This window comes from Salinimicrobium sediminilitoris, assembly GCF_020866905.1.
Taxonomy (GTDB): domain Bacteria; phylum Bacteroidota; class Bacteroidia; order Flavobacteriales; family Flavobacteriaceae; genus Salinimicrobium; species Salinimicrobium sediminilitoris.
In genome coordinates this window covers 29,148-144,490 of the sequence record NZ_JAIVCC010000001.1, presented here as the reverse complement: position 1 = coordinate 144,490, position 115,343 = coordinate 29,148, and the positions used below count along the sequence as shown (strand labels likewise).

The 115,343-nt window shown below is 39.9% G+C and carries 96 protein-coding genes and 1 tRNA gene (2 of these 97 cut by a window edge); 33 read left to right on the top strand and 64 right to left on the bottom strand.

What is annotated here, in order from left to right; all coding sequences use genetic code 11:
* The 12 genes from LA313_RS00575 to LA313_RS00520 all read right to left on the bottom strand — a co-directional run.
* Positions 1-1,602: the 5' portion of a DNA primase family protein gene (locus LA313_RS00575; RefSeq protein WP_228912663.1), read on the bottom strand. Its footprint begins 84 nt before the window's first position; only the first 1,602 of its 1,686 coding nucleotides appear in the window; it begins with the start codon at positions 1,600-1,602; its stop codon lies off the left edge, out of view.
* Between the two features lie 67 nt (positions 1,603-1,669).
* The gene (locus tag LA313_RS00570; RefSeq protein ID WP_228912662.1) at positions 1,670-1,966 is read right to left on the bottom strand and encodes a helix-turn-helix domain-containing protein; all 297 of its coding nucleotides are present in this window, start codon (positions 1,964-1,966) and stop codon (positions 1,670-1,672) included.
* A gap of 124 nt (positions 1,967-2,090) precedes the next feature.
* Positions 2,091-3,050 carry a hypothetical protein gene (locus LA313_RS00565; RefSeq protein WP_228912661.1) on the bottom strand — a complete coding sequence of 320 codons (960 nt, stop codon included), beginning with the start codon at positions 3,048-3,050 and terminating at the stop codon, positions 2,091-2,093.
* Between the two features lie 121 nt (positions 3,051-3,171).
* Positions 3,172-3,747: a hypothetical protein gene (locus LA313_RS00560; protein WP_228912660.1), complete on the bottom strand. Its 576-nt coding sequence runs from the start codon at positions 3,745-3,747 to the stop codon at positions 3,172-3,174.
* A 66-nt stretch (positions 3,748-3,813) separates the two neighbouring features.
* Complete coding sequence (locus LA313_RS00555; protein WP_228912659.1) at positions 3,814-6,816, bottom strand: type I restriction endonuclease subunit R; 3,003 nt, start codon at positions 6,814-6,816, stop codon at positions 3,814-3,816.
* Positions 6,813-8,069, bottom strand: a complete 1,257-nt coding sequence (locus tag LA313_RS00550) for a restriction endonuclease subunit S (protein ID WP_228912658.1) — start codon at positions 8,067-8,069, stop codon at positions 6,813-6,815. The genes LA313_RS00555 and LA313_RS00550 overlap by 4 nt, the downstream gene beginning before the upstream one ends.
* Positions 8,070-8,208: 139 nt before the next feature.
* Positions 8,209-12,618 (bottom strand): AVAST type 2 anti-phage system protein Avs2, encoded by a 4,410-nt coding sequence (avs2, locus tag LA313_RS00545; RefSeq protein ID WP_228912657.1) that lies wholly within the window; start codon positions 12,616-12,618, stop codon positions 8,209-8,211.
* 319 nt (positions 12,619-12,937) lie between these two features.
* A complete protein-coding gene (locus LA313_RS00540) occupies positions 12,938-13,786 on the bottom strand; it encodes a hypothetical protein (protein WP_228912656.1) in 849 nt (282 codons plus the stop codon).
* Positions 13,761-14,768 (bottom strand): type IV toxin-antitoxin system AbiEi family antitoxin, encoded by a 1,008-nt coding sequence (locus tag LA313_RS00535; protein ID WP_228912655.1) that lies wholly within the window; start codon positions 14,766-14,768, stop codon positions 13,761-13,763. The genes LA313_RS00540 and LA313_RS00535 overlap by 26 nt, the downstream gene beginning before the upstream one ends.
* A gap of 61 nt (positions 14,769-14,829) precedes the next feature.
* Positions 14,830-16,422, bottom strand: a complete 1,593-nt coding sequence (locus LA313_RS00530) for a type I restriction-modification system subunit M (RefSeq protein ID WP_228912654.1) — start codon at positions 16,420-16,422, stop codon at positions 14,830-14,832.
* 664 nt (positions 16,423-17,086) lie between these two features.
* Positions 17,087-17,866, bottom strand: a complete 780-nt coding sequence (locus tag LA313_RS00525) for an endonuclease/exonuclease/phosphatase family protein (protein WP_228912653.1) — start codon at positions 17,864-17,866, stop codon at positions 17,087-17,089.
* Complete coding sequence (locus LA313_RS00520) at positions 17,866-18,333, bottom strand: hypothetical protein (protein ID WP_228912652.1); 468 nt, start codon at positions 18,331-18,333, stop codon at positions 17,866-17,868. The genes LA313_RS00525 and LA313_RS00520 overlap by 1 nt, the downstream gene beginning before the upstream one ends.
* A gap of 377 nt (positions 18,334-18,710) precedes the next feature.
* On the opposite strand from LA313_RS00520, the gene LA313_RS00515 reads away from it, so the two are divergent.
* Together LA313_RS00515 and LA313_RS00510 are read left to right on the top strand one after the other, a co-directional pair.
* Positions 18,711-22,448, top strand: a complete 3,738-nt coding sequence (locus tag LA313_RS00515) for a lamin tail domain-containing protein (RefSeq protein WP_228912651.1) — start codon at positions 18,711-18,713, stop codon at positions 22,446-22,448.
* A gap of 1 nt (position 22,449) precedes the next feature.
* The gene (locus LA313_RS00510; protein WP_228912650.1) at positions 22,450-24,399 is read left to right on the top strand and encodes an OmpA family protein; all 1,950 of its coding nucleotides are present in this window, start codon (positions 22,450-22,452) and stop codon (positions 24,397-24,399) included.
* Between the two features lie 170 nt (positions 24,400-24,569).
* On the opposite strand, the gene LA313_RS00505 is transcribed toward LA313_RS00510, so the two are convergent.
* Complete coding sequence (locus LA313_RS00505; protein ID WP_228912649.1) at positions 24,570-25,835, bottom strand: site-specific integrase; 1,266 nt, start codon at positions 25,833-25,835, stop codon at positions 24,570-24,572.
* 407 nt (positions 25,836-26,242) lie between these two features.
* Between LA313_RS00505 and LA313_RS00500 the strand changes: the two genes are divergently transcribed.
* Both LA313_RS00500 and LA313_RS00495 read left to right on the top strand, forming a co-directional pair.
* Positions 26,243-27,481 (top strand): site-specific integrase, encoded by a 1,239-nt coding sequence (locus LA313_RS00500; protein ID WP_228912648.1) that lies wholly within the window; start codon positions 26,243-26,245, stop codon positions 27,479-27,481.
* A 296-nt stretch (positions 27,482-27,777) separates the two neighbouring features.
* The gene (locus LA313_RS00495) at positions 27,778-28,521 is read left to right on the top strand and encodes a hypothetical protein (RefSeq protein WP_228912647.1); all 744 of its coding nucleotides are present in this window, start codon (positions 27,778-27,780) and stop codon (positions 28,519-28,521) included.
* A gap of 1,275 nt (positions 28,522-29,796) precedes the next feature.
* Here LA313_RS00495 and moaCB read toward each other — a convergent pair.
* The 16 genes from moaCB to LA313_RS00415 form a co-directional block, all read right to left on the bottom strand.
* Positions 29,797-30,711 (bottom strand): bifunctional molybdenum cofactor biosynthesis protein MoaC/MoaB, encoded by a 915-nt coding sequence (moaCB, locus tag LA313_RS00490; RefSeq protein ID WP_228912646.1) that lies wholly within the window; start codon positions 30,709-30,711, stop codon positions 29,797-29,799.
* 11 nt (positions 30,712-30,722) lie between these two features.
* Positions 30,723-31,163 (bottom strand): molybdenum cofactor biosynthesis protein MoaE, encoded by a 441-nt coding sequence (locus LA313_RS00485; RefSeq protein ID WP_228912645.1) that lies wholly within the window; start codon positions 31,161-31,163, stop codon positions 30,723-30,725.
* Complete coding sequence (locus LA313_RS00480; protein WP_228912644.1) at positions 31,160-32,254, bottom strand: ThiF family adenylyltransferase; 1,095 nt, start codon at positions 32,252-32,254, stop codon at positions 31,160-31,162. The genes LA313_RS00485 and LA313_RS00480 overlap by 4 nt, the downstream gene beginning before the upstream one ends.
* On the bottom strand, positions 32,251-32,487 hold the full coding sequence (locus tag LA313_RS00475) for a MoaD/ThiS family protein (protein ID WP_228912643.1): 237 nt from the start codon (positions 32,485-32,487) through the stop codon (positions 32,251-32,253). Before LA313_RS00475 ends, LA313_RS00480 begins: the two co-directional genes overlap by 4 nt.
* Positions 32,469-33,059 carry a molybdenum cofactor guanylyltransferase gene (gene mobA, locus LA313_RS00470; RefSeq protein ID WP_228912642.1) on the bottom strand — a complete coding sequence of 197 codons (591 nt, stop codon included), beginning with the start codon at positions 33,057-33,059 and terminating at the stop codon, positions 32,469-32,471. Before mobA ends, LA313_RS00475 begins: the two co-directional genes overlap by 19 nt.
* The gene (locus tag LA313_RS00465; protein ID WP_228912641.1) at positions 33,056-33,793 is read right to left on the bottom strand and encodes a sulfite exporter TauE/SafE family protein; all 738 of its coding nucleotides are present in this window, start codon (positions 33,791-33,793) and stop codon (positions 33,056-33,058) included. The genes mobA and LA313_RS00465 overlap by 4 nt, the downstream gene beginning before the upstream one ends.
* A gap of 28 nt (positions 33,794-33,821) precedes the next feature.
* The gene (locus tag LA313_RS00460) at positions 33,822-34,997 is read right to left on the bottom strand and encodes a molybdopterin molybdotransferase MoeA (RefSeq protein WP_228912640.1); all 1,176 of its coding nucleotides are present in this window, start codon (positions 34,995-34,997) and stop codon (positions 33,822-33,824) included.
* A gap of 31 nt (positions 34,998-35,028) precedes the next feature.
* Complete coding sequence (locus LA313_RS00455) at positions 35,029-35,739, bottom strand: hypothetical protein (protein ID WP_228912639.1); 711 nt, start codon at positions 35,737-35,739, stop codon at positions 35,029-35,031.
* A 79-nt stretch (positions 35,740-35,818) separates the two neighbouring features.
* A complete protein-coding gene (gene moaA, locus LA313_RS00450; protein ID WP_228912638.1) occupies positions 35,819-36,799 on the bottom strand; it encodes a GTP 3',8-cyclase MoaA in 981 nt (326 codons plus the stop codon).
* 157 nt (positions 36,800-36,956) lie between these two features.
* The gene (locus LA313_RS00445) at positions 36,957-37,247 is read right to left on the bottom strand and encodes a DUF6755 family protein (protein WP_228912637.1); all 291 of its coding nucleotides are present in this window, start codon (positions 37,245-37,247) and stop codon (positions 36,957-36,959) included.
* A 2-nt stretch (positions 37,248-37,249) separates the two neighbouring features.
* Positions 37,250-37,765 carry a QcrA and Rieske domain-containing protein gene (locus tag LA313_RS00440; RefSeq protein WP_228912636.1) on the bottom strand — a complete coding sequence of 172 codons (516 nt, stop codon included), beginning with the start codon at positions 37,763-37,765 and terminating at the stop codon, positions 37,250-37,252.
* Between the two features lie 13 nt (positions 37,766-37,778).
* Positions 37,779-38,348, bottom strand: a complete 570-nt coding sequence (locus LA313_RS00435; protein WP_228912635.1) for a 4Fe-4S dicluster domain-containing protein — start codon at positions 38,346-38,348, stop codon at positions 37,779-37,781.
* A gap of 49 nt (positions 38,349-38,397) precedes the next feature.
* Complete coding sequence (locus LA313_RS00430; protein WP_228912634.1) at positions 38,398-40,656, bottom strand: molybdopterin oxidoreductase family protein; 2,259 nt, start codon at positions 40,654-40,656, stop codon at positions 38,398-38,400.
* A 21-nt stretch (positions 40,657-40,677) separates the two neighbouring features.
* Positions 40,678-41,733, bottom strand: a complete 1,056-nt coding sequence (locus LA313_RS00425) for an MFS transporter (RefSeq protein WP_228912633.1) — start codon at positions 41,731-41,733, stop codon at positions 40,678-40,680.
* Positions 41,734-42,120: 387 nt separating this feature from the next.
* Positions 42,121-43,716 carry an MFS transporter gene (locus LA313_RS00420; protein WP_228912632.1) on the bottom strand — a complete coding sequence of 532 codons (1,596 nt, stop codon included), beginning with the start codon at positions 43,714-43,716 and terminating at the stop codon, positions 42,121-42,123.
* 20 nt (positions 43,717-43,736) lie between these two features.
* Positions 43,737-45,230, bottom strand: a complete 1,494-nt coding sequence (locus LA313_RS00415; RefSeq protein ID WP_228912631.1) for an MFS transporter — start codon at positions 45,228-45,230, stop codon at positions 43,737-43,739.
* A 421-nt stretch (positions 45,231-45,651) separates the two neighbouring features.
* Between LA313_RS00415 and LA313_RS00410 the strand changes: the two genes are divergently transcribed.
* Both LA313_RS00410 and LA313_RS00405 read left to right on the top strand, forming a co-directional pair.
* Positions 45,652-46,935 (top strand): chloride channel protein, encoded by a 1,284-nt coding sequence (locus tag LA313_RS00410; RefSeq protein WP_228912630.1) that lies wholly within the window; start codon positions 45,652-45,654, stop codon positions 46,933-46,935.
* Between the two features lie 120 nt (positions 46,936-47,055).
* The gene (locus LA313_RS00405; protein ID WP_228912629.1) at positions 47,056-47,496 is read left to right on the top strand and encodes a universal stress protein; all 441 of its coding nucleotides are present in this window, start codon (positions 47,056-47,058) and stop codon (positions 47,494-47,496) included.
* 86 nt (positions 47,497-47,582) lie between these two features.
* On the opposite strand, the gene LA313_RS00400 is transcribed toward LA313_RS00405, so the two are convergent.
* The 13 genes from LA313_RS00400 to LA313_RS00340 form a co-directional block, all read right to left on the bottom strand.
* On the bottom strand, positions 47,583-48,563 hold the full coding sequence (locus tag LA313_RS00400) for an ABC transporter ATP-binding protein (RefSeq protein WP_228912628.1): 981 nt from the start codon (positions 48,561-48,563) through the stop codon (positions 47,583-47,585).
* Complete coding sequence (locus LA313_RS00395) at positions 48,563-50,137, bottom strand: ABC transporter permease (protein ID WP_333473536.1); 1,575 nt, start codon at positions 50,135-50,137, stop codon at positions 48,563-48,565. The genes LA313_RS00400 and LA313_RS00395 overlap by 1 nt, the downstream gene beginning before the upstream one ends.
* 70 nt (positions 50,138-50,207) lie before the next feature.
* Positions 50,208-51,257 carry a Fe(3+) ABC transporter substrate-binding protein gene (locus tag LA313_RS00390; protein WP_228912627.1) on the bottom strand — a complete coding sequence of 350 codons (1,050 nt, stop codon included), beginning with the start codon at positions 51,255-51,257 and terminating at the stop codon, positions 50,208-50,210.
* A gap of 232 nt (positions 51,258-51,489) precedes the next feature.
* Complete coding sequence (locus LA313_RS00385; protein ID WP_228912626.1) at positions 51,490-51,708, bottom strand: hypothetical protein; 219 nt, start codon at positions 51,706-51,708, stop codon at positions 51,490-51,492.
* Between the two features lie 87 nt (positions 51,709-51,795).
* Complete coding sequence (acnA, locus tag LA313_RS00380; RefSeq protein WP_228912625.1) at positions 51,796-54,528, bottom strand: aconitate hydratase AcnA; 2,733 nt, start codon at positions 54,526-54,528, stop codon at positions 51,796-51,798.
* Between the two features lie 65 nt (positions 54,529-54,593).
* On the bottom strand, positions 54,594-55,055 hold the full coding sequence (locus LA313_RS00375) for a hemerythrin domain-containing protein (protein WP_228912624.1): 462 nt from the start codon (positions 55,053-55,055) through the stop codon (positions 54,594-54,596).
* A 167-nt stretch (positions 55,056-55,222) separates the two neighbouring features.
* A complete protein-coding gene (gene azu / locus LA313_RS00370) occupies positions 55,223-55,699 on the bottom strand; it encodes an azurin (protein ID WP_228912623.1) in 477 nt (158 codons plus the stop codon).
* A 202-nt stretch (positions 55,700-55,901) separates the two neighbouring features.
* Complete coding sequence (locus LA313_RS00365; protein ID WP_228912622.1) at positions 55,902-56,237, bottom strand: hypothetical protein; 336 nt, start codon at positions 56,235-56,237, stop codon at positions 55,902-55,904.
* Positions 56,238-56,284: 47 nt separating this feature from the next.
* A complete protein-coding gene (locus LA313_RS00360; protein WP_228912621.1) occupies positions 56,285-57,598 on the bottom strand; it encodes an NAD(P)/FAD-dependent oxidoreductase in 1,314 nt (437 codons plus the stop codon).
* Positions 57,599-57,607: 9 nt separating this feature from the next.
* Positions 57,608-58,063 (bottom strand): carboxymuconolactone decarboxylase family protein, encoded by a 456-nt coding sequence (locus tag LA313_RS00355; RefSeq protein WP_228912620.1) that lies wholly within the window; start codon positions 58,061-58,063, stop codon positions 57,608-57,610.
* 55 nt (positions 58,064-58,118) lie between these two features.
* On the bottom strand, positions 58,119-58,730 hold the full coding sequence (locus LA313_RS00350) for a DUF6448 family protein (protein WP_228912619.1): 612 nt from the start codon (positions 58,728-58,730) through the stop codon (positions 58,119-58,121).
* A gap of 100 nt (positions 58,731-58,830) precedes the next feature.
* Positions 58,831-59,109: a hypothetical protein gene (locus LA313_RS00345; protein WP_228912618.1), complete on the bottom strand. Its 279-nt coding sequence runs from the start codon at positions 59,107-59,109 to the stop codon at positions 58,831-58,833.
* A 37-nt stretch (positions 59,110-59,146) separates the two neighbouring features.
* Positions 59,147-59,647: an RrF2 family transcriptional regulator gene (locus LA313_RS00340; RefSeq protein WP_228912617.1), complete on the bottom strand. Its 501-nt coding sequence runs from the start codon at positions 59,645-59,647 to the stop codon at positions 59,147-59,149.
* A 139-nt stretch (positions 59,648-59,786) separates the two neighbouring features.
* On the opposite strand from LA313_RS00340, the gene LA313_RS00335 reads away from it, so the two are divergent.
* On the top strand, positions 59,787-60,131 hold the full coding sequence (locus LA313_RS00335; RefSeq protein ID WP_228912616.1) for a cupin domain-containing protein: 345 nt from the start codon (positions 59,787-59,789) through the stop codon (positions 60,129-60,131).
* A gap of 20 nt (positions 60,132-60,151) precedes the next feature.
* Here the strand turns inward: LA313_RS00335 and LA313_RS00330 are convergent, their stop codons facing one another.
* Both LA313_RS00330 and LA313_RS00325 read right to left on the bottom strand, forming a co-directional pair.
* The gene (locus tag LA313_RS00330; protein WP_228912615.1) at positions 60,152-60,973 is read right to left on the bottom strand and encodes a universal stress protein; all 822 of its coding nucleotides are present in this window, start codon (positions 60,971-60,973) and stop codon (positions 60,152-60,154) included.
* A gap of 100 nt (positions 60,974-61,073) precedes the next feature.
* Positions 61,074-61,475 (bottom strand): hemerythrin domain-containing protein, encoded by a 402-nt coding sequence (locus LA313_RS00325; RefSeq protein WP_228912614.1) that lies wholly within the window; start codon positions 61,473-61,475, stop codon positions 61,074-61,076.
* A 1,518-nt stretch (positions 61,476-62,993) separates the two neighbouring features.
* Between LA313_RS00325 and LA313_RS00320 the strand changes: the two genes are divergently transcribed.
* Positions 62,994-63,170: a histone H1 gene (locus tag LA313_RS00320; RefSeq protein WP_228912613.1), complete on the top strand. Its 177-nt coding sequence runs from the start codon at positions 62,994-62,996 to the stop codon at positions 63,168-63,170.
* A 135-nt stretch (positions 63,171-63,305) separates the two neighbouring features.
* On the opposite strand, the gene LA313_RS00315 is transcribed toward LA313_RS00320, so the two are convergent.
* Complete coding sequence (locus LA313_RS00315; protein ID WP_228912612.1) at positions 63,306-64,994, bottom strand: FAD-dependent oxidoreductase; 1,689 nt, start codon at positions 64,992-64,994, stop codon at positions 63,306-63,308.
* A 433-nt stretch (positions 64,995-65,427) separates the two neighbouring features.
* Here LA313_RS00315 and LA313_RS00310 point away from each other — a divergent pair, with 433 nt between their 5' ends.
* From LA313_RS00310 to LA313_RS00290, 5 genes are all read left to right on the top strand, one after another.
* Entirely contained in the window at positions 65,428-66,174 is a 747-nt protein-coding gene (locus LA313_RS00310) for a LytR/AlgR family response regulator transcription factor (protein ID WP_228912611.1), read from the top strand.
* A gap of 119 nt (positions 66,175-66,293) precedes the next feature.
* Positions 66,294-67,064, top strand: a complete 771-nt coding sequence (locus tag LA313_RS00305) for a hypothetical protein (protein ID WP_228912610.1) — start codon at positions 66,294-66,296, stop codon at positions 67,062-67,064.
* Positions 67,065-67,155: 91 nt separating this feature from the next.
* Positions 67,156-67,581, top strand: coding sequence for a hypothetical protein (locus tag LA313_RS00300; RefSeq protein ID WP_228912609.1), 426 nt, complete (start codon positions 67,156-67,158; stop codon positions 67,579-67,581).
* 4 nt (positions 67,582-67,585) lie between these two features.
* Entirely contained in the window at positions 67,586-68,524 is a 939-nt protein-coding gene (locus LA313_RS00295; RefSeq protein WP_228912608.1) for an NAD-dependent epimerase/dehydratase family protein, read from the top strand.
* A 449-nt stretch (positions 68,525-68,973) separates the two neighbouring features.
* Positions 68,974-70,161: an ester cyclase gene (locus LA313_RS00290; RefSeq protein WP_228912607.1), complete on the top strand. Its 1,188-nt coding sequence runs from the start codon at positions 68,974-68,976 to the stop codon at positions 70,159-70,161.
* A gap of 79 nt (positions 70,162-70,240) precedes the next feature.
* Here the strand turns inward: LA313_RS00290 and LA313_RS00285 are convergent, their stop codons facing one another.
* The 3 genes from LA313_RS00285 to LA313_RS00275 form a co-directional block, all read right to left on the bottom strand.
* Complete coding sequence (locus LA313_RS00285) at positions 70,241-72,202, bottom strand: tetratricopeptide repeat-containing sensor histidine kinase (RefSeq protein WP_228912606.1); 1,962 nt, start codon at positions 72,200-72,202, stop codon at positions 70,241-70,243.
* Positions 72,203-72,403: 201 nt separating this feature from the next.
* Complete coding sequence (locus tag LA313_RS00280; RefSeq protein ID WP_228912605.1) at positions 72,404-73,168, bottom strand: carboxypeptidase-like regulatory domain-containing protein; 765 nt, start codon at positions 73,166-73,168, stop codon at positions 72,404-72,406.
* A 166-nt stretch (positions 73,169-73,334) separates the two neighbouring features.
* The gene (locus LA313_RS00275) at positions 73,335-74,123 is read right to left on the bottom strand and encodes a peptidase associated/transthyretin-like domain-containing protein (protein ID WP_228912604.1); all 789 of its coding nucleotides are present in this window, start codon (positions 74,121-74,123) and stop codon (positions 73,335-73,337) included.
* A 255-nt stretch (positions 74,124-74,378) separates the two neighbouring features.
* On the opposite strand from LA313_RS00275, the gene pepE reads away from it, so the two are divergent.
* Both pepE and LA313_RS00265 read left to right on the top strand, forming a co-directional pair.
* Complete coding sequence (gene pepE, locus LA313_RS00270; RefSeq protein ID WP_228912603.1) at positions 74,379-75,086, top strand: dipeptidase PepE; 708 nt, start codon at positions 74,379-74,381, stop codon at positions 75,084-75,086.
* On the top strand, positions 75,073-76,002 hold the full coding sequence (locus LA313_RS00265; protein WP_228912602.1) for a glutaminase: 930 nt from the start codon (positions 75,073-75,075) through the stop codon (positions 76,000-76,002). The genes pepE and LA313_RS00265 overlap by 14 nt, the downstream gene beginning before the upstream one ends.
* Here LA313_RS00265 and LA313_RS00260 read toward each other — a convergent pair.
* Entirely contained in the window at positions 75,992-76,588 is a 597-nt protein-coding gene (locus tag LA313_RS00260; protein ID WP_228912601.1) for an alpha-ketoglutarate-dependent dioxygenase AlkB family protein, read from the bottom strand. The two genes, LA313_RS00265 and LA313_RS00260, sit on opposite strands and share 11 nt — an antisense overlap.
* Before the next feature lie 92 nt (positions 76,589-76,680).
* Here LA313_RS00260 and LA313_RS00255 point away from each other — a divergent pair, with 92 nt between their 5' ends.
* Positions 76,681-78,018: a S41 family peptidase gene (locus LA313_RS00255; protein WP_228912600.1), complete on the top strand. Its 1,338-nt coding sequence runs from the start codon at positions 76,681-76,683 to the stop codon at positions 78,016-78,018.
* The gene (locus tag LA313_RS00250) at positions 78,015-78,776 is read left to right on the top strand and encodes a hypothetical protein (RefSeq protein ID WP_228912599.1); all 762 of its coding nucleotides are present in this window, start codon (positions 78,015-78,017) and stop codon (positions 78,774-78,776) included. Before LA313_RS00255 ends, LA313_RS00250 begins: the two co-directional genes overlap by 4 nt.
* Here the strand turns inward: LA313_RS00250 and LA313_RS00245 are convergent.
* The 5 genes from LA313_RS00245 to LA313_RS00225 form a co-directional block, all read right to left on the bottom strand.
* Positions 78,757-79,425, bottom strand: coding sequence for a CPBP family intramembrane glutamic endopeptidase (locus LA313_RS00245; RefSeq protein ID WP_228912598.1), 669 nt, complete (start codon positions 79,423-79,425; stop codon positions 78,757-78,759). The two genes, LA313_RS00250 and LA313_RS00245, sit on opposite strands and share 20 nt — an antisense overlap.
* Positions 79,426-79,617: 192 nt before the next feature.
* Entirely contained in the window at positions 79,618-80,436 is an 819-nt protein-coding gene (locus tag LA313_RS00240) for a GNAT family N-acetyltransferase (protein ID WP_228912597.1), read from the bottom strand.
* 32 nt (positions 80,437-80,468) lie between these two features.
* Entirely contained in the window at positions 80,469-80,666 is a 198-nt protein-coding gene (locus tag LA313_RS00235) for a hypothetical protein (protein ID WP_228912596.1), read from the bottom strand.
* Positions 80,667-81,010: 344 nt separating this feature from the next.
* Positions 81,011-81,083, bottom strand: a tRNA-Gly gene (locus LA313_RS00230).
* A gap of 131 nt (positions 81,084-81,214) precedes the next feature.
* Positions 81,215-81,667 (bottom strand): GNAT family N-acetyltransferase, encoded by a 453-nt coding sequence (locus LA313_RS00225; RefSeq protein WP_228912595.1) that lies wholly within the window; start codon positions 81,665-81,667, stop codon positions 81,215-81,217.
* 30 nt (positions 81,668-81,697) lie between these two features.
* Between LA313_RS00225 and LA313_RS00220 the strand changes: the two genes are divergently transcribed.
* From LA313_RS00220 to LA313_RS00205, 4 genes are read left to right on the top strand one after another with little or no spacing between them, the layout of a single operon-like run.
* Entirely contained in the window at positions 81,698-82,258 is a 561-nt protein-coding gene (locus tag LA313_RS00220; RefSeq protein ID WP_228912594.1) for a ClpP family protease, read from the top strand.
* Positions 82,259-82,260: 2 nt separating this feature from the next.
* Entirely contained in the window at positions 82,261-82,557 is a 297-nt protein-coding gene (locus LA313_RS00215; protein ID WP_228912593.1) for a GNAT family N-acetyltransferase, read from the top strand.
* 9 nt (positions 82,558-82,566) lie between these two features.
* Positions 82,567-83,010 carry a GNAT family N-acetyltransferase gene (locus LA313_RS00210; protein ID WP_228912592.1) on the top strand — a complete coding sequence of 148 codons (444 nt, stop codon included), beginning with the start codon at positions 82,567-82,569 and terminating at the stop codon, positions 83,008-83,010.
* A complete protein-coding gene (locus LA313_RS00205) occupies positions 83,007-84,623 on the top strand; it encodes a L,D-transpeptidase family protein (RefSeq protein WP_228912591.1) in 1,617 nt (538 codons plus the stop codon). Before LA313_RS00210 ends, LA313_RS00205 begins: the two co-directional genes overlap by 4 nt.
* Position 84,624: 1 nt before the next feature.
* On the opposite strand, the gene LA313_RS00200 is transcribed toward LA313_RS00205, so the two are convergent.
* The gene (locus tag LA313_RS00200) at positions 84,625-85,380 is read right to left on the bottom strand and encodes a murein L,D-transpeptidase catalytic domain family protein (protein ID WP_228912590.1); all 756 of its coding nucleotides are present in this window, start codon (positions 85,378-85,380) and stop codon (positions 84,625-84,627) included.
* A gap of 268 nt (positions 85,381-85,648) precedes the next feature.
* On the opposite strand from LA313_RS00200, the gene gpmI reads away from it, so the two are divergent.
* The 6 genes from gpmI to LA313_RS00170 are packed head-to-tail and all read left to right on the top strand — an operon-like array spanning position 85,649 to position 90,321.
* Entirely contained in the window at positions 85,649-87,166 is a 1,518-nt protein-coding gene (gpmI, locus tag LA313_RS00195; protein WP_228912589.1) for a 2,3-bisphosphoglycerate-independent phosphoglycerate mutase, read from the top strand.
* 2 nt (positions 87,167-87,168) lie between these two features.
* Complete coding sequence (locus LA313_RS00190) at positions 87,169-87,726, top strand: TlpA family protein disulfide reductase (protein WP_228912588.1); 558 nt, start codon at positions 87,169-87,171, stop codon at positions 87,724-87,726.
* 34 nt (positions 87,727-87,760) lie between these two features.
* A complete protein-coding gene (locus tag LA313_RS00185; protein ID WP_228912587.1) occupies positions 87,761-88,177 on the top strand; it encodes a BT0820 family HAD-type phosphatase in 417 nt (138 codons plus the stop codon).
* Complete coding sequence (map, locus tag LA313_RS00180; RefSeq protein WP_228912586.1) at positions 88,177-89,001, top strand: type I methionyl aminopeptidase; 825 nt, start codon at positions 88,177-88,179, stop codon at positions 88,999-89,001. The genes LA313_RS00185 and map overlap by 1 nt, the downstream gene beginning before the upstream one ends.
* Positions 88,994-89,557, top strand: a complete 564-nt coding sequence (locus LA313_RS00175) for an HNH endonuclease (RefSeq protein ID WP_228912585.1) — start codon at positions 88,994-88,996, stop codon at positions 89,555-89,557. Before map ends, LA313_RS00175 begins: the two co-directional genes overlap by 8 nt.
* On the top strand, positions 89,554-90,321 hold the full coding sequence (locus tag LA313_RS00170) for a class I SAM-dependent methyltransferase (protein ID WP_255702445.1): 768 nt from the start codon (positions 89,554-89,556) through the stop codon (positions 90,319-90,321). Before LA313_RS00175 ends, LA313_RS00170 begins: the two co-directional genes overlap by 4 nt.
* Positions 90,322-90,469: 148 nt before the next feature.
* Here the strand turns inward: LA313_RS00170 and LA313_RS00165 are convergent, their stop codons facing one another.
* The 8 genes from LA313_RS00165 to LA313_RS00130 form a co-directional block, all read right to left on the bottom strand.
* Positions 90,470-91,483: an FAD:protein FMN transferase gene (locus LA313_RS00165; RefSeq protein WP_228912584.1), complete on the bottom strand. Its 1,014-nt coding sequence runs from the start codon at positions 91,481-91,483 to the stop codon at positions 90,470-90,472.
* 2 nt (positions 91,484-91,485) lie between these two features.
* Positions 91,486-91,842, bottom strand: a complete 357-nt coding sequence (locus LA313_RS00160; RefSeq protein WP_228912583.1) for a Na(+)-translocating NADH-quinone reductase subunit F — start codon at positions 91,840-91,842, stop codon at positions 91,486-91,488.
* Between the two features lie 91 nt (positions 91,843-91,933).
* Positions 91,934-93,223 carry an NADH:ubiquinone reductase (Na(+)-transporting) subunit F gene (nqrF, locus tag LA313_RS00155; protein ID WP_228912582.1) on the bottom strand — a complete coding sequence of 430 codons (1,290 nt, stop codon included), beginning with the start codon at positions 93,221-93,223 and terminating at the stop codon, positions 91,934-91,936.
* Between the two features lie 7 nt (positions 93,224-93,230).
* Positions 93,231-93,845 (bottom strand): NADH:ubiquinone reductase (Na(+)-transporting) subunit E, encoded by a 615-nt coding sequence (nqrE, locus tag LA313_RS00150; RefSeq protein WP_228912581.1) that lies wholly within the window; start codon positions 93,843-93,845, stop codon positions 93,231-93,233.
* A 24-nt stretch (positions 93,846-93,869) separates the two neighbouring features.
* The gene (locus tag LA313_RS00145; protein ID WP_228912580.1) at positions 93,870-94,637 is read right to left on the bottom strand and encodes an NADH:ubiquinone reductase (Na(+)-transporting) subunit D; all 768 of its coding nucleotides are present in this window, start codon (positions 94,635-94,637) and stop codon (positions 93,870-93,872) included.
* A 5-nt stretch (positions 94,638-94,642) separates the two neighbouring features.
* Complete coding sequence (gene nqrC / locus LA313_RS00140; protein ID WP_228912579.1) at positions 94,643-95,377, bottom strand: NADH:ubiquinone reductase (Na(+)-transporting) subunit C; 735 nt, start codon at positions 95,375-95,377, stop codon at positions 94,643-94,645.
* Positions 95,378-95,379: 2 nt separating this feature from the next.
* Complete coding sequence (locus LA313_RS00135; RefSeq protein WP_228912578.1) at positions 95,380-96,561, bottom strand: NADH:ubiquinone reductase (Na(+)-transporting) subunit B; 1,182 nt, start codon at positions 96,559-96,561, stop codon at positions 95,380-95,382.
* 12 nt (positions 96,562-96,573) lie between these two features.
* Positions 96,574-97,908 (bottom strand): Na(+)-translocating NADH-quinone reductase subunit A, encoded by a 1,335-nt coding sequence (locus LA313_RS00130; protein ID WP_228912577.1) that lies wholly within the window; start codon positions 97,906-97,908, stop codon positions 96,574-96,576.
* Positions 97,909-98,068: 160 nt separating this feature from the next.
* Here LA313_RS00130 and LA313_RS00125 point away from each other — a divergent pair, with 160 nt between their 5' ends.
* From LA313_RS00125 to apaG, 3 genes are read left to right on the top strand one after another with little or no spacing between them, the layout of a single operon-like run.
* The gene (locus LA313_RS00125; protein WP_228912576.1) at positions 98,069-99,322 is read left to right on the top strand and encodes a type IX secretion system plug protein; all 1,254 of its coding nucleotides are present in this window, start codon (positions 98,069-98,071) and stop codon (positions 99,320-99,322) included.
* A 16-nt stretch (positions 99,323-99,338) separates the two neighbouring features.
* Positions 99,339-100,427, top strand: coding sequence for a DUF3667 domain-containing protein (locus LA313_RS00120; RefSeq protein ID WP_228912575.1), 1,089 nt, complete (start codon positions 99,339-99,341; stop codon positions 100,425-100,427).
* A gap of 1 nt (position 100,428) precedes the next feature.
* The gene (apaG, locus tag LA313_RS00115) at positions 100,429-100,815 is read left to right on the top strand and encodes a Co2+/Mg2+ efflux protein ApaG (RefSeq protein WP_228912574.1); all 387 of its coding nucleotides are present in this window, start codon (positions 100,429-100,431) and stop codon (positions 100,813-100,815) included.
* Between the two features lie 448 nt (positions 100,816-101,263).
* Here apaG and LA313_RS00110 read toward each other — a convergent pair whose 3' ends face one another.
* Complete coding sequence (locus tag LA313_RS00110) at positions 101,264-101,974, bottom strand: NRDE family protein (protein ID WP_228912573.1); 711 nt, start codon at positions 101,972-101,974, stop codon at positions 101,264-101,266.
* 137 nt (positions 101,975-102,111) lie between these two features.
* Here LA313_RS00110 and pruA point away from each other — a divergent pair, with 137 nt between their 5' ends.
* From pruA to LA313_RS00095, 3 genes are all read left to right on the top strand, one after another.
* Positions 102,112-103,737, top strand: coding sequence for an L-glutamate gamma-semialdehyde dehydrogenase (pruA, locus tag LA313_RS00105; RefSeq protein ID WP_228912572.1), 1,626 nt, complete (start codon positions 102,112-102,114; stop codon positions 103,735-103,737).
* 307 nt (positions 103,738-104,044) lie between these two features.
* Positions 104,045-114,769, top strand: coding sequence for an Ig-like domain-containing protein (locus LA313_RS00100; RefSeq protein WP_228912571.1), 10,725 nt, complete (start codon positions 104,045-104,047; stop codon positions 114,767-114,769).
* A 193-nt stretch (positions 114,770-114,962) separates the two neighbouring features.
* A protein-coding gene (locus tag LA313_RS00095) for an HYR domain-containing protein (RefSeq protein WP_228912570.1) crosses the window boundary here: on the top strand, positions 114,963-115,343 show its start. Its footprint extends 6,069 nt past the window's final position; only the first 381 of its 6,450 coding nucleotides appear in the window; its start codon is at positions 114,963-114,965; its stop codon lies beyond the right edge, outside the window.

The following is a 115,343-nucleotide window of genomic DNA, read 5'->3' as shown; positions in this document are numbered from 1 at the left end:
TTTTCTGAAAGTACGATCAGAACAAGGCCGGTTGGTATTTTCAAGGCAATACTGTCGGTATTCCTGGTATAACTCCTTCAACTTAATTTCCTCAGTACAGGATTTATGGTAATCATTATCATCAATAAAGCTGAACACGGAATCACTTTCCCTTCTAAACTTATTCACTTCCTCTTCTACAATTGTGCTGGAGGTAAATTTCTTCTTTTCCAGTAATCGAAGCATACCTGCCAGAATCCAGTTAAATATACCCGGTAATTCATGTCTGATTATTTTGGTAGAAAGGTTTTTATCTTGCCTCTCTTCCGGAATGGTTATTCGAAAAGGAATGATCAAAAATCGTCTAAAAAAAGCGTGGTTGTGTTCTATGTCCGTAGGAAGTTCATTGGCATTAAACATCAGCTTGGCATAGTCACGCATAATAAAGGATTGCTTGTAAACCTGACGGACATCTATTGGCTCCCTGGAAACCAATTTCTTAAAGATTTCCGATTGAACTGAGGTACTTGTTTCACTGCAGTAGTTAAGAAGCTTATCTGATATCATAGACCGGGAATCCTTGTCTTTAGTAAGACTGTCCAGGCTATAACTCGAAAAGTTTTCTTCCCCCAGTAGAGCACTTATAATATCGAAAATGACACTTTTCCCATTGGATCCACCACCATATAAGAACAAGGCTTTTTCAAGCTTCAGTACGTTGTTCTTGACAAAGATTGAACCGAGATATTCAGAAAGTATATCCTGCAATTCCTTTTCTGGTATAACTTCATCTAAAAACCTACAGAAGAGGGCCATATTTGCAGTTTCCTCATATTCAAAAGGTAATTGGTAGGTGAGAAAATCTTCCTTTCGGAATTCTCTAAGCTGCTGAACATCTTCCGAAATCTCAAAAGTTCCGTTTTGTAGGTTGATTAAGGTTACCTGGTTATTATCAGCTAAAGACGTCTGAAGCTTACCCTCGCCCGCAAATTGTTTAAACAGGTCGTCTTTAAATCTGTAATATTTCGCTTCAAGCTTCCCGGCTCCCATTTTTAAAGCAGCTTCACCAAGGAAATATCGGAATTCTTCTTCATCAACTTTTTCCCAGTATCTCTTGTTGAATAAGTAAATTGAACCATTTCTAAAAATGATATCCAGTTCAAGCTCCCTTGCTTTCTCTATTATAAACTGTATGCTCAGAACAACGAAATATTTGCGCGGCAAGGGTTTTTCATCATCAGTCCATTCTGCTTCCGTTTCAAAATTTTTCAACTCCAGGTTTTGCAGGATGAAATCTAAATTATTGGAGAGGGAAATCTTTTTTTCTAATTGCTCAGCTTCATTAACTAAGTCATCAATCGTGATGCTGTCCTCTGCAGCTGAATCACCGTTGCAACCGCCCGAGTGGTTTGCAGTTGAATTGCTGTTGCAACTGTCAAGAGCACCTGCGGTTGGATCCAGCGGTTGATGAGCGGTTGAGCCGTTGTTTGCAGGTTTTTCTCTAGTCTTACTGTCTTTGCTTTTAGCTTCAAGACTATTGTTTACCGTTGCTTCGTTTTTCTGATTAGTCTTTGCTTTTTGAGAAGAATTGCTCCCGTTGTCTTTTTTAGGTATATTTGTCATAATAGTGATTATTTCCGGAGTACGAATCCGGGAGTTAAAGAATTGAGCTTCAAGATTAACCTGCCAGTTATTTTGAAGCTCTTTTGTTTGAATTATGTAATACTTTTAGGATTTCAGATTTCTTGAATCTGATTCTGGTGCCAATTTTAAAGGGATGGATAACCCCTTCTTTGGACCAATTATAAATCGTGACCAAGGATACTCCCAGGAATTCGGCGGCCTCTTGCCTAGTGATCCAGATTTCCGGTTCCTTCGGAGTTAATTTTTCTGCCAATTCTTGCAGCTCAAGCCGAATGTCATTTCTAATCTCTCTTCTCAATTCTTCGGGAGAGATTTCATGTAGTTGTGTGATGGTTTTGCTCATGATTAATTTCTTTTAATTAAAAATTATATGAGCAAATGTAAAATGAGGTGCTTGCTTTTTATGCGAAACTAAAGTGAAGTGTTTGAGAAGTAAATGCGAAGTGAGTCTTCATAGTAGTTGATTATTAGTTTATTGAAGTGTACTTATCCTCAAAATTTATTTTAATTTTTTTAAAATAATGGAATTCATGTTCTTCAGGTTGGGCTCTCTCATCAATTCTCTTTATTATAATGGTATGCTCTTCTTCCAAAAACCTAAAGAAGTCTGCCCAAAGAGCTTTTTCTTCTATTAGTCCCTCTTTTTGAAAGAGATAGAAATACTTCGAAATAAAAGCTGTGCTTTTTTTTCTTTTCGGTTCAAAGGACAAGAGAAAATTAAACAATTTATGACCGTAACCATCTGAAAAAACCATTGGATATGGGCTAAATTTCAAATCCACTAATTCTTTATGACCTTCCATCTTTGTATAGATCAACTGTAACATTTTAATTTCTGACAGTATTTCTAATACCTTACCAAAATCTTTAAAAAAGTCGTTATTCCAGATTTCTTTACACTTAGTTATTGCATGTTGAGCATCACGACGCTGTGGTTTTATTTCTTCAATCCAGCGGACGAATTTTTCATGCACGACATTTTCATAATTTTCATAGGCATAATCAACAAAATCTGTATTAATCATTTGATCTTCAAAATTAGAAAAGGTAAAAAGGTGATTAAGATTGTTTTTCTGAAAATTTTGCCGGAGTTGTGTGGTTCTTTCCCCTATAAATTTCAATTTCTCCCTTTTCGAAAGATAAAATTGCATTTCGTTGGCTATCTTGGTAAATAATCTTTCTTTAAAATTATTTAACCTGTTCACATTATTCACCCATTCTTTATAAAAAGAAACATATTTAATATCACAAATTTCTTCAACATACATAATGTACGTAGTCGGTAGAGGCGTTTCCTTTTCAATTGCTTCTTCATACTCTAATCGAAAATCTCTCGTTTTCTCCCATTCAATTTCCCATAGTTCTTCAAGTTCTTGCGGGGTCATATCAGTCTTTCTTTTGGTAACACTACCTTTCTTTACATCCATTCATTATTGAAGTCTGTTGGCAGCAGTAATTTATTATCTCTAGTTTATAATTATAAATAAGCATCCATCGGCCAATCCTTGGAATGTTCTTCTTCCTGTTGAATAAAATTTTCGAAAATATCTAATAAGGATAATTTCCGATCACAGAATGAATTATTAGATCAATTCTTTCCTTTTCATAACCGTGGCAGTCTTCTGCTCCTAATAGATTACACCACTCTTGAGGTTTTACAGACGTCAATAAAGTGTTTCGAACCTTTTCTAAAGCTATATTTAGGTCACTTGTTATTGCTTGTGCGAGTAGTGCTATAAACAAATTATATTCAATCTTAAAATTGGTGCCAATAATCAATTGAATACCGTCAATTGTATGTATTTCTAAGTTTGGTATGAGGTGATAGTAGTAACGGAATAATTCGATGTATTCTCTTTCATCTCTATCGACTAGAAGATCAGAAATTTGATCCTCTTTAAATTCGGGAGACCCATAATTATCATCTCTGAACAACTGGCAGCTTAAAGATTTGGCTGCCAGTAATTTTTCAAAAGATATTTTGCTGGACCCAGTATTTATTTTTGACAAGATAAATTTAAATATTTCTGTATCCTCAATGCTACCTTCGTCTAAATTTTCAGGCATGAACTCTAATTCCTTCAGGATTTCGTCTATAAGTCTCAGTTCGTAGGTTAGTTCCATTGTTGATTTTTGAGATTCTATTTAATCATTTGGTTATATCTCCTTGTTCTTAGAAGAGTGGTTAATTTAAGCCTCCATCGGCCAATCCCTGTACTGACCCTCTGCCTGCTCGATCACTTCCTTCAGCAGATTATCCAGTTCCGAAAATGGCACTTTGCCGCGTAATTCTTTTTTCACTGCCAGCCGAATGGCGGCTCTCGCGTCTTCTTTTTTGGTCCAGTCGAGCTGGAGGTTTTTCTTGACGGAGTTTACCACCGTATGCACCAGGTCCTGGATGGGACCGGATTGGTTTAGTAACTTTTCGTTGGCAGACAAGAGGTCGTAGAAAGCCAGTTCGTCTTCGGTTAAACCGAGTTGCCTGGTCCTGATGTCGTCCTGCTGAAATTCATTCGCGATGTCCAGCAAATGCTTGATGGCGGCGATGGAATCCAGGGAATTCCGGTGGTAGTTGCTCAGTACTTTTTCCAGCTCGTCTTTCAGCTTGCGCATCCGGCGGATGTTCTTGGGCATTCGCACCCGAATCTCGTCATTGAGGATCCTGCGCAGCAGTTCGACTTTGATGTTCTCGTCGCCTTTTTCCTTTACAATAGCCTGGAACCTATCGTCTACTATGGAAATATCGATCTTGTCCAGGTTGTACATTTTTGCCAGGTCGACAATCTCCTGCGACTCCAGGGATTTGCTTATCAGGTCTTTTATCTTTTCGTTCTTTTCCCTGCGCGGACCGGGAGGGAATTTGATCTTTCTGATAAGCTGCCTGATCTTCTGAATGATCGCCAGTTCTTCCTGTATCTCCCAAACCCGCGGATCTGAACTGGTCATTGCCACCAATTCTGCCAGCTTTCGCTCTTCGAGTAAAAAGGCATCAGTAACGGCATCAGATTTTAAAAGGCTGTTCACTTTACTGTTGCACCATTTCAATCGGTCCATTTCGGTCATTGAATTGACGGCTTCCGCATCAAAATCGCCAATCAAATCCTTTACTTTCTCCAACTGCTCCAGACAAATTTCCACTGCGGCTTCAAGATCCAGAGTGGGTTTTCCTTCCCCGCCTCCGGCGGTGTATTTTTTTGTGGCTTCGGCAAGGAAGCCCGAGATGCCTATGAAATCTACCACGAGTCCGTTGGGTTTGTCTTTAAAAACCCGGTTCACCCTTGCAATGGCCTGCATCAGGTTATGGCCTTTCATTATCTTATCCACATAAATCGTATGGGCGCAGGGGGCATCAAAACCCGTGAGCCACATATCGCGAACGATCACGATTTGCAGCGGATCTTCAGGCGTGCGGAATCGTTTTTTTATGGCTTCCATCGCATCTTTGGTCCGAATATGCGGATTCCATTCTGTAGGATCTTTGCTGATGTTTCCGGTCATTATCACGGCTATTTCAGGACATTTTTTAAGTGCGCTTAGCGCATTGTACATTTTTACGCAGTTCTTGCGGCTCATACAAACGATCATCGCTTTGCCTTCCAGGCTTTCGGTCCTGGCCTTAAAATGGGTGAGGATGTCTTTAGCAACCCTTTCTACGCGGTCAGCAGCCCCGGCGGCATCTTCTATCGCAGCCCAAACGGCATTGTTCTCCTCGTCCTCATCTTCTTCCATTTCATCCAGCTCCTTATCGTATTTGGCTTTGATGTTGAGCGGAACCATTTTTGGCTCGTAATAAATAGGCACTGTGGAGCCATCTTCCACGGCCTGTTTGATATCGTAGGTGTGAATGGTGGGGCCAAATACCTGCTGGGTATCGGCATCTTTGCCATCTACGGGAGTTCCGGTGAAGCCTATAAAGGAGGCATTGGGCAGGGCGCGTCTTATGTTCTGCGCAAAGCCGCCGCTATGGAACCCGTACTGGGTGCGGTGGGCCTCATCTGCCATCACAATAAGGTTATACCTTTCAGAAAGTACAGGATGGGAGAGCTCTTTTCCCGTAGCCAGTTCTTTTAACCGAAATTTCTCAATGGTGGTAAAGATCACCCCGCCGCCATCGGTGCTCAGCAGGGCCCGCAGCTCATCTGTGGTATCGGCGTGTTGTACGTGGCCCACCAGGTCTTTGCACAGCACAAAATTCTCATAGAGTTGCTGGTCCAGGTCATTGCGGTCTACCTGGATGAGGATGGTGGGATTTTTCATTTCGGGCATTTGCCTCAGGATCCCGGTAAGGATGGCCATCGAAATGCTTTTGCCAGATCCCTGCGTGTGCCATATCACTCCCAGCCGGCCGTCACCTGTGGGTTTTATATTTTCTACCGCAGAGTCCACCGCTTTTTTGATGCCCCAGTACTGGTGATATTTTGCGCCTTTCTTGATTATTTTCCCGTTGTGGTCTTCGTGGAAAATGAAGTTTTGCAGGTAATTTAATAAAGTTTTCTTCGGAAATAATCCCTTCAGCAAGGTTTCCAGCTGAAGTTCCTGTTGCTGCTGAAGGTCATCCCCGTGCAGACTTTTCCACGGAGCAAACCACTTTAGGGAGGAGTTGTACATTCCGTGCAGGGTTTCCAGCCCATCTGAAACTACCGTGATGGCATTGTAATCAAACAGCTGCGGAATATCCTGAAAGTAATGCCCAATTTGCCGGTGCGCGTTTTCCACACCTACCTCGGGATCAAACATATTCTTGAACTCAAAAACAATGAGCGGAAGTCCGTTGATGAAAACGAGCAGATCTGTGCGCCGGCTGTTCTTGCCTATGATCTTTACTTCATCTGCACACACAAAGGTGTTTTTCTCCGGCTCCTTGTAATTGATAGGGTAAAGGTGCCGGGCCTGTTCCTTGCCCGAAGCATCTTTCCAGGTAATGGAAACCCCCTGGGTCATTTTAAGATGAAAATCGCGGTTGCGGTGATCGAGATCCATTCCCTCGTGCTGAGTGAAAGCTGAAAGGGCTTCGTTAATGGCAGTTGCCGGAACACCGGGATAGGAGCTTACCAAAAATTCCCGAAGATCCTCCTCCAACACCACCTTTTTGAGATCCCGCTGCAGGGAATTGCCTTCTTTATAGGTGTACCCTAACTCCTGAAGGCACTCTATGGCAGCCTTTTGCACCGTGATCTCGATCATTTGTGTCATAAGACTTCAGATAAGGTTTTCTCCACGTCTTTCACGCGGACTTCCCCGCTAATGAGTTTTGGAAGTAAGGTGTCGCGGAGTTTGGTTAGTGTTTGGTTTTCTTCACATAGAAGACTGCCTTGATTATACCAGCAAGTAACTTGTGTAACAAATTTTTCCATATTATCATTTTGGAAATCAATTGGAAGAGCAAATTTTAATTCTCTTATACTTTTAAGGCTAATCGTTTTTTGAGTGGAGCCCGTTACTTGCTCTTCTATCTGTTTTTTGATTTGCGAGCTATTTAATGCTGTGTATAAAAAACAACTATCTATATTTTTGGAAATGACTACAATAGTATTTTGTCCAAGGCAAAATTTATGATTATTACCCACAAATGAACTTATGCCATAAGTTCCAACTCTGGTCATTATAATATCTCCTTTTTTAGGTCTGTATTTTTTAGAAAACTCATTAAAAACTTCTTCATTGACCTTTAATGTGTTAGATAAATCCAGAAAACCAGTTTTCACATCCTTTACTCTAACCATTGGGTATCCAGAATCAGAATATTTGGGAGTCTTGTGCAAAGAGTCTATAACTTTTCCAATATCTTTGAGCGTTTTTACTTCCCATCCCTTCGGAATTTCCCCCAATTCGGAATCTACAAATTCCCCATCCTGAAAAGGCCCAAAATCAACAAACCAATGCTTATATAGAGCCATTGCCATTTCTTCCAGGGTTTTGTTCATCTGGAGATTGAGCTCGATCCTATCGTCCAAAGCGGAAAGGATGGAGGCGATGGATTTTTGTTCTTCAATTTCCGGAATTTCAATTTCAATTTTTCCAAAATCACTTTTGTTCAACATAGGCATAGTTGAGCCTGCACCTGCCATAGTTCTTAATTGTTCGTGAATGGAACATAATTTGTAGTACAAAAAATCTGAATCGGCGTTCTTATTAGGAATTATGGAATTTAGCTGCTGGTTTGTTAAAACTTCTGTTTTGTTAACCACCACTTTTCCCATTTGCGAGCCTATGCAGGTAACCAAGACACTGCCCGGGGGTAATATTTTAGATTTGAAATGTTTAATTCCTTCAGTGGATAAATATCTGGAAGCGAAACTCACGTTTTTGTGATAATCCGAAAAATCAGTAGGGGTTACAAAAGGTAAATGATCTCCAAAATGTTCAGGATGTTTGGAAGATGGAGTTTTACCGGTTACGACTGTTCCTAAATCTTCTAATCTATATGTTTTCCAGTTTTCTGGCATTAGTTGTTGCTTGTTTTTTTAACATCTTGTGTGAGATTAGTAGTGCCCAACCTAAAAAACCTGGAATAATGACCCATTAAAAGTTTTGGCTCGTACGCTTGGCTTTGAACGATTTGACAATCGATATTTTTTCTTGCTATCATTTATTCTTAGTATTAATCACTCCTATTAAATCTTCCTCATCAAAATAGTAAGCTCCACTTATTTCTAATCTTCCTGGATAGTCAGTTCCAAAAGATCGTCCGCCAATTATTTGCTTTTCTCCTAGTATCGTCCAAACAACCTTTAATTTGTTCTCATTTAGAAACTTTAAAAAAGAATCTTTCCGAACAAGCAGATAAGATTTCGAATCATGATAAACATTTGGTGCAAAACATTGAACCATTTCTGAATTGTCTATAAATTCTCCCTCTCTTTGGCTGTATTTTAAATCCATACCTTTATGTATAACAGTACTTGGTTTTAAAAAGCTAATGGTTTCCTCTTTCGATTTGTCAAATTCTTCTTCCCATAAAAAGCCTTGTGCAGTTACATTAACTTCAGCTACATACTTTCCAGATTCTTTGTCGTGAACTGCTGTCCATTCAGTCCCTCCATAATATTCAGTCATAAAATAGTTCTGAGCAGGTGACCAATAATATTCTCTGCTGAACATTTCGTACCTGTCACCACTTTCAGGCATCCAACGACCCATGAAATCCTGTTCAATAGCCCAATTTTTAACCGAATTGAATCCATCATCTTTAACTAGATAACTTCTAATATGACACCAAAGCTCTTTATGTGGTTGATCCCATTTTTCTTCACCAATTTTTTTTGGTTCTGACCAAGAGGGATAACCCTCCAATACCAACCATTCTTCTCCCTTATCATCTTTAATTTGAATGATTTCTTCCATATTAGGTAAAACACTTGAATCATTTACCCAGCTTTCGTTTGTACATTCCCAATTAAATACTTTGTTGTTAACCCACCAGAAATCTTGCGATTGCTCATCATCATAACTTCCTGTTTCACTAATCAGCATTGTCGGATCAATATCTCTAACATAAGGGTCCCAAGGTCCTTGATATGGATTTTCTTTCTTTTCTCCCCATCTTTCTTGTTTTATGAAGTTATCAGATAACAAGGCCATATATTCATAGTAGGCTATCCATTGATATTTCTTCCCAATTCTTTCGTGAGGAGTAGTACCTCTTCCCCTGCCTGTACCAATTTCATTATCAAATGAAAGATGTAATTCTGGATTCCATCCAAGTTCTATAACCCTTGACAGGATTAATCTTTGAGCAATCCTTAAATCAAAATACTCTCCGGTATTTATAATCTTATGATTGTGATCTAAATAAGGCTCTACTTCCTTCTCATATTCCGACAACAACTCAGCTGTTAATGATTTTTTGAAGTCATCTCTTGTTTGGTTCAACTCTTCTTCAGTTTTCCTGCCAATTGCCGTCTTAAAACTATATATGCTATCACCTAGTTTTAGACCTTCATCAGATTCCTCAGTTATTATCGGGTCAAGACAATTCAATAATTCTAATTGTTCAGGATTTAATTTACCCTTGAAATTTTTAAACACGTCTTCTCTATCTACTGGAGTTTCGCCTTTTTTGCAACCTGACCATTCTGATGAACCACTATTAGTGCCTATTGTATATCTTGAAAAATCACCAAATCCCATTACAGAACTCCATATGTTTCTGTAATTATCATTGTTATATTTTTCTTTCAGTTCTTCATAAGATGGAATTTCTTCTGGCCAATTACTTTGATACGGAGGCCGAACCTTTGATAAATCAAAACTCAATGCAATTCCAAGGTAACGAGCATATTCGATTGCCCCTCTAGCGTAATCTCTTAATAATATGTGTGGAATTACACCTGTTGGGTCGCTAAATACCGTTTTAAAAATATATTCACTTAGTTCAATTATTTTCTCCCTTTGATCCGTCCTTAATACACATCCATAAGCAACAGCAAATAGTCTTTCATATACAAAAGGGTCATTAACTTCTTCAAACTTTTTTAGGAGTTCTAACAATACATCAAGCCTATTTTGTAATAAGCAAACTAGTGCTTTTGTGGAACAATCCCTGAGTTCTCTATTGGTGGAAGTGTGAAACCATGTTAATGTGATACTAGATAGCAAAACTGATTCATCTGAAATGTGTGATTTATCTGTTTCACTCCAAGCCCAATCGATCAGGCGTTTTACTGATGATTCATCAGTAAATCTATGTTTAAGAAATTGAGTCCAGGAAGCATCTCTGTCAGGAAGTGAGTATTTTATTAAGTGATTATGTAAAGAATGAGCATTAAAGAAATGGTTCGGTATTCCTGTAACAGCGAGTATAGTTTCCCAGAAATAGTCATAAGTGCCTTGGTAGGAAAACACATGGTTGTTTACATATTGTTTTGACTCTTCATTAATGGTTTCGACCTTTCTCCAAAGTAGGCTTTCAACAAAAGACTCAACAATTGGATATTTGTCTTTAAGATCAAGAATGAGGTTATAAAACTCATAACCTTTTATTTCAGGCACCTGAATTGAAAAAGCCTCGATTAGTCCTTTATGTCTATAAATTGCGTTTTCATTTTCTACGTATTTATATAACCTACCATTTTCTTTAAACTCTTTCTCTAACTCAGGATAATATTCAAGTAAATATTTAACAGTTAAATGGTCCTCAAATCGCTCGTAGGCTAAATAAACTCCTTCTTCATAATCATCTGCTTCTTTCCAAAAGAGGTTTTTTGATAGTACACCTTCTGTAATTAATTCATCTATAAATCCTTTTTTGTCAATAAAACTTGAAATGGATTCATTGACAACTTTATAGGCTTGTTCGTAAGGTATATATCTAAGTTGATTGTCAACTTTGAACTTTATTAAAGCATTAATGGATTTTTGTACTAGGTTTAAACTATCCGAGTACCCAACTCTTTTCGGCCTTGATAAAACAACATTTACATTTTTGATGAAAAAGCTGATTATTGAAGTTATGCCTTGAAGACCATCAGGAATTCGGGTTAATCCAGCTTTGTTTATTCCCTCACAAAATAGTTTTAAGAAGAGAGGGTTTTGAAATTCTGGATGCAACAATGGCACATTAGGCAATTCAATGTTATAATTCTCAAAAAACAATTTACTTGCCTCATATTCGATATTCCTAAACCCATAAAGATGGTGTTCTACTATATCTAAGCTAGTTCTTTCTTCTTCAGGAAAAATTAAGTTCTTGTATGAGGTTCTTATAGTCAATACAAGACCAAGCCATTCATATTTCTTTATCCCATTAACGAAGCTTTTCAAAAATTCATTCCAGAAGTAGTTCCCTTTACCTTCATTGATCGCATCAATAAAAAGGACTATTCTCTTCCCTGACTTTTCCGCTTGTTGATTTAATTTTCTGAGAAAATCTTCAGACTTAGAGTTGATTTGAAGTCTTTTGAAAATTTGTGTCCATGGATCTTCTTCTGTAACAAAATGCTGACCCAGAAGAAAAACACTTTGATGTTCTTTTTTAATTCTCCTTGAAACTATATCTCCAATCAAATGTGATTTCCCAATGCCAGCTTCACCATCTAGTAATAAAAAAGGATTATTCGCAAGTTTAAATAAAGAGCTATGAATTAAATTTTGAAAAGTAGAAACCTCGTGCTCAAACTCTCTAATATTTCTTAATTCAGTACCGTGTTTATGATAATATTGGTAATCATTTTTTTCTTTTTGTACTTTACGTTCTTCCGTTATATAGTAGTCATAAATATCTTGAACAGAGCTTTGAGTCTTGTCCAATAAGTCTTCAAATTCATTTACAGGAATTGAAGTAGTTCCCAAGAAATCAATATTATGGAATAAAGCCTGTAATTCATCAAAGGTACTTTCTAAATTCTCTAGACTTTCTTTAACTTCAGGTTGATTTTTTAATACCTTTTTTCCTTTTATCAGAAACTGATCAAATTGCTTAGTTACCTTCCTTTTAAATTGTTCGGTTCTTCCTAGACCTTCGAATATTTCAGATACTTCAAGTTTTACATTTAGCTCAGGCGTGTACCTTTTTCCAAGGTCATCAATTGATGATTTACATTGCTCATTGAACCAATTTTGATTAGGTTGAAATGTTAACTCCGACTTTATACCTTCAATCTTGTCATCAATATCTTTTGAAAGGCGGTTGAAAATGTTGCTTGTAATACTTTCAACTGTTACTTCAACCCCTGATTTTTTAGCCTTTATCTCTTGAAGCCATACGTATGTGAACAGAAATAGTAAAATAATGATGAGCATTATGCTCCACCAAGGGAGGTTTATACTTACCCAAAAATGTATTACACCCCAAAATATTTCTAACCACGTATCGTTGGCATCTTCATAAAGTTTGGCTGTTGCAATTACAACGAACTCCAACTTATTCGCGATTTCTCCTAGAATTACCAATGCTAAAGGAACTGCAATGCTCCAATAGGTTTTTCGTAGCCTCAGCTTAAATACCCAAGAAAGTATCCATTCAACAAGTGGCTTTATTTTTTCTATTTTATTCATTCATCAGCGGCTAGATTATACAGCTTTTTTGGTTTTTAGGCGTTCGCTTTTTAGTCGTCAAATATTAAATGTGCTGTTTGAATAATCGTCTTTTAAAGGATCTTATCAAAATTAGTTTTAATCTTTACCTTCAATTCTTCAACTTTTTCAAACTGCTCTAACAACTCCGCTTTCAGGGTCTCCATCTTTTCTTTAAAAGGGATTCCGTCGTCTTCTTAATCCTCCCCCGGCCTCCCGATAAAAAATCGGGACAGGCTCTCCGAAGGAGGGGAGATGTTGCCCCGAATTTTTCATTTATATATTTTCCTGTTCTGCCGTATTAGTTGTCTTTTATTCCTCTTAGCAATGCGCTAAATATATTTTTTATTTCTCCTACATTATCATCTGTGCCCGCTACCATTTCACGCACTTTGGGACCAGTGCCGGTACCCAGTTCTTTTTCAAGTTCGGTAATGATCAAATTTTTTAAATTTTGGTCCCGGTCCAGGATAGATTGCATCTTTCGTCCCATCACTCTTGCCGCCGCTGTTTCCTGCCGAAAATCTTCAGCATCAAAAATATCGGCATAAGGAGAACCTTCCAGAAATAATTCTTCTTCATACAGGTTCCAGGCAGCTTTAAACAGGTCTTTAATATCCTTGAGATCTTTTGTGCGTTCCGGTCTTTCACTCCAGGAGATCAGCTTCAAAATGACCACTCCGTGGGTAGGAGAAACAGGTATCGCAAAACCTTCTGGATGTTTAAAACCCTGGATTTCCTCCCCAACTTCAGCTAAACCTACTACAGATAATTCTATTCCCGTCCCGGGCAGCTGTACCAAATTGTTCCCTGCAATGCCACCATAGGGCAGCAAGTCAATAAGAGTATTGGTTTTCCGGTGATGCATCCTGTATCCCTCCTGTTTTTTCTGCGGGAAAAAACCATTATCCACCAATTCTTGTAACAGGGCTTCGTAGGTGGAAATATCGGGCAACATTATTGCAAAATCGATATCCCCGGTTGCACGGGTGGGTTTTTGTCCGGCCTTATATAAAGCCACATCTCTTGCGTTGGCACCTATGAGATAATAGGAAATCCCAAATTTCCTGAAGGTCGTTTCCAGAAGCAGGTACACTTCCTTGTGATGAGCAAAAGAGTATGCTTTATAAGTTGGGCCTGATGTGTTCATTTAATATAATTTCGGCTGTTTCAATGTTTCTGCTTTCACCTGTTGCCATCAACTGGGCGTAAATAAGAATGGGGTGCACGTAAGGAAGGTCGTCATCTTCGGGATGGTTCCAGAATTTCTCATAAACCTCCAGTTCCCCCGTAGGAGATGGAACCAGTTTGTGTTTTTTTAAAATGTTTTCTTTAGTTGGTACAAAGAGGCTGAATTTTTCCGCGATCAGGTAATTGGTGAGTAGGGCAGCTGCGGGTTCTCCTCCCCATTTAAGCCCTGTTGCCCTTATTTCTTTTTCAGCTAACATTTCTTGCATATTTCTCCCTACCGGTTTGTAATTTCCTAGGAATTTAGAAGGCAATATTTTCTCACCTAACACTTCGGTCCACTTCAGTAAAAGTCCTTCTTTATTAGAGAGTTCCCATTTGTTCTTGTCGAGCCTTATAAGAAATTTCTCTTTTTGAAGGCCTTCAAAAACTTTAGGGATTGTACCAAGAGACACCCCGGCATATTCTGCTATAAGCCGCTGTGGCTCATTCACCAGTTGAGGGTCCCGCAAAAACTGAAAGACTACAGCTCCTCCTGCTTTGGAAAAGGCCCTGGATTTATATTTTCCCGGAACAGTAGGCGCAGATTTTCCGTCAATATGAATAAGAAGCGAATTGAGCTTTAAATACATATTGCCGGCCCTGTCCAGGTAATTGACCTCTTTTTCCCTTAGCAATTCTTTTGCTTTTGGGGTGATATATTCTCCTGCAAGCAGGATGTTATTTTCCTTATATCTGGTCTTGATTTCCTCAAGAACCTTTGAAAGGTTTACCGGAGTGATTTCACGTTTGGTCTCCAGGTAAATTACCTGGTCATTCAGCTGAATTCGCGCATCGAATCCGCCGGCCTTGGCAGAGAGTTCCTTGAAAGAAACATTCAGGGCCTGTTGCTCCAAAATCTCTTTTAGATGCTGTACCGGATCATATGGGGCAATGCTCTTCATTATTTTCTGTTCATTTTTTAATTACGTTCACAAATTGTGAACATTCAAATATAATGAACATTTATAGAATTTTATCAAAATTAGCTTTAATCTTTTCCTTCAATTCTTCCCCTTTTTCAAACTGCTCCAGCAACTGCGCTTTAAGGCTCTCCATTTTTTCTTCAAAAGGGATCCCGTCATCTTCTTCGGCTTCTGTGCCTACATAAATGCCCGGGGTAAGTTTGTAATCCTGCTTTTGCACTTCGGCTATGGTTGCTGCTTTGGAGAAACCTTCCACATCCACATACCCTTCGACGGGACTCAGGGTGACATTGCGCCACTTGTGATAGGTTTCTGAAATTTTATTAATATCATCATCACTAAAAACCCGCAGTTTTCTGCTGGCCATTGTGCCCATTTTGGAGGCGTCCAGGAACAGGACCTCGTTGTTTCGCTCCCGGTGGGTGCCGTCTTTCCCATCGCGGTTTTTGCTCAGGATGAAAAGGCAGGCGGGGATTCCGGTGGTGAGGAACAGCTTATCGGGCAGGCGTACAATGGCATCTATCATATAATTGTCTACCATATGCTGCCGCACGTTTTTCTCTCCTTTATTGTTGGAGGTCATCGCGCCGTTTGCCATAACAATTCCGGCAGTCCCGGTGTCGCTTAAATGGTGCCAGAAGGTTTGCATCCACATATAATTGGCGCTGCCATCTGTAGTAAATTCTTCCTTGGGTCCAAACAACCGGGGGTCGCCATCGGGCAAATCTTCAGGGTGCCAGTTGCTCACATTAAATGGCGGATTGGCAATGATATAGTCGGCTTTCAGGTTTGGAAATTTGTCATCGAGCAAAGAATTCCCCAGTTTAATATCAAAAGAAAGGTCCCGTAGCATCAGGTTCATAAGGCACAACCGCAAGGTTTGTGCGGTCATTTCCTGCCCATAGATCGCGATGTCTTTTTTGTTTCCGCCGTGTTCTTTGATAAACTTCAAACTCTGGACAAACATACCACCACTTCCACAAGCCGGATCAAAGATGCGGCCTTTGAAAGGTTCCAATAGTTCCACCAGCAGCCTTACAATACTTCCGGGCGTAAAGAATTGTCCCGCACCCGATCCTTCAGCCATTGCAAACCGGCCAATGTAATATTCATAGATACGGCCCAGGATATCGCTTTCCGGATTTTCCTTTTCAGAAAATTTGGGGTGGGAGAGGAGGTTTATAATTCCGCCGGTTTGCTTGGGCGATAATTCACTCCGCACAAAGATCCGCGGCAAAATATTCACCAGCTGCGGGTTATACCCCGTCAATAGTTCCTGGATCACATCAAAGGCATCATCAACCTTCACTTTGATATCATCCTGCTCTGCATTGTCCTTCAAATATTGCCAGGAAGCGGTTTCAGGAATTTTAAAAGTATTTCGGGAGCGGTATTCATCCCGGTCCTCCAGAACGTAATTGATCTCTTCCTTATCTGTAGTGTAATAATCGGAGTTTGGATCTTTCAGAAGATCCTTTAATTCCTCGCGCACCACCTCATAGCGTTCGCTAAGGTGTTTTACGAAAACGAGGGGAAGGATGTAGTTTTTATAGTTATTCTCAGATACCGCGCCGCGCAATTCGTTCGCTGCATCCCAGAGTTCTTTTTCAAAATCAATGTCTGCTTTTGCCATTTAGGGGGGAGGTTGTTCTTTTTTTATTTATAGTTAAGTGAGATTAACTGCACTAAAGTTATGATAATTTTAAGAGACTTACTGCTAAAGTTGATCACAGTTGCAACCGTACGGTTGGTATCTGTGCAACTGTACGGTTGGTTTTACGGTTGCTACCGGTTGCTGAAACAATTTTTCATATTACATTCACCTGTAAGTCAAAAACTTAACGAGCATATAATCGTGCAACCGTTATTTCTTCAAATCCAGTAAAATTAGTGTTAAACAGCTATTTAGCCATTCCTGTAGGGAGGGAATGGAGCAAATATAAATTAATAAAGTAAAAGTAAGTTAGCTCTTGACGTAAATATGTAGCTTCTGCAGGAAAAAAATCTTTGATGTAAAGTTGATCCTTCTTGAATAGGACGTATACCTTTAGAATTAAAGATTCTGAAATGAAGTCAGCAAGATATCTTTTCGATCAAGAAGTAGAAGCCGTGCTCAGCCGTTGCAACCGTAAAATTAATTGCCGTTGCATTAGCCGTTGCTGAACGGTTGCTGGAGCCGTTGATTTATTAAAATTGATTCAGGAATTAATTGATATGTGTCTTATAATCAGTTGTTTAATAAAAACAACATACGGTTGCAACGGTGATCTTCAAAAAGTGCTTTTATAGGATCTTTTTTAGTAAAAATCAACATAGGTTCCATTGTGATCTGAATAGGCAAAACCATCTTCTGAGAATTGATTCCAGGCTCCTGCTGTGATATTTATTTCTTCACATAAACTCTTAGAGATGCAGATGTGATCAATATTCCTTCTTTTTCTTCCTTTACCATCGGGCGTAAGGAAATTCATTTCATGAAAATCAATTTCTGTTACACAAGACATTCTACTGTCAGTTAATTTCTGCGTCAGAAGTTTTCTCCCCTGAATAGTACCGTAGCCTTTTGGCAGCCCATCTCTTGTTTGATTAAAATCGCCAGCCACTAAAAATGGAACATCTGGATAATTATCCATAATATTTTGCCAGTCTGAGGACTGATCAATTATATCTTCCACATGCAACTGCCATACTTTTTTTCCTTTATCAGGATACCGGTTGCCGTTCACTCCGGCCATGTGATAAGGAATAATAGTACCATAGATGATAATAGGACCAAAAGGAGCTTCAATCAAGCAACAGGCGGTCCGGAAGGAATTGGAAGTCTCTATTTCTTCTACAACTTTCCACCGGGACCAGATGGTGATCCATGGTTGATCTTTGTATAGCTCGAATTCTTTTGATTTGACAGCTTTATATTCCGGGGCAAGATTGATCAGCTCGGAGGTTTCTGTTAGGATGAAGATGTCTGCCGCAATGTTGTTTAACTTTGATTTAATTCGGTTAGCTTTTGAATTATTCCGGGGCCGGTCGAGATTCCAGGTTGCTATTCGATACTTTTGGTTTTTAGTTAGATTCATTATTCTTGCTCATCTCTAAATTCAACTTTTCCTTTTTTTATTTGCCGTGTTTTATCGGTGAAGAAATCGTAGTAATCCTGTTCCCATTTGCCCTTCCGGTAGATGCACGACATGTAATCATAAAGATCCGGGCGTTGTTGCCCGCTGAGACTTTTATGGACATATTCTTTTCTGACTTCCAGGTTATCTCCTTCAGAAGGTGAATATTCAAAATCAAATCGGTTGTTGGAATTAAGTTGCTGAAGCAGATATTCAGAAGTCATTTCCCCACCAAGACTTTCGACTGGCATAACTATTTCTCCCATCAACATATCATCTTTTTCACCAATGTACTTGTAGAGGGTCCAGATGTAATGAATCTTCTCATAATCAGCTTTGTCTAATTTGGCCTTGTCTCTAAGAGGCAAAGGCTTTTTACTTATTGAGGAACAAGTGCAGAAATGGAGGTTGGAGTTGGGTTTACACATTTATTTAAAGTATTAAGAATACCTATAAGCATTTAGTTATAGCTATATATATTCTTCGAAAGAACCTATCCGACACTTTTCCCATAATAAAAGTAAAAGGCTTCCATAGGTTTTTATTTAGCCCTGTAGGGAGGGCCAACGGAGCACAAATTAAGAAAGTTTAATGAAGTCTTGGAAAGAATTTTCGACTACTACTGGTTCATAATTTTGAAATTTCAGCTGCTATTAACTGTACTGAACTTTAACTAGCACTCTATTTCAGTGAAATTCCCCGCTGGTGAATATATTTTTTGTTTATATGCAACAAATATTTAACTTACTATGAATTAACCAATTAGAATATCGCCCTACCCGATTTCTTTCCTTAAATAAATCAAATGGCTAATCAATTAGTAGATCTTTCAAAGAATGGAAGTTTAGGAGTTAATAGTGAAAACGCTTTTGCATCGTTAGGATATGGAGTTGATTTGGCAGCGGATTTTTGTAACGGATTTAATTTACAGTTTGAAGCAGAGGCTTCAGGGAGAGCAGGATTATCAGCAAATGTTACCGATTTTTTCGAGGCTATTGTGGAAATTGAGGCTGGTGCTGAAGTTGGGCTTCAAATCGCGGCTCAGCTTTCTCCAAAATTACTTGATGAAATTGGATTAATCGCCTCTGTTCAGGCCTATTTAAAGGCCTATATAAGAGCAAGATTAGAACTAAGACTTACCCTGGAAAAAATCATTGAAAATGTTGGAGATAATTCCAGCACGATACAACTTCAAATATTTAAAAAATTTGTTGAGCAATTGGAAGTGGGTGTCGGGGTAGAAGCCAATGCACAAGTTGCCATTACTGCTGCTGCAGAAATCGTTTGTCGAGGAAGACTGATGGCGACTAACACTGAAAAGGCCGGTTTTGACTTTAGATTGAATGCAGAAGCTGCTTTTATGTTTGGAGCAGGTTTTGACTTCTTTACTATGTCTCGATTTGAAAATATTACTGAGTTTTTTAGAGATTCCAAGGATATCCTTCTCAAAGCAGTTAAAGAAGAAACTGCTGACCAGCAACTTTTAGATGATGATCAGAAAAAGATTGTATTTCTTGTTTGGGACACCGTACTCGATACCATTATTGACGCTAGTGCTTCGGAGATTGGTGACAAACGAAAATTATTTTACAATACAATCAGTGAATTCTCTTATCAGTTTTTATTTGATCAAATTAACAAAATATTTGAAGATTTAATTAATCTGCAAACCCGTCAATTGATTACCTGGTTAGATGACAATGAAGATCTTTATATTGATGATATCAATGAAATTCTGGTTTGGCTGGAGAAAATAGAACAGGATTGGAAGCAGAAAACAAACATTTTTAAATTATTACCCCATTTAGTTAGTCTGGTAAATTTACTTGATAAATTAGAATATGATCAGATAGCTCCTCTTAAAAACATAATTTCACATGCTTATTTCTTAGGATATCTAATCGATGATTCTAATAGAGATCAATGGAAAAATATTCCAGAGTTTACACAGGGGGATTTTCAAAATTTGGTTGGTCGATCTCTTCCAGAAATCACTTCCGAAAATGACTGCTATGATTATCTCGATGCATCTTGTATTGAGGAATTCCTACAAACCAATACAAATAATACCGTAAATAGGATCAAATTTTTAGTTGACCGAATGCGTGCAAATGGCTCTAGAATTACAAAATTGTTTCAACTGCTGATAACGTTGAAGGATGAACAGTCAAGGAAAGAATTATTAGATATTGGTATAGATGTATTGGAACATTTACTTAATGATGAGATTTCAAATCTTCTTGAAAATGAGTTCAGACCTGTCTTGGAAAATAGTACGGATTTTGGGGAGGATTTTGTCCAGGTTCTTTTAGACAATATTCACCAGAGTTATACTAGTGTTTTTATTGGTTTATTTCGAAAAGTGTTTGTGGAAAACGGAACCAAAAAAGATATCGACCAGGTTACCACCCTTGCCCTTAAATTTCTAATCAATATTTTAGGAAAGAATGTAAAATTTCTGGTCCACGAATTACTCGAATATTCTGCAAGAAACATAACAGATTCTATTACCCAATGTGAAAGTAGGATACGAGGTGGAAGTCTTAATAATATGGCTCTTCGACTTCAAAATAAAGTTGAGGATCAAATCGATGCCGTGGTTCCATATGACCTCCCCGATGATATTTCTTCTACCATGGTAGATAAAATGTTGCGTGCTACGAATCAATTTTTACTGGATATTTTAGCTATTGCACGAACTTCCATGGGAACTGAAACCTGGACCGAAGACCGGATTGCAGAAATAAGCGGCGGCTTAGAATATGTAATCTTTAATCCTGAAAGCAATCATTTAAATTTTCAAACCCTCACGGCAGATCAGATAGAGAATAAGCTCCAGGAGCTCAATGATTGTGATTTTTTACCGGACTTCTCCAAGGAGGAATTAGCAGAATTAATGGAAACTCTTCAAACAATTGGTTTGACACAGTTAAAAGCATTTCTTTTAGAAATGCCAGTAGCCTTGGCTATTTACCTATTGAAGCTGCTCAAAATTCTCTTCGTTGACTTTATCATTGAAATTTTAGATGCCTTATGGGCAAAATTGAAGGATTTACTAGAACGTATAGAGGAGCTGATTGAAGAATTTAAGGAAAAAATAGAAGCCCTTATCGAAGAAATTGCCGAAACCCTGGAACGTTTAGTTGAAGCTGTGGATGAGCTTTATAATAAAACAAAAGAAGCCATTGCGCTGTTCTTTGAAGATTTGATCAGGGATATAGACTTTGCTGAACTTCATTGGATAGTAGAGCCTTTTGTTGATGCTTATAACTTTATTCTTGGCAATGAATCCGAGGAGGATAAAGCTAAAAAATTTATGGAGGATCTTAAGTTGCTTGCTTTAAACAACTTGGAAAATAGCAATTTTATAATTAGAATGGTAAATAGAGGGAAAACCAATAATTTCAACAGCCAATTGTTCCAGACCTTTATCGAAGATGAAATTATTGATTTCTCCGTCCTTGAGAAAATAAATTTCAAAACTATAGATTCAATTCCAAATCATTGGAGAACTAAAGCTAATGAAGCTAGAATTAATTACAGTGTCTCCAATATTAAGGAAGAAAGTGTAAATTTTTTTGGTAAGGACCAACTTGACAATATATTACGAAAAGATCTCCGAAATATGGAGAATAAGTTCCTAAAGCTTCAGGAGCATCTTCAACATCTTAATGAGTTACAACCGGAGCAAATTAAAATTAATAGTCCGTTAATCATAGATGTTGCAAATAACGATACACCTATATATGGAAAATATCTCTATATAAATATTGATTTTGGAAGTTTGGATGCAGAGACGGTCATTAAAAATCAGTTATCCTTACACCCTGACAAGCTAATTGACCCAGACGGTAGATTAGCTTTATATGAATGGGAACGAGAATTACGATATTTGGGTGATCCTGAAAATTTCAGTCCGATTCAGATCAAACTCTTACTCAACGGTCGTGAAATCGATTTGAATTCCTGTGAAATTTTTGGAAGCAGATTGAATGGACATATTGATACTTCAGAGCTAAAACACGGATATAATGACCTATTTGTTTTAGTGGTAGTACCTTCAGATTTTTCCAATAAGCAAGTCCAAAGGCATGTAAGATTTTATTGTGATCATCGGAATCAGAATCGGCCTTCAAATTCAATATTTATCGATCCGATTGCCTCTGTGATCAATTCCAAAGGAGATGATCATAAAGATGCTCAAAGAAACAATATTGAGGATCGAGAAAAGGTAATTATTAAAAATAATAGCCCCAATGAAGTTAAAATGGATCATTGGACTTTGACCGATGCTGCAGGCCATAAATTTATTTTTGGTGACAGACAACTATTAAAACCCGGCAAGAAATATGAAATTTTTATTGGCGAAAGAACTCTAGGGGTTAAGAATTGGAAGGCCTACCATAAAGGACGATTGATCGCCATGCTAAACAATCGAGGGGAGTTTTTGAAATTAGAAGATTCTAATGGGAAAGTAGTTTCACATATATATACAGGAAACCCCAAATTGAATAAACACATACAATTCATTTCACTCAGATAATATGGATCCAACGGAAATAATCAACGAAAGCTATGCTATAGCTAATGATGGGTTTAGACATTTATTACAACGTCTAAAGGATAGGCTTAAAGATAAAAAGAATAAAAATTTTGTTCAGGATTTTGACTTATCTCAAAATGGAAAAGTAATTCATGCCCATATCTATTATATAGAGTGGCTGTATGGAGCAGTTTATCGTAAAAAAACAGAGCACTATTTTCTGTTATATGATTTTGAGGTACAAAAAAGCGAATTAAAACAAGCGCATAAAGATGCTTTGTCTGAATTCTTTTCTGAAATTTTTTTAGATGAATTAATTAAGAATTCGAAGCTGGATACCAGAGATTTCGAACATTACCAGCGCCCCTTTATCCCGAATATTGAAAAAGGGAAAAAAGAAGCCTTATTAATATCGCAGCTTTGGGGTCCGGAAAGTTTTGCATCTAATACCCGCGAAAATGTTATCCGTTTACAATTATTGGAACGATTTAAAAGTAGGAATGGATCAAATTCTTGGTGGGAATCTAATCAAATAGCTATTACTGATCCTGCTAATTTGATTGAGTTGGAAACAGATGTTGTTCCAGATGAGGCTTATCCGCCATTTAAAATTTCGAACTTATTATATTGGCGGAAATCGCCCGAACTCTCAGAAAATTTCTCAAAATTTGTCGGTAGAGCAAGTGAAACAGGCACAAATAGTATTAATAGTCCACTGTCACTACAGCGAGCACAAAATGTTATTGATTTTTTGAATGGGCAATTTACATCTTTACAAGATTATATAGAAGGAGAAAGTCTAGGATTAAGCGCTATTGGTCGTGGAAGTGAAGATCCTATAATCCTTAGCGAGGATATGTTGGAAATCAGTGAAAACAGGAGTGTACAGTTCTCTTTTTTCCAGGAGCATGATTACATCCATTTACTAACATCGGATGAATTAAAATCTACCTATAAGGATGAGGTAAGGAATGTCAATACAAACTTAAAAAACCAGGTCACTTATATGGAAAATTATCTGGCAAATCCTAATCAAACTTTCAATTTGCCTGCACCCACTCAGGGTACTCTAATGGACAATCTACGTAAGGCAGACCTAGTATTCTCGTTTGGAATGGTTAGCATAGATTTTGCTAAACGATATAAAGGAGATTTTAGAAACCTGCTTAACCAGACTGAAATACCTAATATTCCAGAAGGAATTAATTTAAAGAACCATAAGGTAAACGATCCGGAAGGCCGGGGCGGTACGCCCCCCATTTTACCTATGGCAGAGATGCTTCTTAGGGGAGAATTTTCGACAAGGAATTCTGATGTTTTTAAGAATCCACTAAGTCCTCAGACACGCCTAAAAAATGCTGCAAGTACTTTTCAGTTAATAATTAATGAAATGGTGCAAAATTATAGCAGTGATTACAGTCCGTCCCTAGCATCAGATGATTATATCTCATATTACAAGAGGTATACAAAGAATGATTTTACGGCAAATTCATTTTTAATGGTAGAAATGGCTAAATCAGAATTCCAGCAAGCCTTAAATCATAATATGTGGATTTTTCGATTAGATTTCACAAATGATAATTCTATTTATCAGGCGCGATTTGGTAATCCTATTGTAAACCTTCAGATTACTTTAGCCGATAAGTTGTTTATGGAAGGGGAAGAACTTTCTTTTACCCCGGGTTTTGTAGACAAAATGCAAGATAAAATCGATTCAAGGGTGATAAGGACATTTTTTTGGTATGCTCCTGAAGTAAAAGAATATCATTATCAAATGCGAAAAATTGTATCAAAGAACATCGTTAAGACAGTTATACTGTCCAGTCACCCTGAATTGAGACTGTTTTATTCAGGTTTAGGCTCTTTTGGAATGATCTTATTCATTGATAAAAAACTTCCAAACCTTAGGCATGAATGGTACCTACCTAGTGCAGGAGAAGCCAATTGGTAACATATTCCTATTACAATACCTTAAGCCATCATGGCGAAAGCTAAAAATAATGTTGAGGAAGAAAGGCTGAAATGGAAGAAATGGAGGTATATTAAAAGGATTCTACTATACGTCAATAAATGCTATTTAACTTTTTAAAAAGATATTCTCATCAGATTGAAAAAAGCTGATCAATTAAAGAACGAATGCTTAGAAATTTTCTCCAATCTCTCCATTGGCGAAGCTTTTATATAGTTGTAAAAAACCTTTTCTGAAGTATGTCCGCTAATAGCCATAATATCAATAACAGGCATATCTGCCTTATAAGCGTTGGTGCAGAAGCTTCTTCTGGCAGTATGGTTAGTTAGTAATTGGTGTTTTTTGAACGTGGTTTTAGTGCGGATTCCACCTTCAGTGCGCTCAATAGTAATTTCCTCATTGAGTTTGGCCTTTTTTCCAATGCTCTTTAGGGCCTCGTTGATCTTTTGCTCCGGAATCATAATAGGAAATTGGCCTTCGCGCTTTTTCAATATATCTTTTATGAACGGATGAAGCGGGATGTGCACTACTTTGCCTGTCTTCTGGGTTCTAATTTCCAGATAGCTGATGCCTCTAAAGGCTTTGATGTTTGAAGTTGAAAGGCTTTTATAATCGGATACTCTTAAACCAGTTACTGCAGCTATGACGAAAAGATCCCGGGCAATATCTAAATGTGGGCGCTTTGAGTACTCTATTTCCTTGATGCTTTTAATTTCATCCATTGTGAGATAAATATGGTTCACCTCTTCTTTGGGTTTGGTAAAGGCTGATTTTTGGTAGTCCAGACTCTTGTGAAGCCCTCTTTCAAAAGCATCATGCATGACCGTCTTTATGTTCTTGATTTGGGTTCCGATATAATTATCAGTATATCCTTTGTCCTGTAGCCATTGGATGAATTCGGAATGGAACGTCAGGCTGATATGCTGAAAAGCTAATCTGCCGCCGATATGGTTTTCATAATCTTCAAGAATCCGGAGAGTATTTTTATATGGCTTTAGAGTACTCTTAGCAAGAGGCTTTCCGGTGCTTGGTCGAGGTTTGCTCTTAAAGTATTCCGTAAACCACTTGTAATGGTCTGTCAAATAGTTAGCTTCTTTATTTCCGTCACTCTTGTTTTTCCACTGATTGATCCGCTGCTTAAGGATCCTATTGTCAATTGGAATATCCTCTTTTTCTAAATCTCTTAATAATTGCCGGGAAAAAGTTAGAAGCTCAGCCAGGTCTGCATTAATATTACTGCTATCGGGTTCCGCTAATACGTTCTTTACTGCATTATTTTGTTCATCCCAATGTGCAGTTTTTTTTATACTCAACCCGGTCGCATATCGGTACTGTTTCTTTCGGCCGTAATTGAAATGAATGTAGATATTTTGTGTAGTTCCTGTTCCTTGGCGGAGTTTTACTTTGACCGATCCCATTTTTTAGAGTTAATTTTGTACCGCCTAATGTACCGCCCTTTCTTGAATTTAACGTTATTCAACTTTAGTTTTTTATGAATAACATCCTTTAGAAACAGCTACGAACCGCCATACATAAAGGATATGTACTGAAAATTTAATTAAAATAGAATAAGTGAGTATAAATAAGAAGTAGTCCTGTCGAGGTCACTTTTTAGACTCGAAAACCCTGTTAATCTATTGATTTTCAGGGTTTTTCATTTTTTTGATATCAAATAATGTTGTCTGATTTAGGGTTGTAAGGTCAACAATCCGGTCAACAAATTAACTTGAGAAATTTGTTGACCAAGTGCTGAATTTTGTATCTTTCATTTATAGTTGGTTTGACTTTCGTCTTTCACGGAATACTCATTTAAAGACGAACAACTATGACTTCATCACAAACATTCTCTATTCTCTTCTGGATTAATAACTCCAGGGCCAAAGATGGATTGGCCGAAATTTATGCTCGTATTGTGGTTAACAGACAGCGAGCTAATATTAGTTTAAAAACAAAAGTAAATCCAGAACACTGGGATAAAAGCAAGGGTCGTCTGAGAACAAAAGATAAAGATTCAATTCAGGTAAATGGATTCATAGCGCAAACTCGTACACAAATATTCCAGTGCTATATGGATCTTAAAGCCTCCGGCACCATTTTTACAGCCCAATCCCTTAAAGCTCGTTTTCTCGGAGAAGATAAGGATCATACATCGATGTCGGAATTGATTGCTTATCATAATGAAAAAATGCAACCCATACTTCATTATGATACCATGCGCCACTTCAAGACGAGTCAAAATTATATCATGGAATTTATCCAGAAAGAGTATCAGAGCAGTGATGTTTTTCTAAAAGATCTTGACTACAGTTTTATCATCGGATTCGAAAGTTTCTTACGTTCTTATAAACCCAAGCATTATCAAGCAAAGATTGGTAATAATACCATTATGAAACACATTCAGAGACTGAGAAAGATGATTAGAATGGCGTTTCATATGGAGTGGATGGAGAAGGATCCTTTTATAAAGTTCAAACCCAAATTAATTAAAAAAGAAAGAGATTTTTTGACTGAGACAGAAATGGAAAGACTGGAAAACCTCTCATGTTCCATCCCGAGGCTAACAAATGTCAAGGATCTTTTTCTTTTTAGTTGTTTTACTGGTATTGCCTATGGGGATATTATGTTACTGACCAAAAAGAATATAGTGGAAGGTGAAGATGGCAACCTGTGGATCATAACCAGTCGCAAAAAGACCTCCACCCCGGTAAAAGTTCCATTGCTTCCTGAGGCCCTGGGGATTATTGAAAAATATAAAAAAGACTATCGCACTTCGATAACAAATACCTTATTACCTGTTCTTTCCAATCAGAAGATCAATTCCTATTTAAAAGAAATAGCATACCTGTGTAAGATCAAAAAACACCTCACCTTCCATATGGCGCGACATACCTTTGCAACAACTGTAACTCTTACTAATGGTGTTCCCCTGGAAACCGTATCTAAACTTCTAGGTCACACAAAGCTTACAACTACCCAAATATATGCCAGGGTAATTGAGAAAAAGGTTAGTGAGGACATGAATGAGCTTAAGGTCAAAATGCAGAAGAAAAAGTTAGTTGGTTAATACTTGTTCTGACACTTTTCTATTATCGTTTTATCATTGATTGAAGGAATCCTTTAGAGAAAGCATAATTCTGAGTCTTCGAAATAGTTAAAGTAGTTCTTCAATTCACTCCTCCATGAACCCTTTCTGAAATTGGCTTTCGAAAGTCAAACCACCTATCCCTCTGAAGGTCAACTTAAGACTTTTGGAGGGATTTTTATTTCACTATCATGGGTAAGAATAACACTTCAGCTTTTAAGCCGCCTTAGGTCCTGATCCCGCTTTAGAATTTATTCATCTTCTATTTCTTAATCCATATGCGTCCGATAAAAGTCCCGGTTCAACTACTGATCTCTGCCCAACAGGAACATTATGTTTCCAGGCTCCGGTTTTTCCTGCTACTCAAAATGATGTACCCGCAAGGAAAATCCAAACTGTCATGGGGAGAAATGAGAGCCATTCAGCAGGTATTAAGGATAAAGTCAGAGAAAACCATGAAATCCTATGTTCGGTTCTTTGAAGAAAAAGGATGGCTAAGGCTCAATACAAAAACCGGTTACTACCTGATAAAATCTTTTGATAGAATAAGGGATGAAAATGAGTGGAGGAGCCGTAGTGCTATCCTCATGCTACCATTTGACCTCTATAGATTAAAGGCTTTTATAGGGGCAGGAATTTTTGCTTATTTACACAGTATTTATCTGAAAAGACAAAGAGAAAAGGAAAGCGTTCAGAAAAAAGGGAGAACCTGTCATTTTCTTCTATCTGGTCGGAGCAGAAAAAAAGCTGTACCTGTTTCAGTCAATGGAGTAGAAAAGATCTTTAAAATTTCCAAAGCCATTGCTTCTCGTTTAAAAAGAGCTGCAGAAAAAGAAAGACTTTTAAAGATTAAGAAAAACTATTCGAGGCCAATTTCTAAAGAAACAGTACGATGGTGTCTAAAGTACAGCGGTCTGCCTCAGAAAATCGTCTACCGTAGAAGAAGACACCGTCTCCAGCTCACCGACACTATCACCCCTCTTTTTTCTTTTACCCGCCGGAAAAAAATGAAAACATTATAGAAAGGTACATAGGAAAACAAAAAAATATAGAAATAAAAATCTAATTTGAGAGGGTGTTTTTAATGTTTTACAATTGAAATCAAAACTATTACACAAGTTGTTTCACTGGTTGTTCCACAGGTTGTACAAATTATGAATAAGTTAAAAGACAACTTTAAATCCACTCCCTCAGCACATTTCCCTACGCTGCGCTGCGGAAAAAGAGCTTCGGGAAAGGTCTTGGACCCATGGCCATAGGATTCCTTTCATTTCGCTCCAGGAGGAAATCCTTCCACTGCATTACAGTCCTCCTCTAACCATGCGTCCGCCTGATTGCTAACTTAATAATCAAAAGTTAAAGTCCCCCGTCGACTTCAACAGCAACTTCTTCCCAAGCCTCCGCTGTTGTAACCATTTTTCTTCGGCAAAGGAACGGGATTTAGAAGTTAGCCGGCCTGAATGGGGGTTTTTGGCAAATCTATAAATTAAAAGTACGGCCTATCCTAATTCTAAATCCCGAAAAGTTGTGCATCAAAAATGGTTACGCGATGGCTCTGGAAGAAGTAAATGTTAACTAGCTGAAATTTTTTCAGCCGTCTTACTAGCAGGAAGGGTAATCAAAATGGAAAACGTTCCGGATGAAAAAAGTAAATAGTATTTATTCTTACGGGTTGGCAGGATAATCTTCAGGAGGATACCACAAATTCTAAAAACTTAAATACTTTTTGCTGGAACTTACGTGGTAAATAAAATTATTAAAATAAGTGTTTCAAAATAAATTTCTGAGCCACTATTTTGAACAACAACCCAAAACCATAGCATAAAGCGCCTAGTTATAACCACTTAAAGAACAAAACAAAAATTTTACAGTTTGATAGGGTATGATGAGATATTTTAAAGTGGAAAAAGAGAAATATAAGAGTTGGGAGAGGTGTTACTAATGAGCCAAAGCCAAAAAACCTTATTGTTCAGAACTAAGTTCTGGAATATCCCTCATTTTTCCATTTTCTTGTTTCCCAAGAATAACCACTTCATTGTTTACTTTGTATTCATCAATGGCCATTAAAAGCTGGTCTTCAGTATCTCTCGGGATTTTAATGTCGGATTGATTTTTGGTTTTTATTTTTGACTTCTATATAATAACCATCTTTCAGGTCTGTTGGTTTAGTGGCAGGTCTTCCCATAACAAGCTTAATTTAAAATTTATTAAAGGAAGTAATATTTATACCAGAATCCATGTAAAATTTCTCTTAAATCTAATACTTCGACTGTCTTTTTTTTCTGTGGTCGAATGTATCAATCATGCTTAAATGCCGCCAGCACCCTGAAAATATGCATTACCGCAGGAAAAACAGCATCCATAGATTCAGCTGCTCCTTTAGTTGATCCAGGGAGAGCCAGCACAAGGGTATTCCCTATTAATCCTGAAACAGAACGTGATAACATAGAATATGGTGTTCTTTCCTGCCCGTAATTTCTTATTGCCTCCTCGATTCCGGGCACCGGTCTTTCGAGAAGTGGCCGTACAGCTTCGGGAGTTACGTCCCGGGGGGAAAGTCCTGTACCGCCTGTAAGGATGAGCAGGTCTATTCCTGCTTTAGAATACTGTTTTATCAGCTCCTGAATTCTCTCCTTTTCATCAGGAATAATTACATAATTATTAACTGAAACCTCATGAGCTTTGAGCTTTTCCATAATGATTTTCCCGGCGCGATCTTCTTTTTCTCTCGCCGAAATTGAGTCTGAACACACGATGACAGCCGCCCTAATATCATTCTCTGCAACTACCTTGCGGTAATCTGTCTTTCCTCCTTTTTTCTCCAAGAGTTTGATATTTTCAATACTGATGCCTTTGTCTATTGGCTTTAGCATATCATACATGGTAAGAGCTACGACAGATGCAGCATGCATGGCTTCCACCTCAACTCCGGTCTTATAGATGGTATGTACTTCGACTTCAATGAAAACTGCAAGTTCTTCAATACGATACCTTATGTTGGTATATTCAATTGGCAGAGGATGACAATCGGGAATCATGTCGCTGGTGCGCTTCGCTGCAAAAAGTCCGGCGGTTTTTGCCATTTCAAACACGTCTCCCTTAGGCACCTTCTTTTGCTCTATAGCTTGGATCGTTTTGAGATCGCTTACTTTAACCATTGCCTGTGCAATGGCTTTTCTAAGGGTATTGGACTTATGGGTAATATCTACCATATAATTTCTTTTCAGGTGTTTTCTTTCCAGCTGCCTTCGTTACTTTCCAGCAATTCCTTCCCCCAAACCGGAAGTTCTTTTTTGATTCGCTCCACCAGTTCTTCACAAGCATCGATTGCCGCCTTGCGATGTTTTGAAGAGGTGAATACAAAGAGACTGATCTCCCCTGTTTTCACCTCTCCCAGGCTGTGGTAGATATGCATACAGGTTAGTGGATACTTCTCAAAAATAGCTTCTCTAATCTCAAAAGCTTTTTCCAGCGCCATATCCTTATATGCCGTATAATTAATAGCTCTCACTGTGCTTCCCTCCTTTTCATCTGCCCGTACCTGCCCCAAAAAGATGGAATGGGCACCAATATTGGTCTTTGAACTGTGGTTCTGAATGGAAGTAGCTATCTTATCGCTGGAAATGGGCCCTTCTACAAATATATTTTTTGGTTTTCGTGTCATTTTTCTTCTGAATTTACCGGGGAAGCAGGATGCATAATTCCTCCATCCACCGAAAATACTTTTTTCTCAGGAAATTGCTTTTTTAGCTCCGCAGCCATGTGTTCACTGCGTTTCCCGCTCTTGCAAAAAAGGATAATATTTTCAAAGGAACGAACTTTATCCTGATCTTGGTTTAAAACCGACATTGGAATTTTACTAATATCTACCCGCTCAAAAACTGGCTCCTCCTCGAGTTCCCGAATGTCCACTAAAACACAGCTTTTTAGACTGTGTTTCCAGTCCAGTGCCTTCTTCCAGTCTATGCTTTCTGAAAGTCCACAGGTGATATTATAATCCTTGCTTCGGAAGACTTCTTCACTAGCCGGAAGTTCCTTTTTTAAATCTGAATTCGGCGCTACCGCCACTTCAAAAAATCCTGATGTTTTCAGATTGTAAAACAAAACTTTATTTGTCAGTACTTTTCCAATTCCTGAAATAATTTTTATGGCCTCGGTCGCCTGAAGCGTCCCTATCAGTCCCGGAAGCACACCCAGAACTCCTGTTTCGCTACAGTTGGGAACCTCGTGTGGCTGCGGCGCATTTGGATACATGTCCCGGTAATTCACCGGATTTTCTCCATAATTAAAAACCGTCACCTGCCCTTCATATTGATATATGGCGCCCATTACCAGCGGCTTATCCAACAGCACGCAAGCATCGTTCATCATATATCGGGTACCGAAGTTATCACTGCCATCGAGCACCAGATCGTAATCCCTTAAAATTTCTATCGCATTGCTGTTGTTCAGGAATTCGGAAATTACATTGAAGTTGACATCAGGATATTTTTCTTTTAGCAGTTCTCCTGCGGTTTCAGCTTTATGTTTTCCAATATGTTGATGTCCGAAAAGGGTTTGGCGGTTGAGATTGGACTCGCTGATGTTATCTCCATCGGCAATTCCCAGAGTTCCAACTCCGGCGGCTGCGAGGTGCAACAGCGCCGGACAACCGAGTCCGCCGGCTCCAACCACCAGCACCCGGGCAGCTTTCAATTTCTGTTGACCTTCCTGTCCAAAACCGGGTAATATGGTTTGTCTTTCAAACCTGCTCATCCTCCCGAAAATGGCGGTAATAGAGCGATCTCTTCATTCCCTTTTAAAGGAGTGTTTTCCTGTACCAGCTGCTTATCCACAGCCAGGGAAAACTTCAGGTCTGCCAAAAAAGGATATTTTGTATTCAAAGCCTTCAGCAGCTCATTTGAATCTTTATGATAGGGAAACTCAAATTCGGATTGAGGCATTTTTTCGGCCAGCATTCCGAAGCTTTTTATAGTAAGTGGCTCCATTTTTCTTCAGCTTCTTTCAGTTCTTGTTCATTATTAATATTGCGGAAACACCACGGCATTTTCTGCGCTACGGAAGGTACTAAAGTGTGCGGATTCTTTAAAATGAAATCGGTCATTTTTAACTCTTCCGAAGCAATCGCATCTTCCACAGATCCCTTTAAGTGTAACGGATAGGCAGCGAATAAGGGGTTGATCCTGTCCTTTACCAGGGCAGCTGTAATGTAATCCTCATCTACTGCTTTGAGCAACAGGTTTATGGCTTCTGCATTTACAAAAGGCATATCGCAGCTTATAAGCAGTACTACCTCAGCATCTGTATTGTTAAATGCCGTCAATAAACCTCCCATCGGTCCTCTTTCCTTCACCACGTCTTTACATACCGGGAATCCAAATTTTTCGTAATCCCGACTGTTTGCGATGATCTTTACCGGCAGCTCCGCTTCTTGCAAGGCCTGGAACACGTAAGAGACCATAGGTTGGTTATTAAGATTCACCAAACCTTTGTCTTTACCCATCCTGCTGCTTTTGCCGCCTGCCAGTACAAAAGCTTCAATTTTTGGAGCAGGACTCATGATAGGATCAATTTGATCGCCGCGCCTGCAAGTACGAAGGTTAGCAGGTGTTTCACGACCCGAACATTAAAACGTTGGGATCCAAAAAAGCCCCCAAGGATTCCGCCAAGGACCGTAAATGGGATGAAGATCCACATGGATTTTTCTACCGCAAGATCAAAACCTACCGTGCCTAAATAACCTGCTATTGAATTGACGAAGATGAACAGCGCACTAAGAGCAGCTGTCTGTCGTACATTGGCCCAGCCCAGCATCAACAACAGCGGAGAAAGAATGATCCCACCTCCAATTCCTATGAGTCCCGAAAAGAACCCGATCATAATACCAATTACCGCCGGCATCCACGGGCGTTTTTCCAACAGTACGTCTGGATTTTTCGGGAATAACCCCAGAAATTGCATTATAGGGAACAGCAGTAAAACGCCCAATATATTTTTATAGATGGCCGAATCCACGACCACGAGTCCTCCTATAAAGGCAGCGGGAATGGAAAATAAAGCCAGTTGCAAAAACAGCTTTTTTGGAAAGTTACAGGTTTTACGATGTGTGGAAAAAGCGACAAAAGAGACGACGATATTAAGCAATAATGCAGCGGGACGAATTTCTTCAGGAGCAAATCCTGCGAGGGCGAGGATCATCAAGTAACTGCTCGCGCCTCCGTGTCCCACAGAGGCATAGAAAAATGCTGCTACAGGTAATAGGATAATGAGATATAGAAACAACTCTCCCGGCATACATCAGTGATTTAGGTTCCTACAATTTTTAAAGATTATAGATCTTTACAAGTGTTCCTTTAGGAACAACTTCGGCTTCTTCTTCAAGTTCCACCAGGCAATCGGCTGTACTAAAAGCCTGCAGGTTAAAAGATTGTTGTCCTGTCAAAATTTTCACCTTACCATCTTCTTTTTTAGCTTTCATAAAAAAGGTAAATCCCGGCTTCTTTTTTACATCTTCCAAAAGTGGCAAAATATTATCGGGTTGCCAAGCATCCTTTTTTCCCATGAGGTTCTGTAAACATGGTTTCACATACTGCACATAGCAACTGAGAACCGAAGCAGGATTTCCCGGAAGGGCAAAGACCATTTTATCTCCTTTTTTGCCCACATACATAGGTTTTCCCGGCCGTTGCTTTATTTTATAAAAAAGTTCTTTTACTCCCACCTTTTCCAGGCATTCCTTAACAAAATCGTAATCTCCCACAGAAATTCCACCGCTAAGGATCAGTACATCCTGTTGTTCCCATGCCGAATTTATGATCTGTTGGAGTTTTTCCTTATCATCTGAAGCTCTTTTAGCGACAATTTCTTTTATTCCTATTTGTTTCAGTAAGGCCTCGAGCATAGGACCGTTGGAATTATAGATCTCCCCAGTTTTGAGAGGTTCTCCCGGTTCCTTTAATTCATTACCCGTAACCACATAGGCTACTGAAGGAGGTGTGAAAATTTTCATTTTTGAAACCCCTACAGAGGCAAGCAACCCGACCACTCCCGATGTCACTTTAGTACCTTTCTTCAGGATCTGGTCTCCTGCCTTGCATTGAGAACCTGTCAACCGCACATTGCTGCCGGTCGAAATTTTTTCATGGTTGTAAATGATCCTGTCCCCTTTTCGTTCGATAAGCTCCTGCTGAATTACAGTGTCTGCTCCCTCCGGCATTTTTGCTCCGGTGAAAATACGAGTAGCTTCTCCGGATGCCACCTCGTGAACAGCAGTATCTCCTGCCTGGATCTCACCCTGCAGCCTCCAGCTTTCGCTTTCTCCATCGAATTTTAGAGCATACCCATCCATGGCCGAATTATCGAAAGAAGGCACATCGATAGAGGAATATATATCTTCTGCCAGGACAGTTCCTAAACTTTCTCTCAGTTCAATAGTGGTTATTTTTCCTCTTTCTGAATTTTCATAAAGGATTTTTCTTGCCTGTTCAACTGAGATCATTCTTGTGTATTTAAAACCAGAAAAAAAGCCCTTATGACTGAGATATTTTTGCACATCCTATAGGTAGAGTAACATGTGCCGGAAGACCTTTTACACTCTCAGCCGATTCGGGAACTGCCTCCTCTTCCACTCCATGGATCAAATAGGTAAATTGGCCAAAATCCATTTCCCCCCAGTCAAATTCCTCCATAAAACCCTGTCTAAGCTCATCAAGGTTTATAACTTGTTGATAGGAAATATTTCCGGTTTCATCAGCTGTAGGATAGGTTTCTGATTCCACCTCAAAATTAGTAGGATCATTATGCAGCATGATCATGGTAACTCCTGCCACATCATATGCTTCAGTAATATCCACAACCCCATCATTGTTTTCATCAGCTGCAGAATCAGGACAATTTATCTCCCCTCCATCTTTAGCGCCATGAAGATGCTGTAGGTACATCATTCCCGGTTCCAGGCCGCTCGCTTCTACAAAGACCTTTAGTTCATCTCCCTGTACCTCAAGCCTCACAATTCCTGAGACACTTCTGTTTTTATTGGCCTTACCATTCACCGAAGTTATCTGAGCCTGATATGATTCCACAGCAACCTGTTCTGTTCCGGTTTCCATTTGTCCCGACAATTCATCCTCATTTTGCCGCTGATCTTCTGTTTCATTTTTGCAGGAGCTAAAAGAAACCCCTATGACAAGGAGTAGCGTAAAAAATCTAAATCCTGAAACAGGTTCAATTTTACTTTTCATAATGGTTGGTTTTTGATGCTATGAATTATTAATCTAAAGAAAAATTTTATAAACAAGAGCTTTCCATTCCTCCACCCGATTATCCTCCTATCTTGATCATGCTTCGGTTCTTCAATTGAGAAGCATCGGCTCGTTTATAGCTCTTCCCAAATTGTCCACCCATTACAGCATGTTTTCTGATAACTGAAGATTTAATAAGTGGAATTATGTCCTTTCCTTTCCGTAATGTTCCCAAAAGGTCCATTTCTTCACTTCCAAAGAGGCAGTTCTTCATCTTACCATCCGCCGTTAACCTCATCCGGTTACAATCGCCGCAAAAATGTTCTGTCATGGTGGTAATAAAAGCAAAGGTGCCTTCATGACCAATGGCTTTGTATTTTTTTGCTGTGGCATGTGGTTCATCTTTGAGCTTCACCATGTCATATTCGCTTTCAACCCATTCCAGCATTTGCTTTGCTGTCACGACTTTTTTACTGTTCCAGTGATTCCCTTCAAAAGGCATGAATTCGATCATACGTACGTGCAGCGGAAGATTTTTTGTAATAGCCACAAAATCCAGAATTTCCTTTTCGATCACACCTTCAATGGCTACTGTATTTATCTTTACTCTAAAACCTTCTTGAAGGAGCAGCAAGATATTATCCCATACCTTTTGGAATTGATCTCTTTTAGTAATCTTTTTAAATGTTTCACTATTTAATGTATCAAGACTTACATTAATACTTCGCACCCCCCCTGCATTAAGTTCTGCTATGAATTTATGTGCAAGTACTGCATTTGTTGTAAGGCTTATCTCCACAGGTAATTTTGATAATCTATGAAGGATCTCGGGGAATTCTTTCCTTACCAAAGGTTCACCCCCCGTAAGCCTGATCTTATTCACTCCCAGGTCAACAAAAATTTTTGCAATCTGCTCTATCTCATCTACCTGCATGAGGTGATTATTAGGCAAACATTGGATATTTTCATTGGGCATACAATATTGACAACGAAAATTACAGCTATCCGTAAGGGAGATCCTTAGATAATCATGTAATCTTTTGTGGCTATCTACAAGCATTAGAAAATATTGAGAGTGAAAGATATATAATTAGATTTTTCTGGTATTAAGAACCTCATTTTTAGAAGATTCTGTGCGCATGAGATCTCTTTGATAAAAATTCTGTTTTTCCCCTAAAAACCTTTGAATTAATCTCGGTATCTCAAATCCGATCAGCTTAATTTTTTGGTTGATTGCTTGCAGTTACCTGGGGCTTTTTAGGCCCGTCTTTTCTGATAGGCTCAGGTAGATACTTCAGCAGCCAAATTGAAGCTATCGCCATAATAAGAGAGCCTATAAATGTGGTAAGGGCAAAGCCGAAATTCTCTTCAAGAGCATTGTTCAATGCTCCAAATAACAGCCATATCTGCATGCTTACAAATAGGATCTGCAACAGGATAATTCCCGTTAAGATCGTATTTGTCTTGTTGGGATGGGCCTCGTTCTGTGACCTTCTGAAGTTACTCATATTTATACGTTTTCGCGTTCTCTTTCTCTAACATAAACTTTTCCTTCTTTTACTACTACATCCAGTTGTGGTAATGGTCTTGGAGGAGGTCCTTGTAAGACCTCTCCGGTATCTGCACTAAACCAACCATTGTGACAGGGGCATTCAATTTTATTTTCAGTTTTCCTGTATCTCACTGCACAGGTGAGGTGAGTACATTTTTGCTCGAAAGCCCTCCATTCATTTTCCTCCAGATGGATTAGGATATAAGGAATGGTCTTTTCACCACTAATCTCAAACTGAACCATTTCTCCTACCGGAACTTCAGCTGCATTCGCAACAAAATGTTCACCTTCCAGTTTTTCCGAAGGAAAAGCCATTGCCTTTATTACTATAAAGCCGTTGCTTAATGCGAAAGCACCAGAAAGGAGTCCAAGGAATTTCGCGAATTCCCTCCGACTGACGTGTGTAGCCCGTTTGCTTTCTATAGGAAAATCTGCTTTCCAGCTTGGTTCTTTACCGGGATCTTCTTTTGACATTGCTCTTTTTTATTTAAGGTATGAGTAAAGAGTTTGTGCCTTTGGGCATCATAATATTAACCTTTGTATTTACTTCCTGCTGACCAAAGAAAAATGAGTTTACAGGTTCACTATCGGGTCTCATTCTTGCTATTTCTTCCCTTGTGCCGTAGTAAAGGGCTTGACTTGGGCAAACTGTTGCACACATTGGCTTTTTGCCTGCACTAGTCCTGTCGTAACATAAATTACATTTCATCATCAATTCAGCTTCTTCCATTTTTTTGGGAACTCCAAAAGGACATGCCAGGACACAATTTGAACATCCTATACATCTGGAAGTATTAGCGGAATGTACTACTCCAAATTCATCCTGATGAATAGCATCTGCCGGACAAACATTGGCGCAGGTTGGATCTTCACAGTGCATACACACCTGAACCGTGGTCTGGGGACTTTTCTTCCTGTCAACATAGTTCACGTGGATCATACTTTCCTGGCCATTCGTTTCACATTCAGCACAGGCCATTACGCAGGCCTGGCAACCTATACAGCGTTGCATGTCTACGAAAAAGGCCATTTCCTGGTCATAATTTGTTACCGGCATAATTTGGTTTTTAGGTTATTAAACTTCTCTATTCTTATCTTATTTTCTTTTATTCCTGATCTTGAGTTCTGGTTCTTGATTTATCTTCTGTGGTCCAGCTTTGATAAGCTGTTTCCGTTCTTTCCACAGATCCTTTTTTCCCGGTCTTAACCAATTGACAAGCACAGACCTTATACTCCGGAATTTTAGAAGTAGGATCCAGGTTATCAATAGTCAGTTGATTAGCGGAAGCTTTTCCTCCCCAGTGATAAGGAATGAAAACGGTATCCTCCCGAATTGTCTCTACCACATGTGCAGGAAATTGTGCTTCCCCTCTACGTGTTTTGACCGTGATCAAATCATGATTTTCAATTCCATACTGATAGGCCAGTTTTGGATGGATTTCCAGTAAAGGTTCTGGATATTGGTCTATTAGTTTTCCTATTCTTCGGGTTGAAGTTCCACTTAAATACTGGGATACTACCCGGCCTGTAGTAAGTACAACAGGATATTCTTTATTTGGCATTTCGGAAGCCGGTCTGTACTTTACCGGATTAAAATGTGCCTTTCCGTCAGGTGTTTCAAATTTCTTATCTTCCCATAGGCGTGGCGTTCCAGGGTGATCCAAACTCTTACATGGCCAGAAAACTCCGTAATTATCGACTACCTTCTTATAAGTAATTCCGTAGTAATCAGCGGTACCACCTTTAGAGGCTACTCTAAGTTCATTGAAGATATCCTCGCTGGTGGCAAAGTTAAACTTATCACCTTCCCCTAATCTATCGGCGAGTTCCATAAGGATCTCTCCATCCCTCCTTGTATTTCCGGGAGGTTTTATTGCTTCATTAATTTTCACTACTCGTCCTTCGGCTGTAGTCACAGTACCTTCTTCCTCCTCATGCAAGGAACCGGCAAGAACGATATCTGCATGCCTGGCAGTTTCACTGAGGAATGTATCAATATTTACGTAGAACTCCAGTTTTTCCAAGGCTTCCCGCACAAAATTATTGTTCGGCAGAGATACCAGCGGATTAAAACAAATTGAGATCAAGCCTTTAATTTCACCCCGATGTATGGCTTCAATTTGCTCGTAGGCAGTAAGGCCTTTTCCGGGCATATCTGGTTCATTGATCCCCCATACTTCAGAAATATATTTCCTGTGTTCAGGATTGGTAATGTCACGGTTTCCCGGGAGTTGATCACATTTATGACCGTGTTCACGTCCTCCCTGTCCGTTGCCTTGTCCCGTGATGGTTCCGTAGCCGCAATAAGGGCGTCCAATTCTACCGGATGCCAGAACTATATTTATACAGCTAAGAACATTTTCCACACCTTTTGTATGGTGTTCAATTCCACGAGCATGTAACAGGAAACTTGTGTTGGCTTTCCCCCACATTTCGGCAGCCTGGTAGATGAGATCTTTTGATATTCCCGTATGCTCTTCTGCCCAATCCAGATCGTAATCCTTTACCGCATCTATAGTTTCCTGGAATCCAGAAGTGTAATTATCTATAAAGTCGTGATCCAGCCAGTCATTATCTACCATGATCTTGAGTATAGCTCCAAAAAGTGCAGAATCGCCTCCTGGTCTTATAGGAAGATGCAGATCGGCTGTACGGGCTAACGGAATCATTCGCGGGTCAACTACGATCAACTTGGCGCCGTTATCCCTTGCCTGCCACACGTAATGAGTAAGGGTAGGGAAAGTTTCACTTATATTGGCTCCTGCAACTAAAATTACTTCTGCATGTTTAAGGTCGGCCCAGCTGTTCGAAATTCTGTCCAGTCCAAATGCTTTTTTATTTCCTCCCCCGGCACTAACCATACACAGTCGGCCGTTATAATCCAGGTTTGCAGTTTTTAAGGCTACACGGGCAAATTTCCCTATCATGTAGCTTTTTTCATTGGTAAGAGATACACCGGAAAGCATTGCAAATGCATCTTTCCCATATTTTTCCTGAATCCTTTTTATTTCATTAACCGTGCGAGACATCGCGTAATCCCAATCCACAGGTTTATAACCTTTCCCTTCTACACGTTCTATAGGATCCATTAACCTGTCGGGGTGATTATTCTGCATATAACGCATTACTCCCTTAGGACATAAGCGTCCTTCGTTAAAAGGAAATTCTTCCCAAGGTTCAAAGCCTGCGATCTTATTATCTTTAACCTTCAGCTTTATGCCGCATTGCATTCCGCAGTAACAGCAGTGGGTTTTCACCAGTTTGTCAGGCTCCTTATTTCCCTGGAATCCCGTTTGTGGGGCATATGCTTTGTGAGGTCCAAAATCCTCTATAATCTTATCGATAGAAACCGGAAGTTTTGCCATGGTATCTTCTTATCAAATTATTTAACCGAATAATTTTCCGGCTTCATTTCTTGCTTTTAAATGGGCTTTAGCCAAAGCCGATCTTTTTCCTTCAGGACTTAGATCCAAATGATTGGAACCGTCCGCTTTATCGTAGTTAAATCCTAATTCTTTTGTGACGTATTTTAAATCTTTTACGTGAGTTTGAGTGGCAAATTCCTTCTCTGTATGGGGACAAACTGCCATTCCACGTCGGGTACCTTCAGTTTTATAAAGATTTGCCCCCAGCTGAGCAAGCCGCTGGTAGATATGGAAAAACTTTCCGAAGGGTAGCCACACCAAGAACAGAATAACTGTAATGGCATGTGTCACAGCCATGAACTGATAGGTTTTCCCTTCAAGAAAAGTGTAATCATAAGAAATGCCAAGTCCTGTCACAGAGATGGCTATTAAAAGAATCAACGGCAGCCAGTCATTTTCAAGAGTTTGTGTAGCAATAAGACCACCATCAGTAAACCTTCTTTTCATCATTATTATAGCCCCGATAGTAACTAAAACAGAACACCACACAAGACCATGAAAGGCAATAAATGCGAGAGGCGAACCTAATTGAAAAGATCCTGCTTCAAAACCGAATAACAGGGCATAATACGTCGTGTCGTCTCCTGGCTTGAGCACAAAATGTATCCAACCAAAAGTAAGAGGAATTGTAATGGCAAAAGCTAACAAACATCCGGTTGCGAGCATGAAATGACCTACCCACCGCGTCCTGCTGCGATGAGCTATAAATCTCTGTGCAAGGATGTTTTTAAAAAATAATTTTGTGGAGCGCCACAAATAAGGAAAAAAATATTTACTGAAAAGAAACTGCATACTTCTGCGCCAGTACAACCTGGTGGGTGGTCGCTGAATCCAAACGGAATAGCGATATGCAACTCCAAAAATGGCAAATACGGTACCGATCAAATACGCGATTAGTGCCGGATCAAAATTCTGAAGATTCCGAGAACCTATAAGCACCAGTACAACTGTCAGAACTGCTGCGATGGTGGCCTTAATTAAGGCTACTTTATTTAAAGTTTTAAATAGTCTGTACATATCACGGATTCTTTAATCTTAAATTTTGAAGTTTCCCTAAAATAAAAATTTTACCGTAATTGAGGTGATCTTTGAGTCTCGGAGAAGTTAATTTAAACCAAGTCTAAATTATGAATGAACATTTTCTTCTCCCGATGATTTCTATACCTGAAATCGGTGGCGGGCAAAGATGTATATCAACTTAGGGAAAAAATATGATGAATATCATATTTAAGCTGTAAAACAGGTATAGAACAAAGACTATTCGTCTAGAAACGTTCGACTAAAATTTTTTTTAATTTTTAGTCATCACCTGAATTATTTCAGGTGCAGCTTAAATTCAAAAAAAAAATAAACACCCCTCCACTAAAAATGGAGAGGTGTTTTCTGCTTTCTCAAACCAAGGTACTAACAGTTAATACCGGAATTCGGTCTGTCATAATACCACCAGTTTAGTCCCAAACAAATTAAATAGTACACTCCAAACCCATAAAGGGCAAATTCGGGGGTTCCCATTTGAATCTGTTCTCCAAATACCTGCGGAATAATAAATGCCCCGTAGGCTGCAATTGCCGATGTCCATCCTAAAACGGGCCCGGCTTTCTCCTTGCTGAAGATATAAGGTATACTCCTGAAAGTGGAACCATTTCCAATTCCTGTAGTTACGAATAACACCATAAAACAAGCAAAGAAAGGCCACCAGTAAGCTTCAGGAGTAACACTTTCCCGGGCCTGTACCACGAAATACGCTACCGCCATAGTAGCTATTACAGTTATTATTGTGCTGTAAGTAGTGACTCTTGAACCACTGTTTACTTTATCTGACAACCAACCTCCCACAGGTCGAACCAAGGCTCCAAGCATAGGTCCAATAAAAACCCAGGTTAAGAAATCTGGTGCATTGGGATTTGTATATTGTGGATTAGCCGGATCGGTATAAACAAATATATCCTGACAAAGTTTTGGAAATGCCGCAGAAAATCCAATGAAAGAACCAAAGGTCATGGTATAAATAATTGTCATGATCCAGTTGTGCTTGTCTGAAAGTATGGAAAACTGTTTATCAAGACTCTGTTTAATATCCTTTGGGCTTAGATATTTCATCAATAGTAACGTAAGAATAACCACCACAGGAAGTACTATCCACATGTTGACCTCCAACCCTACCAATAAATAAGACCCTAAAGCGGCAGCTAAAAGGCCTATACCCACCATAAAAAGTGTTTTGGCAATACCCTGAACTGTGCTCGGAAGCTTCGGAGTACCAGTGACTACATTATTCATTCCAAAATATGCGGCAACCGCTGCTATAACAATAGGAATCCATATCCAGCCTGCATTTTGTAATCCTGCCAAAGGTTCATTTTCCACTACATCGCCCCCGCTCCCGACAGCTGAAAATAGAAAGATACCTATGACGAAAGGAATCATTTTTTGCATGATCCCTACTCCCAAATTTCCTATTCCTGCATTAAGACCGAGGGATGTTCCCTGCATTCTCTTCGGGAAAAAATAACTGATGTTGCTCATGGAAGATGCAAAATTCCCACCCCCAAATCCGGATAATAGAGCGAGTACAGCAAAGGTGATATAGGGAGTACTTTGATCTGCCAAGGCGAATCCTACCCCAAAGGCCGGAATCAGCAAAAGCGCAGTTGTAGTAAACACAACATTTCGACCTCCCCCCAATGCTATTAGAAAAGAATTGGGAATTCTTAAGGTGGCACCGGCAAGCCCGGCAATGGCAGGTAAAGTGTAGTATAAATTGTTTATAACCGCCAATTGTTCTTTCACCATTTCTTCGGACATCCCGGGGGTGATCATTCCAAAATGAAAATTGAATTCTTTCATTTTGGTGGTGATAATACTCCACATCATCCACACCGCGAAAGAAAGCAACAGAGCGGGAATTGAAAGCCACAGGTTCCTATAAGCTATTTTTTTACCTTTTTGCTCCCAAAAAACCGGATCTTCAACATTCCATTCCTCTAAGTTGGTCTTCATAACATTTATATTTAATCCACTTAATTTTTTTCTTTCGATTCAATCTGGCGCATTAATTTCGGTTGTTCCTTATGCATCATCTTCTGTATAGTCCGATGCATCCACCACAGGCAAATAGCCGAGATAAATAAAGTGAACATCCAGCCACTGGTCCAGAGGCCAGTTCCGTCCAGCAGATAACCGAAAATTATGGGACAGAAAAATCCGCCTAAACCACCAAGAACACCTACCATTCCTCCAACAACACCTACTTCATCGGGAAAATATTCTGGTATATGCTTATAAACTGCAGCTTTTCCTATACCCCAAACACTCCCGAGAAGTATGACCAAAATTGTAAAGACCCAGACATTCGCCTGGAAGAATATCTTTGTTTCTCCACTTGCAAGAAGCTCCTTTTTTTGTATCTGCTGCCCCTCTGATACTACCGGTTCTTGCCAAGTCTCTTTTTTCGGAAATACAAAATCTCTATTAGTTTCTTCAAAATCAGTTTCATTTCTCGGAATAAGATTATATTCTACCTCTCCAGCGATTATTTTATTTTCACTAACCTGAGTCACTTCCCCCGCCTGTTTTGCCATTATTCCATTGCCGGGTGAATATATCTCCATTTTCGGGAAAATAAGTAGAAAACTTATGACCAGGGAAGAACCGAGTACCCAGTACATCACCTTACGAGCACCCCATTTATCGGACATCCATCCTCCTAGGGCCCTAATAACCCCCGATGGAAAACTAAAAGCGGCAGCTAATATACCTGCAGTAACCAGGGGCAAATAATAAACATTCACGTAGTAAGGCATCAGCCATTGCGAAAAGGCAACAAAACATCCGAAAACAAGAAAATAATACAACCCAAATCTCCACACCCGTATATTTCCTAAAGGCTTCAGCAATTTTTTCATTGTACGTTGCGTGTCGGGCTTCTTATTTTGAGCAAAGACAACAAATACTACAGCCATTAAAATGAGTACTACAGAATAGATCACTGGAAGCATTCTCCAATTATCGATGTCTGCTCCATTATTGGTAAGATTTTGTAAAATCGTTGGGGCAAAAAGGGTAGTTAGAGCAGCACCGGCATTTCCGGCTCCAAAGATCCCCAGAGCCCTTCCCTGCCAATCCTTATCATACCAAACTGAAGTGTAAGCTATTCCAACTGCAAATCCCGCTCCCGTAAGACCATAACCAAAACTGTACAGGGCAAATTCCCAAAAAGAATCAGCATAACTCAATAGGAACATAGGAATAGCACTCAAAATTAATAAACCACCAAATACCCATTTTCCACCGTACTTATCGGTCAGGATTCCAACAGGAAGCCGAAAAATCGCTCCTGTAAGGACCGGAATTCCAAGCAGCCACCCAATTTGCACCGAATCCCAATCGTAAGCTCCATTATCCACTAAAAAGGTAACCGTAACACCATTGAACATCCAGGCAGCAAAACAAATTGTGAATGCCAGGGTATTTAAAAAGAGCATCTTGTGAGCAGTAAAAGTAGGTTTGGCCATTATGGGATATTTTGGTCCTTTATATTAAGCTACGAAACTACATGGAACTAGAACCTTGAAAAATGATAGAGATCATTTTCAAAGGTTTTTAAAGTTAGGAAATCTATTGATAATGCTAAAATTGTGAGATTTATAAATTTCTGCCATAACATTCAGAACAACTTTCAGATTATCAGGTGAAGAAAGAAACGCTGCAGAGAATCTATTTTCCAACCAAGGAAACCACAAAGAGAAATACGGGTCTTTAGGAGAGTTGAAAGTCAACCCATCTTTGACCGCTTTTTATATCCAACAAAAAAGGAGCATAAAATTATTAAACTTAATAATCATTCCCCTCCTGCCTCTCCTTTTTCAATTTTTGATAACTTGCGGCTCACAAAATTTTTGGACTTTCAAACTATAGCACATCAAAATCTAAATTTTGAAAATTAGAACCAGACGAAGGCTAGTCAACTATCTTAACATCCTGGACCAGCCCATTAGGTTCAGTCCTTTTGTCTTTAGCAGGAATTTTTTGCTTTGGGCACTATTAGGGATCATTGGAGGAGTCATTTCAGGCTTTTATTGGATCGTGCTGGAAATGCTAACGCACGGGCTCGCCTTTTTTGAAGGTTGGCAGGTGATCCCTACAATGGCAATTGCCGGGTTATTGGCCGGATTGATCATCCATTTCTTCGGTGATCCGGGAGAAATCGATCTTATTGTGAATAACATTAAGTTCAACAAAGGAAAACTGGATCCCAGAAACAATTTTTCAATGGTGTTATCTTCCCTTCTCTGCGTGGGCTCGGGTGGAAGCCTGGGACCGGAGGCACCACTGGTGCAAGTAACAGGCTCTACCGGCTCCTGGTTTGGGAAAGTACTACGGTTAAAAGGAGAGGATTTCCGGTCAATGACTATTGCCGGAATGGCTTCTGGATTTACGGCCTTGTTTGGGGCACCGCTTGGGGGCAGCTTATTTTCCCTCGAAATCCTTCACCATAAGCATGCTGCAGAATACTATCAGGCTATCATTCCCGCTTTTGTGGCGAGCTGTTTCAGTTACATCATTTTTGCACTAATTATTCATCTGGGATTGGGTCCTATCTGGGATCTTCCCACTTATGAAATGCAGGATAAGTTCGACTTTGTCTATGCTGTTCTATTTGCTGTTGGGGCCACAATCTTTGGCTGGATATTTATCATTTGTACCAAAACTCTAAAAAAGATGTTCAACAAAATTGAATATCCAATTTTCGTGAAAACTTTTCTGGGTGGTTTAGTTTTAGGGATCATTGCCTATTATTTTCCCCTTACCCGGTATTTTGGTCACCACCAGATCAATGAATTGTTCCTAAATGATCTTTCTCTTGGTTTCCTGTTTGCTATTTTAATTTTTAAGATACTCGCTATTGCCATTACCGTGACATCCGGATGGAGAGGCGGATTCATTATTCCGTTGTTTTTCGTTGGAGCCACTATAGGTTTAATTATTCACCAAATTTTCCCCACTGTAGATCCTGCCCTGGCGATCATTTCCTGTATGGCCGGGATCAATGCCTGTGTAACCAGAACCCCAATGAGTACAACTATACTGCTGGCAACTCTCACAGGTTTTGCTTATTTCATCCCAATCCTCTTTGCCAGCCTCACCGGATACTTTCTTGCACCCCGGATTCCCTTTATTTCTTCCCAAATGACCCGGAAATTGGAGAGTGAAGGGTGAATGCGATGTTTGAGGTAATGGTTTTTTCTTGGGATTAAATTTAGCTGTCAATTATGGGTTGTGAGTTACAACCACCCGGCTTTTTTTTTGCTACCTTTAAAGTTAAGTGAATATTAGATTATGAAGAATATACTTGTGGCCCTTGGAAATCTTGAACATGCTGATCAGCTAATAGCTCAGGCAGTAAAACTGGCAAAACTGACAGATGGAAAGATCTGGATCTCACATGTCACCGCTTCAAATCCCGATGATTTTCTTGCCCGCGAAAGCGGTCCTCAATTTGTGTTCGATGAAAGAGCTGAGGAGCAAAAAAAAGAAGCTGCTTTTGTTAAGCAATGCGTTTCAGAAATTGGAAAGGACCATGGTATTCCTGCAGAAGGTTTTATAGTAGAAGGATCTGTCAGTAAAGCGATCAAGGAGAAAGTAGAGGAACACGGGATAGACCTTGTAATCGCGGGGCACCGAAAAAAGGATTTTCTCTATGAACTTTTTACCTCCAATAAGAAAAAGGACCTTGTGGACGAATTGAAGATTCCACTTTTAGCGGTTCCTATAGTGTAAGAGTTATTCAGGATCCGGGCTTATAACAGATGGCAAAATTAGTGCTCCGGTAGCAGAGGCTAAAAATTATGTCCCTGTCTCTATTTCTAAAATTCCAAAACATCCTTAGAATCAAATCCGATTCTAATTCTCTCTGCCACATTCTTTTCCTTTGTGACTACCGAAAGTTGCTCGCCATTATCCAGCTTCAGCAATAACTGAACAGTTTCTCCTAAAAAGGTCTTTTTTATCACCGTTGCATGTGAGATGTATTCGCATTCAGTATTAATATTAAAGTTTTCATTGCGGATGGCGTGGCAGCAGTCAATGTTCAACGGACATTGAAAGGCTTCCTGTAGTGTATTGGTGAGCTGAATGGTGTTTCCGAAGAGGGAAGCAACATATACCGAATTCGGTTTTGTGTATAAATTGGCTGCACCATCTTTTTGAATTACTTCTCCCTCCTGAAGAATAAGTATTTCATCTGCTACTGAAAGTGCATCCTGGGTATCATGGGTAACAAACAAAGCCGTAACTCCTGTTTTCTTGATGATCTCAAAGACCTGATTTCTTAGCTGCATCCTCAGCATTGCATCCAGATTACTGAACGGCTCATCCAGAATAAGTAACGAAGGATTGGGAGCCAAAGCCCGGGCCAAAGCCACCCGCTGTTGTTGTCCGCCGGATAATTGGTGTGGATAACGTTTTTCCAGGGAAGTTAATCCAACCAGTTCCAGCACTTCTTTTGCTCTTTCTTTCTTATTCTTCTGTTTGGAAACCCCGTATAAGATATTTTCCAGAATGGTTAAATGAGGAAAAAGAGCGTACTCCTGAAAAACAAGTCCGATTTTTCGCTTTTCCGGAGGGATAATTTTTCTTAATGAAGAAATTGTTTTGCCATCAAGTTCGATAGATCCGTGATCTGGTCTTTCAAGACCGGAAATTAATCTTACCAGGGTGGTTTTTCCACTTCCGCTTTCTCCCACTATTGCACATACATTAGCCTTTTCAAGCTCAAAAGAGACATCTTTCAGAGCAAAAGTTTTTCCCCTGTCAAAGCTTTTAGAAAGTGAATTTATCTTCAGCATTATTTCCTTATTAAAAGTTTGTTCAAAAAGATCACAGGAATTGCAGCAGTAAAAATAATGAATAATGAGGGTATAGCTGCTTCCATTACCATTTCATCGCTTGCATATTGATAGGCTTTTACGGCCATTGTATTTATATGGAAAGGCTTCAGAATCAAGGTAAGAGGCAACTCCTTTAGTACATCGATAAAAACAAGAATAAGTGCACTGAAAATTCCTGCTTTGATTAAAGGGAACTCAATTTTAAAGAATGTTTTCAGGTTTCCCACTCCAAGCACCTTTGATGAATCGGGAATTGTACTGTGAACTTTCAGAGAAGTTGATTCTATAGGATTATAAGCCACCGCTAAGAAACGAACGGAGTAAGCATATACAAGGGCAACGAGCGTTCCGTTAATAAGTAGTCCCGTATGAATATTGAACCAGTCATCCAGGAAATGGATAAGCCATTTGTCAAAGGCGAGGGTGGGTATCATTACACCGATTGCAATTACCGCTCCGGGAATGGCATACCCTAATATTCCCATTTTCGCAATGTTTTTGAAAAAAGAGAGCATACTCCATTTGGCAAAATAAATGAGTAATACAGCAAAGAAAACCGTTATTAATGCTGAAATAATAGCAATTCCAAAACTTTGAACAGACAGCATTATAAAATCCATATCAAAAACTTTCCCCGCTGTTAAGAAGGTCCAATAAATCAACTGCAAAACCGGAATAAAAAATCCAAGGGCCACGGGAATAAGTACAAAACACAAAATGGAAACCTGCATTCCTTTACTTCCTCTTTTCCTGTGAATGCGGTGATTATTGGATTTTGAAGAAGATACTTCTACATTTCTACGTTGCCATTTTTCAAAGAGAATAAGGGCAAAAACTATAACAATTAACAAGGCCGATAAATATACTGCTGTATCCGGTTCTTCGAGAGAGAACCAGGACCTGAAAATTCCCGTAGTAAAGGTGTTCACACCGTAGTACTTTGCCGCGCCATAATCATTCAGCACTTCCATAAGCACAAGAATTAATCCTGCAATAATTGCCGGTCTTGCCAGGGGCAACATCAATTTAAAGAAAGTTTTAACTTCCCCTACTCCCAACATGGTTGAAGCTTCCAACAGGTTGTTCGCCTGATTGATAAAAAAAGCCCTTGCACTTAAATAGACATAGGGAAACAAGGAAATTCCAAGAATAAAAGCTAATCCGGTTTTATTCATAATATCGACCCTGATAAATTCGAGGTCCAATACACGAAGGATCAGATCCAAAGTGCCACCGTAGTCGAAAATACCGGCATAAGTATAGGCTACTATATAGGAAGGAATTGCCAAAGGTAGAATAAGAAGCCATTCCATCTGTTTCCTAAATGGAAACTCATATCTCGCTACAAACCATGCCGAAGAAACTCCGAGAAGTAATACCAGAATCCCGCAGAAAAAAACCAGGAACAAAGAATTACCAATGTAGTCCAGCAACAAATGATCGACAACATGACCCCAGGTTTCTCCCGGGCCGTCGCAAAGTTTTATTGCGATAGAAATAATTGGTAGAGCTATAAAAAGAATGATGGCCAAAGTAAATATTGACCATCTGTTACTATCTCTTTTAAGCCGCTGTAAACGGGATCCTATGGAAAAAATACCCCTACTTCCAACCTGCTTCATCAAATATTAAAACTGCCTCTTTATTATTATCTCCCAATACGCTTAAATTCAAGGTATCTTCTTTAAATTCTCCCCACTCCTGTAAGGTCTGTGCAGGTTCTAATCCTTCGAGAACCGGATATTCGTAATTTGAATTTGCAAAGATCTCTTGTGCTTCTTCGGAAGCCAAAAATTCTATAAACCGAATTGCATTTTCTTTATTCGGGGCATGTTTTGCAACTCCGGCACCACTTACATTGATATGGGTACCTCTTCCCTCTTGGTTGGGGAAAAACAATCTCACTTTCTCTGCAGTGGCTGCTTCCTCAGGATCTGAGGAGTTTAACATTTTCCCAATGTAATAAGAATTTACCACCGCGAGATCACCTTCTCCCGCAACTATTGCTTTAACCTGGTCTCTGTCACCTCCCCGGGGTGTTCTTGCCATATTTTCTACCATGCCCTCTGCCCAGGTAGTGGCTTCCTCTTCCCCGTTATGCGCTATTAGAGAGGCTAACAAACTTTGATTATAAATATTTCCTGAAGATCTTATAAGTACTTTGTCATTCCACTTATCTGAAGCGAGATCTTCATAGGTGCTTAATTCTTCCGGATTTACGCGATCTTTAACGTAAGCGATTATTCTTGCCCTTTTTGTGAGGCCAAACCATTCGTTATCTTCATCTTTTAAATGGGAAGGAATGGCATTCTCAAGAATTTCAGATTCTATGGGTTGTAGTAATCCCTGTTCCTTGGCCCTTGTCAATCTTCCCGCATCCACAGTGATCAAAACATCTGCCGGGGATTGTTCTCCCTCCATACTCATCTTCTGGATCAATTCATCGGCATTTGCATTGACCACCTGAACGTCTATTCCGGTTTTTTCCTCAAACATCCTGAATAATTCCTGGTCTGCTTCGTAATGACGATGCGTGTATACATTTACCACCTGACCCTCACTTTCAGTGGCGGGTCTATTTTCATTTCCACTTTTATCGTTTTTACAAGCCGTTAGCAAAACTATTGCGCTAAGGAGTATCAGTTTTTTCATTTCAGAATTTTATGTGTTTCTACAAAGATAATTATTTAGATTCATTATAAATAATTATTCAGATGTAGATTCTCGATAGTCTCTGTGGATATAACCCACCTGAAAACATAAAATCTGCAGCTTTCACTACAGATTTTTTAATGATTCAAAAGTTTCTGTTATTTCACATGGTCTCAACTACAGGACAAAGTGTGAGCTATTAATTTTAGCCAAATTGATTTAGATTCAACTCCTATAGTTCGACGCTGAATTCGGAAATGTCTTTCATTTTTCCGTTCTCTTGTTTACCCAGAATAACAACTTCCTTATTTTCTTTATATTCATCAATAGCCACTTGAAGTTGGCTTATGGTATCTCTTCGAATTTTGACACCAGATCTTTGGTTTTTATTCCTGACTTCAATGTAATAATCATCTCTCAAATCTTTTGGCTTTGTGGAAGGTCTACCCATAATTTAATTTTAATTAAAAATTCTCCTGTCGTTTAAAAAATAAAAAAACATGCTATCCCATAGTATGAAATAAATCTGTAGTTGAAATTACTTCCCTTCCTTCATAAATTGCCTCAAGATATATTGTAAGATACCTCCATTAGTGTAATATGCAATCTCTATGTCTGAATCCAGACGGGATTTAGCATCAAATTCTATTCTCTTACCATTTTCTATTTCTGCTGAAACCCTGATGATCTTACCCCGATGAAGATCTGCAGAAATTCCCTTAAAGGTGAATTTTTCATCGCCTTTAATTCCAAGCGTTTCCGCTGTTCCCCCGTTCATAAATTCCAGAGGCATCACTCCCATCTGCATTAAGTTACTCCTGTGTATTCTTTCGAAGCTAACAGCAAGCACCACTTTTATCCCGAGTAAATTGGTTCCTTTTGCTGCCCAATCGCGTGAAGATCCGCTGCCGTATTCTTTTCCCGCAATAACTATGAGCGGCGTATTATCATCAGCATATTTCATGGCTGCATCATAAACAGTCAGGGTTTCATTAGTTGGAAAATAGGTGGAATAACCGCCTTCCTTATCTGTGATCCTGTTCTTGATCCTCACGTTAGCAAAGGTTCCCCGCATCATCACTTCGTGATTTCCACGACGGGAGCCGTAGGAGTTAAAATTCTTCTGCTCAACTCCCTTGCTCTTCAAATATTGGCCTGCCGCAGATTTTTCACTGAAAGCTCCGGCCGGGGAAATATGATCTGTAGTTACAGAATCTCCCAGCAATAAAAGCACCCGGGCATCTTTGATATCTTCAGGATCTTTGGGTGTTTCAGAAAGATCTTTAAAGAAAGGAACTTCTTTAATATAAGTGGAATTGTCCTCCCAGATATATTCATTTCCTTCGGCGGTAGAAAGATTTTTCCATTGCTCCTCACCGTCAAAGATCACATCATAAACCTGTTTAAAATCCTCCACTTTCATACTCTCCTTAATGGTTTGGTTGATCTCCTCCTGCGTTGGCCAGATTTCTTTGAGGTAAACCGGCAGTCCGTTGGGATCAAAACCTAAAGGATCATTAATAAGATCAATATCCACACGACCCACAAGTGCATAGGCAACTACTAGCATCGGGGACATTAAGAAATTCATTTTCACCTGCGGATGTACCCGCGCTTCAAAATTCCTGTTTCCGGACAGTACAGATGCTACTACAAGTTCATTCTCATCTACCGCATCGGCAATATGTTTTGGAAGCGGTCCACTGTTTCCAATACAGGAAGTACAGCCATAACCAACGGTATGGAAACGCAAGGCATCAAGATCTTCAGAGAGTCCAGAACGATTCAGGTAAGTCGTAACTACTTTTGATCCCGGTGCCAGGCTTGTTTTGACCCAGGATTTGGTGCGCAAACCTCTGGATAATGCTTTTCTTGCCACCAGGCCTGCTCCCACCATTACTGCGGGATTTGAAGTATTGGTGCAGCTGGTAATTGCAGCAATAACAATATTTCCATCACTTAAATGATATTCTGCATTCTTGTGTTTGATCTTAACAGACCGGAGTTTCATTTCGTTTTCGACAGCTACATCCGGGGAACGATGTTCCTGATTATCCGTAAACTGGGTTTGGGAACCACCTTCTGCAAGCCAACGATGTTCCTGGCGTTCTTCAAGAGGAATATAATGTCTTTGAAATTCCTGCTTCAGCAATTCCTGGAACTTTGTGTCGAGCTCCTCCACAAAGATCTTATCCTGTGGGCGTTTAGGACCAGAAACTGTTGGCCTGAGACTACCAAGGTCCAGTTCAGCTATTTCTGAATATTCTATATTTTCATTACCGGTGCGCCACAACAGATTGTCCTCGCAATATTTTTTTACCAGCTCTATATGTTCCCCCGACCTGTTGGTTTTCTCCATATATTCGAGCGTCCGGTTGTCTATCGGAAAATAGGTGACCGTACAACCAAATTCAGGAGACATATTGGAAATTGTGGCCCGATCTGTAACTGTAAGGTGATCCAGGCCATCGCCGAAAACTTCCACGAATTTTCCAACCACTCCCACATCCCGTAATAACCTCGTAATTGTAAGGACCATATCTGTAGCTGTACAACCTTCGGGAATTTTGCCTGTGAGTTTTAATCCTACCACTTGCGGACAGGTAAAATAAACCGGTTGACCAAGCATAGCGGCTTCTGCCTCGATACCTCCAACTCCCCAGCCTAACACTCCGATTCCGTTGACCATTGGAGTGTGAGAATCGAGTCCTACAAGACTGTCCGGAAAAACCCATCCGTCTCTTTGAATAACTCCCTGCGCAAGATATTCAAGGTTTACCTGGTGACATATTCCCATTCCCGGAGGAACCACGGTAAAATTATCCATTCCTTTTTGACCCCACTTGAGCAGTTTATAACGTTCACTGTTACGTTCATATTCCCGTTCCACATTTTTATTTTCGGAATAATTTGTTCCGAAGTAATCAACCTGAACCGAATGATCGATTACGAGATCAACAGGAATTACAGGGTTAATCTTATTACCATCGCCTCCCTTTCTTATGACTTCAGATCTTAAAGAAGCAATATCCACAACCGAAGGAACCCCGGTAAAATCCTGCATAAGTACTCTGGCAGGCTTAAAGGGTATTTCCTTATCTGTTCCTGCTGCATTCCATTGGGAAAGCGTATCCAGATGTTCATCTGTTATGGCAAAACCATCATGGTTGCGCATGGCATTTTCAAGTAAAATACGTATAGAGAAAGGAAGTCTTTCTACATTTAAACCATTGTCCTGTAGTTTTCTTAAAGAGGCAATTTTATAGTCCATTATTTAATCTTGTTCATTGGGTTAAATGGCGAATTTTGCTTTTACATAAAAAGAATCAATTTACACTATTTCCAGAATTCATCACTAGTATTTTCCTGAAAACGTTCATCTTTATGAACTTCCAGAATCACCTCCAGCTGCTCGGGACTTGCCTGCTTTTGAATTTCATTAAAAAGTTCCCTTTCCTCATAACGTACGTGGAGTTCCAGCTCTTCCTCGATAAGGTTTAATGATCTAACGAAATCCTTCTCATCTCTAAATAGCCGTTCCAGGCGGCGGTGTTCTGCAAGAGCTCTTTTTATCATATCATGGTCTTCCCCTAAAACAGGGAACAGATACTTTTCTTCTATCTTAAAATGCGGGAGGACGTGACTTTCAAAGAACCAGTCAGAATAGGTTTTCATTCGATTGGGGGCCACCCCCTTCGAAAAACCTTTTCTTATCTTCCAGCACAGAAACAGCGTGTGATGATGGTCCCGACTTAGGGGTTGAATATTCTTATCTCGTTTTATCGGCTTCTTTTCCATGGTACTTGTCTTCGGTCTCCTATTAAAGAGTTCAATCTTTCTGAATTTTATAAGTTAGTCATTCTTCAGGCACCGGAGCTTAGAAGAAAGCTAAATTGTTGCCTTTTTAAATAAAGAAAAGCCGCAGACGATCAGGACCGTCTGCGACTTTTTCATTGAACAACTTTTTACTCCACAATAAATTTACCTTTCATAATGGAATAATGACCTGGGAAACTACAAACAAAATCGTAAGTTTCTTTTGCCGGTGCTGTAAATTCAATAGTCGTTGATTCTCCCCCACCAATTAATTTGGTATGAGCGATGACCCCGGTGGATGGGATGTATTCGTTCTCCTTTTCATCCATGGCAGCACGACCGAATTTGTTCACATCTGTCCCTTTTGTCAGAAGGACGAAATTATGCCCCATAACGTTCTTCGCCATTTTACCGGTATGGTTGAGGGTAAGCTTAATTTTTTCTCCCGCTTTTACTTTTATTTCATTGGTGTCGAACCTCATCTGGTCGTTTGAATTAATGACGATGGTCCTTACCGGCTGTTCTATTTCAGTGCTTACCACAGGGTTCTTTTCTGTGGATTCTTCTGAAGTAAATCCGTTAAAAGCTAAAATAATAGCTGCTGAAAATGTTACAAGTGTGTTCATCTTTTTTAATTGTTAATTGTTCTCCAAAGGGATGCACTTAGTTTGGCAGTTATTTCCTTTGGAATTGTTATTACTCGGGTTAAAATTATTCAGTTAAATCAGGTCTTCACTTAAGAGGTTGGAAAGCTGCTCCGTGAATGCCGTTTTATATAAACCAGATCATCAAACCGACCTTTTATAATTTCCGGAAATTTGGGAAAATTCATTCCAGCCTCTTCAGCAGTAAAGGGTCCAGCATGAAAAAAACAAAGCTGAACAGGATCCATGAAAGGATCATAGAATGCGTCCACCATAAGTCTCCTTCCTTAATGCTGTTCCATATTTCCCATTCGTACAAAAAGACCAGTCCGGTGGATCCCATGAGAATTGACGTAATCAAAGCTAATAAAGTAAGCTTTACACTCCATTGTGTATGATTTTTACCACGTTCTTCTTTCTCCAAAACCCTGAATAAATTCAGAGTTATTATTGGAATTACAATAATCCATAGCAGAGCTCCATAGGTGTGAATCAGACCCAGAATTTTTAAAGATTCCATAACTCGGTTTATTTAAATTTTACGTTTTGCTCCTGGTACTTTTATCATCAATAGTTTCCGGTGAGAAGGGCTGTCTTTCTAATAGTATTAGGGGCACAATTATGGCAGTTTGTCCTGTCGGTTATTAACTGCACTCCACGTTTAAAAGTGAGGTAGTGCCATATCCATTCAAAAAAAACGCGCATCCGGTTACGAAATCCTACCAGTAACAATATATGTACCGCCGACCAGAGGAACCATGCGAACAGACCGCTGGACTTAAAACTTTTAAATTCTGCCACGGCTTTCGCTCTTCCCACGGTTGCCATTGTTCCTTTATTCTCGTATTTGAATTTGAATTTATTAGGTAGAGGCAAGGAATCTACTGACAATAATCTTCCCAGAAATTGTCCCTGCTGTTTAGCGACAGAAGCCATTGCCGGCAAAGGCACTCCCTGTTCATCCTTAAAATGTGCCGAATCCCCCAAAACAAAAATATTTGGGTAACCGGGAACACTGAGATCTTGATTTACCACTACTCTTCCCATTCTATCCTGTTCTACGTGCAGGTAATCCAGGAGGGAAGATGCTTTAATTCCTGCCGCCCAAATTATATTTGGTGTACTTATGCGTCCCACTTTTAAATGCACCAGGTCCCTTTCAATATTTATCACCGGAGTTTCCAGCAGCACCTGCACTCCGAGTTTCTCCAACATTTTCCGTGCTTTTCCATTGAGGGGTTTTGCAAAACCATTCAGAATTTCTGAGGCAGCCTCCACTAAATAAACTTTCACTTCATTCTCATTTATATTCCGGAAATTGCGTCTCATACTTGTTCGGGCAATCTCGGCAATGGCTCCGGCAGTTTCGACACCTGTGGGTCCACCTCCAATAATGACATAAGTGAGGAAAGGCTGGCGTTTCTCAGGATCTTCCAGCTGTTCTGCTTCTTCCAGAGACAGGAGAATACGTTCTCTAATTTGCAGAGCATCTCCTAAAGTCTTGAGTCCCGACGCGTACTGCTTCCAGTCTTCATGCCCGAAAAAATTATCCTGCGCCCCAGGAGCCAATACCAGTTGATCAAATTGCACTTTATTTCCGTTAATTAGAGTTAGTTCATTTTCTTTCGCCTCAATACTTTTTACCTCTCCCATAAGCACTTTAATATTCCGGTCCTTTCCGAAAATAGCGCGAATAGGAGCAGCAATATCTCCCGGTGATAATCCTCCGGTGGCCACCTGATACAACAGCGGCTGAAATAAGTGGTGGTTCGACCTGTCTATGATGGTGATCTCTGCACTAGAATGTTTTAATCTATTAGCAACAGAGATTCCTGCAAACCCTCCACCTACAATTACAACCTTTCTTGGTTCAACTTTCATAAGATTTATTTATCGGCCAACATCCGCAAGATCTTCGAAAGAACGAACTGTCAACGACAATCTGCTCCAGCTATCAACAGTGGTGACCGCCATTGTTATAGCGACTAGTTCCTGTTCATCTAAAATCTTCCTGATATCATCGTGTAAAATATCTACTGCAGCCTGGCGAGAGGACGAAGTGATAGCTTCTGTCCATGCAAGGGCAGCTTTTTCTCTATCATTAAATTCATCAGATTCTCTCCAGTTCTTTAGAGCAAATAGTCGCTGCAGGGTATATCCTGTTGTTCTGGCTTCCCGGGTGTGCATTTCCCTACATTGTTCGCAGTCATATATCTGAGAAGCTCTGAGTTTTACAAGTTCCAGTAACGAACGTTCTATTGTACAATGATCAAGGCAGTTATCTAGCTCCTGAATTCCTTTGATCGCACATAACGTGAACTTTGAATGTTGGATTTTCTCTTCCATAGTAATTTATTTACGTTATTAAATTTTGTTTTGATTAATATTGAAACCTATTTCATTAATGCTTATGCTTTGCGGTGTCATGTGTAATTACATCGTGCAATGCCTCCACTGTGTGGGTATAGTCAACATAAGCGGCTACGTATGCACGACCTTGTTGTACAGATTCATTTTGAACCTGACGCAGTTGCAGGGCTTTGTCGTACTTCTCTCGTATCACCTTTTCGATATGGTTCTCTAAATTCCCGAAAAGTGTCTCGGGGTCTTCGTCCTGTAGAGCCTCATCGGTCATGACAATAATAGGTTTTGTAGTTCCTGCAGGTTTTAATCCAGTGTAAGGCGCCCCTTCTCCTTCCCGGTGCAGCCTGACTAAAGTTTCGAGGAAATGTTTCTCCAGGAGTTGGTACACCTCCTTATCTTTCTTCTGATATTTCAAAGTCTTTTGAAACAGATCTGAAATTTCTTCTTCCTGATCTTCACTGATCCATTTGTAAACAAGTGTGACATTATCTTGATCGAGCGCCTTTAAGGCATCTTGAATCACCGGTCCGTCATAGGAGTCACAGTGTGCCAGGGCATTTTGGGGAAGTATCCATAACACCATAAACAACCCGATAAGATATACTACGCTGTTTGAGCTCCTCACTCTTTTAGTCTTTCTATTTTCCATTTTATTCTCTTTTATATTTATACATTATTTAAATCCAAAAAGGATCATCTTATCCTTTATAACTTTATATTTTTTCTTTTTTTGAAATTATTGAACATATTTATTTTTTATTCCTCTCCCCTCCACAGGTGGGACAATCGTTAATTTTCCCCTTTTTCAGCCTGATCCCTTCGATTTGTTCCTTCAGGAGTTTTTGAATTCTCATGTACTTAAATTGATGATTGTTTACATCAACCTGTTTGTCTTCAATAACTGTCCTTATTTTATTATCGTATGCCTGGTAGCCCCAGCACATTGCGCAAACACCTTCAGGCGCTCTATCTCTTGTTTCGTCTTCTGGCTGTTCAAGGAATTTGATTATGTTGTTGTAAATACTCATAGCTCTTATTTTTAATACCTTTCTCCATCATTCAATTTTATAAAACTTCATTCTTTATAAAAACAGAACCTTTCGAAAGATCTGCGGCAAGACTACCAACAGATGTTTCCTGAAAAGTCTTCATTAACTCATTTCTTGTCCCGGCATACTTGTAATGCATAGGGCAGGGATGCGCATCAGAACATTGATGTAAGCCCATTACGCATTCCTTAAATACAGACATACCATCCATCGCATTGACAATCTCTGAAACCGCCAGATCAAGCTGATACTTCTCACAGTAAAAACCGCCATAAGGCCCCTTGAGAGATGTAATGATCTTATATTTACTCAAAGTCCGCAAAATCTTTGCTGTAAATGCTGGCGGCGCCTCGATCTCAGCAGCGATTTCCTTCACGCCAAACCTTTCTTCCGCATTGGCACGGGAGGCGATAAAAACTGCTGCACGAATAGCATATTTACAGGACTTTGAAACCATTTTTATAATATTAACCAGTCTAATGATCCAAAGATAAGAAATAAATTCTAAAAAAGACAAATTTGTCCTTTATTAAATTTATTATTGTTCTTGTCAAGAAATTACGCTACATTAAGAACATGAACTCTTATCAATCAAGTTACCTCCTTGAAGTATAAAACCAGAGAGTTATTTTGATTGGTGTAACAAAAACCACAACATGAAAAAAGCCTCTTTAGTAAATGACCTGCAATACAATGAAAACAAACCCGCAGTACAGGTCCTTTTGGATACAGATACCAGCAGGGAAATTAGAATAGCTATGCGAAAAGGCCACGTGATGAAAGAACATAAAACACCTTATCCCATAGTAGTCGAGATTTTTGAAGGAGAAATTTCTTTCGGCGTACATGGAGAATCATACAAACTTAAAAAAGGTGATCTTGTATATCTTGAAGGAAATGTGCCCCATGATTTAAGAGCAGAGAAAGACAGTACCATCCGGCTTACTCTAACGAAAGCAGATACAGCTGAAAGAGTTAAAGGAGTCGCAGATAATTCCTGAACATCGAATAAATATATTCGCTAATCATGCAGAACCAGAATTGGTAATTGGTTAGGCACCTTAGCATATAACCCGTCCTTGTTGTGCAACAGGAGATCGCAAATGCGAATATTTTTTCCTAATATAACAATGTGGTCGAATTTATTCTGAACATCTGCCCATGTAGTTTTATCGTAAACGGATGATTCGACAAATGTGGAAAAATTTACTCTAATATTTTTTAATCTGCTGAAGATTTCCTTCTTCCCTATATTCCGATCATCCCCAAAATTCTCAACACTTGGGATTTCCCAGATATCAAGATGTTTTCCTTTAAAAACTTCAGAATCCTTTAAAAAGCGAATATTTTTACTGCCAAAAGAAGCATTGTAATCAAGAGGCATTAGTAACCTTTCCGGTTTTTTAAATTCACTTTCATGGGCCACTGCCAGAGTATTGCACTTTATTTTAGACATTATCTCAAAGGTATGCTTTCCTAGAATTGTGGAGTGACGTTGCTCATGACCTACTGCTCCCATTACTATGAGATCAATACGGTGCTTTTTTACAAATTCGCGTGCAGCATTCACAAGCTTCTCTTCAGAATAATGACCTGTTACCTTGTGAGGTCTATTCTCCGATCTCTGTTGTAACTTTTGCACGCGTTCCTCCAACGTTGCTAACGTCATGGCTTTTTCATCTTCTGCACAATTATCTATACATTCAGGATCGGGATCATAAATGTTCAATAAATAAAAATTGGCCTGTTGATCCTGTAGAAGATCCATGGCATAATGAATAGCATTAATACCCACTTTTGAAAAGTCGGATAGTAAAAGGACGTTCATAGCATTTTCTTCCATGGTACGAAAGTAGCTCAACTATTTCTCTGTAAAAATGATACAGATCAGATTCTCAAACTTTTAATCCAATTTTTACCGGATTTAAAACACTGGAAAATAGTTATTCCAGCCAGAACTGATCCTCCCATTCTGCATCGTTGAAACAAAGGCCCTGATGATGTTTTTCGATCTCTGCCAGCTCCTGAGGAGTGGCAATTTTTTTAATTTCCCAATAAAGAATACGCTCTTCGAAACGAACATGTGTCCCAAGCTCCTCCTCCAACAGGTTCAGGACCATTATATGTTCACAGCTACAGGTGAGCAGCTTAATTATTCTCCTGTGGTTTGCAAAAGCTCTTTTTACTCTCACATTGGTACCTAAAAGAGGAAAAAACACCTGCTCCTCTATTTTAAAATGTGGTTCCAAATACTTTTCTTTAAACCAGTCGGCATAGAAAATACAAGCAGTTTTAATCTTTTCTGTAACCATTTCGGCTACCGTTTTGGTTTCCTGAAGTTTCATACTCTTTGCATGAGTTTTAAATATGTAAAAAGAATCAAGATTAGAATATGAGATCAACCATAAAAGACTGATAATCAAAACCCTTTTTTAAATAAGAGTCCAACAAAATAACAACTGAGTATGGCACTGAGGTTCTATTGCATAAAATAGGGATGCCCACCAACAACTAAATATCCTAAGACAATTTTTATGTATAGTAAATACCAGTAAAAATATAGGAAGGGGTGAAGCAAGAGGATGACACGCTGCCCGATGTCATTAGGTCTCCCCCCTTTGTTCATAAGGCTTCGGATATGTTCTTACAGAAAAATGTTACTAATTTTACGGCCAATGCTTTTAAACCCCTTGTAAATTGGTAATTTTTTGCGGTAACTATTACTAATTTCCCACAACTTGCCTCACTACATAAGACCAGTTCGATAGATTTAGACTTGCAGCACTTGACTGTGTATTGCTCCCTTTTTGTAAATCATTTACCTATATCTCGAAGCTTCATACATTTGCAATTGTACATTCTAGAATTTTGTGAGTTTCCATGTTAGGCATTTTGTAATTAAAATCCTTGCAATGGATTCTCAGAGTTGAAATTTGTTAAATAGCTTCTTTTGATTTCAAAACTCCAAATAACAGTGAGGTCACCATTAATAACCATAAACCTTTTTCAACCCAGTAAATATGGGGTGGGTTCAAATCCCGTAAATTAATGAACCTTTTTGAACTGTTCAACAATGTAGAAATGATTGTTGGATAATATCTATTTTTATTGCTCTATTATTGTAATCAATTGATATTAAATGATTATATTTAGTTCATGGCGAAAGGGATCTACTAGAAGAAGGTTCACAATTCGGTCAACAATAACAAATCTGAAAATTAAAACCCTTGATTTTACTAGGGTTTATAAATAGGTTCAGGGCCTGTCGAGGTCACTTAAAGTAGAAAGTCCGCAGCTTTCGCTGCGGACTTTTTTCGTTTTACGGAGAAGCCAGGCTTGCCTGAAGCTTCGTAGGAAAATGAAAAAACGCAACGCCGACAGGCGGGACGGACTTTGTATTTTCAGGCGGGGACTTTCTCAGGAACAGCGAAGCTAATCCTGGACCGAAATTCCAAAATACAAGCACCAAATTCCAAAAAGGCGACGAAACACACAGAAAGGATTTTCTATTTTCAGGCAGGGACTCAAAGAAAAAACATCCTGTCGAGGTCACAGAGTTAATCTGCAACACATTGACAATAAAGTGGTTGAGGATTTTTTTATGCGTTTGTACCGCCCATTCTAATCTTATTCTCGTAAATCCTGGCAAAGTAAATTTTTGCACCTTTGTAATTCCTCCTGTTTTAATCGAATAGTTTTTTCATGACTAACTATGCAAAATGTTTAATTCGTCTTTTGTGACGCACTTCGATTATTAGCGACAGCCTCCTCCCACCTTTTTTCTCGAAACCTTTAAATGATAAAAAATGTGGCAGCCCAAGAATATTCTTTTATTTTAGCACTTCATTAAAAAAATAATTATCATGAAAGATCTTATTGAAAACATCCAAAGCACTTTTGAATCCTTTCAAACTGATGCCAATACACAATTAGAAAATGGAAATAAAAGCGCCGGAACCAGAGCAAGAAAATCTTCTTTGGAATTGGAAAAGCTATTAAAAGAGTTTAGAAAAGTCTCTATCGCAGAATCGAAGAAGTAAGAACCTTCTCCTTAATTGGGCTGCGTCTCAAAGATAATCCGCAACACACTTAATATAAAAAGTGGTTGCGGATTTTTTATTTGTACCTACTGATGTTCGAGTTCTATTTCAAACTCTCATCCCTCTTTCCCGGTTTTAAAAAGCCATTGGCACTACATTTTTCAATAAACTCTGTTCAGTTACAGCGACCTGGTAGGTCTTATTGCCACCATCAAGGTTCTTAACGGTAAATCCATTTTCCTGAAGAATACGGGTGGCTAAATATCCCCGCAGCCCGGCATGACAGTATAAATAAATAGTTTCTGAGGTTGGAAATTCCTGTAGACGATCCCGAAGTTCATCCAGTGGAAAATGCACTGCCCCCTCAATGTGGCCTGCCTCCCACTCTTTATTTTCTCTAACATCAAGTATAAAAGCTCCGGACTCCTGTAATTTTTCCACCTCATACCACTGAAAGGTTTCCAGGCTGCCATCCTGCATATTCTGGGCAACATACCCCAGCATGTTCACCGGATCTTTAGCAGAGGAGAATGGTGGCGCATAGGCTAATTCCAGCTCAGGCAGGTCGTAGATCGTGAGATCTCCCTTTATGGCAGTAGCCAATACATCAATACGTTTATCTGCTCCCCTGGCACCTACGGCCTGTGCTCCCAGGATCTTTCCATCTTCGGGAGAGAAAATGAGTTTTAGAGCAAGGGGTGCCGCTCCTGGATAGTAACCGGCATGAGAATTTGGATGGATGTGCGCCACTTCATAAGCGACTCCCTGTCGTCTTAATACTTTCTCATTGTTGCCGGTGGTAGCAGCAGTGAGGTCAAAGACCTTAGCAATTGCAGTCCCTAAAGTTCCCTTATAAGCGGTGGGTTTTCCTGAGATCGTATCGGCCACAATACGGCCCTGCCTGTTGGCAGGCCAGGCAAGCGGCACAAAACAGTTTTGCCCACTAATATAATCTTTCACCTCAATAGCGTCACCTACTGCATAAATAAAAGGATCTGAAGTCTGCAGGTATTCATTGACCCTGATGCTTTTTCGATTTCCCAGCTCTAGACCTGCCTCTACAGCCAGTTTACTTTCGGGCTGCACTCCTGCTGCCATGATGATCATATCTGTATATAGTTCTTCTCCATTCTGCAGAACAACTTTTTGACCTTCAGCTTCAATTCTTTCCAGACCATTTTTCAGAAAAAGCTCCACCCCTTTTTTGCGAAGATGATCCTGGAGAATTGCAGCCATTTCAAAATCCAGGGCTTCCATAACCTGTTCCGAAACTTCAATCAGGCGTACGGTTATTCCAAGATCATGCAGGTTTTCTGTCATTTCCAGACCAATAAACCCACCACCAATGATCACTGCACTTTTTGGCCCGAAATCTTCCACATAGGCTTTGAGTTTATCGGTATCGGGGATATTCCTGAGGCTAAAAAGGTTCTTAGCTTCAGCAATTCCTTTTATGGGTGGAAGAAAAGGTTTCGCCCCGGGAGAAAGCAGCAGCACGTCATAGACTTCCTCGTACTCCTTTCCCGTTCTAAGATCCCGTATCCTAATTGTCTTTGCAACTCGATCTATCGAGAGCACTTCGCTCAGATTACGAATATCGAGCCTGAACCTTCTGGACATTCCTTCTACCGTTTGCACCAGTAGTTTCTCCCGTTTTTCTATAGAACCTCCTATGTAATAAGGCAGTCCGCAATTAGCAAAAGAGATATGTTCTCCCCTTTCAAGCAGGACTATATAACTATTTTCGTTTAGCCGTCTTAACCTCGCGGCAGCCGTTGCGCCACCCGCGACTCCCCCAACTATAACTATCTTCTGTTTCTCCATATTTGACTTCTAAAATTCAGGATTAGGTTCTGTTCATCTTTTTCATTTTGAACAGGTACCTCTAATTATTCTCAGCATGCAAAATTGAGGGGAATTGTGAAGAATATTTATGACCGAGGTCAGGAGTTGAACTCATTATCTTTATTGGTCTTTAGTAAAAAGGTGTCATTTTTTCCATTTCCAAAATACCATCTACTGTATAAAAATCGGAATTGAGATAATTATTCTTTAAATTAGCATCTTCTGTTTTCTTTTAATGATTGAAAACGATAGGATCCCACTCCCCCACATATTTCTTCCCCAATTTTGAGGCAGGAGTTCATTTAAAATCACTTACTGACTGAATTTTCCATTAAAAGAAAAAGTCTTCATTAGAACAAAAACCGAATTGTGAAAAACCCATAACCTCATAAATATTTAATTTGAATGGCCGATGATTCAACCCATTAAAATATTGATAGTTGAAGATGAAATGATCATTGCAGCCAACATCTCTCTGCAACTTTCAGAAATGGGTTATGAAGTTTCCGGTATTGTTTCCAGGGGGGAAGATGCATTGACCTACATTAAACAAAATCTTCCAGATATAGTGTTGATCGATATTCAGCTAAAAGGGGAATGGGACGGGATCGATACCGCTCTAAAGATGCAGGAATTCCAAAGCACCCTTGCTATCATTTATCTCACGGCAAATGCCGATGAAGCCAACTTTAACCGGGCAAAAGTGACACATCCCTATGCTTTTATTCCAAAACCTTTTAAAAAGCTGGACCTGCAACGCAGTATTGAACTCACTGTTAATCAACTAAAATGTAATATCGCCACTTCGTCCGGTGAGCCATCAAACGAAAATTCTACTACAGTCCTAAAAGATTGTCTTTTTGTAAGGCACCAGGAAAATATGGTCAAGGTAGATATTAAGGCTATACGCTACATTGAAGCAGAGCGTAATTACTGCAGGATCTTTTCAACCGAAAAAGATTATCTACTGGTATCTACACTAAAGGAAATGGAAAAAAAACTGCCACAGAAGCATTTTTTAAGGATCCATAGATCTTACATAGTTAACCTATCCCGTATAGACGAGATTGCCAATACTCATGTAGTTATTTCACGTAAGGCCATTCCCATGGCCAGGGGCATGCGGCAGGAGCTTCTTAAAAGATTACAAACCATTTAACTCCCGGTAAATTTATTGTCACTTAGGACAATATTTACCTCCATTCATCCTAATCCATTTGTATACAGATTTTTACAGAAGTAATTTGCCCCTGAAATTAAATTCTAAATCAGGAAATTATGAAAAATGTAAATCTTATCACTTTGTTCTTTGCAATAGTAATTTTGCAAACCAGTGATCTTTTCGCCCAGAGTTCTAATGCAAATCAAGCTTTTTGGGTACACGAAGACCAGGTAAAACCTTCAATGATTAAAGAGTATGAAGCTGTTACAAAAGATTTTATTGCTCAATGTAAGAAACACGATCTTAAAGATTCAGATTGGTCTACTGCCAGTATCGACGATGGAACTTATTTAAGTATTTCCCCTATTAATAACATGGCCGATTTTGATAAAAACACCATGGCGCCCTTAGCTGAAAAAATGGGAGAAGAAGAGTTTACAAAGATTTTCAGCCGCTTTAATAAATGTTATGATTCGCACCGGGATTATGTTGTTCATCTAATAAGTGACATGTCTTATATGCCAGGAGGCCTCACCACAAATACCCTAGGAGAAGACTATCGAAAATGGCATTTTTTCCATGTCACTCCAGAAAATGTTGCGAATCTTAGAACCAAGATGAAAGAGATCAAATCCCTTTATGAGAAAAAAGATGCCAAACAACATTTTAGGGTTTACCGCAATGGCTTCGGAAACCCGGGGGATTATTATCTCGTGGTAATATCGGCAAAGGATGCCCAATCTTATGCAAAAACATCTCAAGAAACAGATATTCTTTTAGGTGAGGAAGGTGAAAAATTATTCGATGAAATGTTGAAATACGTCTATAGATATGAATCGAAAACAGGCCGCATGCGTCCCGACCTGGAATATGTATCTAAGAAATGATCAATTAAAACAGAAACGGAAATAACTCAAGATCTCTTTATGACAGGATCTCGGGGAATTTATTGAAAAGAACTAATTAAAAACTATGACCATGAAAAACCCATATTTATATTGGCTCCTTTTAATAATTGGAATTTCAACTTCCTTCAATTTACAGGGACAGGGCATTGAAGACCATTCTGCGGTAAAACAGGTATATGAAATCTTACAGGACAAAAACACTACTTCGCAAGATATCGTAGCTATTTCACCCGGCTTTAACTGGAACTTATTGGAAAACCAGCCCGGAGTAAATAACCGGTACAACATCACCCTTAACTCAATTATGAAAAATGAATGGGGAAGCCTTCAATTTGATGATCTAATTTTTAAAACTGAAGAGAATGAGGTATTTGTTACGGGAGTAGTAAAAGGCCGCCGCCCATTAGATTGTGAATTTATCTCAACAAGATTTTTACATCACTGGTCTCTAAATGCCGGGGAAATTGTTGGCTTTACTGAAGGATCTCAAAATTAAAGTTATGAAAACCGTAGGAATTATAGGTGGTTCAGGTTTTATTGGAAGCTATATCACCAGGAAGTTTTTGAAAGAAGGCTATAAAGTTAAAGCCTCAGTAACCGATATGAGTAAGAGTGAAAAATATGAACACCTATTCAAATTTAAAAAGTCTGACAATCTCAAGATCAAGGCATTTAAACTGGAGGACCCAGATCCTGTAAGAGATTTTATTGAGGATTGTGAAATCGTGATCCATAGTGGTACTCCATTCCAACTGAATGTAAAAGATCCTCAATCGGAACTTTTTGAACCAACAATAAACGGAACCCTCAATTTTCTTGAAGTAGTTAGCAAGGCACCGAAAATCGAGAAAGTGATTTTTGTTGCTTCGGTTGGAGCCTGGAACACTAATTTTCCACTCCCGGCAAACGGTAAAAGTTTTACAGATCCCTTTGATGAAAAAGATGTAAGATTCACCAGTAAAGAAAGTCACCCTTATGCCCAGGCCAAATTTATTGCCAATAAAGTAGTGGAGCAGTTTATCGAAAGGAATCCCAAACTTCCTTTTGAGATCTGCTCGGTCTCACCGGTCATGGTGATAGGAAAATCATTATCAAAAAGGGAAGATTCAACATCAACCGGTTTACAAATGCTTATAAAAAACAAAATAGCACCAGATGATTTTATTCAATCCCTCTTTGACATTAATGTTCCCTTTGCCCTGGTGGATATTGAAGATGTTGCCGACGCAATTTACAGAGTGGCCACAAGAAAAGGTCTTCATGGTAAAGATTACCTCTTAACAAGTGAAACCTACAAAATATGGGATATCCATGAAATGTTGAATCACCGGGAGCCCCGGGAAAAAGCAGAAATGGTCTACAAAAACGATCTCGCGAAGCTGGATTTAGGAATCCACTTTCGACCTGTCAAAGAAACTTTGAACAGTTATTCAACTTAATAAATTCGTAATACATGAAAGCAATTTTAATTTTAATTGGAAAACTGACGACTTGAAGAAAATGTTCAGCTTAACAATTACCAAAGAAGCTTTTGCATAAAAAATATACGATCATATAGCTGAACCAGACGCTGTAACCACACCAAAGATTACATATTTAAAGATGAAATTGAACAGGTAAAAATGCCGGTCCTGAGTCTTTCTCCCGGTAAACCTGAGCCTCTCCATCATCACTGGTCGTAGTGCACTACATATTCCATATACCAAAATTTCAGGAATATGAAGATTGTCTTTTAAGGCAGTTGGAACCTGGCACTTTTCACTTTTCCGCAGCCATCTTCAATACTCAATAAGCATCGCATTCTTCTAATAAGCTTATGAGCAGAACCTTATTCGCCTCAAAAGAGCCGAAATGAAACAGAAATAATCGTTGACTAAAATTATGAATCATGAAAAATTTAATCTTAATATTCGTTCTGGCCTTTATAAGTACGGGCACATTTGCTCAACAAAGCAACATTGATAAAGATCTTCAAATGTATATCCAGTTATGGGATAACATTACTAACAAGGGTCAAATCGACCTTATAAACGATAAATATTTCGATGCAGAAATCACCATTCCGCTTGAACCCGAAGCTGTTGTAGGCATTGATGCCTTTAAAGAATATTACCAAAATTATCTTAGTGGTTTTTCAAATATTTCCTTTACCATCACCCAGGCTTTTGGACACGGGGATAACATTGTTAAACACTGGAATTTTAAAGGAACACATACTGGGAACTTCTTCGGAATTCCTGCCACAGGAAAACAGGTAGATATAGATGGCGTCACTCTTGTGAAAATGAAGAATGGGAAAATTGCGCGGGAGCAGGATTTTGTGGACAATATGACCTTTTTGAAACAAATAGGTCTCGTGTCTGACCCTAATAACATCAAGGTGATCGATAACCTGTACAAGGCTTTTGCTGAAGGTGATATTCCTAAGGTTCTGGAGGGTATGGATCCCGAAATTATTTGGAATGAAGCCGAAGGCAATATTTATGCTAAAGGTAATCCATATATTGGACCGGAAGCTATCCTGAATGGCGTCTTTGCCCGTATAGGGGCAGAACACGAGTATTTCAACCTGCAGGACGTTAAGCTCCACGAAATGAATAACAACCAAATTCTTGCGACCCTGCGGTATAATGCTAAAGTGAAGCAGAATGGTGAATCTTATAATGCGCAGGCAGCTCACCTCTGGACTTTAAAAAATGGAAAAATTAGTGCCTTCCAACAATATGCAGATACCAAGCAACTTAATGAAGCATTGACGGCTCCTTACTATGCCATTTCCAACTCGAAACTTTATGACCTGGACTCCTTTTCTCCGGAAATAGAATTTATGCTAAAAAGTTCCAATGTGACGATTGATGAAGGAGATAACCTTACAGTTTTCTTTTCTATTTCTAAAGACAAAAAGATACAACATGTCAAGGTAGCTTCAGAAGATAAAAAGATCGCTCTTCTAATTGCAAAAAAGCTGAAGAATCGCCAGCTCGATGGAGATAAATGGCGGGAAGGAAAAATCTATGAGCATTGTGTAAGTTACTCTCCCGAGGATTTCGTTCTCTACTGCGGAAGAAATTTTTGATCTCTAACAGCTTCCGGAATTAAAACTCCGGAAGCTTTATTTTTTTCTTTAATAGAAGATTCTAATGGCAGCCTGAAATTCAGGAGACTCCTTGTAATCTGAAATTAAAAAAATATTCAGTACCCGAAGTATGGAACACCTGCAAAGTTCCGTCCAGCTGTTGGGTAAGCAGATCGATAAGTTTTTTCCCAAAGCCTGTTCCTTTCACAGGTTCATCTTCTGTGTAACCTGTTCCATTGTCTTTGACGATTAGTTGAATATTCTTGTTGGATTTTCTTTTAAGATCTATGGTGATCTCTCCCGGTTGTTTATTTGGAAATGCATATTTGAGGCTGTTGGTCAACAGTTCATTTACTATTAATCCTAAAGGCACAGCAGTATCTACATCCAAATGCAGTTCGGACATTTCATAGTTGATCTTTATTCGCTTCTCTTCCCCAAATGAATCAAGAATGTGGCTGCCAAGGTGGTAGAAATAATCTTTCATTTCGATGGTAGACAGGTGGTTTTCCTGGTATAAGCGCTGGTGAATGATACTCATAGAAAACACCCTGTTCTGGCTTTCCTTCATGGCGTTTGCTATTTGAGGATTTTTTGTTTGAGCAGTTTGAAGAGCCAGGAGGCTGGTCACTACTTCCAGGTTATTTTTTACCCTGTGATGGATCTCCTTTAACAAAAATTCCTTTTCAAGATTCTGTTTCTTCAGAAGTTGATTTTTCTTTCGGTTATTGGTGAAACTCACCCATAGGATCAATAAAATTACCAACAGAAGGCCGACAATAAAGATGATAAAATTTTGGGTTGTTCTTTGTCGCAAAAGCCGGGTCTCTTGTAACTGGATGGTATTTTCTTTTTGTGCTACATTAAATTCAGTTTGAAGTTGAGAGATCCTTTGATCAGCCTCTGCAGTAAAAACAAGGCTATTTAAAGAATCATATTTAGAAAAGGCTTCATAGGCCTCTTTAAACTGGTTATATTCTGCATAAGCTATTCCCAGACTATGATAGGCCTTGCTTAAGAAGAAGCTATCTCCAAAGTTTGGTGTGGCAACTTCAATAGATTTCTGAATGTTTTTTATGGCCGCAGGATAATTTTTATTTTGGATCTGCAACTCTCCCACAGAAAGATAGGAGCGCATGAGCATAAAGGCATTATCAAGGAGGTAAGCATATTTAACAGCATTTTCGCCGGCTTCTTCAGCTTTTTTGAACTCATTCAAAAAAACGTATAGATCTACCAGAGAGATGTATACATCACTTAAATTATTATAAAAGCCATAGCGCTCACCTATTTCTATGGAACGTAGATAATACTCCATGGCCTTATCATACTGCTTAAGGCTTAAGTAGTTATTTCCAACTATATATACCGTAAAATCATAATCCAGATCATTGATCCCTCTTGGTTCAAAAAAAGAAAGGGATCTTAGGCCATACTCCAGGCCTTCCTCATATTTTCCCTGTTTCCAGAACAGGTTACTCAGGTCGCTGTAGGCAATTCCTATGGCTTTTTTATCATTAAGTTTTTCCCCAAGTCGTAAGGTTTCCATGGCATAATCTGCCGCCCGACCAATTAGTCCCCTGCGCTCATATACATAGCCTAATTGTGTGTTTAAAAGAGCAAGGTCACTTTCTGCTACCTTTGATTCGGCCTCTCTAAGAGCTGCTTCGGCAGCATCGAGTTTTTCCTGGCGTAGCAAAATTGCTCCCTGGGTGATTTGAAATCTTCCATGCCACAAGAGGTTTTTCTTTTCCTTTGTAATTGCCAGTCCTCTTTCTGTAAATTCCAGGGCAGTGATAAGATTTCTGGTATGCCAGTAATAAGCCAGGTCGTTTAAAACCTCAAATTGCAGGGTATCCTGTTCAAGCTTTGGAAGCGCCTCTTCCAAAACCTGCAAATAGGAAGCATCAAAATCATCGGTTTCTACAAATACCTTTTGGTATGGATCGGGTTTGCTAAAGTCAAAAATCTGTCCATAGGCAGAATGGCTAAGAAGTACTGCAAAGCCAAACAACAGACCAATATATTTTCCAGGGATCAAGAAGCCTTTAATTAAGATCTAGAATTAAAGATACCACTAAATAACTGTAAAATAATAACTTATAAAGACAGGGCTCCCCGGTTAATGCATAAGAATTAAAAGAAGACCTATATCCTTTTCCGCGGAAATAAGAGTCCAAAGATTGAAGAAATGGTTCTCGCTCGTGTACAGGAAAAATTTTGAAGCAGATGATTCTGCTGCCTATCTTTGACGGTAGTCAACGCTCTGAAGCACCATAAGGTCGAGCAGCTGCAATTCGTTTTCCTTTTGCAAAAGAACCTGCGCCACTCCCTTCTCACTTAAAAATGCAATATATGCTGAGATCTTTTCCCTTTCAATTTGCAACACTTCCTTAAAGAATTGAGGATCATAGCGGCTAGTTAACTCCCTTTCAAGCATGATAAAAGAGGCTTTTTTCTTTAATGGATCTACTGCCTTAGAACCCGAAGTGGGCGCTAAAATATCAACCAGGCCTCCAATGATCTTTTTGGGTTGAAAACCATATTTACCACCGCCTCCACCCATGGCGGCATTGGAAACCCCGGATTGACGATCGGGAGCAAAAGCAAAATCCATATTATTAATTTCGGCAGCCGACCATGTGGGCAGATCAAGTTGTTGAACAGGAATATTTTTAAGATCGGCAGTGAGATTTCCCGTAAGGTTATGCGGCCTTATCACCACCTCGGCCAGTTCATTGATATTTTCTGTGATTTCTACGTGAAGACTTCTGGTTTTAAGGATATTATCATCTACCACCACCAGGAGATCGCTGTACTGTAAAGCTGAAAAATAAAGAGAATCATTCAAACTTACGGAAATAGCAAATTCTCCATTTTTGCTGGAGACACTTCCTTTACCGGTATTCTTATTATAAATGGTTATTCCCTCAGCATCAGCTTCGGCAGGAACTGTGATGCTTCCATTGATCTCAACCTCTCCAAGAGTTTGGGCTATGGTGGTCATAGAAAAGAACAAAAAGCAGAGGAGTAGCAGGTGCTTCATGTCTCAAAGAACGCCAAAAATTAAAAATAATTGCAGTGTTTATATGAAATTTTTATCGGTAATCTAGATATAACCTTTCAAAAATGACAAAATGAGAATAAAATATGGAGATTCATAAAGATAATTATTAACGTTCACTTTCCGCTTTGCGCTGTTTATATTTCTGGCTTTGTGCTACCAGAAATTCGATTAGTTCCATTTCATTTTCCGGCTTTAGCATTTGGCGGGTCAAGCCGTTGTCTTCAGCGAAATATATGAACTCACGAATATTCTCCTGCGGAATGTTTAGCTGTTCTTTGAAAAATTCATCTTCGTGTAATTGAAGAATCTGATCATCAATATCTTCATCACCTCCTACTGTGGTCATTACATCACGCGAGGTAAAAATATTCCTGAAGATATTGGCAAAATTCATCCCACTGTAGATCATTCCGCTGCGCATGGCAGCATTTGGGGGAGAAACAAGGGAATCGGGACGAAAAGTGTTTTCGTAAGGATTAATTTCGGCAGCAGATTTTGTAGGAAGTTCTGCCTCAACTACGGGGATAATCCTGACATCTACCTGTACATTTCCGGAGAGATCGTAAGGTGAAACCACTACTTCCGGAAGGGTGTTCACCGCTTCAGAAACAAAAACATTAAGCTGCCTGTTGTCAACCACACCCTCATCCACAACAACCGAAAAATCCTGAAATTGAATTGCAGAAAATTGCAGGGTATCTCCGGCAGCTACTCTCACAGAAAAATTTCCTTCTTCATTAACAACGGTCAAACTTTTTCCTGTCCGGTTAAATACGGTAATCCCTTCCGGACTCTCTCCCATTGGCGGTGTGACTTTTCCGTCTATTTGCACCCGATCCTGGGCAAAAACGGTAAGAGAAATGAAGAATATAAAATAAGATAAAAGGGGTTTCATAATTATGCTTTTCTTAAAGGAACAAAATCTAATCTTTATAAAAATCTAATTTCCGACTAAACTTTAGTTAAAGGTTATGGAAACAGCTATAGGAAAAGATGTTTCAATGCTCGAAATTGGAATCCCGGGTTTCAGCTTTCATGAAATCTGTGGACCGGAAATTAAACTTTGAACACACGGAGAGAGAATTGGCCAAATTTTAGAATCTGCCTCTGGCATATTTCTTAATTTTACACAAACTGCTAATAAAACCGCATGAAAAACTTAATTCTTGCCAGTACTTCCACCTTGCACAGTCAGGAATATCTTGAGTATTTGATCCCCCTTCTAAAAAGGCATTTTTCAAACTGTAATAAAGTTCTCTTTATTCCCTATGCCCGTCCCGGCGGAATTTCACATGACGATTACACTGCAACAGCACAAAAAGCCTTTGAAAAAGCAGGCCTGGAGATTGAAGGTATACATGAATATGATTCCGCTCATGAGGCTGTAAAAAATGCTGAAGGAATATTTACCGGTGGAGGAAACACCTTCCTCCTGGTGCAACAACTTTACAGATATGACCTGCTCCCTGTTCTAAAGGAAACCCTGAACAATGGCACTCCTTACCTGGGAACTAGTGCAGGCACTAATATTGCCGGCCTTACCATAAAAACAACAAATGATATGCCTATTGTATATCCTCCCTCTTTTAATGCACTGGGGCTGGTGCCATTCAACATCAATCCGCATTACCTGGATCCAGATCCTAAATCCACTCATAAGGGAGAGACCAGGGAGACTCGCATAAAGGAATTCCATCGTCATAATACTCCGCCTGTTGTAGGTCTCCGCGAGGGGAGCTGGCTGGAAGTCAAAGGAAAGGACATAAGATTAAAAGGAAGCCTCACGGCCCGTGTTTTTGAAGCAAATCAAGAACCATTTGAAGTAGAACCGGAAACCCTCTTAAATGACCTCACATAACGTAGATTACCAAAAGATCCTTAACCAGATCAATCAGGAATATATAGACCAGCCAAGATCGGGGAAGGTGGCATCATACATCCCCGAACTGGCTAAGGTGCCGTCAACGAAATACGGGATGCACCTTCATGACCTGGAGGGAAACAATTACAGGTTTGGGGACAGTCAGGAACGTTTTTCGATACAGTCAATCTCCAAGGTTTTTACACTCTCCCTTGCCATGAAAGCGATGGGTGACAAATTGTGGAACCGGGTAGGTGTAGAACCCTCTGGCGACCCCTTCAATTCCCTTTCGCAACTGGAAAATGATTCGGGAATTCCCAGAAATCCTTTTATCAATGCTGGTGCCCTTGTAGTAGCCGATGTTTTGGTGTCTTCATTTAGCAATGCCAAAGCTGCCTTACTTACGTTCTTACGCGAAATCACAGGAAATCAGGAAATTGATTTTGATCCCGTAGTGGCAGCTTCAGAGCAATCTGAAGGTTATCGCAATTACGCCATTGTCAATTATCTCAAATCTTTCGGGAATATTGAGAATGATGTGGAGGAAGTCCTGGATTTTTACTTTCACCAGTGCTCCATCGCCATGTCCTGTAAGGAGCTGGCTAATGCGTTCATTATTTTTGCCAATAACGGAACAACTATAGGGTCGGAAAGGGAATTTCTCACCGGCAGACAGGTGAAAAGGGTGAATGCACTTATGCAAACCTGCGGGTTTTATGACGAAGCAGGGGAGTTTAGTTTTGAAGTAGGCCTTCCTGGAAAAAGTGGTGTAGGTGGTGGTATTGTTGCTGTTCATCCCGACAGGTTTGCAGTAGCTGTATGGAGTCCGCCGCTTAACCCTAAAGGAAATTCGGCTTTGGGCATGGCGTCTCTCGAGCGACTCACCACCCTAACAGGTTTTTCTATTTTTTAATGTTTCTGAAAGTAAGGTTGATCCTTGGCTCCTTTATTTTCTTTGACTTCGGAAGTCTGTGCAACCAGTATTTCTGAGTTTCTCCTGCCATGAGCAGCAAGCTTCCCGGTTCCAGCTGAAGCTCAATTTTTTCTCCGGAAGATTTGTGCTTTAGAACAAATCTTCTTTGTGCACCGAGACTTACGGAAGCAATTGCCGGCTGTTTGCCCAATTCTGCTTCTGCATCACTGTGCCAGGACATTCCCTCCTCGCCGGTATGATAAAGATTGAGCAGGCAGGAATTAAATTTCAGGCCCGTTTTCTCTTCCACCAGGTTCTTTAGTTCAACCAATTCAGGCGTCCAGATTTTAGCTTTTCGGGTGATTTTCGAGTAGGTGTATTCAAATTCCTTTTCGCCATACCAGCCTGTCATTCTTTTGGTCACGATCCTTTTTCCGAAAATGATCACCTCATCCTGCTTCCAATCTACCTCTTTCAGCAAAATCTCAAAAAATTTTTTCTCTTCCTGCTCACTAAGAATTCTTCCGAAGTAATAACTCTCCCCGTCTGCAGGCAACAAATTAGCAGGATAATTAATGGATTTCATGAGCAGTTCTAATTTATTTTTTTCAGGAAGATGAATAGACACATCAACGAGTGATTCTTTTGCTTATTTTTAATTCACTTTTATTGAAATATATGAAAAAAGTTATTCTTATCCTGTTGAGCTTTATGTTTTTCGGCTTTGGGAATGCCCAGCAGCAGTTTGATACTGTCGCCTATAAATCAACTTATAAAAATCTCTTCGAAAAAACGGCTTTTGGAGACAGCCTGACCACCGAAAACAAGATTGCCGGCCTCAGCAGGGCCTGGGCCGAAGCAAAATATAATTTTGCGAATTTTGATCTTGTCCCACAAGTCAATTGGGACAGTATTTATCATGCTTATATTCCCAGAGTTTTGGCTACTAAAAATAAAGAGGAATATTACAAGGTCCTGGTGGAGTTCTACAAACCTCTTAATGACGGCCACACACTTATTGTTGCTCCAAGGGAGCTTTGGGACAAGATGTATGCCACGCTTCCTATAAAGACAAAACTTCTTGATGGTAAGGTGGTGATTACCCGCCTTAAAAGCACAGAGGAGGTATATAAACTTTTACAACCTCGAACAGTTATCCATAAGATCAATGGCCAACTGGTAAAACAATATACCGAGAGACATATTGCCCCATCGATCAATTCGAGCACTCCTCATGATCTCAACGCCCGGCTCTACTCTTTCTTTTTCACTCGCGGAAAACTTTCTGAACCGGTCATCCTGGAATTGGAAACTCCCGAAGGCAAGCTTTTCACACATAGTTTCCCACGGAAGAAAATGGATCAATTACTTCCTGCTACTAATGATTATAGCTACAAGAAACTGGATGAGAGCACTTCTCTCCTAACGATAAACACCTTTATGCAGCCGGATGTAATCAAATTGTACGACAGCATTTTTAAGGCCCCACATCCCAAAAATTTACTAATTGATCTAAGAGAAAACGGAGGTGGAAACGGCAACAATGGATTTGAACTTATTGGATATCTTACTTCGGAACCTTTCCCTATGAGCAAACAAATTATGCGAAGATACAAGCCGGTGCAACGAGCCTGGGGTGGAGAACCGGACGTTCTTGAAATTGGCGAATATGATTGGATGCCTCACCAAAAAACTGTTTTTAAAGGAAGGGTCATCGTACTTACCGGCCCCGACACCTACTCGGCTGCCGAAGATTTTCTCTCCTCTTTCAAAGCTATAAAAAGGGGAACGGTCATTGGCCAAACTACCGGCGGCAGCACAGGACAGCCTTTAACTTTCCCCCTTCCCTTTGGTGGTTTGGGAGTTGTGTGCGCCAAGCGGGATGTACAGCCCGACTGGACAGAGTTTGTAGGTGTAGGTATTCATCCAGATGTTGAAGTACAACCCACTCTGGCTGCCTTTATTGCAGGAAGAGATGAAACTTTGGAGACTGCATTAACCATACTGAAACAATGAGAATTTTGACATGTATTTTCATGCTGCTCCTTTTGGCTTCAGCATGTACCCAAGAGCAGAAGCAGGAAGTCCTTGTGCTTCCGGTAATTCGCGGAGCACATGAAGTGAACCCGAATTATACTTACGACGACCTCCTGCAAATTGTCGATGCCTATGATCCGGAAATAATTGGAGTCGAAATTAGACCGGAAGATTTTCAAATGCAATCAGATTCTCTGGATCTTTTTTATCCGCTGGAGATGATCATGATTCGGGACTCTTTTCCGGGTAAGGTGCACGGGATTGATTACTACAGTGAAGATACCCGGAACATCAGGGTGAGTCGGGAAATGTTTTCAGATACTGTTTCAGAAATATACAGGATGACACGTTTGTCCCAAACCATGAAGCTTGATTCTTCTTTTGTTGCCCAATATCAACAAACCCGAATTCCCATGATCCAGGAGGAGCAGCGAAGAATGGCAATGAATTATTCGGCTGAAGATTTCCTGAAAGGAGAATACGACAGCATTACCGGTTTACAGTACCATATCGAGGATAGCCTCTTTGAAAATAGTATTTACGCTGCATATCCGGTTTTCAACAACCGTCGTGACCTGCAGATCACCCAAAATGCCCTGAGACTTATCGAAGATAATCCGGAGAAGAAAGTATTGATCCTGGTTGGCGCAAATCATCGCAACCGCCTTGTTGATTCTTTAATGAACAAAGATGTAGAACTTGTGAGAGATTTGAGCTTTATGAAAGATCTACCTTAGGTGTAATTACTTTTAAGGAAAAACGGGACTGCCTGGACCAGGAAATAAGAATTGGCAGGATGATCAATATTCTTACTACTGAAAAAATAATCTCTCCCTGTGCATCCAGATTGAGGGGATAGAAAAAATTTGCCATGAAGTGCAGCAAAACAGCTGCCAATATGCTTTTCTGGGTATGGTTATGGATCCAGGTGAAGATAACAGACAGCACCATAATCTGAAGGGACCAGCTCCAAAAGGAAAAGCCGAAGCCTTTTTGGGATTGAGAAGTACCTGCTATGAGAAATAGCGGCAGATGCCATATCAGCCAGAAAAATCCGACAATCAAACTTGCTTTTAAACTCCCCCATTTCTCCTGAAGTGGATCCAATAAAAATCCACGCCAGCCCAATTCCTCGGCCAGCGGGCCACCCAAAAGCATAAACACCAGAAATAGAACTATAGCCTCAAAGTTGTCCAGACCACTAAAGTACAAGGAGAAATCTGGAATTTCCTTCCCTATCAAAAACAGAATAAAATATCCAACAGCAAGAATTACCGGGAAAATGAGAAAAATAAGGAGAAGCCATTTCTTCCCTATATGACGAATGTCAAAGACACGCTTCCAGAATTCTCGTTTTCCCCTGGCACTCCACGAGGTCTGCACCATTAATACAGCTGCTAATGTAGGTCCGAATGCCCCCAGAAAAAGCAGAGGAATAAACCAGTTTTGGGATGGAGGGAAAATTATCATAGATCCCCAAACCAACCATGAAAATAAAAAGGTGAAAAATAGAAATTTGCGAATGTTCTCTGTTGCTTTCATACCAGAATAACAAAACATTTATTCAAATGTTACAGTTTAGAGGAACATTTCCATCTCGTATTGATTAACCGTATTTTCAAAGTCCCTGGAGAGTAATTCTTCGATAAGTTCGGTACGTTCTTCAGGAATATTTTTGATCTGGATTGTGGAGTACAGCTTCGAAATAGCGTCAAGCAAGCCGGAAAAATGCCTGTCTGTACTTTCGAGCTGAAGAATATTTTGATCATGATCAATGATAAAATAACCAGAGGGTTCATTTTCACCGTCTATCAATAAATGGGTTTCGGTTTTCTCTTCGGCTATTTTTACTGCTTCTGCCAAATTATCCCAGCTATAGCCCTTAGGATCATAAAGCTCCAGGTCGAGAACCCTTTGATATGAAACATTCTCAATTTCATATTCATCTCCCCCATCTGCATCCAGAACTCCTTTATACGATCTAAGAGTCCGCGTCACTTTAAAACCAATCCTTTCATAAACCTTTATAGCCCTTTCGTTTTTCACGATCACTTCCAGCAAGCATTTTACGACCCCCTTACTTTTTAAAGCAGGAATTGCATGAATATAAAGTTTCTCGGCGATTTGTTTACCGCGATATTGGGGAATAGTCCCGGTCCCGGTATTATATGCTGTTAATACTCCATTGTGAATATCCACACCATGGATAATAAATCCAACAAGTTGATCATCATCAAACATCCCGAAAGAAAGTTCCCAATCCACCCGGGCTTTTAAAAAACGTTCTTTCCAGTATTCTGTCTTCTGCGGAAGGGTTACAAAATAACCTTCAAAGGCAGAAAGGAAGCAGGACATTACCTCTTCAATAGGTGTAGTAGCAAGATTTTGGATCTTCATGAACCAGGTTTTATGGTCCTAATTACGGAATTTTATTCCTCTTGAGGCTGTTTTCTTTTCATCATTACCCATGTTCCCACAATCAGGAATATTGCGAAAACCGGATACAACATCTCCAGATTTGAGGCAGCAGCCTCTTCAGAAGTAATGGCAGCCATCAAAACGTGCAACATAGATGTGAAAAGCATGCCGAGGGTGCCGATAAGAAAAAAGAGGTTGATTTGTCTCATTTTTGGAGATTTAGATTGAAATCCATTATTAATGTACAAATATTGCCGAATAGTCGCTATTGTTAATAAGAAACAATTAACAGTTTTCAATGGATCAAATGTAGTTTGAAATCCCTGTGTACCGGGAGATCTGCGGTCTTATCACAAAAGGCAGAATAAAGAGACAATTAAGTCCGGGACAGGCTTCTCACCCCATCTCCCGCATAAAAAAAGCCCCGTCTTTCGACCAGCGGGAGACCGGGTTCCCCTCGACGGAGTTTATCCCGAGCTTGACGAGGGGCTCGGGACAGGCTTCTCACCCGATCTCCCGCATAAAAAAAGCCCCGTCTTTTGACGAGGCTTTGAGCGGGAGACCGGGTTCGAACCGGCGACATTCAGCTTGGAAGGCTGACGCTCTACCAACTGAGCTACTCCCGCATTGATAGAATGTTTTAATTTTTCCAGAGAAGAGTTGACGCTCTACCTCCCGATACCTATCGGGAGAGCTACTCCCGCGTTGATATTGCACTGCAAATATATACTGAAAGTTTTTATTGCTCAAAATAATTTTAAAGCTTTTTCAGGAAATGATACCCTTTGATCTCATAACCCTCATTCAGGTAAAATTTATGACTGCGATAGTTGCTCACATAGCTGTTGAGTTCAGAAGTTTCACATCCCTTTTTGGCGGCGTATTGATAAATAAACTTGAAAAGTTTTTTCCCTACTCCTTTACTCCTGTAGGGCTCCATAATGAATATATGATCTGGTTCACAGGAGCGACCGGCATAGTGCCGGGTCATGAACCACATTCCAAAAACCCCCACAGGTTCGCCTTCATGAAAAATTCCAAAGCATTCATAATTTTGATCAAACATTTCAGAAAACCTCTGGGTAAGGATCTCATTAGAAAACTGATGTCCCATCAACTCCTGGATCATAGGTAGTATTTGCGGAATTTCTTCCTTTAAAATCTTGTTAAATGCAAGGTTCATCCCCTTCTTTTCTGCAAAAATAGTCATATTTTTAGCTAGAATAATTTAAAATTCCACATGAAAGACACAGATAAAACCGGAAAAATTCAGGATCAAATTGAACGCTCCCTGCTCAACGATAGAAAAATTTTTATTTGGGGAACGGTAAATGAAAAAACAGCCAAGCATGTTATTGAAAGGATGATGTATCTTGACGCTACCGGTAACGAAGAGATCCAGTTTTACATTAGCAGCCCCGGAGGGTATGTTACTGCGGGCTTCGCAATTTATGATACCATGCTTAGCCTTAACAGCCCGGTCTCCACAATTTGTACGGGTCTTGCCGCTTCAATGGCGTCAATTTTACTTTCGGCAGGAGCCAAAGGCAGAAGGTTTGTACAGCCCCATGCCAAAGTAATGATCCACCAGCCCAGTGGCGGCGCTCAGGGCCAGGCTTCCAATATTGAAATCCAGGCCGCAGAAATTCTTAAGATCAAAGAACAAAGTGCACGCATCCTCGCCGAAAATTGCGGTCAGTCTTATGAGCGTGTTTATAAAGATTTCAACCGGGATTACTGGATGGACGCATCAGAATCTGTAGAATACGGGATCGTAGACGAGATCCTTCAAAAAAAATAAAGATGAACAAAGAAATTCAGCAAAAAGAAACAGACGGGAAAGGAATGTTCTACATTGAAAAAGATGGTGACATTGTTGCCGAACTTACCTACACCCTTCAAGATAATAATATCATGACCCTGGACCATACAGAAACCAACCCGGAATATTCAGGGGAAGGTTTAGCCAGTGGTCTTGTAAAGCACAGCGTTGATTATGCACGGGAAAAAGACCTGAAGATAGATCCGCTTTGTAAATATGCCGCAAAACAATTTGAGCGACACGAAGAATACCAGGAGGTGCAGGCTACCGAAGAATAACCCAAAGCTTTGATCCGGAAGATTACAGCCGAAGAAACCTACCCGGTACGGCAGGAAGTCCTACGCCCGGGAAGACCTTTAAAAGAATGCTTTTTTGAAGGAGACCTGGAAGAAGACAGCATTCACTTAGGTTATTTTGACGGCGAAAATCTTGTCGCAGTTGCAACGTATGTTGCACGTATAAATGCCCTTTTTAACGCCCCACACCAGTACCAGTTAAGAGGTATGGCCGTATTGCAGGCCTATCGCGAAAAAAAGCTGGGCCAAAAACTCCTTTTAGAAGGGGAAAAACACCTGAAAAAGAAAAATCCCAGCATTCTTCTATGGTTTAATGCACGAGAGACCGCAGTAGGTTTCTATGAGAAGTACGGGTATAATACTAAAGGCCCCGCTTTTATGATTCCCAATGTGTGTATGCATATTGTGATGTACAAAAATCCTCCAGAGTTATGAAAAGAATATTTTTAGTTCCAGTTCTTATATTATTAATCAGCCTAAGCGCATGCCAGGGAGATAAAAATGATCCTGCAACAAAGGCATCATCGGTCGAGGCTTCGGAAAGAATAACTGAAGCTTCACCCGATGGAATTAAAACAGAAATATCTGCCAATAATGACATTTTTGAAGGGGGATCACTGGAAAAAATATACAGTGAGCGCGATTATAAATCCCTGTGGCGTGACGGTGAGAGGCTACATGCCTTTTACACCAGTTTAAAAAGCGCAGACAAAGAAGGGCTTAACTTTAATGATTATCACGGAAAAGAGATCGATTCCTTACTGTCGTCCACAGATATTAACTCCACGCAGGCAGCCCGACTCGATTTAATATTATCGGATGCTTTTCTTACTTACGCCCGAGATCTTTATTACGGAAAACTAAATCCTGAAGAGCTGCATGAGTTTTGGGGAATATCCCGAAAAGAGAAAGATTTCGTGACCCTGCTTCAACAGGGGATCGAAAACAATGAAATCCCTACCGTTTTAGAAGACTTGAAACCGTCCCACCAGATCTATCGCGACCTCAAGAAAAGCCTGGCTGAGTATAAAAATGTTGAGACTAAAGATACCTCTTCTAAGAAAATATCCCGTGGAGAGCTTATAAAACCGGGAGAATCTGATCCCCGTATCAATGCTATAGCAAAGAGGCTTCAGGAGTTGAAGGCTTTTGAAGCCGATACTTCAGGAACTGCTAATGTTTATTCAGAAGAACTGGTTGAAGCAGTAAAGAAATTTCAGCAGAGCAAAAGTATTCAAACCGACGGTATTATAGGGAACTCTACCATTGATGAATTAAACAAAGGACCAAAGGATATTTACAACCAGATCCTCGCAAACCTTGAGAGGTGGCGCTGGTATCCAAGAGATTTGGGAGATCATTATATTTTGATAAACATTCCCAATTTTAAACTGGCGGTGGTAAAAGCCGGAGATACGATTAGGCAGCATAATGTAATTGCGGGCGCAAAAGCACGGCAAACTCCAATTTTTTCAGATACCATTAATCATCTGGTGATCAATCCTACATGGACGGTTCCGCCTACAATCAAATCAAAGGATATAATTCCTAAAATGGCGGCCGATCAATCCTATTCTCAAAAGAACAACATGACGGTCACCAGCACAACAGGAGAACAAGTTGATCCTTCAAGCGTGGATTGGAACAGCCCGGATGCCCGTAACTATACCTTTACGCAACGTGCCGGACCTTCTAATCCTCTGGGGAGAGTGAAGATCATGTATCCCAACAAATATTTGATATACCTCCACGACACCCCTGCCAAAAGCCTGTTTAGTCAAACACAACGTGCAGAAAGTTCGGGTTGTGTACGCGTGGAAAATGCCATTGATCTGGCTTCTTATGTGGTAGAAAACCAGGATGAATGGACCCAGGACAGGATTCAGGAAATTATCAATTCAGGAGAAACGACTACTGTAGAAGTAGACCGGCCCATCCAGGTCCATCACTTCTATTGGACTGCCTGGAGGGCTGGAAATAAAACTGTAGTAATTAATGATGTATATGACCTCGACAAACAGATCTACACGAAATTAACAGCGGAATAATTTATACCATCTGGTCATTAATATAAGTGGAGTTCGCAATGTAATTATCATTCGTGTGGTAGATAAACAACGCAGATCCACCTTTGATCTTATTGATGATCTCCTTAGATACTTCGGTAGGAACGGCAGGACATCCATAGCTACGACCTAATCTCCCAAGTCTTTGAATAGATGACTCTTTAGCATAATCTGCTCCATGAATAACAACATAACGCTCACGAGCCTTGGAGTTAAACTCCTTCTCCATCCCGTCGATAAAAAGGGACAGACCATTTTTTCCGTAGTAAGTTTCAGCGGTAACATAAAAACCCAGGGAGCTCTGCAGGGAATTTGGGGTATTAGAGAATTTTGTAGCCATGTTTCCTCCCGTATTCTTTCCGTGGGAAACATAGGTATGATAAAGGACCTCATTGCTTTCCATATCAAGGATCCACAATCTTTTTTCTGTAGAAGGAAGACTAAAGTCTACAATACTTAGGAGTTTATTTTCAATCTTTTCCTCGTCCTCCAGTTTGTTGTACCCAGTAATTGCATAAGTAAAAGAAACTCTGGAAGGCATATTTTCATTTACAGTGGCAAATTCTTCATAAAGAAGGCTAATTTTTTCTTCGGCGGTTGGTGCGGCTATTGCTTCCACTTCTTCTTTGACGGAAGTATTGGCGGCAATGGCAGCCTCGGCATTAGGCTCGTAGGTGGTGAAGGCGAATGTGGCGGTTAAAGACAAAAAGAGAACAGAGGCAGTTATTTTATTTATCATATTTTTTTGTTAAGTGATTAGTTGCCATATATATTTCAAAGGTCATACCAAAGACAATAAACGCAAGAATAATTCGGTAACAATGAGGACATTAACATTCCTCTCTTTGTCAAATATAAACGCATTATTTTTAAAAATATTATATAAAGTAAATTGAATATTGTTAAAATTTTAATTAACAACTAACACTAAAGAGAACTCTCATATACTCCTTTTAAAACTTTCTTCACCAGTCATATTTCGTATCTTTGCGCAAATACCTATTTTAATGGATAAGAAAGTAATATTGATGATCCTGGACGGCTGGGGGATTAGCAATGACCCTAATACATCGGCCGTTGACAAGGCAAATACCCCATTCATAGATACCCTTTATAAAAAATATCCTCATAGCCGGTTGAGAACCGATGGAATGAACGTGGGACTGCCCGAAGGGCAAATGGGCAATAGTGAAGTTGGCCACATGAACCTTGGTGCGGGAAGAATTGTATACCAGGATCTGGCAAAGATCAATTTGGCCGTACAAAATAATTCCCTCGGAAAAGAACCGGTTTTAGAACAGGCTTTTGATTATGCTAAAGCCAATAATAAACCTGTGCATTTCATGGGATTGGTGAGTGACGGAGGAGTACATTCCCATATCAACCACTTAAAGGGGCTGCTCTCTACAGCAGAGGAATACGGAATAAAAGAAAAGTATGTCCATGCTTTTACTGATGGTCGTGATGTTGATCCAAACTCCGGAAAAGGTTTTATTGAAGACCTACAGGAGCACCTGGAGAAAACAAATGGGAAACTTGCCTCTGTAATTGGCAGGTATTATGCCATGGATAGAGATAAACGCTGGGAAAGAACTAAAATGGCTTATGATCTTATTGTAAAAGGCATAGGTGAAAAACATCAAAACGCTGCCGAAGCCATTCAGCAGAGTTACGACAATGATATCACCGATGAGTTCATCAAACCTATAGTGATGATAGACAACAATGGTAATCCTGTCGCCACTTTGAAGGAGGAAGAAGTAGTGATCTTCTTTAATTTTAGGACCGACCGCGGCCGACAGCTTACCCAGGCTTTGACCCAAATAGATTTCCCGGAACAGGATATGAAAACTTTGCCTCTGTACTTCGTCACCATGACAAGGTATGATGAGACCTTTAGGAATATTAATGTTGTCTTTAATAAAGAAGACATTAAGGCTACTCTTGGTGAAGTGCTGGAACACTCCGGTAAATCGCAGATCCGTATTGCCGAAACCGAAAAATATCCTCACGTAACATTTTTCTTTTCCGGTGGAAGAGAGGCCCCATTTGAGAGGGAACAGCGTATTATGATCAATTCTCCCAAGGTAGCAACTTACGACCTGCAACCTGAAATGAGTGCATATGAATTAACCGATGCAATAGTGCCTGAGATCGAGAAGAAATCTGCCGATTTTATCTGTCTCAATTTTGCTAATCCCGATATGGTAGGTCATACGGGAGTATTTGAGGCAGCAGTAAAAGCTTGTGAAACAGTTGATGAATGCGCTAAAAGGGTGGTGGATGCTGCTGTCGAGAACGACTACTCTGTTCTTGTAATAGCCGATCATGGCAATAGTGAATTCATGATAAATAGTGACGGGAGTGCTAACACTGCCCATACTACGAATCCTGTACCCTTTATATTGGTAGATAAGGATGTAAAAGCTGTCAAAGATGGTATTTTAGGAGATATCGCACCCACTATCCTAAAACTCATGGGCGTAGAAAAACCCCAGTTAATGACCCAAAAACCTTTATTTTAAGAATGAAAATTTTTCTTTATTTAATGCTGTTGATAACAGCTGCCAATTGCGGTAGCTCTAAGGCACCAGAAACTGAAAATAAAAATATTCCCGAAGAGACTGTTTCACAGGAGGCTCAAAATGATCTGTTGATAGGTGAAGTAGAGCTGGAAGATTTTCAGCAGCCACCTTTCTCCACCTGGTTTGATCCTATGTACAAATCTTATGCGCCAGATGAGGCAGCTCTAAAAACGATTCAGGAGAATATCAATGACTATGAGATCGTTATGTTCATGGGCACCTGGTGCGCAGATAGCCAGCGGGAAGTTCCAAAGTTCTATAAACTTTTAGAGTTAAGTGATTACGATCTGTCCCGGCTGCAGGTAAAAGCTGTAAGTGAAGACAAAACTCTGCCTAATGATGGTCAAAAAGAATATGATGTAATATATGTTCCCACAATTATATTCTTAAAAGATGGAGAAGAAGTAGGCAGGTTCGTTGAGTACTCAAATGAAGAACTGGAAGAGGATATTGCGAAAATTGTGTCTGGACAGGAATATATGCATCCTTACCAGCAATAATACGGTTTTTAATGTTTAATTGTCGTTTTTACATATGCCCAATTTGTTAACTATAGCAGTAGATTTTGACGGAACATTGGTGGAGAATCGGTATCCAAAGATTGGAAAACCGGTGTTGTTTGCCTTTGAAACCCTAAAGAAACTTCAACAGGAGGGACATCAAATTATACTTTGGACCTATAGAAGCGGCATTAAACTTACAGAAGCAGTAGAATTTTGCGAAAGTAAAGGGATTAAATTTTATGCAATAAATAAGAGTTATCCCGAAGAGCAATATGAAGAACAGATCATGAGCCGGAAGATCCTGGCCGATATTTTTATTGATGACCGCAACATCAATGGATTACCTCCATGGGGAGAAATCTATCATAAGCTCGCCAACTCCTCTTCAAAAGCCTTAGAGCCCAGGAAGAAAAACAATAGATTACTTGAAATTTTTAAGAAGTTATAATGATCATACCAAAGACCAGAGAAGAAATTGAACTCATACGCCACAGTGCCTTGATTGTGTCGAAAACCCTTGGCATGCTCGCTTCGGAAGTTAAACCCGGAGTCACCACCCTGCACCTGGATAAAATGGCCGAAGAATTTATTCGCGACCATGGTGCCGAGCCGGGTTTTCTTGGAATGTATGATTTCCCCAATTCTTTATGTATGAGCCCCAATGCACAGGTGGTACACGGGATCCCAAATAATAAACCTTTACAAGAAGGAGACGTGATCTCTATAGATTGCGGAGCTTTCAAAAATGGCTTTTACGGCGATCATGCCTATACCTTCAGCGTAGGCGAAATAGATACGGAAACCCAAAAGCTTCTCGATGTAACCAAGGAATCATTGTATGTCGGGATCCGGGAGTTCAAAATGGGAAACCGGGTTGGAGACGTGGGATTTGCAATACAACAATATGCAGAAAAGAACGGCTTTGGAGTGGTTCGGGAGTTGGTTGGCCATGGTCTTGGTGCCAAAATGCACGAAGATCCTGAAATGCCGAATTACGGGAAGCGCGGCCGCGGAAAAAAGTTTGTTGAAGGAATGGTGGTAGCCATTGAACCAATGATCAACGCAGGTACTCACCGCATTAAACAATTACGTGACGGCTGGACGATCTTAACAGCAGATAATAAACCCAGTGCCCACTTTGAACATGATGTTGCATTAATCGACGGAAAACCGGAACTATTATCAACTTTTCACTACATTTATCAGGCTCTGGGAATAGAAAGTGACGAGGAGGAAGAATTCAGGGCCCAAACCATCAACTTCAATGATTAAAAATTTTCGACAGGAAAAGTGGCTCCCCTATTCCAGAGAGAACTGGCATGAACGTTTTCGTTATGCCATTTCGAATTATGGAAGAGTAGTTAGTTACGTAAAAAATCCTGACGGAGATCTTCTAAAAGGCGGAAAATCGCAAGGCTTCCTCACCTTTGTAGCTACTCTCAAAAATGGCAAAAAACAAGCCTGCTATATTCATAGGGTAGTTGCTGAACTTTTTATTCCGAAGAAAGAAGGAGATGAGTTTGTCATCCATAAGAACTATCAGAAGACAGAGAACAAGGTAAATAATCTTGCATGGGTGACTAAAAAAGAATGGGTCGCTCACCAGCAAAACAATCCGCAGGTAAAGGAGAATAAGCTGAAGCGCAAGCTTGGCACCATCAAATGCTATTCTAAACTTTCTTACGCTCAGGCGACCATTCTTAAGAAAAAACTGCTTGATCCAAACCGAAAAACCCGCATTAGGATCCTGGCAAAGCAATTCGGGGTTTCAGAAATGCAACTTTACAGGATCAAGTCGGGAGAAAATTGGGGAGATATTAAGGTATGATCGGGAAGACTTTCAAGTTTTTTCTAAACAAAATTCCCCGTCCTTTGCTCATTAGGCTTAGCTATGTGGTGAAGCCATTCTTTCTGTTCACGTTAAGAGGTAACAAATACACCGATCCCATCGACGGCCGTAGTTTTTCAAAATTTTTGCCTTATGGTTATGAAGAGCAGCGGGAAAATGTTCTTTCCCCCTCTACTCTTTCGCTCGAGCGACACCGCCTCCTCTGGCTTTTCCTGAAGGATCACACCTCTTTCTTCACTGCCCCTCACAAAGTGCTGCATTTTGCACCTGAACAGGCTTTTTTTAAGCCCTTCCGGAAACTGAAGAACCTGGATTACACAACCACAGATCTCAATTCACCACTCGCCGATGTAAAAGCTGATATTTGTGATCTACCCTTTGAAGACAACAGTTTTGACTTCATTTTGTGCAACCACGTCCTTGAACATATTCCCAACGACACCAAAGCAATGCAGGAACTGTATAGAATCCTAGAACCCGGTGGCACGGCCATCTTACAAATACCCCAGGACCTGAAAAGAGAAAAAACCTTTGAAGATGATTCTATTACAGATCCAAAGCAGCGGGCAAAGATCTTTGGCCAGTATGATCATGTAAGAGTCTACGGTAGGGATTATTTTGAAAAACTAAGAGGAATAGGTTTTAAGGTAAAAGAAGTAGATCTCACTTCCCAATTATCTCCGGAGCTTGTGGAGAAATACAGGCTGGCAAAGGGGGAGATCATTCCCGTGGCAAAAAAATAGAACGGGTATTTTAATGTATCATGGTCTATGAATTCCAAAAAAGGGAGTAATGATTATTACCTTACAACTATAGCTACACAGAAATTACAGCCGGCTCACTTTCCAACTTTCAATTTAGTAACCTCGCAGTCTCCTTGCTATAGATCCTTTAAAGATCCTTCATTAATTCTTCAAAACCAGGCGTGGCAAATTCCTTCATTTCCCCTTCCAGGGTAGAGTAGATAAGAAAAGCATCAAGTTTGTCATTTTTGGAAAGCAGCAGCTTTGAGAGATCGTAGCCCATAGCCATAAAAGCAGTCGCATAAGCATCGGCTAAGGCACAGTTTTCAGCAAGAACCGTTACACTTAAAAGATCACTTTTCTGAGCAAAGCCGGTAAGAGGGTTGATGGTGTGCACATAAAGCGCTCCTGTTTCAGGATCTGTTCTGTGTTTCCGGTAATTACCTGATGTAGCCATGGCTCTGTTACGCAATTCTATTGTAGCTGTTAGCTCCCTTTGTCCTTCCTCCTGCATAGGATCATCAATTCCAACAGTCCAGTAAGATCCTCTCTCCCGGTTGACGCCCTTTGCAAGAAGTTCTCCTCCCACTTCAATAAGATAATCTTCAATTTCTTTTGAGTCCATATAATGACCAATGAGGTCAATTGTGTAACCTTTGGCAATGGCATTAAAGTCGAGATAGACCTGGGGAGATTCTTTTATAAGCCTATCACCTTTTAATTCCAGTTTTTCAAAACCAACAAATTGCATGAGGGAATCAATGGCTACAGAATCTATTTCTTTAGACCCTGCTTCGGGTCCAAAACCGTATTGATTAACCAAATCCCCCACAGTAGGATCAAAGTACCTGTTACTATCCTTCCACACCTGTTTTGAGATTACAAAAACGGCCTGGAAAAGACTGTCAACCTTTACGAGGCTATCTCCCTGATTAATTTTCGAGATATCAGATGAATCTCTATAGGTGCTCATAGACTGATTAACCCTTTCAAAGATTGAATCGAGAGCTTTATCTAAAGGAATAATGTCTTCAGAATAATATTTAATGCTGTAAGTAGTTCCCAGAGCTTCTCCGTATGATGCTCTTTCCTTGGTAGATTCAGAACAAGACAGAAAAAGAGCAACTAAGCAAAAGCAAAGAACAGGTCTTAAAAATGTCATTTTTAGATCTCTTTTAATCCGGGGTAGTTCACAACATAATCCTCTGAACTGGACACCGGCAATTCATAATCTTTAGAATTAGCCAAACCCACTCCCGCATAAAATGTGCGGGCATTGAATTTTAGCGCATGTTGTTTTATTGTTTCAAGAAGTATGAAAGGGATCTCTCCCGGATCATAAGGATATTCAATTGCCCTGACAATAACAAAATGCAGCTTTTTATCTTTAAGGGCAACAAATTGCGGATCCTTCTTGAATTCACTGTTCACCCCCAGAAATTCATATCCCTGATCCTCCAGATCCTTCCCCGCAATGTTCATTGCGAGATTATGTAATTCCTGATCTGATAATTCCGCCATAGGTAAATTTAAATAATTAAGACTTATGTGCTACCTCAAACGAAAAAAAACAGCTGGAAAAGCAGCTGTTTTTTATTTATTTTATTTTCGATTAACCTCCAAAGTCATCGAATCTTACATTTTCTGGTGGGACACCAAAATCGTCGGTCATTTTCTCCACCGCCTTGTTCATCAATGGTGGTCCACAGAAGTAGAACTCTATATCTTCTGGTTCATCATGATGGTTAAGATAGTTATCAATCACCACCTGGTGAATGAATCCAACGAATCCGTCGCCTTCTCCCTCAATTCCGTCTTTTACTTTCCAGTTGTCTTCTTCCAATGGTTCAGAAAGGGCAACATAGAATTTAAAGTTTGGGAAATCTTTCTCCAGGGCTCTAAAATGATCCACGTAGAACAATTCTCTTTTTGATCGACCTCCATACCAATAAGTAACTTTTCTATCGGTCTTCAATGTTCTGAAAAGGTGATATAGGTGCGAACGCATTGGGGCCATACCAGCTCCACCTCCCACATAAAGCATTTCGGCATCACTGTGGTTGATAAAGAATTCACCGTAAGGCCCAGATATTACAACTTTATCGCCTGGTTTTTGATTAAATATAAAGGAAGAAGCAATTCCGGGATTAACATCCATCCATCCATTTTTTGCTCTATCCCATGGCGGCGTAGCTACTCGAACGTTAAGCATAACCCTTCTTCCTTCGGCAGGATAAGAAGCCATGGAGTATGCACGTTCTACTGTTTCCACGTTCTTCATCACTAAAGGCCACAGGTTGAAGTTATCCCATTCTGCTTTGAACTTTTCGGGTTCCCCCGGATGTTCTTCAGGGTGTGCAGTGATATCCATATCTTCATATTTCACTTCACATTTAGGGATCTCGATCTGAATATATCCACCTGCCTTATAGTCCATATCTTCAGGTATCTCCACTACGAATTCCTTAATAAATGAGGCCACATTATAATTACTTACTACTGTAGCTGTCCATTTTTTAATTCCGAAGACTTCTTCAGGAATTTCGATCTTCATATCCTGCTTAACTTTCACCTGGCATCCAAGACGCCATCCCTGTGCAATCTCTTTTCTCGTAAAGTGAGGCTCTTCTGTAGGAAGAATTGTTCCCCCACCTTCAGAAACGATACATTTACATTGTACACAGGTACCACCACCACCACAGGCAGAGGGTAAGAAAAGCTTGTTATCTCCAAGAGTGGTAAGTAATGTTCCACCAGAACCTACTTCCAGATCTTTCTCTCCATTTACGTTGATCTTCACGGGACCTGAAGGTACCAGCTTCGCTTTAGCACCTAAGAGGATACTCACCAGGATGAGGATCAATAATAAAAATACAATTACACTTGCTATAATAACTGTCATGACTTCTCTATATTTTAATTCCCATGAAACTCATGAACCCTAAGGCCATAAGTCCGGTGATGATGAAAGTGATTCCCAATCCCTTTAATGGTAGCGGGATATTTGAATAAGTAATTTTTTCTCTTATAGCAGCAATTCCGAGGATTGCAAGGAAAAATCCGATTCCACTACCAAACCCATAGGTAGCCGCCTCACTAATTCCGCCAAAAGCCTTTTGTTGCATGAAAAGAGAGCCTCCAAGGATGGCACAATTTACGGCAATTAACGGAAGAAATATTCCCAAAGCTCCATAAAGAGCCGGAGCGAATTTCTCCACCATCATTTCCACCAATTGTACCATGGCAGCAATTACCGCAATAAACATTATAAAGCTAAGGAAACTAAGGTCAATAGTAGCATATTCTGCTCCCAACCAGGACAAAGCACCGGGTTGTAGCAGGTAGTTGTCGAGCAGGAAATTAATAGGTACGGTCATAGTAAGAACGAAAATAACCGCCGCTCCTAATCCAACCGCTGTCTTCACTGTTTTTGATACTGCCAGATAAGAACACATTCCAAGGAAGTATGCGAAAACCATGTTTTCAATGAAAATACTTCTGACAAATAAATTTATATAATCCATAGTGATTTATTTTGCTGTTATAGATTAGGCTTCAATTAGTTTCCTGTTCTTAGATCTTTGTACCCAGATGATCAATCCTACTACAATAAGAGCCATAGGCGACAACAGCATTAAACCATTGTTCTCATAGCCTAAAGCATACAATCCTGAGGATTCGGCAATAGTTGCTCCTTTATGTCCAAGAATTTCATATCCAAATAATTTTCCGGCTCCAAGCAATTCCCTGAAGAAAGCTACAATTATAAGGATCAATCCATACCCGGCAGCATTTCCTACACCATCAAGGAATGACCTCCAGGGTTTATTCCCCAATGCGAATGCCTCAAGACGCCCCATTACGATACAGTTGGTAATAATAAGACCGATAAAGACCGAAAGCTGCCTGCTAACATCGTACGCATATGCTTTTAGAACCTGGTCCACCAGCGCCACCAGGGATGCAACCACTACGAGCTGCACAATGATCCTGATTCGGCTTGGGATCATATTTCTTAATAATGAAATGATAACGTTACTGGCTGCCATAACAAAAACCACGGCAAAGGTCATAACCACCGCAGGTTCCAATTGAACAGTAATTGCAAGAGCAGAACAAATTCCAAGTACCTGAACGGTAATTGGGTTATCATCATTTAAAGGATCTTGTAGAAGCTTCCTGTTCCTCTTTGAAAAAAGACCTTCTCTCTCCTCAGTATTGGATAAGAAAAGTACAAGTGCATTTCTCTTAGCTTCTTTTTCTTCTATACTAACCTCAGCTCCCTGCTCAGGTTTATTTTTTATTTCCTGTGCCATAACAATTAATTATTTGGTACATTAAAACCTTCCTGCTTCTCAAAGAAGGGCAGGTAGCGATTAAGTCTTTCAGAGATCATATCAGATACTCCATCTCCGGTAATAGTAGATCCCGAAATAGCATCCACTTTATTGGGATCTCCCTGAGAACCTCCTTTTACAACAGATACTCCTACAAGAGCTCCGGTCTCGTCAAATATTTTCTTACCCGCAAAACGCTCTCTGAACCATTGCTCGGTAATAAGAGCTCCTAAACCGGGAGTTTCACCAAGGTGATCGAAAGTAGCTCCTTTAACAGTATTGATGTCTTCCTGAAGCGAAATATATCCGAAGATCGCATTCCATAGTCCCGATCCTCTTAAGGGAACTATATAATATTGCTCTCCTTCCACGTTAGCAATGTAAAGCGGAAAATTCTGAAGATCTGGAGATCTCTTAAGTTCTTTAGCAAGATCAACATCAAAAGCATTTACGCCTTCTTTCTTTTCTCCCTGGCTATCCAGAACGATCTCTTCGGTAATATACTGGTCGTATAATTCCTGTGCTTCTTCCTTACTTGCCTGCACTCCAACAGTAGCGAGAATACTCTGCATTTTATCTATACGCATGTTCTCATACTGCCTTGGCTGCAATGAAGTCGCAGCGAAAGCCAGGACACTACCAACTATCACCACCATCACTATCGCGAATATAAAGGTGTATGAGTTGGTGTTTGTCTTATTTATTCCTTTCTCTTCCATAATTAAACAGCTGTGTTAATTTGCGGATTAATTCCTTTTTTTCTTTTATTTCTGCGTGAAATACTTGACTGAATCACGTAGTGATCAATAGTGGGTGCAAATACGTTCATCAACAGAATAGCCAGCATTACTCCTTCAGGATAAGCGGGGTTAAACACGCGGATCATTACTGAAAAGAATCCGATTAAAAACCCATAGATCCATTTTCCTTTTGTGGTTTGTGAGGCCGATACAGGATCTGTTGCCATATACACAATACCAAAAGCAAGTCCTCCAGCCAAAAGGTGGTTGTACCAGGCAAAATTCGTCAATTCGTTACCGGCAATCCCCATAGAGGGAAGTGCGTTAAAAATCAATCCCATTGCCGCAGCTCCTATAAAACAACTAAGCATGATCCTCCAGCTACCAACTTTTGTAAAGATAAGCATAAGCGCACCAAGCAGGATCAAGGCCATAGAAGTCTCACCTATAGAACCTGGAATAATCCCCAGGAACATATCCATTGAGCTATATTCAACTTTCTGCCCTGCTGCAAGAGTTCCCAATATGGTTTCACCTGAAACTGCATCAAGACTACTCGCCTCACTTACCCAAACCTGATTACCAGACATATATGTAGGATAAGCAAAAAATGCAAAGGCACGCGCTGTAAGAGCGGGATTTAAGATATTCATTCCTGTTCCTCCAAAGGCTTCTTTCCCAATCAATACAGCAAAAACAACAGAAATCGCCAACATCCAAAGTGGAAGATCTACCGGCATGATCATAGGGATCAACAATCCAGTTACCAGGTACCCCTCGTTAACTTCGTGTCCTCTAAAAATCGCAAAGGCGAATTCAATTCCCAGTCCCACTGCATAAGACACCACGATCATTGGCAGGATCTCTAAAGCTCCATGACCAAAGGCATCCCAAAAATCAACTTCGGGTTGAATTTGTTTAAGGTATTGATAACCTGTATTCCACATTCCAAACAATAAAACCGGAACAAGAGCAAGCACCACAGTTATCATCACCCTTTTAAGGTCAACCGCATCCCTTATATGCGCCCCCTTACTCGTAGTATGATTGGGAGTAAAAAGCAGCGTATCAAAAGCGTTAATAGCCGGCGCAAACTTTTCGTATTTCTTACCCTGATTAAAGGGCTCTCTTAATTTATCTAATTTTGTTCTAATCCATTCCATAGTTAACGCTGTTTAACCTACTTCGGTAATCATTAAATCCAAACCTAATCGTATAATCTCCTGCGCTTCGATCTTGGAAGTATTCACGTAATCAATAAGTGCAAAATCCTCCGGCGCTACTTCATAGATCCCAAGATTTTCCATTTTTTCAATATCTCCAGCCATACATGACTTTATCAATTGCATTGGAAAAATATCCATTGGCATCACCTCTTCCATTTCACCGGTAACAACCAGGGCTCTTACCTCACCATGCAGGTTCGTGTCAACCTCATATTTTTTCTTCGGAAACATCCACGATAAATTGGTACGGGATTTGGAGGGGATATCATTATATGTAAAAGGCAACCAACCAAACATCCTGTATTTATTCCCTTCGGGAATCAAGGTAATGAGGTTTGGGAAGAAACCAACATATTGTCCATTGGTAAGTTTTTGTCCTGTAAGCACATCTCCGGAAATAATTCTCACATCATTCCCAACAGTACCAATGATATCGGTAACATTAGCTCCGATTTTCGTTCTGAAATATTTACGGTTTTCAGCCTCACTTCCTGCAACGGCGATCGTACGTACAGCATTAAATCTACCAGTCGTAAAAAGCTCACCAATAATCGCCACATCCTCAGGCTTCAAAGTCCATACACGCTCTCCCATATTAATGGGGTCGACATGATGAATCTGCACTCCAACATTTGCCGCCGGGTGTGGCCCTGAAACCTTATGAAGCTCCACATTGTTCACATTCCCAAACAAGGAACTGTCATGCGCCACACACAAATGCACCTTCGCCATACGGCTTAAAGCATTAATTCCGACCTGGAAGGCATCCATTTTATCCTTGAGGATAAATTCCACATCGGGTGAAAGAGGTGCTGTATTGAATGCCGAAACAAAAATTGCCTTAGGACTGTCTTTTGGATCTGCTACAATGTCGTATGGTCTCTGATTAACAAAAGCCCAGCAGCCACTTTCAAGGATCCTGTTCTTCACAGCTTCAGCGTCGGCCGAAAGAGGATCCATAGTTCCGAATTCCCTGTAGGTGTCAGATGGATCTGCATCAATGATCACCTCCATAATTCGTCTCTTCTCCCCTCTTTTTATCTCTTTAAGCGTTCCGCTCACAGGAGAAGTAAACTTCACTTCTTCTGAATATTTAGAAAAGAAAAGCTCATCTCCGGCTTCAACCCGGGCTCCTTCTTTCAATACCATTTTTGGGATTACCGCATGAAAATCTGGTGGTTTTACGGCAAAAGTCCCAGAACGCGGTGCGTCAACCAGGGTTTTTTCCGTCTCCCCTTTTAGGCGCAGCGTATGTCCTTTTTTAATTCTAATGTCTTTTGACATAGGATGGAGTGTTAAAATTTCGTTTAAAATTCGGGCAAATTTACAGATTTCCGACCCATAAATCCCAATTTAAACTGAATAAATTCCGTTCCCAATTGTTAAATCCAACAAATAATGACTGTAATCAGTTTTTCAGTATATTTAGATTTATTTTTGGTGCATGAAGTTATTCTTTACCCTCTCCTTTCTAATATTCTCCGGGATCTACTTTGCTGCTGCCCAGCAAATAATTGAAACTACCCCCCCAACCTATATCAGGACCGTAATCTTTACCGGCGCCGAAGAATACAGTGGTGTGCCCATAGTTCGCCTGGGAGAGCCCATATTCCTTTCTTTTGATGATCTTGTGGGAGATGAAGCAAACTATTATTATACCATTGAACATTTCAACTACGACTGGACACCTTCAGAATTACTAAAAAATGAATATCTGGAAGGTTTCGATAACGTAAGGATCACAGATTACGAAAATTCATTCAATACCCTGCAGCTTTACTCACATTACGAACTTAACATACCTAATGAGAATACCCGTGGCTTAAAAGTAAGCGGAAATTACTTGCTCAAGATCTTTAATGATAACAAGGAACTGGTATTCTCCCGGAAGTTTATTGTATACGAACCTCTTACGAGGGTGAAGGTAGACGTAAGAAAATCCAGGGAAGTAAAATTGATACACAGCCAACAATTGGTAAATTTTGAAGTCCATGCCCCGGAATTTATCATCCGAACGCCCGAACAGTCTGTATGGGCTGTAATTCTTCAAAACAATAATTTAAAAACCGCCATTTACAACATTCGCCCTCAATACCACATTGGCTCCACCCTTATTTATAAATATGACGAGCTAACCTCATTTTGGGGAGGTAACGAATTTCTAAATTTTGATAGTAAAGACCTGCGTTCTGCTACAGTAAAGATCCAGTATATCGATGTCCAGGACCTTTACCATCATTACCTCTTCCCCGACAAAATTAGGGCTTTTGAACCCTACACCTATAACCCCGATATAAATGGAAAATTTGTGGTGAGAAAATTTATGGCCGAGGAAGATGATATTGAAGCAGGTTATGTTTGGACTCATTTTTCCCTTCGTACTCCTGAGCCGCTGGAAGGTGGAGAGGTACATCTATATGGAGAGTTTAACAATTTCAATCTCGATGAGAGCACCAGGCTAAAATATAATCCTGAAACAAGTGCTTATGAAAACGCCCGCCTTTTTAAACAAGGTTATTATGACTATAAATATGTATATCTGCGGAATGACGGGATTCTTGACGAAGGATTTATTAGCGGAAATTTTGTTAGCACCGAAAATGATTATACAGTCCTAATCTATTACCTGCCTCCCGGCGGAAGATACACCAGAGTCATTGGCGTTGGCAATGCCACATCATTAAATATCAGCAACTAGTTTTTCCGTAAAGCTCATGGAAAAAGGAAACAATCTGCCGACCATCTACAAAGAGCGTCACAAGCTCAAATACCGCAACACCGAGTGCCTTAACTGCTATCACCCTCTTGATATTAGCGATGAATTTTGCCCTAATTGCGGACAACTGAACAGCACCAAGAAACTGGCTTTTAACGACTTTTTTAATGAATTCTTTGCAGGTATATTTGCTTATGATTCCCGTTTCTACCGCACTTTAGGAATTTTACTTTTCAAACCTGGAAAAATTTCGAAAGATTATATAGAAGGAAAGCGTGTTCGATATGCTAATCCATATAGGTTCTACTTAAGCGCATCCATCATTTTTTTTCTACTTTGGAGTGCTACTCACCAGTTGGAGGCACCTGTTGAAATCGATCGTGAAGACTCTCTGGAACAACGAAGAGAAGCAGATTCCATTTTGGCCGATCAACGCCTTGAAAATCCGGCTCTTGATGTGATTCTCCCAACCTTGGATACCACTGGGACTCAAACAGTTGAATATATTCCCGAAAAAGACCTGGACACCATGTCCTATTTTAATGCCCGATTCAAACAATGGCAGGTTTTTTCGGATCACTATAAAAGTACAGAAATGCGAAACGCTAAAGCTGCTCTGGACAGTCTCAACTATTCTCAAACCGGCTTCAATCAATGGTATTACAAGAAGACAGTTGATGCTGAAAGATTCAGTTCAGATTCCGACCTTTTCTGGAACTATTTTACCAGCAAATTACCTTTTATTATCTTCTTTTATCTTCCGGTTTTTGCTCTTTTTATATGGCTTTTGTATCTGCGACGGCCTTTTACTTACATGGAACACCTCATCTTTACTTTCCATAATCAGACCACCTGGTTTGTCCTTTATGGAATTGCGGTTGGATTCAATTCGATCCTTAACACCGGTACAGCTACATGGATAGCGACCCTTGTTTTTGGTTTCTATCTCTACAAAGCTTTTCGAAGATTTTATGGACAGGGAAGAGTTAAAACGATTTTAAAGTTTATCATTATCAACATAATATTCTTTATTTTAGCGGTAGTGGCTGCAGGATTTTCTTTACTTGCATCTTTTGCGATCTATTAGCATGATTCAACAAATAACCAGAGGTATTAAAATCTCAATAGAAACAAATTTTGAAGGGACTTTTTATAAAAATTATAGAGTCCACTTCGCCTTTGGCTATCAAATAACGATTGAAAACCAGAGCAAAGATTCTGTGCAGCTTACTTCGAGATTCTGGAAGATCAAAGATGCCTTAAACCGAACTGAAATTGTAGAAGGCGAAGGCGTTATTGGTAAGAAACCGGTTATAAAGCCGGGAGAATCGCACACCTACAAAAGCGGATGTCTCCTCACCTCTCCCTTTGGCGCCATGAGTGGTTTTTACAGCATGATCAATTTTACCACTACCAGAAAATTTAGAGTTGCTATTCCTTCCTTTAAGTTAAGTGCTCCTTTTGCACTAAATTAGTTCAAGGTTTAAAGTTTAAGGTTTGGAATTCAGGTTTTTTCGAGCTGAATAAGTGACCAGCAACTGGAAACACCTTCCGAAAATGACATTTTTAACACCTGGCTCTAAAAAGGTTTAAAGTCTTTTTTACTCTAGAGTATCTTCAAGTTTTCAAATCAGCACATCTTCAAATGTTCTTAAAAAATGCCATTTTTTTGACCAGACTACTAATACCACGTCTCCTCGAGCAGAGTCGAGAGGTCTTTCAGTGTTTGGCAGATTTGAGTTATGTTGTAATTTTCAAACCAACAAATTCTCAAATTACCTTCAAAAATGTCATTTTTGACACTCCTTTTTAAGACTCAAGACCTACCGATTTCTATATAAGAATAAGAAGCTGAACGATTAACCTCGAACCTCCAGGATTTAATATTTAAAACTTTGGCAGGTCTGTATCATCTTGAAATCCTCAAATCTCCAAATCAAGCTGAGTCTCCCCGCCTCCTTCGAGGTCCCTATAGTATAATTTTACTTCCCCCTCAAAAACGGTAATTTGAGAAATACTTTTTGTTTTAACGAATCCTCTATCCATGATCACTCCTTTATCTTTATCTCCCTTACCTGCAGAAAAATGGAAATTTAGCAATGCTTCAGGCGTTAATTCCTGCTGTTTCTGAAGTTCTGAAAACCAATCTTCCCGAACCTGCTTCATTTCAGCTGAATAAAGAGGACTTGAAGACCAGATGTGCGGCTTAAGAGATAACCTTCGGAAATGTTTTGCACTGCCATCCCAGACAAATTCAGCATAAAAAAGCTCCTTTTGCCAATCGGCAGCTACAATGGTAAAAGGCTCAACTTCCGAAAGATCATAAGCATCCGCAGCTTCAGTAAAATCTTCAGCAGCAAGAAGATCTTTAACCACTACTCCCCTGCTTTTCCCGTATGGCAATTTTCGCACATGTTTTTTAAATTCCCCATTAAGCAAACAGATCACTCTCTTTCGTTCACTCACGCCAAGCCAGGTTCCACCGGCAAGAACATCCTTTGGAAATGCCATTTTCAAGCCCTCTATTTCATACATCTTTGGCGGTAAAGTTTCCCGCCCGGGTGCCTCATCTCTATTGGAGGTAAGAACAAATAATTTATCACCTTTTAAAGGAGTTAAGCTGACGGTGCACATTATGAAAATATTAAGATTTATTACCTTTTAGCTCCTGATTTTGAGTAAAGTTCAGAAAAAATTAGGGGAAGTAAAATTCTTTTAATTTTTTTACCTTTACGACACTTATTTAGAAATCAAAAAAATCTGATAAAACTATGGGAAAAGGTGTATTCCAGGTTCCGCAGGCAGTAAATGAACCAGTAAAATCATATGCTCCGGGAACCCCCGAAAGAGAGGCCGTTTTAAAGGCTTATAAAGAATTGTACAACAGCAAAGTAGAGGTGCCGCTTTATATTGGAGGCGAAGAGATCAGAACCGGTGACACGGCACCCATGAATCCGCCGCACGATCACCAGCATCATCTTGGAGATTACCATAAGGCTTCAAAAGAGCATGTGGAAAAGGCTATAAATGCAGCTTTGGAAGCCCGTAAAAAATGGGCGAACCTTGAATGGGAGCAGCGAGCTGCTGTTTTCCTTAAGGCTGCCGAGCTTATTGCAGGTCCTTACCGTTACAAGATCAATGCTGCGACCATGATTGGGCAGTCAAAGAACATTTTTCAGGCTGAAATTGATTCGGCTTGTGAATTGATCGATTTCCTTCGTTTCAATGTGGAATACATGACCCGCATTTACGAAGAGCAACCGGAATCTTCTTCGGAAGCATGGAACAGACTTGAATATCGTCCTTTGGAAGGTTTTGTCTATGCGGTAACTCCTTTCAACTTTACAGCTATCGCAGGAAACCTTCCATCTGCACCCGCATTAATGGGGAATGTGGCAATCTGGAAACCGAGTGACTCCCAGGTTTATTCTGCACAGGTGATCATGGAAGTTTTCAAGGAAGCCGGAATGCCAGATGGGGTTATTAATATGGTCATGGGAGATCCAAAAATGATCTCTGATGTTGTTCTTGAACACAGGGATTTCGCCGGACTTCATTTTACCGGAAGTACTACTGTATTCAAAAACCTTTGGAAACAAATTGGAGATAACATTCACAACTACAGATCTTATCCAAGGATCGTTGGAGAAACCGGAGGTAAAGATTTCATTCTTGCTCACCCAAGTGCCAAACCAAAACAAGTGGCAACTGCTATTTCCCGCGGAGCTTTTGAATTTCAGGGACAAAAATGTAGTGCTGCTTCAAGGGTTTATATTCCAAAGAGCATGTGGGAAGAAGTAAAAGGCTATGTTGTTGAAGATCTAAAGTCGTTCAAGATGGGATCTCCGGAGGATATGAGCAACTTCATTACAGCAGTGATCCACGAAGGTTCATTTGATAAACTGGCAAAATTCATTGATGCTGCCAAAAATGACAGTGATGCAGAAATAGTAGTGGGTGGAAATTACGACAAATCTAAAGGTTGGTTTATAGAGCCTACTGTGATCCTTACAGATAATCCTAAATACAGTACCATGTGTACCGAATTATTCGGTCCTGTAGTAACTGTTTATCTATATGAGGATAACCAGTGGGAGGAAACTTTAAAGCTGGTGGATGATTCTGAATATGCTTTAACAGGAGCAATACTTTCACAGGACCGCTACGCCGCAGCTGAAGCTACCAAGGCATTACAGAATGCTGCAGGGAACTTCTACATCAATGACAAGCCTACCGGTGCCGTTGTTGGTCAGCAGCCATTTGGCGGAGCCAGAGGAAGCGGAACCAATGATAAAGCGGGTTCAATTTTAAACCTGTACCGCTGGATCTCTCCACGAACAATAAAAGAAACCTTTGTGACCGCGACAGATTACAGGTATCCGTTCTTAGGAGAATAGACGAGAAATCGTTTAACAAAAATTGGGTATTCTCCAAATTAAGGATTCCCATTTGGAATTTAAAGGAGCTGATTGTTAAAGAAATGTACTTTTTTTAACTTTCGGCTCCTTTTTTTTATTAGTCATTTTCTTACACTTCACTAAGATTTTCTCATAATTTTTTCTTAAAAGGAGAATCTAATCGATGTTTTTCATACTTTCACCTAATAATCAGCATCTTACGACTTATATATTGTAAATTAGTTGGTTACTGAGCTCTTTGCAGGAGCTCTGTTTTATAATTCCCCCTACTCTAACAAGGCTGTTTATGGCAAAAAAATTACTTCTAAAAGTATTTACTTTTTGGGCTTTATTACTGACCTCTGCTGTGGGGTGGGGGCAGTGCGTCGATAGTGTACCAACTGTTCCTATTTCCAATACCACCGGTTCATCTACTTTGTGCAAGGACGGTACGACCACCAATCTTCCTATTACTTTTACCTCCTCTATTCCATCCAATTCTGTAAAATCATATCAGTGGCAGGTACAAATTGGAGGTGGAGAATGGAATGATATCGCCAATGCAATTGAATCTACTCTGTCATACAACAATCCAGCATTAGGGAGCAATAGAATTCGGCTGGAAGTAACTTATTGTCTCACCTCGGAGCCTGATATTGAAAAAACAACAACCAGCAACCCATCTGGAATAATTTCAGTTTACGAAAATAAGGAAGGAAAAATTACTATTTCCGCAAGTAATACAGACATTTGCCCTGGTGAAAATGTCACCTTCACTACTTCAAATCCAGGCAATCTTGGAGCAACTCCGAAATACGACTGGCAGCTGACCAGAAACGGTAATACCACTACAATCAGTACTGCCGCGTCTTTTTCAAATAACACCTTACAAGGAGGAGATCAAATCCGCCTTTTAGTTACCTCCAGTGTACCGTGTGTGGATCCTGTTTATAGCACAAATACAATCACATTCATAGAAAAACCAGGAACTCCAGATGTTCCCGGAACCATTAATATTACGAACGGTTTAAATGAAGATGGAATGGTCTGCCCCAATTCCTCTGTTACTTTGTCCATATCAGATGTGGCGAGGGCATCCTCTTATAAATGGACTTTGCCTTCAGGTTGGACAGGTCAGACGACGGGAACTCAAGTAACTGTAACTACAGGTGCTATAGGCAATGAAAAGGTTGTTAAGGTTCAAGCAATTAACGACTGCGGTACAACAGAAAATTCGACTAGTATAAATGTTGGTCCGGGAAAACCTGCTACTCCCGGAGCAGTCACTGTTGACACTTCTCAGGAAAATGATCTTATTTGTGAAGGCGGATCAGTAACATTGAGTGTACCTAGTGATATTTCTGTTGATGAATATCTTTGGACACTACCTACGGGCTGGAGTATTGCTTCCGGTGCGGGCACCAACCAAATTATAGCTACAGCAGGAAACTTCGGTCAGAATGGTACAGCTTCTGTCATTGCAAGAAATGCATGTCTGGATAGTGATGCTCGTAACGTAACACTATCAATCCATGATCCTATCCCCGCAACACCAGGTGCAATATCGGGTGAATCTGTGGTTTGCCCAAACACAGATGTGACCTATACCATTTCATCCGTGACTTATGCAGACTCGTATATTTGGACCCTTCCAAATGGTACAGAGGTAACTACGCAAACTACTCAAGTCACCTTTAACAGTGGTGCACCGGGCAACGATAAATTGTTAAGTGTGATTGCCGTCAATGAATGCGGTGAGAGTGGTCCTTCCAACGCAAAGTCAATAGATGTTGATAATGGTTCACCCGATGACATTACTATAACTAGTGCCTCAGATGATTCTGAATTCTGTCCACAGACTCCCCAAATAGTTTTTTCTGTTCCTGTGGATTCAAAAGTTGATACTTTCACCTGGACAGTCCCCAGCGGATGGACAATTACCAGTGGTCAGAATACGAATGAACTAACTGTCACTTCCGGAAACCTTAATCAGGATGGGAATATCACAGTTACTGCAAAAAGCGATCACTGCGGTGAAGTTTCTGCTTCTTTTTTTGTAACAGTAAAAAATCCTGCTCCTTCTACGCCGACAGCTATTTCGGGCCCAACAGAAGTTTGTATGGGTAGCACAAACACTTTCACTGTTGACGCTGTAAATTATGCAACCACTTATGAATGGACCTTATCTGACGGCAGTACAGAGACTACCACAAACCCATCCATAAATTTTACCTTAAATTCTTCCGGTAATTTAACTTTAAATGTAAAGGCAATCAATGAATGTGGAGATAGTGAGGCATCCTCAGATTTTATAATCACATCATATGATGGAGTTCCTTCTAAACCAGGACCTATTACCAGTTCTCTTCTCAGTCCAAACGTGTGTCCGCCGCTAAATGGAGTGACTTTTACTGTTCCTAAAGTAGAAAATGCAACAAGTTATAGTTGGAATTTACCAAATGGCTGGAATATAATAGGTGGGGCAGAAAGTAGTAGTATAACTGTAGACATTTCTGCTAACGTCTCCTTGGATAGTGGTAACATTACTGTAAAGGCTAACAATGTCTGTGATGGTGGGAGTGAGGCTTCAGATCCTTATGTAATTAATTTAGGAGAATACGTAGTTGCCGATCTTGGAACTGATCGTATCGTCTGTGAAACAACATCTTCGTTATCATTCACGGCAAATGTTTCTTTTAATAACAAATCAATAAAGATTGTTGACATCTATTCTCCTGATGCTTCAGGCACTCTACCAGCTCCTCCTAACGGAAAAGTCACGACTTTTGATTTTAATTACACGCCTGTTGCAGCCGATTTTAATAAAGAATATATTACCATAAGATTAAAAACAGAAGAGCCAAATGGGGATTGTGAATCTCCGGAAACTGAAGAATTTAATGATGAAGTAAGAATATATTTTCGCGATGATCCCACCATTTCTTTTTCCGAAGACACAGAAATCTGTTACAATACTTCTACAGATATTAATTTCTCTGCAGGAACTCCTAATGCAGTCGTTACATACACCATCAATGGGATTAATCAAAAAACTGTGACTCTCGATGAGAGTGGTAATGCTTCATTTAACACCGGCAACCTTACATCCACAACTACCTACGAACTTGTGAGTGTGGCATATCCTGATTCTCCTACTTGTACTGAAAATGATTTTTCTGATGTAGTAACCATTACAGTAAATGAACATCCAACAGCTACCTTAGAATATTCTCAATCTAATTTCTGTAATTCCGATACAGGCACTTATAATCCAACTTTAGACATTACAGGTATTTCTACAGGAGGTTCTTATTCCGGTCCGGAAGTATTGGGACTTGATGCAAATGGAGCTTTTTCACCCGAAAATATTCCCTCCGGAAACTATACAATCACTTACACTTTTGATGATGCCTTGGAATGTGGTTTTGAGATAGTTACTGCAGATATTACCATTTTTGAAGAAGTAGTAATTGAATCAATCGGGACTAATCAAAGAGTTTGCGAAGGCGGAAACGTACAGCTCGAAGTAAGTGCGACCGGAGATGGCTTGACCTATAAATGGTTTAAAGGAGATTTAGGTTCCGGTACTGCTGTTGCAGGAGCCACTGCCTCACTATTAACACTAGAAAATGTCACCACATCAGACGCTGGAAATTATTATGTAGAAGCCAGCGGCACTTCGCCCTGTAGTACAGTTGTTTCAGATGTTGTGAACCTGGAGGTAGATGAGAACATCACCATTGCTACTCAACCGGCTAATACCTCAATTTGTGTGGGTGGAAACGCAACTTTATCTGTCGAGGCATCATCGGGTAATGAGATATTGAACTATGAGTGGTTCAAAGGAACACCGGGCTCAGGTACTGCAGTAGGCACAAATTCAGCCTCTCTTGACATCAACGCAGCAACTCTGAATGATGCGGGAAATTACTACGTAGTGATTAGCGGACCCGAAAGTTTTATATGTTCCCCTGTAACTTCACAAACCGCTGTTCTCACAGTAAGAAACATACCAACAGTAGCGATCTCTGGAACTACAGAAATCTGTGATGCAGGGATGACTGATATATTCTTTACCAATGGAACTCCTAATGCTGTAGTTACCTACACCATAAATGGCGGAAGCCAGCAAACAATAGCACTGGATGCTGCCGGGGAAGTTACTTTATCAACTGGTGCCTTAAGTGTGAATAACGATCAGGTTACAACCTACACCTATGAACTGGTAAGTATAGAATATCCTGATGCTCCGGAGTGTTCAAATACCATTACGGGTTCTACTGAGATCATTGTAAATCCGACACCCGATGTGGACGTTTCTTTTGAAAATGATCAGGTGACTTTTTGTAATGATACCTATCAGGGAACCTTTACACCTACACTCACAGGTTCTGGAGCCTTCACCGGGGGACAGTTTTCATCCCAGGGTTTAGCCGTCAATGAAGAAACAGGAGCTTTTACTCCTGCAAATGCTACTGCTGGTGAATATATTTTGAATTACTATTTAGGAGAAGCCGGAGGTTGTTCTGAACTTGCTGCCACCCTCCCTATAACAATTTTTACCAACGTAGAAATAACTTCTGAACCTTTTCCCGTGGCGGTTTGTACAGCTAATTCCACTCAGCTTGAAATGGCAGCTTCGGGAGATAACTTGAGTTACCAGTGGTTCAAGGTTGGAGCAACTTCAGATTCTCAAGTGGGAACAGATTCTCCCATCCTGCAACTCAACAACGCAACTTCTTCTACTGGAGGTAGTTATTATGTGATTGTTAGTGGAGACAGTGCCTGTTCTCCGGTCACATCTGAGGTGGTGACTGTGACTGTAGACGAAAATATTGTAATCGCTGAAGACGAACAGCCGCAAAGTCAGAATATATGTGCAGGTGATGAAACAATTTTAAGAGTTGCGGCTACGGCGTCTGGAGATAACACTGCAATACAATACCAGTGGGAATACAGAGCCACTTCACAAGATGCCTGGAGCAACTTCGGAGCTACAGAGACAGGTGAACTTTATTCTGAAATTTCAACAGGCCAGGCAGGAGAGTATCGTGCACGTATTGACGGTCCGGATGGTTTTTCCTGCGATACCGGATATTCTCAAATTGTAAATGTTGCCACATTTGAACCGCCAACTGCAGGTGCAGGAGACGATTCTGAGGCTTGCAGTACAGCAACCTCCATATCAATTGGCACTGGCGCGACAGCAGAAAACTTTAGCTCCTTTGAATGGACAACAAGTAATGGTTTTGGAACTATTACGAACGGTAATAGTCCAACAGCTGCAACCTATGCTCCGGTTGAAGGAGATCATGGTAAAGTGTTGGAATTTACACTTACTACGTTTTTTAAAGTTGACGGAGAGCAAATTTGTACTGCAGCTACAGATAGCAAAACAGTTACTATTGTTCCCCAACCGGTAATAACTGAGTTTAGTTACATCTCAACAGATAACAGTGCAACTACAGGAGAATTTTGTGAAACTGATGACACCACCTACACTCCTCATACTAACGGTGACAATTTGACCAATGGTACAGGAGTATTTTCAGTAGATAATCCAGCACTAACGGTTAATTCTTCAACCGGGGCAATTACACCAAATGGAACTACTCCTGGCGATTATGTAATTACCTATAGATATACAGTAAATCCTCAAACAGCAGGTTGTACTGTAGCAGAAAAGAAATTCACCTTCACTATAGGAGAAAAACCAATTGCTGACTTTTCTTATGAAAATTCTTCTTTTTGTAGTAATGCAGAAAATCCATCCCCTATAATGGCTACAAATGCCGTGAAAGGAAAATTTTCATCTTCTGCCGGATTAGTATTTGTAGATGAGTTAACAGGAGAAATTAATATAGCCGCAAGTACTCCTGGAACTTATACTGTTACAAACACTATTGCCGCGGCCAACGGTTGTGCAGAGGTTATAGCACCAACAACTATTACCATTTATCAAAGACCGGCTGCCCCAGGCGTTACAGATGTTGCTTACTGTCATAATGCAGAAGGGGCACCTGCTTTAACTGCCACTGCAGACACCGGAGCAACTTTAAACTGGTATCCCAGTGCTGATACTGAAACTTCATTAGAATCCGCTCCCGTTCCAAACACGGAGACTGTCACTGAAACCCCTATTTCATATTGGGTAAGCCAGATCTCAACGGAGGGATGTGAAAGTGAAAGAGTGGAAATTAAGCTCACAATAAATCCTCTTCCTGACTTATCTATTACGTTTGATGAATCCACAGCTGTTTCAGATGCAGGAAATCCTTTGATCTGTTCGGGAAGCAGTATTGTCCTTACAGGAAATGGGGCTACTTCATATAGTTGGAAAGATGAAAATGGGCAGGAAATTGGCACTTCCGCAGAGCTAACTGTCAATCCAACTTCTGCTTCTACCTACATTTTGACGGGAAGTTTTGAAAGTGGCTGTACAACTACCCGAAACATTACTATAGAAGTTGATGAACCAACGGTGCCCGGTACCCTAACAGGTCCGGAAAGTGTCTGTGTTACCTCTCCAAATGGTACATTAACATTATCCGGACATTCAGGTGACGTGCAATATTGGGAAAAATCTGAAGATGGCGGAACGAATTGGATTTCTATTAATAATACGTCCGGAACCTACGATTTTACTAATTTAACAACCACTACAAAATTTAGAGCCATCGTAAAAAGCGGTGTGTGTGATGAAATGTCCTCGAATAACATTGATGTCACAATTGATGCTTTACCAGAGGGAGGTGTTTTATCATGGTCTCAGGAAGAGTATCAAAGAATCTTTTTAACCTGTGAAATTCAGACTAACGATTTAGAGCAATCTTTAAAATTAGAGGATTTTAGCGGGAATATCCTGGAATGGGAATATAGAACTGCTTCCACTCTCACCTGGGAAATTTATGACAGTCAAAGTTCCACTTTATCGAATTCAGATTTTTTAACGATTTTAGAAAACAATGTGGAAACAACAATTTTTAGAGCTAAAATTGTTAATGGAGCTTGCGAAAATGGTGTTTATTCTCAAACAGCAATTTTAAGTGTGATCCCCTCAGATATTAAACCTGAGCCGGTTGAAGTTACACCCGAAGTCCTTTGTTATGGAAACGAGATCACTTTGAGTTCTGAAATTAAATATGTATCAGAATTTGGAAAATTTGAAGGTGGAGATTTTACAAGTGCCGGAATTAAAAATAATGGATGGGATTTTACAGATCCTAATGGCAATGAAATCAATTATAATGCAAATGCAGATTCAGGAACTCCTATTCACTGGCATAAAACGCAGCCAAAGTGGAAATTTATCACTGCTGATATAAATTCTCCCTACAATACAAGCGAACAATGGTGGAATCCTCGTAATGATGGTCAACAGAATGAACATTTTGCAATTGCACAGAGTACTTATGACTCAAACATGGATACTCCTCCATTTAATTTATTGGCAACCGATGAAGCCGTGCTAACTTTTGATCAGGCGTACAATCTAACCACCGATGCTTCAATAAGAGTAGTATTACTTAAAAATGGATCGGAATACCAAGAGCTTTACAAAGTGGTGGGGCCGGCAAAAAGTGGTGCTCAGGATCACTTTGGCTATGGTGAGAAGCAGGTCAATCAAATGACCTTTGATTTGGGTAGCTACATTGGGGAGTCCAACCTGCGAGTTCGATTTGAATATAGAGGAGTACGATTAGGAGATATATGGGCGGTAGACAATATTAAAGTACCGGAAGGACCTCAAAATGTATTATTACAATGGTTTTATGATGATAAAGATCCTAATACTGCAGAATTAGAACAAATAGGGTTAGACAACGAGAGCACTGTCTCTTTTACACCAAGAAAGATAGGATGGAACGATTTCGAAGTTAAAACGGCACTAATATTAGATAGTAACGGGGATCCTTGTGAAGACATTAACAATTCGGAGACTATTAGAGTGTTTGTTTTCGATCAGTATACAACAGATGTAGTTGCCGAAACGGGGGAATGTGGAAATACTATCGTGAATTTAGCAGCTACTATAACAGGAGCTTTTCAGGGAGATATAACTGAAGAATTTAAAACCGGATCTAAACAAACAATTGACGGTTATACCGGTGCTTGGGTGATTACAGGAGGAGAATATACCTTAACAAACCCGGACGGAACTACAAATGATCCTGATCCAGTAACAAATCCAGATGCCATTTTTGAAGCTGATAATTTAGGAAATTACACTTTTACCTGGGAATTGACACCTACGGCGGAAAATGGTGATGGAGTTCTTATTGAAAACTCGGGTTGCCCTCCGACTATCAATCCGGAAGATGTAAGCCTCCCAGATTGTACCACACTTGATTTTGATGGAGTGGATGATTATGTTGATTTAGGAAACAAGTATAATGGAAATTTCTTTATTGAAGCCTGGATAAGACCATTTGATAGATCCATAGAAGGTGAAACGGGTTCCACAGATGCATCTACCGGTGTTATCTTTAGTAGTGCCGGTTTCGAAATCAGCATGGATAATCTCCCTGAGACAATTGTCAAAAATGACAGATGGTATCATATTGCCGTAGCTAACAACGGAGATCTTTGGGTTGATGGAATTTACTCTAACAAAATCACTGTCAACGGTTCTAATATCAACAATACGAGTATTGGAGCCAGGTATAATGCAAATACAAAAACAACATCAAACCATTTTTCAGGTTGGATTGAAGAATTAAGGATTTGGAATGGTGATTCGGCACCAGATCTTAAGGAGTTACGCTTTATGATGAATCAGCGAATAAAACTTTATGATGGCAATGACTCCTCTACTCTAATAGAAGGAGAAGTAGTTCCCAACCTAATTATGACCGATGGAATAAGCAGTTATAATATCGATGGCACTCATAATCTTGATCGTGATGGAGATAAATTCTATGACCAAACCTGGGGTGATCTCGCAGGATATTACCGATTGTATTCGGCTATTCCTGATCCGGACGGTCTGATAGATTGTGCAACCTTTGACGATAATCTAAAACCATTAGGAGGTTATACTCCTGATCATTCCTTAAACAAAGTACCCGGTAAATTAGTAAATATCACAACAGATCAGGAAAACACTTCCCCTACTCCTTATTGCTCTGGGGCTGATGATATCTGGGCAGAAAGAAATACCTGGGCAAGGCCGGATGTTTGGGATTATCCAAATAGTACTTTTGACGGTACACCGATAACCTGGAATATTGCCAGAACTCAACATAATATTACTTCTGAGAGTAAAAATATCATTATGCTTGGTTTGTTATCTGATTCAGGATTATTAAGTATAAATAAGGACAATCCATTAACCATCACTCATTATCTACTTTTAAACGGAAACATAGACCTCGTAGGTGAATCCCAGCTTTTACAGGATCATGGCAGCATACTGGACAATGCCAGTGGTGGTTGGCTGCAAAGGGATCAGCAAGGAAAAAAGTTAAGCTTTAATTATAATTATTGGTCCAGTCCTGTTAGTGCACAAGGAGCTGCAAATAATGCTACCTACAACATTCGTGGGGTGCTACTGGATGGCACTGACCCATCGAATCCCTTAGGAATCGATTTTAAGGATGAATATGCAGCTGCAGATGGAGGACCTGGCGTGAACTTAATTTTGAGCACCTATTGGATGTGGAAATTCAAGGGTTCAGCTAGTTTATATAAGGACTGGGAGTGGACAGGAGCGGAAGGAACAGAAGAGCGAGCTATACTTGCAGGAGAAGGTTATACTATGAAAGGAACAGATGGAAATGCCAGTATCGATGATCAACAGAATTACACCTTTAAAGGTAAACCCCACAATGGAGATATCACGCTCCCTTTTGAAACTGCCTTTGAAAATTATTTAGTAGGCAATCCTTTTCCTTCAGCCATAGATGCAAACCAATTTATTGATGACAATATTACAGGAGAAAATTCAAGCTCAAACTTTAATGGCGCTCTTTATTTTTGGTCACATTTCGCAGGTAGAAGCCATTATCTTCAAGAATATGTAGGAGGATATGCGACTTATACAAAAGCTGGAGGTATAGAACCTGCTTCCTCAATGGATCAGCGAATTAATAATAACGGTCAATCTGGAGGAAAAAAAGCGGAACAATTTATACCTATTGGACAGGGATTTTTTGTCAATAAGGTAATAAGAGCTGAAATAGCAGATTCTTTAGCTCCTCTTCAACCACTTGAAAAAACAGGAGGAATTAATGTAATTTTTAATAACACTCAAAGAGCATTTGAAATTGAAGCTGAGGAAAAATCTGTTTTCCACTCGCAAGAGAAAAAAACCATTAAAAGTTCGTCGATAAATACAGCAACAAACGACCAAAGAAAAATCTGGTTAAAATTTAAATCACCAATGAAGTATCATCGTCAACTCCTGGTTACAGCAGATCCTAACGCAAGTAGCGGCTTTGATTTGGGTTATGACGCACCACTTATAGAGGACATTGAAGAAGATATGTATTGGTCTCCTGAAAATTACAAGTTTGTCATCCAGGGAGTGAACAATTTTGATCTCGACCAGGAGCTTAATTTAGAATTAAAAGTTAAAGAAAAAGGAGAGCTCACCATAACCATTGATGAATTAAGAAATATTCCCGACGAAATGAACATCTTCCTAAGAGACAGTTTGCTTCAGATCACTCATGATTTAAGAGAGGAAGATTATGTTACAGAATCGGAGGCTGGAACTTTCACTAACAGGTTCCAAATTGTCTTCCATGACAGGTGGGCTGTTCAGGAACCCGAAGAACCAATCATAGAAGAAGGTCCCATTGAGGTGATCTACGTAAACGGCACCAGGGAAATTATAATTAAAAATCCGGAATTGCTGGAAATTTCGAGAGTCTATCTGAATAACATGCTGGGGCAACAGGTGCATGTATATTACAATATTCCTCTGGAAAGAAGAATTCCTCTTCCAGTTCAAAGATTCAGCGCGGGAGTTTATGTTGTGAAAGTGCATACCGAGCAGGGAATTATTGTCAAAAAGGTGATTCTGGAATAACTCCTTAAAACTAACTAACCAATTAAAAGGCTGCATTTTGCAGCCTTTTTTGTTTTAACAACCCACTATCTGATTTGACTCCTATATACACATAATCCTATAAAACATGCACTTTACCTCCAAAAAAAAACATAAATAAGAAAAAATGTGCTTTTTTTTCCTACTTTTACTTCCTGATTTCTAATGGTTTGGTATGGAGAAAAACTTTACTCCTCTAAAAATTTTGGTTTCTTTTTTATTGCTGGCAACTCCAGCCCTTGCTTCCTATTGGAGTTATCCAGCACTGGATAGCTATGATTATCCTCAAGAACATTCCGAAATTTCTGTATCCTGGTATGAGTCTCCTAATGGGATTTTTGCGTTGGAATATAACGACTGTGAAAACGATACTGAAGATCCAACCATTATCAATCTACCAACAGACATTGAAAAAAACAACGACATCGGAGTATGTGGTGCTCAGGTAACATGGACAGCACCAACTGCAGATGATAATTGTGCCGGAAGTATAATCGCCCAAACCGCAGGACCTGCAAGTGGCTCAGTATTCCCTGTTGGGGTTACCACCGTAACC

Excerpts from the sequence above, each read along its gene's own strand:
- LA313_RS00320 (WP_228912613.1), top strand. The coding sequence starts at position 62,994 with ATGAAAGATCTTATTGAAAACATCCAAAGCACTTTTGAATCCTTTCAA.
- LA313_RS00295 (WP_228912608.1), top strand. The coding sequence starts at position 67,586 with ATGAAAACCGTAGGAATTATAGGTGGTTCAGGTTTTATTGGAAGCTAT.
- LA313_RS00260 (WP_228912601.1), bottom strand. The coding sequence starts at position 76,588 with ATGAAATCCATTAATTATCCTGCTAATTTGTTGCCTGCAGACGGGGAG.
- LA313_RS00515 (WP_228912651.1), top strand. The coding sequence starts at position 18,711 with ATGGCTAATCAATTAGTAGATCTTTCAAAGAATGGAAGTTTAGGAGTT.
- LA313_RS00505 (WP_228912649.1), bottom strand. The coding sequence starts at position 25,835 with ATGGGATCGGTCAAAGTAAAACTCCGCCAAGGAACAGGAACTACACAA.
- LA313_RS00325 (WP_228912614.1), bottom strand. The coding sequence starts at position 61,475 with ATGAAACTTCAGGAAACCAAAACGGTAGCCGAAATGGTTACAGAAAAG.
- nqrE (WP_228912581.1), bottom strand. The coding sequence starts at position 93,845 with ATGGATTATATAAATTTATTTGTCAGAAGTATTTTCATTGAAAACATG.
- LA313_RS00360 (WP_228912621.1), bottom strand. The coding sequence starts at position 57,598 with ATGAAAGTTGAACCAAGAAAGGTTGTAATTGTAGGTGGAGGGTTTGCA.
- LA313_RS00525 (WP_228912653.1), bottom strand. The coding sequence starts at position 17,866 with ATGAATCTAACTAAAAACCAAAAGTATCGAATAGCAACCTGGAATCTC.
- LA313_RS00145 (WP_228912580.1), bottom strand. The coding sequence starts at position 94,637 with ATGGCACAGGAAATAAAAAATAAACCTGAGCAGGGAGCTGAGGTTAGT.
- LA313_RS00455 (WP_228912639.1), bottom strand. The coding sequence starts at position 35,739 with ATGAAAAGTAAAATTGAACCTGTTTCAGGATTTAGATTTTTTACGCTA.
- LA313_RS00235 (WP_228912596.1), bottom strand. The coding sequence starts at position 80,666 with ATGAGACAAATCAACCTCTTTTTTCTTATCGGCACCCTCGGCATGCTT.
- LA313_RS00215 (WP_228912593.1), top strand. The coding sequence starts at position 82,261 with ATGAACAAAGAAATTCAGCAAAAAGAAACAGACGGGAAAGGAATGTTC.
- LA313_RS00205 (WP_228912591.1), top strand. The coding sequence starts at position 83,007 with ATGAAAAGAATATTTTTAGTTCCAGTTCTTATATTATTAATCAGCCTA.
- LA313_RS00550 (WP_228912658.1), bottom strand. The coding sequence starts at position 8,069 with ATGCCAGAAAACTGGAAAACATATAGATTAGAAGATTTAGGAACAGTC.
- pepE (WP_228912603.1), top strand. The coding sequence starts at position 74,379 with ATGAAAAACTTAATTCTTGCCAGTACTTCCACCTTGCACAGTCAGGAA.
- LA313_RS00535 (WP_228912655.1), bottom strand. The coding sequence starts at position 14,768 with ATGAAGAGCATTGCCCCATATGATCCGGTACAGCATCTAAAAGAGATT.
- LA313_RS00435 (WP_228912635.1), bottom strand. The coding sequence starts at position 38,348 with ATGCCGGTAACAAATTATGACCAGGAAATGGCCTTTTTCGTAGACATG.
- LA313_RS00335 (WP_228912616.1), top strand. The coding sequence starts at position 59,787 with ATGAAAAAAGCCTCTTTAGTAAATGACCTGCAATACAATGAAAACAAA.
- LA313_RS00480 (WP_228912644.1), bottom strand. The coding sequence starts at position 32,254 with ATGAGCAGGTTTGAAAGACAAACCATATTACCCGGTTTTGGACAGGAA.
- LA313_RS00300 (WP_228912609.1), top strand. The coding sequence starts at position 67,156 with ATGAAAAACCCATATTTATATTGGCTCCTTTTAATAATTGGAATTTCA.
- LA313_RS00570 (WP_228912662.1), bottom strand. The coding sequence starts at position 1,966 with ATGAGCAAAACCATCACACAACTACATGAAATCTCTCCCGAAGAATTG.
- LA313_RS00405 (WP_228912629.1), top strand. The coding sequence starts at position 47,056 with ATGAAGAATATACTTGTGGCCCTTGGAAATCTTGAACATGCTGATCAG.
- gpmI (WP_228912589.1), top strand. The coding sequence starts at position 85,649 with ATGGATAAGAAAGTAATATTGATGATCCTGGACGGCTGGGGGATTAGC.
- LA313_RS00120 (WP_228912575.1), top strand. The coding sequence starts at position 99,339 with ATGGAAAAAGGAAACAATCTGCCGACCATCTACAAAGAGCGTCACAAG.
- LA313_RS00125 (WP_228912576.1), top strand. The coding sequence starts at position 98,069 with ATGAAGTTATTCTTTACCCTCTCCTTTCTAATATTCTCCGGGATCTAC.
- LA313_RS00390 (WP_228912627.1), bottom strand. The coding sequence starts at position 51,257 with ATGAAAAAACTGATACTCCTTAGCGCAATAGTTTTGCTAACGGCTTGT.
- LA313_RS00540 (WP_228912656.1), bottom strand. The coding sequence starts at position 13,786 with ATGAACACATCAGGCCCAACTTATAAAGCATACTCTTTTGCTCATCAC.
- LA313_RS00100 (WP_228912571.1), top strand. The coding sequence starts at position 104,045 with ATGGCAAAAAAATTACTTCTAAAAGTATTTACTTTTTGGGCTTTATTA.
- LA313_RS00530 (WP_228912654.1), bottom strand. The coding sequence starts at position 16,422 with ATGGCAAAAGCAGACATTGATTTTGAAAAAGAACTCTGGGATGCAGCG.
- nqrC (WP_228912579.1), bottom strand. The coding sequence starts at position 95,377 with ATGGAAGAGAAAGGAATAAATAAGACAAACACCAACTCATACACCTTT.
- avs2 (WP_228912657.1), bottom strand. The coding sequence starts at position 12,618 with ATGAATAAAATAGAAAAAATAAAGCCACTTGTTGAATGGATACTTTCT.
- LA313_RS00310 (WP_228912611.1), top strand. The coding sequence starts at position 65,428 with ATGATTCAACCCATTAAAATATTGATAGTTGAAGATGAAATGATCATT.
- LA313_RS00190 (WP_228912588.1), top strand. The coding sequence starts at position 87,169 with ATGAAAATTTTTCTTTATTTAATGCTGTTGATAACAGCTGCCAATTGC.
- map (WP_228912586.1), top strand. The coding sequence starts at position 88,177 with ATGATCATACCAAAGACCAGAGAAGAAATTGAACTCATACGCCACAGT.
- LA313_RS00565 (WP_228912661.1), bottom strand. The coding sequence starts at position 3,050 with ATGGATGTAAAGAAAGGTAGTGTTACCAAAAGAAAGACTGATATGACC.
- LA313_RS00445 (WP_228912637.1), bottom strand. The coding sequence starts at position 37,247 with ATGAGTAACTTCAGAAGGTCACAGAACGAGGCCCATCCCAACAAGACA.
- LA313_RS00500 (WP_228912648.1), top strand. The coding sequence starts at position 26,243 with ATGACTTCATCACAAACATTCTCTATTCTCTTCTGGATTAATAACTCC.
- LA313_RS00555 (WP_228912659.1), bottom strand. The coding sequence starts at position 6,816 with ATGACACAAATGATCGAGATCACGGTGCAAAAGGCTGCCATAGAGTGC.
- moaA (WP_228912638.1), bottom strand. The coding sequence starts at position 36,799 with ATGCTTGTAGATAGCCACAAAAGATTACATGATTATCTAAGGATCTCC.
- LA313_RS00475 (WP_228912643.1), bottom strand. The coding sequence starts at position 32,487 with ATGGAGCCACTTACTATAAAAAGCTTCGGAATGCTGGCCGAAAAAATG.
- LA313_RS00165 (WP_228912584.1), bottom strand. The coding sequence starts at position 91,483 with ATGACATTTTTAAGACCTGTTCTTTGCTTTTGCTTAGTTGCTCTTTTT.
- LA313_RS00305 (WP_228912610.1), top strand. The coding sequence starts at position 66,294 with ATGAAAAATGTAAATCTTATCACTTTGTTCTTTGCAATAGTAATTTTG.
- moaCB (WP_228912646.1), bottom strand. The coding sequence starts at position 30,711 with ATGGTAGATATTACCCATAAGTCCAATACCCTTAGAAAAGCCATTGCA.
- LA313_RS00315 (WP_228912612.1), bottom strand. The coding sequence starts at position 64,994 with ATGGAGAAACAGAAGATAGTTATAGTTGGGGGAGTCGCGGGTGGCGCA.
- LA313_RS00330 (WP_228912615.1), bottom strand. The coding sequence starts at position 60,973 with ATGGAAGAAAATGCTATGAACGTCCTTTTACTATCCGACTTTTCAAAA.
- LA313_RS00255 (WP_228912600.1), top strand. The coding sequence starts at position 76,681 with ATGAAAAAAGTTATTCTTATCCTGTTGAGCTTTATGTTTTTCGGCTTT.
- LA313_RS00280 (WP_228912605.1), bottom strand. The coding sequence starts at position 73,168 with ATGACCACCATAGCCCAAACTCTTGGAGAGGTTGAGATCAATGGAAGC.
- LA313_RS00265 (WP_228912602.1), top strand. The coding sequence starts at position 75,073 with ATGACCTCACATAACGTAGATTACCAAAAGATCCTTAACCAGATCAAT.
- LA313_RS00250 (WP_228912599.1), top strand. The coding sequence starts at position 78,015 with ATGAGAATTTTGACATGTATTTTCATGCTGCTCCTTTTGGCTTCAGCA.
- azu (WP_228912623.1), bottom strand. The coding sequence starts at position 55,699 with ATGAACACACTTGTAACATTTTCAGCAGCTATTATTTTAGCTTTTAAC.
- LA313_RS00170 (WP_255702445.1), top strand. The coding sequence starts at position 89,554 with ATGATCGGGAAGACTTTCAAGTTTTTTCTAAACAAAATTCCCCGTCCT.
- LA313_RS00415 (WP_228912631.1), bottom strand. The coding sequence starts at position 45,230 with ATGGCCAAACCTACTTTTACTGCTCACAAGATGCTCTTTTTAAATACC.
- LA313_RS00440 (WP_228912636.1), bottom strand. The coding sequence starts at position 37,765 with ATGTCAAAAGAAGATCCCGGTAAAGAACCAAGCTGGAAAGCAGATTTT.
- LA313_RS00240 (WP_228912597.1), bottom strand. The coding sequence starts at position 80,436 with ATGAAGATCCAAAATCTTGCTACTACACCTATTGAAGAGGTAATGTCC.
- LA313_RS00130 (WP_228912577.1), bottom strand. The coding sequence starts at position 97,908 with ATGTCAAAAGACATTAGAATTAAAAAAGGACATACGCTGCGCCTAAAA.
- pruA (WP_228912572.1), top strand. The coding sequence starts at position 102,112 with ATGGGAAAAGGTGTATTCCAGGTTCCGCAGGCAGTAAATGAACCAGTA.
- LA313_RS00485 (WP_228912645.1), bottom strand. The coding sequence starts at position 31,163 with ATGACACGAAAACCAAAAAATATATTTGTAGAAGGGCCCATTTCCAGC.
- LA313_RS00495 (WP_228912647.1), top strand. The coding sequence starts at position 27,778 with ATGCGTCCGATAAAAGTCCCGGTTCAACTACTGATCTCTGCCCAACAG.
- mobA (WP_228912642.1), bottom strand. The coding sequence starts at position 33,059 with ATGAGTCCTGCTCCAAAAATTGAAGCTTTTGTACTGGCAGGCGGCAAA.
- LA313_RS00365 (WP_228912622.1), bottom strand. The coding sequence starts at position 56,237 with ATGGAATCTTTAAAAATTCTGGGTCTGATTCACACCTATGGAGCTCTG.
- LA313_RS00465 (WP_228912641.1), bottom strand. The coding sequence starts at position 33,793 with ATGCCGGGAGAGTTGTTTCTATATCTCATTATCCTATTACCTGTAGCA.
- LA313_RS00420 (WP_228912632.1), bottom strand. The coding sequence starts at position 43,716 with ATGAAGACCAACTTAGAGGAATGGAATGTTGAAGATCCGGTTTTTTGG.
- LA313_RS00425 (WP_228912633.1), bottom strand. The coding sequence starts at position 41,733 with ATGTACAGACTATTTAAAACTTTAAATAAAGTAGCCTTAATTAAGGCC.
- LA313_RS00290 (WP_228912607.1), top strand. The coding sequence starts at position 68,974 with ATGAAAAATTTAATCTTAATATTCGTTCTGGCCTTTATAAGTACGGGC.
- LA313_RS00275 (WP_228912604.1), bottom strand. The coding sequence starts at position 74,123 with ATGAAACCCCTTTTATCTTATTTTATATTCTTCATTTCTCTTACCGTT.
- LA313_RS00245 (WP_228912598.1), bottom strand. The coding sequence starts at position 79,425 with ATGGTGCAGACCTCGTGGAGTGCCAGGGGAAAACGAGAATTCTGGAAG.
- LA313_RS00385 (WP_228912626.1), bottom strand. The coding sequence starts at position 51,708 with ATGGGTAGACCTTCCACAAAGCCAAAAGATTTGAGAGATGATTATTAC.
- LA313_RS00160 (WP_228912583.1), bottom strand. The coding sequence starts at position 91,842 with ATGGCGGAATTATCAGATCAGGAATTACATAATCTCGCAATGAACATT.
- LA313_RS00225 (WP_228912595.1), bottom strand. The coding sequence starts at position 81,667 with ATGACTATTTTTGCAGAAAAGAAGGGGATGAACCTTGCATTTAACAAG.
- LA313_RS00460 (WP_228912640.1), bottom strand. The coding sequence starts at position 34,997 with ATGATCTCAGTTGAACAGGCAAGAAAAATCCTTTATGAAAATTCAGAA.
- LA313_RS00355 (WP_228912620.1), bottom strand. The coding sequence starts at position 58,063 with ATGGAAGAGAAAATCCAACATTCAAAGTTCACGTTATGTGCGATCAAA.
- LA313_RS00175 (WP_228912585.1), top strand. The coding sequence starts at position 88,994 with ATGATTAAAAATTTTCGACAGGAAAAGTGGCTCCCCTATTCCAGAGAG.
- LA313_RS00350 (WP_228912619.1), bottom strand. The coding sequence starts at position 58,730 with ATGGAAAATAGAAAGACTAAAAGAGTGAGGAGCTCAAACAGCGTAGTA.
- LA313_RS00345 (WP_228912618.1), bottom strand. The coding sequence starts at position 59,109 with ATGAGTATTTACAACAACATAATCAAATTCCTTGAACAGCCAGAAGAC.
- LA313_RS00220 (WP_228912594.1), top strand. The coding sequence starts at position 81,698 with ATGAAAGACACAGATAAAACCGGAAAAATTCAGGATCAAATTGAACGC.
- nqrF (WP_228912582.1), bottom strand. The coding sequence starts at position 93,223 with ATGACAGTTATTATAGCAAGTGTAATTGTATTTTTATTATTGATCCTC.
- LA313_RS00520 (WP_228912652.1), bottom strand. The coding sequence starts at position 18,333 with ATGTGTAAACCCAACTCCAACCTCCATTTCTGCACTTGTTCCTCAATA.
- LA313_RS00400 (WP_228912628.1), bottom strand. The coding sequence starts at position 48,563 with ATGCTGAAGATAAATTCACTTTCTAAAAGCTTTGACAGGGGAAAAACT.
- LA313_RS00185 (WP_228912587.1), top strand. The coding sequence starts at position 87,761 with ATGCCCAATTTGTTAACTATAGCAGTAGATTTTGACGGAACATTGGTG.
- LA313_RS00135 (WP_228912578.1), bottom strand. The coding sequence starts at position 96,561 with ATGGAATGGATTAGAACAAAATTAGATAAATTAAGAGAGCCCTTTAAT.
- LA313_RS00510 (WP_228912650.1), top strand. The coding sequence starts at position 22,450 with ATGGATCCAACGGAAATAATCAACGAAAGCTATGCTATAGCTAATGAT.
- LA313_RS00430 (WP_228912634.1), bottom strand. The coding sequence starts at position 40,656 with ATGGCAAAACTTCCGGTTTCTATCGATAAGATTATAGAGGATTTTGGA.
- LA313_RS00560 (WP_228912660.1), bottom strand. The coding sequence starts at position 3,747 with ATGGAACTAACCTACGAACTGAGACTTATAGACGAAATCCTGAAGGAA.
- acnA (WP_228912625.1), bottom strand. The coding sequence starts at position 54,528 with ATGGACTATAAAATTGCCTCTTTAAGAAAACTACAGGACAATGGTTTA.
- apaG (WP_228912574.1), top strand. The coding sequence starts at position 100,429 with ATGATTCAACAAATAACCAGAGGTATTAAAATCTCAATAGAAACAAAT.
- LA313_RS00375 (WP_228912624.1), bottom strand. The coding sequence starts at position 55,055 with ATGGAAAAGAAGCCGATAAAACGAGATAAGAATATTCAACCCCTAAGT.
- LA313_RS00110 (WP_228912573.1), bottom strand. The coding sequence starts at position 101,974 with ATGTGCACCGTCAGCTTAACTCCTTTAAAAGGTGATAAATTATTTGTT.
- LA313_RS00200 (WP_228912590.1), bottom strand. The coding sequence starts at position 85,380 with ATGATAAATAAAATAACTGCCTCTGTTCTCTTTTTGTCTTTAACCGCC.